98 protein-coding genes, 3 tRNA genes and 1 rRNA gene (2 of these 102 cut by a window edge) are annotated in these 115,343 nt (G+C 49.8%); 54 read left to right on the plus strand and 48 right to left on the minus strand.

The genetic code is table 11. From position 1 onward, the window contains the following. From ACZ45B_RS06175 to bcp, 4 genes are all read left to right on the plus strand, one after another. On the plus strand, positions 1-87 hold the end of the coding sequence (locus tag ACZ45B_RS06175; RefSeq protein ID WP_051352865.1) for an ATP-binding protein. It extends 2,532 nt beyond the left edge of the window; only the last 87 of its 2,619 coding nucleotides appear in the window; its start codon lies beyond the left edge, outside the window; its stop codon occupies positions 85-87. Positions 88-317: 230 nt separating this feature from the next. Continuing rightward, positions 318-824: a response regulator gene (locus ACZ45B_RS06180; protein ID WP_158505965.1), complete on the plus strand. Its 507-nt coding sequence runs from the start codon at positions 318-320 to the stop codon at positions 822-824. 64 nt (positions 825-888) lie between these two features. Next, positions 889-1,782 (plus strand): agmatinase, encoded by an 894-nt coding sequence (gene speB / locus ACZ45B_RS06185; RefSeq protein ID WP_148293389.1) that lies wholly within the window; start codon positions 889-891, stop codon positions 1,780-1,782. 120 nt (positions 1,783-1,902) lie between these two features. After that, on the plus strand, positions 1,903-2,382 hold the full coding sequence (gene bcp, locus ACZ45B_RS06190) for a thioredoxin-dependent thiol peroxidase (protein WP_464675014.1): 480 nt from the start codon (positions 1,903-1,905) through the stop codon (positions 2,380-2,382). On the opposite strand, the gene ACZ45B_RS06195 is transcribed toward bcp, so the two are convergent. Both ACZ45B_RS06195 and ACZ45B_RS06200 read right to left on the minus strand, forming a co-directional pair. Then, positions 2,379-3,164, minus strand: coding sequence for a TrmH family RNA methyltransferase (locus ACZ45B_RS06195; protein ID WP_024544401.1), 786 nt, complete (start codon positions 3,162-3,164; stop codon positions 2,379-2,381). The two genes, bcp and ACZ45B_RS06195, sit on opposite strands and share 4 nt — an antisense overlap. 73 nt (positions 3,165-3,237) lie before the next feature. Beyond that, a tRNA-Leu gene (locus tag ACZ45B_RS06200) sits at positions 3,238-3,323 on the minus strand. Positions 3,324-3,541: 218 nt separating this feature from the next. On the opposite strand from ACZ45B_RS06200, the gene murA reads away from it, so the two are divergent. Continuing rightward, positions 3,542-4,858 carry a UDP-N-acetylglucosamine 1-carboxyvinyltransferase gene (gene murA, locus ACZ45B_RS06205; RefSeq protein ID WP_051352871.1) on the plus strand — a complete coding sequence of 439 codons (1,317 nt, stop codon included), beginning with the start codon at positions 3,542-3,544 and terminating at the stop codon, positions 4,856-4,858. Between the two features lie 99 nt (positions 4,859-4,957). Here murA and ACZ45B_RS06210 read toward each other — a convergent pair whose 3' ends face one another. Further along, positions 4,958-5,908: an Hpt domain-containing protein gene (locus tag ACZ45B_RS06210; protein WP_024544399.1), complete on the minus strand. Its 951-nt coding sequence runs from the start codon at positions 5,906-5,908 to the stop codon at positions 4,958-4,960. A gap of 501 nt (positions 5,909-6,409) precedes the next feature. Here ACZ45B_RS06210 and ubiE point away from each other — a divergent pair. From ubiE to ACZ45B_RS06230, 4 genes are all read left to right on the plus strand, one after another. Then, a complete protein-coding gene (ubiE, locus tag ACZ45B_RS06215) occupies positions 6,410-7,111 on the plus strand; it encodes a bifunctional demethylmenaquinone methyltransferase/2-methoxy-6-polyprenyl-1,4-benzoquinol methylase UbiE (RefSeq protein ID WP_024544398.1) in 702 nt (233 codons plus the stop codon). A gap of 16 nt (positions 7,112-7,127) precedes the next feature. After that, on the plus strand, positions 7,128-7,844 hold the full coding sequence (locus tag ACZ45B_RS06220; protein WP_024544397.1) for a metallophosphoesterase family protein: 717 nt from the start codon (positions 7,128-7,130) through the stop codon (positions 7,842-7,844). 81 nt (positions 7,845-7,925) lie between these two features. Further along, positions 7,926-8,012: transfer RNA gene (locus ACZ45B_RS06225), tRNA-Ser, on the plus strand. A 105-nt stretch (positions 8,013-8,117) separates the two neighbouring features. After that, complete coding sequence (locus ACZ45B_RS06230) at positions 8,118-9,308, plus strand: 1-acyl-sn-glycerol-3-phosphate acyltransferase (protein ID WP_024544396.1); 1,191 nt, start codon at positions 8,118-8,120, stop codon at positions 9,306-9,308. A 126-nt stretch (positions 9,309-9,434) separates the two neighbouring features. Here ACZ45B_RS06230 and guaA read toward each other — a convergent pair whose 3' ends face one another. Further along, entirely contained in the window at positions 9,435-11,048 is a 1,614-nt protein-coding gene (gene guaA, locus ACZ45B_RS06235) for a glutamine-hydrolyzing GMP synthase (protein WP_024544395.1), read from the minus strand. A gap of 281 nt (positions 11,049-11,329) precedes the next feature. Between guaA and moaA the strand changes: the two genes are divergently transcribed. Continuing rightward, positions 11,330-12,319, plus strand: coding sequence for a GTP 3',8-cyclase MoaA (gene moaA / locus ACZ45B_RS06240; protein ID WP_024544394.1), 990 nt, complete (start codon positions 11,330-11,332; stop codon positions 12,317-12,319). 5 nt (positions 12,320-12,324) lie between these two features. On the opposite strand, the gene ACZ45B_RS06245 is transcribed toward moaA, so the two are convergent. After that, a complete protein-coding gene (locus tag ACZ45B_RS06245) occupies positions 12,325-12,921 on the minus strand; it encodes a rhomboid family intramembrane serine protease (protein WP_024544393.1) in 597 nt (198 codons plus the stop codon). A 73-nt stretch (positions 12,922-12,994) separates the two neighbouring features. Continuing rightward, positions 12,995-13,501 carry a ComEA family DNA-binding protein gene (locus ACZ45B_RS06250; RefSeq protein WP_024544392.1) on the minus strand — a complete coding sequence of 169 codons (507 nt, stop codon included), beginning with the start codon at positions 13,499-13,501 and terminating at the stop codon, positions 12,995-12,997. Between the two features lie 258 nt (positions 13,502-13,759). On the opposite strand from ACZ45B_RS06250, the gene labA reads away from it, so the two are divergent. The 3 genes from labA (at position 13,760) to ACZ45B_RS06265 (ending at position 18,064) form a co-directional block, all read left to right on the plus strand. Then, positions 13,760-14,278, plus strand: a complete 519-nt coding sequence (gene labA / locus ACZ45B_RS06255; RefSeq protein WP_029681569.1) for a low amplitude/bright protein LabA — start codon at positions 13,760-13,762, stop codon at positions 14,276-14,278. Positions 14,279-14,859: 581 nt separating this feature from the next. Beyond that, positions 14,860-16,080 carry an NAD(P)/FAD-dependent oxidoreductase gene (locus ACZ45B_RS06260; RefSeq protein WP_024544390.1) on the plus strand — a complete coding sequence of 407 codons (1,221 nt, stop codon included), beginning with the start codon at positions 14,860-14,862 and terminating at the stop codon, positions 16,078-16,080. A 382-nt stretch (positions 16,081-16,462) separates the two neighbouring features. Beyond that, positions 16,463-18,064 (plus strand): 2-isopropylmalate synthase, encoded by a 1,602-nt coding sequence (locus ACZ45B_RS06265; protein WP_024544389.1) that lies wholly within the window; start codon positions 16,463-16,465, stop codon positions 18,062-18,064. 245 nt (positions 18,065-18,309) lie between these two features. On the opposite strand, the gene ACZ45B_RS06270 is transcribed toward ACZ45B_RS06265, so the two are convergent. After that, positions 18,310-20,667, minus strand: coding sequence for a sensor domain-containing diguanylate cyclase (locus ACZ45B_RS06270; RefSeq protein WP_024544388.1), 2,358 nt, complete (start codon positions 20,665-20,667; stop codon positions 18,310-18,312). A 582-nt stretch (positions 20,668-21,249) separates the two neighbouring features. On the opposite strand from ACZ45B_RS06270, the gene ACZ45B_RS06275 reads away from it, so the two are divergent. Then, positions 21,250-22,356 (plus strand): ATP-binding response regulator, encoded by a 1,107-nt coding sequence (locus tag ACZ45B_RS06275; RefSeq protein WP_096417601.1) that lies wholly within the window; start codon positions 21,250-21,252, stop codon positions 22,354-22,356. Between the two features lie 50 nt (positions 22,357-22,406). After that, positions 22,407-23,810 (plus strand): 3-isopropylmalate dehydratase large subunit, encoded by a 1,404-nt coding sequence (leuC, locus tag ACZ45B_RS06280; protein ID WP_024546287.1) that lies wholly within the window; start codon positions 22,407-22,409, stop codon positions 23,808-23,810. Between the two features lie 158 nt (positions 23,811-23,968). Here the strand turns inward: leuC and fba are convergent, their stop codons facing one another. The 3 genes from fba to ACZ45B_RS06295 all read right to left on the minus strand — a co-directional run bounded on the left by fba (position 23,969) and on the right by ACZ45B_RS06295 (position 28,227). Then, complete coding sequence (gene fba, locus ACZ45B_RS06285) at positions 23,969-25,042, minus strand: class II fructose-bisphosphate aldolase (RefSeq protein WP_024546286.1); 1,074 nt, start codon at positions 25,040-25,042, stop codon at positions 23,969-23,971. 337 nt (positions 25,043-25,379) lie between these two features. Continuing rightward, positions 25,380-25,847: an SsrA-binding protein SmpB gene (gene smpB / locus ACZ45B_RS06290; RefSeq protein WP_024546285.1), complete on the minus strand. Its 468-nt coding sequence runs from the start codon at positions 25,845-25,847 to the stop codon at positions 25,380-25,382. Positions 25,848-25,917: 70 nt separating this feature from the next. Continuing rightward, positions 25,918-28,227, minus strand: a complete 2,310-nt coding sequence (locus tag ACZ45B_RS06295; RefSeq protein ID WP_024546284.1) for a ribonucleoside-diphosphate reductase subunit alpha — start codon at positions 28,225-28,227, stop codon at positions 25,918-25,920. Between the two features lie 264 nt (positions 28,228-28,491). Here ACZ45B_RS06295 and ACZ45B_RS06300 point away from each other — a divergent pair, with 264 nt between their 5' ends. Continuing rightward, positions 28,492-30,102, plus strand: a complete 1,611-nt coding sequence (locus tag ACZ45B_RS06300; protein ID WP_024546283.1) for a B12-binding domain-containing radical SAM protein — start codon at positions 28,492-28,494, stop codon at positions 30,100-30,102. On the opposite strand, the gene trpC is transcribed toward ACZ45B_RS06300, so the two are convergent. Then, complete coding sequence (gene trpC / locus ACZ45B_RS06305) at positions 30,099-30,989, minus strand: indole-3-glycerol phosphate synthase TrpC (RefSeq protein ID WP_024546282.1); 891 nt, start codon at positions 30,987-30,989, stop codon at positions 30,099-30,101. The two genes, ACZ45B_RS06300 and trpC, sit on opposite strands and share 4 nt — an antisense overlap. An 89-nt stretch (positions 30,990-31,078) precedes the next feature. Next, a complete protein-coding gene (locus ACZ45B_RS06310; protein WP_096417610.1) occupies positions 31,079-31,195 on the minus strand; it encodes a photosystem II protein Y in 117 nt (38 codons plus the stop codon). Positions 31,196-31,395: 200 nt separating this feature from the next. Here ACZ45B_RS06310 and ACZ45B_RS06315 point away from each other — a divergent pair, with 200 nt between their 5' ends. The 3 genes from ACZ45B_RS06315 (at position 31,396) to sat (ending at position 36,002) form a co-directional block, all read left to right on the plus strand. Next, positions 31,396-32,340 carry a permease gene (locus ACZ45B_RS06315; RefSeq protein ID WP_236612483.1) on the plus strand — a complete coding sequence of 315 codons (945 nt, stop codon included), beginning with the start codon at positions 31,396-31,398 and terminating at the stop codon, positions 32,338-32,340. Between the two features lie 485 nt (positions 32,341-32,825). Further along, a complete protein-coding gene (gene dnaG, locus ACZ45B_RS06320; protein WP_024546279.1) occupies positions 32,826-34,754 on the plus strand; it encodes a DNA primase in 1,929 nt (642 codons plus the stop codon). 81 nt (positions 34,755-34,835) lie between these two features. Further along, positions 34,836-36,002 (plus strand): sulfate adenylyltransferase, encoded by a 1,167-nt coding sequence (gene sat / locus ACZ45B_RS06325; protein WP_024546278.1) that lies wholly within the window; start codon positions 34,836-34,838, stop codon positions 36,000-36,002. A 79-nt stretch (positions 36,003-36,081) separates the two neighbouring features. On the opposite strand, the gene gyrB is transcribed toward sat, so the two are convergent. The 4 genes from gyrB to ACZ45B_RS06345 all read right to left on the minus strand — a co-directional run bounded on the left by gyrB (position 36,082) and on the right by ACZ45B_RS06345 (position 40,914). Continuing rightward, entirely contained in the window at positions 36,082-38,004 is a 1,923-nt protein-coding gene (gene gyrB, locus ACZ45B_RS06330; protein WP_024546277.1) for a DNA topoisomerase (ATP-hydrolyzing) subunit B, read from the minus strand. A 296-nt stretch (positions 38,005-38,300) separates the two neighbouring features. Continuing rightward, entirely contained in the window at positions 38,301-38,912 is a 612-nt protein-coding gene (locus ACZ45B_RS06335; RefSeq protein ID WP_464675015.1) for a hypothetical protein, read from the minus strand. Between the two features lie 6 nt (positions 38,913-38,918). Further along, positions 38,919-40,268, minus strand: coding sequence for a DUF4335 domain-containing protein (locus ACZ45B_RS06340; RefSeq protein ID WP_024546275.1), 1,350 nt, complete (start codon positions 40,266-40,268; stop codon positions 38,919-38,921). A 10-nt stretch (positions 40,269-40,278) separates the two neighbouring features. Continuing rightward, the gene (locus ACZ45B_RS06345) at positions 40,279-40,914 is read right to left on the minus strand and encodes a DUF3038 domain-containing protein (protein ID WP_024546274.1); all 636 of its coding nucleotides are present in this window, start codon (positions 40,912-40,914) and stop codon (positions 40,279-40,281) included. 36 nt (positions 40,915-40,950) lie between these two features. Between ACZ45B_RS06345 and ACZ45B_RS06350 the strand changes: the two genes are divergently transcribed. After that, positions 40,951-41,100 (plus strand): hypothetical protein, encoded by a 150-nt coding sequence (locus tag ACZ45B_RS06350; RefSeq protein WP_158505992.1) that lies wholly within the window; start codon positions 40,951-40,953, stop codon positions 41,098-41,100. Here the strand turns inward: ACZ45B_RS06350 and ACZ45B_RS06355 are convergent. Further along, positions 41,097-41,399 (minus strand): DUF2288 domain-containing protein, encoded by a 303-nt coding sequence (locus ACZ45B_RS06355; protein WP_024546273.1) that lies wholly within the window; start codon positions 41,397-41,399, stop codon positions 41,097-41,099. The genes ACZ45B_RS06350 and ACZ45B_RS06355 overlap by 4 nt on opposite strands. 148 nt (positions 41,400-41,547) lie before the next feature. Here ACZ45B_RS06355 and ACZ45B_RS06360 point away from each other — a divergent pair. Beyond that, positions 41,548-41,619, plus strand: a tRNA-Gln gene (locus tag ACZ45B_RS06360). Positions 41,620-41,683: 64 nt separating this feature from the next. Here the strand turns inward: ACZ45B_RS06360 and ACZ45B_RS06365 are convergent. Next, a complete protein-coding gene (locus tag ACZ45B_RS06365) occupies positions 41,684-42,085 on the minus strand; it encodes a TIGR03792 family protein (protein ID WP_038027927.1) in 402 nt (133 codons plus the stop codon). Between the two features lie 36 nt (positions 42,086-42,121). Continuing rightward, positions 42,122-43,159 (minus strand): hypothetical protein, encoded by a 1,038-nt coding sequence (locus ACZ45B_RS06370; protein ID WP_024546271.1) that lies wholly within the window; start codon positions 43,157-43,159, stop codon positions 42,122-42,124. Positions 43,160-43,399: 240 nt separating this feature from the next. On the opposite strand from ACZ45B_RS06370, the gene ACZ45B_RS06375 reads away from it, so the two are divergent. From ACZ45B_RS06375 to ACZ45B_RS06385, 3 genes are all read left to right on the plus strand, one after another. Next, on the plus strand, positions 43,400-44,281 hold the full coding sequence (locus ACZ45B_RS06375; RefSeq protein WP_024546270.1) for an ABC transporter permease: 882 nt from the start codon (positions 43,400-43,402) through the stop codon (positions 44,279-44,281). A gap of 313 nt (positions 44,282-44,594) precedes the next feature. Further along, complete coding sequence (locus ACZ45B_RS06380) at positions 44,595-45,746, plus strand: pyridoxal-phosphate-dependent aminotransferase family protein (protein ID WP_024546269.1); 1,152 nt, start codon at positions 44,595-44,597, stop codon at positions 45,744-45,746. A 206-nt stretch (positions 45,747-45,952) separates the two neighbouring features. Beyond that, positions 45,953-46,972, plus strand: coding sequence for a methyltransferase (locus ACZ45B_RS06385; protein WP_024546268.1), 1,020 nt, complete (start codon positions 45,953-45,955; stop codon positions 46,970-46,972). Between the two features lie 127 nt (positions 46,973-47,099). Here the strand turns inward: ACZ45B_RS06385 and ACZ45B_RS06390 are convergent, their stop codons facing one another. The 5 genes from ACZ45B_RS06390 to ACZ45B_RS06410 form a co-directional block, all read right to left on the minus strand. Next, complete coding sequence (locus ACZ45B_RS06390) at positions 47,100-48,041, minus strand: DUF1517 domain-containing protein (protein WP_024546267.1); 942 nt, start codon at positions 48,039-48,041, stop codon at positions 47,100-47,102. 84 nt (positions 48,042-48,125) lie between these two features. Then, positions 48,126-48,692: a hypothetical protein gene (locus ACZ45B_RS06395; protein WP_029681871.1), complete on the minus strand. Its 567-nt coding sequence runs from the start codon at positions 48,690-48,692 to the stop codon at positions 48,126-48,128. 5 nt (positions 48,693-48,697) lie between these two features. Continuing rightward, on the minus strand, positions 48,698-49,333 hold the full coding sequence (locus ACZ45B_RS06400) for a ParA family protein (protein ID WP_024546265.1): 636 nt from the start codon (positions 49,331-49,333) through the stop codon (positions 48,698-48,700). A 107-nt stretch (positions 49,334-49,440) separates the two neighbouring features. Next, positions 49,441-50,181 (minus strand): nucleotidyl transferase AbiEii/AbiGii toxin family protein, encoded by a 741-nt coding sequence (locus ACZ45B_RS06405; RefSeq protein ID WP_255326082.1) that lies wholly within the window; start codon positions 50,179-50,181, stop codon positions 49,441-49,443. Beyond that, positions 50,181-50,411, minus strand: a complete 231-nt coding sequence (locus ACZ45B_RS06410) for a hypothetical protein (protein WP_024546263.1) — start codon at positions 50,409-50,411, stop codon at positions 50,181-50,183. Before ACZ45B_RS06410 ends, ACZ45B_RS06405 begins: the two co-directional genes overlap by 1 nt. 81 nt (positions 50,412-50,492) lie before the next feature. Between ACZ45B_RS06410 and ACZ45B_RS06415 the strand changes: the two genes are divergently transcribed. Beyond that, entirely contained in the window at positions 50,493-53,192 is a 2,700-nt protein-coding gene (locus ACZ45B_RS06415; protein WP_024546262.1) for a CBS domain-containing protein, read from the plus strand. Between the two features lie 4 nt (positions 53,193-53,196). Here the strand turns inward: ACZ45B_RS06415 and ACZ45B_RS06420 are convergent, their stop codons facing one another. Beyond that, entirely contained in the window at positions 53,197-53,673 is a 477-nt protein-coding gene (locus tag ACZ45B_RS06420) for a cupin domain-containing protein (protein ID WP_029681870.1), read from the minus strand. Between the two features lie 263 nt (positions 53,674-53,936). Here ACZ45B_RS06420 and ACZ45B_RS06425 point away from each other — a divergent pair, with 263 nt between their 5' ends. The 3 genes from ACZ45B_RS06425 to ACZ45B_RS06435 all read left to right on the plus strand — a co-directional run bounded on the left by ACZ45B_RS06425 (position 53,937) and on the right by ACZ45B_RS06435 (position 58,474). After that, a complete protein-coding gene (locus ACZ45B_RS06425) occupies positions 53,937-54,356 on the plus strand; it encodes an STAS domain-containing protein (protein ID WP_464675016.1) in 420 nt (139 codons plus the stop codon). Between the two features lie 112 nt (positions 54,357-54,468). Beyond that, positions 54,469-57,948, plus strand: a complete 3,480-nt coding sequence (gene mfd / locus ACZ45B_RS06430) for a transcription-repair coupling factor (RefSeq protein WP_024546259.1) — start codon at positions 54,469-54,471, stop codon at positions 57,946-57,948. A 58-nt stretch (positions 57,949-58,006) separates the two neighbouring features. Then, entirely contained in the window at positions 58,007-58,474 is a 468-nt protein-coding gene (locus ACZ45B_RS06435; protein ID WP_024546258.1) for a cupredoxin domain-containing protein, read from the plus strand. Positions 58,475-58,566: 92 nt separating this feature from the next. Here ACZ45B_RS06435 and ACZ45B_RS06440 read toward each other — a convergent pair whose 3' ends face one another. Both ACZ45B_RS06440 and ACZ45B_RS06445 read right to left on the minus strand, forming a co-directional pair. Beyond that, positions 58,567-58,905: a P-II family nitrogen regulator gene (locus tag ACZ45B_RS06440; RefSeq protein ID WP_012306905.1), complete on the minus strand. Its 339-nt coding sequence runs from the start codon at positions 58,903-58,905 to the stop codon at positions 58,567-58,569. 123 nt (positions 58,906-59,028) lie between these two features. Next, the gene (locus ACZ45B_RS06445) at positions 59,029-59,535 is read right to left on the minus strand and encodes an acyl-CoA thioesterase (protein WP_236612478.1); all 507 of its coding nucleotides are present in this window, start codon (positions 59,533-59,535) and stop codon (positions 59,029-59,031) included. On the opposite strand from ACZ45B_RS06445, the gene ACZ45B_RS06450 reads away from it, so the two are divergent. Continuing rightward, positions 59,528-60,784, plus strand: a complete 1,257-nt coding sequence (locus ACZ45B_RS06450; RefSeq protein ID WP_024546256.1) for a hypothetical protein — start codon at positions 59,528-59,530, stop codon at positions 60,782-60,784. The genes ACZ45B_RS06445 and ACZ45B_RS06450 overlap by 8 nt on opposite strands. Positions 60,785-60,823: 39 nt before the next feature. Beyond that, positions 60,824-61,696 carry a hypothetical protein gene (locus tag ACZ45B_RS06455; RefSeq protein WP_236612477.1) on the plus strand — a complete coding sequence of 291 codons (873 nt, stop codon included), beginning with the start codon at positions 60,824-60,826 and terminating at the stop codon, positions 61,694-61,696. Here ACZ45B_RS06455 and bioF read toward each other — a convergent pair. Both bioF and polA read right to left on the minus strand, forming a co-directional pair. Further along, positions 61,693-62,856: an 8-amino-7-oxononanoate synthase gene (bioF, locus tag ACZ45B_RS06460; RefSeq protein WP_024546254.1), complete on the minus strand. Its 1,164-nt coding sequence runs from the start codon at positions 62,854-62,856 to the stop codon at positions 61,693-61,695. The genes ACZ45B_RS06455 and bioF overlap by 4 nt on opposite strands. A gap of 3 nt (positions 62,857-62,859) precedes the next feature. Further along, positions 62,860-65,772, minus strand: a complete 2,913-nt coding sequence (polA, locus tag ACZ45B_RS06465) for a DNA polymerase I (RefSeq protein WP_464675017.1) — start codon at positions 65,770-65,772, stop codon at positions 62,860-62,862. Between the two features lie 152 nt (positions 65,773-65,924). Between polA and ACZ45B_RS06470 the strand changes: the two genes are divergently transcribed. Next, a complete protein-coding gene (locus ACZ45B_RS06470) occupies positions 65,925-66,752 on the plus strand; it encodes a class I SAM-dependent methyltransferase (RefSeq protein WP_024546253.1) in 828 nt (275 codons plus the stop codon). A gap of 102 nt (positions 66,753-66,854) precedes the next feature. On the opposite strand, the gene ilvC is transcribed toward ACZ45B_RS06470, so the two are convergent. Beyond that, on the minus strand, positions 66,855-67,850 hold the full coding sequence (gene ilvC, locus ACZ45B_RS06475; protein WP_024546252.1) for a ketol-acid reductoisomerase: 996 nt from the start codon (positions 67,848-67,850) through the stop codon (positions 66,855-66,857). Positions 67,851-68,154: 304 nt separating this feature from the next. On the opposite strand from ilvC, the gene map reads away from it, so the two are divergent. Both map and ACZ45B_RS06485 read left to right on the plus strand, forming a co-directional pair. Further along, positions 68,155-68,925 (plus strand): type I methionyl aminopeptidase, encoded by a 771-nt coding sequence (map, locus tag ACZ45B_RS06480; RefSeq protein WP_024546251.1) that lies wholly within the window; start codon positions 68,155-68,157, stop codon positions 68,923-68,925. A 12-nt stretch (positions 68,926-68,937) separates the two neighbouring features. Further along, positions 68,938-69,279, plus strand: coding sequence for a hypothetical protein (locus ACZ45B_RS06485; RefSeq protein ID WP_024546250.1), 342 nt, complete (start codon positions 68,938-68,940; stop codon positions 69,277-69,279). Here the strand turns inward: ACZ45B_RS06485 and ACZ45B_RS06490 are convergent. Further along, a complete protein-coding gene (locus ACZ45B_RS06490) occupies positions 69,276-69,497 on the minus strand; it encodes a hypothetical protein (RefSeq protein WP_024546249.1) in 222 nt (73 codons plus the stop codon). The genes ACZ45B_RS06485 and ACZ45B_RS06490 overlap by 4 nt on opposite strands. A gap of 104 nt (positions 69,498-69,601) precedes the next feature. Here ACZ45B_RS06490 and ACZ45B_RS06495 point away from each other — a divergent pair, with 104 nt between their 5' ends. Beyond that, positions 69,602-70,420 (plus strand): Cof-type HAD-IIB family hydrolase, encoded by an 819-nt coding sequence (locus ACZ45B_RS06495; RefSeq protein ID WP_024546248.1) that lies wholly within the window; start codon positions 69,602-69,604, stop codon positions 70,418-70,420. On the opposite strand, the gene ACZ45B_RS06500 is transcribed toward ACZ45B_RS06495, so the two are convergent. From ACZ45B_RS06500 to ACZ45B_RS06510, 3 genes are all read right to left on the minus strand, one after another. Continuing rightward, on the minus strand, positions 70,412-71,863 hold the full coding sequence (locus ACZ45B_RS06500) for an aminotransferase class I/II-fold pyridoxal phosphate-dependent enzyme (RefSeq protein ID WP_024546247.1): 1,452 nt from the start codon (positions 71,861-71,863) through the stop codon (positions 70,412-70,414). The two genes, ACZ45B_RS06495 and ACZ45B_RS06500, sit on opposite strands and share 9 nt — an antisense overlap. Beyond that, a complete protein-coding gene (locus ACZ45B_RS06505; protein WP_024546246.1) occupies positions 71,863-72,816 on the minus strand; it encodes a heme o synthase in 954 nt (317 codons plus the stop codon). Before ACZ45B_RS06505 ends, ACZ45B_RS06500 begins: the two co-directional genes overlap by 1 nt. A gap of 94 nt (positions 72,817-72,910) precedes the next feature. Beyond that, on the minus strand, positions 72,911-73,834 hold the full coding sequence (locus tag ACZ45B_RS06510) for a COX15/CtaA family protein (protein WP_024546245.1): 924 nt from the start codon (positions 73,832-73,834) through the stop codon (positions 72,911-72,913). Positions 73,835-74,206: 372 nt separating this feature from the next. Between ACZ45B_RS06510 and ACZ45B_RS06515 the strand changes: the two genes are divergently transcribed. From ACZ45B_RS06515 to ACZ45B_RS06525, 3 genes are read left to right on the plus strand one after another with little or no spacing between them, the layout of a single operon-like run. Further along, on the plus strand, positions 74,207-75,202 hold the full coding sequence (locus ACZ45B_RS06515) for a cytochrome c oxidase subunit II (protein ID WP_024546244.1): 996 nt from the start codon (positions 74,207-74,209) through the stop codon (positions 75,200-75,202). A 51-nt stretch (positions 75,203-75,253) separates the two neighbouring features. Further along, positions 75,254-76,903 carry a cytochrome c oxidase subunit I gene (gene ctaD / locus ACZ45B_RS06520; RefSeq protein ID WP_024546243.1) on the plus strand — a complete coding sequence of 550 codons (1,650 nt, stop codon included), beginning with the start codon at positions 75,254-75,256 and terminating at the stop codon, positions 76,901-76,903. A gap of 11 nt (positions 76,904-76,914) precedes the next feature. Further along, positions 76,915-77,514 (plus strand): cytochrome c oxidase subunit 3, encoded by a 600-nt coding sequence (locus ACZ45B_RS06525; protein WP_024546242.1) that lies wholly within the window; start codon positions 76,915-76,917, stop codon positions 77,512-77,514. A 104-nt stretch (positions 77,515-77,618) separates the two neighbouring features. Here ACZ45B_RS06525 and ACZ45B_RS06530 read toward each other — a convergent pair whose 3' ends face one another. Genes ACZ45B_RS06530 through ACZ45B_RS06540 form a run of 3 tightly spaced genes read right to left on the minus strand, consistent with a single transcriptional unit; the run spans position 77,619 to position 79,714 of the window. Further along, a complete protein-coding gene (locus ACZ45B_RS06530) occupies positions 77,619-78,317 on the minus strand; it encodes a TIGR00266 family protein (RefSeq protein ID WP_024546241.1) in 699 nt (232 codons plus the stop codon). 47 nt (positions 78,318-78,364) lie between these two features. Beyond that, positions 78,365-79,042 (minus strand): TIGR00266 family protein, encoded by a 678-nt coding sequence (locus tag ACZ45B_RS06535; protein WP_024546240.1) that lies wholly within the window; start codon positions 79,040-79,042, stop codon positions 78,365-78,367. A 9-nt stretch (positions 79,043-79,051) separates the two neighbouring features. Next, positions 79,052-79,714 carry a TIGR00266 family protein gene (locus ACZ45B_RS06540; RefSeq protein ID WP_024546239.1) on the minus strand — a complete coding sequence of 221 codons (663 nt, stop codon included), beginning with the start codon at positions 79,712-79,714 and terminating at the stop codon, positions 79,052-79,054. 181 nt (positions 79,715-79,895) lie between these two features. Between ACZ45B_RS06540 and ACZ45B_RS06545 the strand changes: the two genes are divergently transcribed. Both ACZ45B_RS06545 and ACZ45B_RS06550 read left to right on the plus strand, forming a co-directional pair. After that, positions 79,896-80,219: a DUF2605 domain-containing protein gene (locus ACZ45B_RS06545; protein ID WP_024546238.1), complete on the plus strand. Its 324-nt coding sequence runs from the start codon at positions 79,896-79,898 to the stop codon at positions 80,217-80,219. Between the two features lie 36 nt (positions 80,220-80,255). After that, positions 80,256-80,846 carry an Npun_F5749 family FMN-dependent PPOX-type flavoprotein gene (locus ACZ45B_RS06550; protein WP_024546237.1) on the plus strand — a complete coding sequence of 197 codons (591 nt, stop codon included), beginning with the start codon at positions 80,256-80,258 and terminating at the stop codon, positions 80,844-80,846. Here ACZ45B_RS06550 and ACZ45B_RS06555 read toward each other — a convergent pair. From ACZ45B_RS06555 to ACZ45B_RS06575, 5 genes are all read right to left on the minus strand, one after another. After that, positions 80,843-81,637, minus strand: coding sequence for an MlaE family lipid ABC transporter permease subunit (locus tag ACZ45B_RS06555; protein WP_024546236.1), 795 nt, complete (start codon positions 81,635-81,637; stop codon positions 80,843-80,845). The two genes, ACZ45B_RS06550 and ACZ45B_RS06555, sit on opposite strands and share 4 nt — an antisense overlap. Positions 81,638-81,694: 57 nt before the next feature. Continuing rightward, on the minus strand, positions 81,695-84,409 hold the full coding sequence (locus tag ACZ45B_RS06560; protein WP_024546235.1) for a methyl-accepting chemotaxis protein: 2,715 nt from the start codon (positions 84,407-84,409) through the stop codon (positions 81,695-81,697). Between the two features lie 153 nt (positions 84,410-84,562). Further along, entirely contained in the window at positions 84,563-85,093 is a 531-nt protein-coding gene (locus tag ACZ45B_RS06565; RefSeq protein WP_024546234.1) for a chemotaxis protein CheW, read from the minus strand. Between the two features lie 57 nt (positions 85,094-85,150). Then, positions 85,151-85,546 carry a response regulator transcription factor gene (locus tag ACZ45B_RS06570; RefSeq protein ID WP_024546233.1) on the minus strand — a complete coding sequence of 132 codons (396 nt, stop codon included), beginning with the start codon at positions 85,544-85,546 and terminating at the stop codon, positions 85,151-85,153. A gap of 165 nt (positions 85,547-85,711) precedes the next feature. Continuing rightward, a complete protein-coding gene (locus tag ACZ45B_RS06575; RefSeq protein ID WP_096417699.1) occupies positions 85,712-86,890 on the minus strand; it encodes a response regulator in 1,179 nt (392 codons plus the stop codon). Positions 86,891-87,336: 446 nt separating this feature from the next. On the opposite strand from ACZ45B_RS06575, the gene hmpF reads away from it, so the two are divergent. After that, positions 87,337-89,064, plus strand: a complete 1,728-nt coding sequence (hmpF, locus tag ACZ45B_RS06580) for a pilus motility taxis protein HmpF (RefSeq protein ID WP_024546232.1) — start codon at positions 87,337-87,339, stop codon at positions 89,062-89,064. 9 nt (positions 89,065-89,073) lie between these two features. On the opposite strand, the gene ACZ45B_RS06585 is transcribed toward hmpF, so the two are convergent. Beyond that, positions 89,074-90,069, minus strand: coding sequence for an NAD(P)/FAD-dependent oxidoreductase (locus ACZ45B_RS06585; protein ID WP_024546231.1), 996 nt, complete (start codon positions 90,067-90,069; stop codon positions 89,074-89,076). Positions 90,070-90,170: 101 nt separating this feature from the next. Here ACZ45B_RS06585 and ACZ45B_RS06590 point away from each other — a divergent pair, with 101 nt between their 5' ends. Next, positions 90,171-90,986 carry a YaaW family protein gene (locus ACZ45B_RS06590; protein ID WP_024546230.1) on the plus strand — a complete coding sequence of 272 codons (816 nt, stop codon included), beginning with the start codon at positions 90,171-90,173 and terminating at the stop codon, positions 90,984-90,986. Positions 90,987-91,012: 26 nt separating this feature from the next. Here ACZ45B_RS06590 and ACZ45B_RS06595 read toward each other — a convergent pair whose 3' ends face one another. Next, entirely contained in the window at positions 91,013-91,258 is a 246-nt protein-coding gene (locus ACZ45B_RS06595; protein WP_024546229.1) for a hypothetical protein, read from the minus strand. Between the two features lie 182 nt (positions 91,259-91,440). Between ACZ45B_RS06595 and ACZ45B_RS06600 the strand changes: the two genes are divergently transcribed. From ACZ45B_RS06600 to ACZ45B_RS06610, 3 genes are all read left to right on the plus strand, one after another. Then, positions 91,441-93,054 (plus strand): ABC transporter permease, encoded by a 1,614-nt coding sequence (locus ACZ45B_RS06600; protein WP_081699665.1) that lies wholly within the window; start codon positions 91,441-91,443, stop codon positions 93,052-93,054. Between the two features lie 95 nt (positions 93,055-93,149). Beyond that, entirely contained in the window at positions 93,150-96,221 is a 3,072-nt protein-coding gene (locus tag ACZ45B_RS06605) for a PAS domain S-box protein (RefSeq protein ID WP_024546227.1), read from the plus strand. Positions 96,222-96,297: 76 nt separating this feature from the next. Beyond that, positions 96,298-96,879, plus strand: a complete 582-nt coding sequence (locus tag ACZ45B_RS06610) for a thioredoxin family protein (RefSeq protein ID WP_024546226.1) — start codon at positions 96,298-96,300, stop codon at positions 96,877-96,879. Between the two features lie 256 nt (positions 96,880-97,135). Here the strand turns inward: ACZ45B_RS06610 and ACZ45B_RS06615 are convergent, their stop codons facing one another. Both ACZ45B_RS06615 and ACZ45B_RS06620 read right to left on the minus strand, forming a co-directional pair. After that, positions 97,136-99,109 (minus strand): DICT sensory domain-containing protein, encoded by a 1,974-nt coding sequence (locus ACZ45B_RS06615; RefSeq protein ID WP_024546225.1) that lies wholly within the window; start codon positions 99,107-99,109, stop codon positions 97,136-97,138. A gap of 145 nt (positions 99,110-99,254) precedes the next feature. Beyond that, the gene (locus tag ACZ45B_RS06620; protein WP_024546224.1) at positions 99,255-99,917 is read right to left on the minus strand and encodes an SDR family oxidoreductase; all 663 of its coding nucleotides are present in this window, start codon (positions 99,915-99,917) and stop codon (positions 99,255-99,257) included. 145 nt (positions 99,918-100,062) lie between these two features. On the opposite strand from ACZ45B_RS06620, the gene ACZ45B_RS06625 reads away from it, so the two are divergent. Beyond that, positions 100,063-100,842 (plus strand): DUF1997 domain-containing protein, encoded by a 780-nt coding sequence (locus tag ACZ45B_RS06625; RefSeq protein ID WP_024546223.1) that lies wholly within the window; start codon positions 100,063-100,065, stop codon positions 100,840-100,842. Here the strand turns inward: ACZ45B_RS06625 and ACZ45B_RS06630 are convergent. Beyond that, positions 100,826-101,296 (minus strand): DUF4079 domain-containing protein, encoded by a 471-nt coding sequence (locus ACZ45B_RS06630; RefSeq protein ID WP_024546222.1) that lies wholly within the window; start codon positions 101,294-101,296, stop codon positions 100,826-100,828. The genes ACZ45B_RS06625 and ACZ45B_RS06630 overlap by 17 nt on opposite strands. 156 nt (positions 101,297-101,452) lie before the next feature. Here ACZ45B_RS06630 and ACZ45B_RS06635 point away from each other — a divergent pair, with 156 nt between their 5' ends. Continuing rightward, a complete protein-coding gene (locus tag ACZ45B_RS06635) occupies positions 101,453-102,907 on the plus strand; it encodes an ankyrin repeat domain-containing protein (protein ID WP_024546221.1) in 1,455 nt (484 codons plus the stop codon). Between the two features lie 17 nt (positions 102,908-102,924). Here the strand turns inward: ACZ45B_RS06635 and ACZ45B_RS06640 are convergent, their stop codons facing one another. After that, positions 102,925-104,127 (minus strand): sugar phosphate nucleotidyltransferase, encoded by a 1,203-nt coding sequence (locus tag ACZ45B_RS06640; protein WP_024546220.1) that lies wholly within the window; start codon positions 104,125-104,127, stop codon positions 102,925-102,927. Between the two features lie 226 nt (positions 104,128-104,353). Between ACZ45B_RS06640 and ruvB the strand changes: the two genes are divergently transcribed. The 8 genes from ruvB to ACZ45B_RS06680 form a co-directional block, all read left to right on the plus strand. Beyond that, positions 104,354-105,457, plus strand: a complete 1,104-nt coding sequence (gene ruvB, locus ACZ45B_RS06645) for a Holliday junction branch migration DNA helicase RuvB (protein ID WP_464675018.1) — start codon at positions 104,354-104,356, stop codon at positions 105,455-105,457. A gap of 173 nt (positions 105,458-105,630) precedes the next feature. Continuing rightward, complete coding sequence (locus ACZ45B_RS06650; RefSeq protein WP_024546219.1) at positions 105,631-106,521, plus strand: sulfotransferase; 891 nt, start codon at positions 105,631-105,633, stop codon at positions 106,519-106,521. Positions 106,522-106,531: 10 nt separating this feature from the next. After that, on the plus strand, positions 106,532-108,001 hold the full coding sequence (locus tag ACZ45B_RS06655; RefSeq protein WP_024546218.1) for a sulfotransferase family protein: 1,470 nt from the start codon (positions 106,532-106,534) through the stop codon (positions 107,999-108,001). Between the two features lie 57 nt (positions 108,002-108,058). Then, on the plus strand, positions 108,059-109,858 hold the full coding sequence (locus ACZ45B_RS06660) for an ABC transporter ATP-binding protein (protein WP_081699667.1): 1,800 nt from the start codon (positions 108,059-108,061) through the stop codon (positions 109,856-109,858). A gap of 157 nt (positions 109,859-110,015) precedes the next feature. Then, positions 110,016-111,503 (plus strand): site-2 protease family protein, encoded by a 1,488-nt coding sequence (locus tag ACZ45B_RS06665; RefSeq protein ID WP_024546216.1) that lies wholly within the window; start codon positions 110,016-110,018, stop codon positions 111,501-111,503. A 169-nt stretch (positions 111,504-111,672) separates the two neighbouring features. Then, positions 111,673-111,885, plus strand: coding sequence for a photosystem I reaction center subunit IV (locus tag ACZ45B_RS06670; protein ID WP_024546215.1), 213 nt, complete (start codon positions 111,673-111,675; stop codon positions 111,883-111,885). A gap of 163 nt (positions 111,886-112,048) precedes the next feature. After that, the gene (gltX, locus tag ACZ45B_RS06675) at positions 112,049-113,494 is read left to right on the plus strand and encodes a glutamate--tRNA ligase (protein WP_024546214.1); all 1,446 of its coding nucleotides are present in this window, start codon (positions 112,049-112,051) and stop codon (positions 113,492-113,494) included. A 476-nt stretch (positions 113,495-113,970) separates the two neighbouring features. Then, a 16S ribosomal RNA gene (locus tag ACZ45B_RS06680) occupies positions 113,971-115,343 on the plus strand; it runs 118 nt beyond the window's last position.

Here is a 115,343-nt window from a genome sequence, read left to right on the forward strand (position 1 = left end):
GGCGAAATTTGGGTCGAATCTCAACCCGGTCAGGGAGCGGCCTTCTATTTCACACTACCCATCACTACCATTCCAGATAAACCTTGAAACCGGTATTAGTGCCCCAAAAACTTCCGCTGATGGAAAGCTTGAGGCGCGATTTTTAGGATGACAATTATTAAACCCCAGAACCTCATGGAGCCAACTGTTCTTCCCCGCCAAATATGTCGAAACAATAAGCGCGAGCCTCGAAAAAAGTTCGATAGAATTGGAATATAAAAAATTTCTGGGGTAAATCACCTCGCCCCATTGTTCCTGGCAACGCCGAGCGAATGCCCTTGACCCACACACCAACCATCTCAACCTACGAAGCCTGCTCCCTGACCACTGTCCAACGCTCCATTTTGATGGTGGATGACCAATCTGGTTACCTAGAGCTGATGGCAGAAGTCATGGAAGAACACTTCCCCAATCTCTGTCTACAAACGGCCCAGGACGGTGAGCAAGCATGGCAACTGCTCAATCAACCTCTTTGCGATCGCCCCTTTTCAAACTCTTCCCTGGGCCACTGCATCTATCCATCCTTAATTATTTCAGACCTTAATTTACCCAAAATATCGGGAATTGAGTTATTACAACGTATTAAACAAGACCCCCATCTCCAAGCAATTCCTGTGATTATCTTCAGCACTTCCCAGGTAGAAGATGATATTTTGTCCTGCTACCGGGCCCAGGCTAATTGCTTTATCACTAAGCCAAATGATGTAGATGACTTTTTTACGGTCGTGCAACATATCATCACCTTTTGGCTCAATCTCGTTACCTTGCCAAATCTTGGGTCCTAAAAGATCCACTGGGGCCATTTTGCCCTATAGTTTTAGGTCTATTTTTGGTTGATTGGGAATGTCCATGTCTGAATTTGCCTTACATAATTTTATTGGCTCGGAAGTTGAACGGGGTTATGAAGAGTCTCCAGTGGTGATTTTGCCAATCCCCTACGAGGCCACCACCACCTATCGCAAAGGTTGTGAACATGGTCCTGGTGCTCTGTTAGAAGCCTCGCATCAGTTGGAGTGCTATGACGATGAGCTGCGCCGGGAAACTTGTTTTGATGTGGGCATCTTTACCCATCAGGCGATCGCCGACACTAGACAAAACCCCAATCTTGCTGCTGAGGAAATGTTAGCCATTACCAGCGAGACCAGCCAAAAGTTGCTCAAAGACGGCAAATTCATCATTGCCCTGGGAGGGGAACATGCCATCACAACGGGGGTGGTAAAGGGCCATCTCGATTTTTACCAGGAACCCTTTACAGTGGTGCAAATCGATGCCCACGCCGACCTGCGTCAGAGCTATGAAGGGTCAGAACATAACCATGCTTGCATTATGCGGCGGGTGATGGATTTGGGGCTGCCCAGTTTACCCGTGGCGATCCGCAGCCTCTGTCGGGAAGAAGCGGATCTGTTGGCGGAAAAGGAAATCCCTGTGGTTTGGGCCTGGGATATGCAACATGATCCCAACTGGATCGAAACGGCGATCGCCCAGATTAAAACCGAAAAAGTGTTCCTCACCATCGACCTCGATGGCATTGACCCGACCCTAATCGCTGGCGTCGGCACCCCAGAACCCGGTGGAATCGATTGGTACAGCACCCTCCGTTTTTTGCGTCGCCTCTTCGAAACCCGTCAAGTGATCGGCTGCGACATTATGGAACTCGCTCCACTGCAAGATTCGGTCGTCTCTGAATACAGCGCCGCTAAATTGGTGTACAAACTCATCGGCTACTGGCACGCAAATCGATAACCCAAAACCAGCAGAATACCTTGGCCAATCAGGGCTAACCTCACTTTTCGTGATTAAATGGCACGACCTTTCAGATTGTGTCACCCTATTGGGCGAAGATTTTATTGGAGACAATAACCTATGACGACCCTGACAATTGGCCAGGTAGCCCCCGATTTTGCCCTCAAGAATGCCCAGGGCGAAACCCGCACCCTGAAAGACTATGGCGGCCAATGGCTGGTTTTTTACTTTTATCCGAAGGACAATACCCCCGGTTGCACCACCGAGGCGCTGGATTTCACAACTTTGGCCCCGGAGTTTGCCGCTCTTGGTGCTGTAATCGTGGGGGTCAGCCCGGATTCAGAAAAATCCCATGGCCGCTTTATCGAAAAAAAAGAATTGGCGATCGAATTGCTCAGTGACCCTGACCACCAAACGGCCGAAGCTTATGGAGTCTGGCAACTGAAAAAGTTTATGGGTAAAGAATATATGGGCATTGTCCGCAGTACATTTTTAATCGATCCCGCAGGAAACATCGCGGCCCTCTGGTCAAAGGTCAAGGTAAAAGACCACGCGCAAGCGGTTTTAGCCACTCTCAAAGGCCAACTGTCAGGGAATTAGAGCGTTTGACAGTCCCGCTGGCGACGGGCTTCATAGAGCATTAAGCCGCAGGCGATCGCCACATTGAGCGATTCTACCCCAGGCCCCATGGGAATCTGTACTGCCTCATCCGCAAGGGCTGCCACATCGGGGGACAGTCCAGCCCCTTCATTACCCAACAAAATCAAACTCGGCTGCCGCCAGTCGATCTCCCAGTAGGTTTTCGTTGCCTGGGGGAGAGTGGCGATAACTTGGACACCTTGAATGCGGTAATGCTGGATTTGTGATACAAAGCTCGATGTGACCATGGGCGTGGTCTGGAACCAAGCCCCTGCAGAAGCCCGCAGGACTTTGGGGTTACTGGGATTAACGCTGTCACCACTGAGCAATAGGGCCTCCCCCTTAGCAGCTGTGACCGTACGGATAATGGTGCCGAGATTCCCCGGATCCTGGAGCCGTTCGATCGCCACGCCTAAATCAATCATTGCCGGGGGAGTTTGACAGACTAACCCCTGCGCTAGGGTGGCCACAATCCCGTCGGGGTTCACCGTTGTCGCCACCTTTTGTAGTACTTCTGCCGAAACAAGGATTTGGCGATCGCCCGGTAGCTGCGCCGCTAACTGCGGGTACCGGTTCTGCCAAGCTTCTGTAAATAGAACCGTCTGAAAAGAAAACCCCTTGGCGATCGCCGCCTCGATTAAATTCGTCCCCTCCAACAACAAAAGCCCCTGCCGTTGCCGCTCCTTACCCTGGTGCAGCCGGCGGATCTCTTTAACCAATGGGTTTTGCAAACTTGTGAGCATCCTTGCCCCAGACTTTTCCCGTTTCTGACAATATTCAGCCGTCAACAAAAATTAAGCTGACATTTCACTCAGATGCGGAACGCGAGACTTGAACTCGCAAGGGATAAAACTCCCACTAGAACCTGAATCTAGCGCGTCTACCAATTCCGCCAGTTCCGCAGGTTAATGTGCAAGCACACAATTCACAATTATTTCTTGATAATATCAAAACGTCAAGTCAATTGCTAAAAGATTATCTATTCACGGCGAACCCATCCTAAACCGTGAACAAAAAAGTGTAATTTTGATCAACATCGGCCAATGGTTTCCGGTAGAATCAAGACGAAAATTTGACAAAATTTCCCTCATCTTCTATCCCATTTGTGGAGGATCGACCCATTAAAACTTCTGCTCCCCTCACCCCCACCCGCACGACCACTGAAACCATCCTCAAAATTGAAGGGAGACACCCCCTCAGTGGCGAAGTCAAAATTAGCGGCGCCAAAAACTCTGCCCTGGCAATTATGGCAGGAACCTTGCTCTGTAGCGACCAATGCCGTTTAACCAACATTCCCAACCTCGCCGATATTAAACGAATGGCGGAAGTCATCGCGTCCCTTGGGGTGACCATTACGGCGACCCCGGGCAGCCTTGATTTCGATACCCGTCACCTCAGTACCGCTGAAGCTCCTTACGAATTGGTTTCTAAGCTGAGGGCAAGTTTCTTTATCATTGGGCCGCTCTTAGCTCGTCTCGGGGAAGCAAAAGTGCCGATGCCGGGAGGTTGTGCGATTGGGGCACGCCCGGTAGATCTCCACGTGCGGGGACTCCAGGCCATGGGAGCAGATGTACTCATTGAACATGGGGTTGTTCAGGCCATCGTGAAGGGAAATCGCCGTCGCCTCCAGGGGGCCAAAATTTATTTGGATTATCCCAGTGTCGGGGCCACAGAAACGTTGATGATGGCGGCCACCCTCGCCGAAGGGGAAACGATCCTCGAAAATGCGGCTCAGGAGCCGGAAATTGTTGATCTAGCAAATTTCTGCCGTTCCATGGGTGCCAAAATCAGTGGTGATGGTAGCAACAAAATTGTGATCCAAGGTTGCGATCGCCTCCATGCCACCGATTATCCGATTATCCCTGACCGCATCGAAGCGGGGACTTTTTTGGTGGCTGGAGCGATCACCCAGTCGGAATTTAGTATTTTCCCAGTGGTGCCAGATCATCTGTTACCCATCATCGCCAAGCTAGAAGCGACAGGCACTAGGGTAATCACCGAAGCTCCGAACCGTCTACGGATTAAACCCCAAGGCATTCTCCAGGCAACAGATATTGAAACGCTGCCTTATCCTGGCTTCCCGACGGATATGCAGGCCCAGTTTATGGCGCTATTGACCCTGTGCGAAGGCAATAGTGTGGTTACAGAAACAGTATTCGAAAACCGGATGCACCACGTAGCGGAGTTTAAGCGCATGGGGGCAGACGTAAAAATCAAGGGCAATAATGCCATTATCACAGGAGTTCCCTTCCTGTCTGGGGCCCCTGTAATGGCGACAGACCTACGGGCTTCGGCAGCCTTGGTGCTCGTTGGTTTGGCCGCCGAAGGTACGACGATTATGCGGGGTGTACACCACATGGATCGCGGCTATGATGACCTCGAAGGCAAGTTCAAAGGGCTTGGTGCCAAGATTGAACGTCTCAGCGCTACCCTATAGGGCGATCGCCTGATTTCTTGCGATTTCAATCAAAGATGAATCTAAAGCCTACTCCCTAGGGAGTAGGCTTTTTCTTAGATCTAGACCCAGGAAAAAAGCTCAAGCCCGGTGCTTGAGGGCCTGCACCAGTTGAGCTAACTGCGCTTCACTAAAAGCACGATTGAGAATTTGGGCGGCTTCTTTCGGCTCGGTAGGAATCAAAATGTAGGGCAGTTGGGCGATCGCCAAATTTTTGAGATCCGTCGGGATGATAATTTTCTCTGGTGCTTTTTGTTCCAGGAGATCGGCCGCTTCTTTGATACCTTTGATCACGATGGGAGCAAGGGTCTGAAAAGAATGCGCTGGATTGGCGATCGCCTTGTGACTGGCTTTGAGCACCTGTTGCCAGGGTTTTGCTTTTTTGTTGAGCTTTGCCAGCTCAATGCATAATTTCTGGAGTTTTTGCCGCTGTTCTGGGGTAGCCTCTTGACGAAACAAACTCAGCATTTGCCGCAGGAGCTCACGAATTTGCTTCCCAAATGCCGGATCACCAGGCGCGGCAACCCTTGGTGGGGTGGCTACCGGAGCAGCAGGGGCGACGGGCATAGCGGGTGGTTTCTGAGGGAGAACCCGTTCAGGTTCCAAGGGGCTACTGACCAATCGGTCTAAATAACTTTGGAGTTCACTAAATTGGGGATCCGCCTCCGCCATAATCTTGCCGATTTCTTCTTCCTGGAGGCCAAAGGGACTTTGGAGTTTTTCGAGGAGCTCCTGGAGGACATCATAGGCACTGAGAAAAAGAGACTTTAAGGTTTCATCGACTGCAATGTGGTGGTCCTTAAAAATTTTAAATGCGTCTTCTAGGCGGTGGGCCGTTTTTTGAATGCTGGTATAGCCCAACATTGCTGCTCCCCCTTTCACTGAGTGGGCCGCCCGAAAGAGTTCATTGACTCGTTCTGTATCATTTACCACCTCAGACAGTTCTAGAATCCCTTGCTCTAAAGTTTCGAGGTGTTCTTTGGCTTCTTCAATGAAGTAACCAAGAATTTTTTGTTGACTGGCGGCATCCACAGTAGATTCTCCTCACAATTTAGAGATTGGCGTTGCAGGGGATACAAGAGTTGAGTTCACTCTGTTCTAACGTTATCAGAGAGTTGCAGCTATACCCTGCCATTTTGGGATGGGGAGACAAGGGCGATCGGCTGGCCAATGGAACGTAATCAATGAGAATTAGATTGGGTTTATTAATCTATTCAGTCTGATTCTACAATAAATAGCATAACCCTCAGAAAGGTAGAGGCAATGCAGATGCTTGACTTTGGGGCCAGGCGTCAAAGATGGCTGCCGGCTGTCATCGCTCAGAGCGAAAAAGCAGGCCAATGCCCCTAGCTATTAGAAAAAAGTTTTTTGCTCCTGGATACCAAACTACCTCCCAGGAACAAACCATGACTGGGAATGAGTCACTACCCCTTTGGGTCTGGGATTGTGTCAAAATATCTGGGTGTTTCCAGACAGCTGTTTGATATTGACTTTGCTCAGTCCGTTCTGGCTCCCATAACATTGCCCCCAACCATGTCCAAAGCCAACGCCACAACAATTCAAGGAATTTTTAATCGCATCGCTCCCCAGTATGATGCCCTCAATGAATGGATCAGCCTCGGTCAACATCGGATTTGGAAGAAAATGGCGGTGAAATGGAGTGGGGTGACTAGCGGCGATCGCGTCCTCGATGTGTGCTGTGGTAGTGGTGATCTCACGCTGCTCCTCGCGAAAACCGTCGGTATCTATGGCCAAACCATTGGCCTAGATTTTGCGACACAGCAGTTGGCGATCGCCGCCAAGAAACAAGCCCGCACCTGTCCCCACTTAGATATTCACTGGCAGGAGGGGGATGCTCTGCATCTACCCTATCCTGAGAATCATTTCGATGGGATTACCATGGGCTATGGTTTGCGTAATGTCGTTGATATTCCCAGAGCTCTCGGGGAACTGCAACGGGTTTTAAAACCAGGTAAAAAAGTGGCGATTTTAGACTTTCACCGCCCAGAAGACCCCAGCAAACAGGTCTTTCAACAGTGGTATTTAAATCATTTTGTTGTCCCCCTTGCCGAACAGTTCCAGCTGACCCACGAATACGCCTACATTCAACCCAGCATTGAGCGCTTTCCTTCCGGGAAAGAGCAGGAAAAGTTGGCGAAAGCGACGGGCTTCCGGGAAGCGGTTCACTATGGTATCGTCGGGGATATGATGGGTGTACTAGTGGCGATTAAATGATGGAGATAGAAAACAGATGGGTCAGCGACGAATCTGCATAGGAGATGTGCATGGTCATTATGAAACGTTGATGGCCCTGCTTGAATTGGTCGCTCCCGATGCGGATGACGCGGTGTATTTCCTTGGAGATTTAATTGACCGTGGCCCCAGAAGTGCTGACATTATCGAGTTTGTGCGCCGTAGTTCCTATGAATCTCTCCTTGGTAACCATGAGGTGATGATGATCGAGGCGATCGCCATCGATGGTAGTGTCCAGGGAGAAACCTTTATGACTTGGTATCACAGCGGTGGCGCGAACACACTCCAGAGTTATAAGAACCGCCGTATCCCCTCTGAGCATCTCCAATGGTTACGGGAACGGCCCACCCACCTTGACTTGGGTGATGTTTGGCTAGTTCATGCTGGCCTTGCTCCCCACTTACCCCTTGAGCAACAGGGCGCTGACCAGTTTTGTTGGGTACGCCAAGAATTTCACTCCATGGCCCAGCCTTATTTTCCGAATAAATTAATTATCGTCGGCCACACCATTACCTTCACCTTTCCCGGGGTACAACCGGGACAAGTTGCCCAGGGGCCGGGCTGGTTGGATATCGACACCGGCGTTTATCACGCCAAAAGCGGTTGGTTAACGGCCTTTGATATTGATCGACGCGAGGTATATCAAGTCAATAGTCACACCGCAGAAAAACGCTGCTTACCCCTTGAGGCGATCGCCGTGACGCCCTTTCTCTGAACATCACTCCCGCAGAATTTCGAGGTAGCCGCTTCAGATCCGTCAGAATTCACGCTATGATAATGTCTGCTCATCCCTTTTGGAGAGGTGGCAGAGCGGTTGAATGCGCCTGACTTGAAATCAGGTTTCGGGGCAACTCGGACGGGGGTTCGAATCCCCCCCTCTCCGTCCAAAAATTTATCAATCTCCATCAAACCCCAAGCGAAATTTTTGTGCCATGGGGTCAAGGCTCCGGCAAAATAGAAAAAATTGCCTGGGAACTTTTGCGCCTCCATGTCTAAGCCTGATTTTTTTCCGACCAAAACCCAACCACTACTCGTGCGTTTGGTGCAAAGTATCGCCTATTGGGTAGGGCGTTTTAAATACCAGTTAAGGCTACGGGTGAGCGAGGTAGACCTGGGGAAAATTCGTGCCCTCGGTGATGCACGGATTGTTTTCATGCCCAACCATCCCACTTTTGATGATGGTCTGGTGATGTTTTTGCTCTCGGCCCAATTGGGAGAAATCTTTAACTATCTCGTGGCCTATGAAAACTTTACAGATCAGCTCGCCGGTTTTTTGCAAAAAAGTGGCTGCTATTCGATTCGACGGGGGGTAGGCGATCGCCGCAGTATTGCCCATACCCTAGAGCTCCTGAAACAAGAACGTTCTCGGATGGTCATTTTTCCGGAGGGGGGCTGTTCTTTTCAAAATGATGCCATTGTGCCTTTTCGCACCGGAGCAATCCAACTGCCGATGCAAGCAATGCAGGCGATCACCAAACAAGAAGGCGCCTTTCCCCCCTGCTATCTTGTGCCGATTAGTATCAAATATCGCTATCTCAAGGCTCCAGAAACCATCATTCAGCGCAGCTTGCAAAATCTCGAAGAAAAACTGCAGATTACCCCGGCCACGACGGATCCATACCAAAGACTCCGGGGGGTAGCCGAGGTTGTGTTACAACAGCTCGAAACCGAATACCAGCTCACCCCAGACCCCGATGATGATTGGAACGGGCGCATCAAACAAATCCGCAATTCTGCCCTTAACCTTTGTGAAACACAATTAAATCTCAGCTTTCCCGATGACTTTCCCCTGCGGGAACGGGTTTACAAAATGCAAGCCCTCTTAATTGAAAAAGCCTCTGGAGAGCCTTCCCTGGGCTTGGAAAACGATGAAATTTTGTACCAAACTACGGTGCGATTACTCAACTTCGACGCTATCTATGACGGCTATGTGGGAGCTTATCCGAGTCATGAGCGGTTTATTGATACCCTCACTCGCCTAGAACGGGAAGTATTTCGGGTAGAAATTCCCAAGCCAAAGGGACTCCACGAGGGCTGGATCCGGGTGGGGAAGCCGCTCAATCTCCAGGACTACGGAGCTCAATATCAAGGCGATCGCCAAGGCACAATTCTCCAACTGACAGAAGCGATGCAATATGAGGTGCAAAATAACCTCCTCGATATGATTTACCATCCTTGACAAGCCCAGAGCAGACTATTTTTGCGCTTTCCCAACAAAAAAGCCCCAAGCAACAGAGGTTGCTGTGGGACTCCATAGACAGACAAAGTTTAAAACCCTAAAAATTAATCTGTGTTAGCGCCAAGCCTATTCCCATTCAATGGTGCCGGGGGGCTTCGAGGTAATATCATAAACGACCCGATTGACCCCTTTCACCTCATTGACAATGCGGTTAGAAATCACTTCCAGCAATTCATAGGAAGGACGAGCCCAGTCTGCAGTCATGCCATCTTCACTGGTGATGAGACGTAAAACAATCGGGTGGGCATAGGTGCGCTTATCTCCCATCACCCCAACACTGCGCACGGGCAGTAACACCGCAAAGGCTTGCCAGAAATCACTGTAAACTCCTTGCTTTTTGATTTCATCGCGCACGACCCAGTCTGCATCCCGGAGAATATTTAGTCGTTCTGCCGTCACTTCGCCGATAATCCGAATCGCCAGACCAGGGCCAGGGAAAGGATGGCGGCGGATAATCTCATCGGGTAAACCAATGTTGGCTGCGACTTTGCGCACTTCGTCTTTAAAGAGCTTACGGAGAGGTTCTACCAATTTGAAGCGCAGATCTTCTGGTAAACCGCCGACATTGTGGTGGCTCTTGATTTTGACAGCTACCCGCTCACCAGTTTTTGGGTCAACGTTAGTATCGGCAGATTCGATCACGTCGGGATATAGCGTCCCCTGAGCGAGGTAATCAAAGGGACCAAGACGTCTTGATTCTTCTTCAAAGACTGCAATGAATTCGTGACCAATCAGACGACGCTTTTCTTCGGGATCTGTCACCCCAGCTAGTTTACCGATAAAGCGATCGCGCGCATTGATGTAGGCGACAGGAATGTGGAACTGCTCGTCAAAAATTTCGACGAGGCGTTCCGGTTCCCCTTTTCGCATAAATCCTTGGTCGATAAACATACAGGTGAGTTGATCGCCGATCGCCTGGTGTAGGAGGAATGCCAAGGTGGAAGAGTCAACACCACCGGAGAGGGCCAAAAGTACCCGTTGGTCCCCGATGCGGGCGCGGATTTCACGGATGGCCTCATCCACAAACGCCTGAGTCGTCCAAGTAGGCTCACATTTACAAATGTGATAAACAAAGTTGCGGATCAGGGCCATACCGTCTTTGGAATGGACTACTTCTGGGTGGAATTGCACCCCATAAAGTTGGCGCTGGTGGTGGGCGATCGCCGCGCAGGGGGTATTGTCTGTGTGGGCAAGAATCTCAAACCCACTGGGCAATTGCACACAGGAGTCTCCGTGGCTCATCCACATGGTGGAGCCTTCCCCCACATTGGTCAGTAGATCGGTGGGATCGTCGATGAATAGAGAAGCCTTGCCATATTCCGCATGCTTGGCCCGTTCGACACTACCTCCCAGTTGTTTCACCATCAGCTGCATGCCATAGCAAACCCCGAGGACGGGAATACCGAGATTCCAGATTTCTGGGTCACAGGCGGGGGCATAATCGTCATACACAGAGCTAGGGCCACCGGAGAGAATAATGCCGCTGGGGTTGAGTTGCCGCAGTTGATCCGCCGTGGTGCGGTAAGAAATCACCTCGGAGTAGACCTCGGTTTCCCGGATGCGGCGGGCGATCAGTTCAGAATATTGGGAGCCAAAATCGAGGATGACGATGATTTGGCGTTGGAGCTCGCTTCCGGTTACGGTGGAGTCGGTTGGTTTCTGGAGGGGGGTCGTAGTCACGTTCAGCAAAAAATCCCTAGTGGAAGTTAACAAAAATGGAGCCGCAGACTAAAAATCTGAGGTGTAAAATTTCCCAGCAACGGTATTCACAGGGGCTGCTGTGGAGAAAGGGAAAAAAGTTGCGAATGCTGAAGAGAAATTTAAAACGGTATTTATAAAGCAAATAAATATTCCGAACAAAATAACATAAATTGCTATTTTTTTAAAGTCTGATTTGAACCAGACAGGGACTGATTCTTTTCTGTATGCTCTAGGGATAGGTGATTTTGATGGCGGCTCCCATGAACTCGGTGGATTATCTGCGTATTAGTTTGATTGATCGGTGTAATTTTCGCTGCCAGTATTGTGTGCCGGAAGGGGCTAAGCTTGAGTATCTCACCTCGCCAGAGCAATTACAGAACCATGAGTTGTTGACCCTACTTGCCCACGTCTTTATCCCCCTGGGCTTCGGTAAATTTCGTCTGACGGGGGGGGAACCGCTACTGCGTCCCAATCTAGTCGATTTGGTGCGGGCGATCGCCCAACTGCCTGGGGTCGAAGATTTATCTATGACCACCAATGCCTATCTGCTCGCGGATCTGGCTCAGGATCTCCATGATGCAGGGTTAAATCGCCTCAATATTAGCCTCGACTCCCTTAACCCAGATACCTTCGATCGCATCATTGGCAACCAGGGAAAGAGCCGCTGGCCCAAAACCTGGGCAGGGATCCAAGCGGCTCACCGGGTTGGGTTTGAGCCGCTGAAACTGAATGTGGTGGTAATCCCTGGGGTCAATGATCAAGAAGTATTAGATTTAGCCGCCCTCACGGGCGATCGCCATTGGCATGTGCGCTTTATTGAGTTTATGCCCATTGGTAACGGTGATCTATTTCAAGAACGGGCCTGGATCCCCTCAGCAGAACTGCGGCAACGGATCCGCGAAAAATGGGGCCTAGAAACAGCCCAGGTCCAAGGAAACGGCCCAGCGGATGTGTTTAAAATTCCTGGGGCAAAGGGAACCCTCGGCTTTATTTCCCAGATGTCAGAATGCTTTTGCGATCGCTGTAATCGGATGCGGCTTTCGGCGGATGGTTGGCTGCGGCCCTGCCTGTTAAATGAGGCCTCCCAAATTGATCTGAGAACCCTATTGCGCACCGGGACGGATGTCGGAGAAATCCGGGCGATTGTCGGGCAACTGCTTCAGGCAAAACCAGAGATTAACTTCAAAATGCGTGATGTGGGCAGTACTACGGGCCAATATGGTCGCACCATGTCTCAGATCGGTGGCTAGAACTCTTATCTGGTACTGAGAGATTTGGCGGCGATCGCCCCTCCGATCAGCCCAAATAAATGGCCTTCCCAGGAGACCCCAGGCATGGTCGGAAAAACGCTCCAGAGTACACCGCCATAGAAAAAAAACACCAGCAGAGCGACCGCAACGGAAGGAATATCTCGCTGAAAATAGCCCCGAAACAGCAAAAAGCCGAGGTAGCCAAAAATAAGAATACTGGCGCCGATATGTACAGAATTAGGCGCGCCAATGAGCCACACCCCCAGGCCGCCGACTAGCATTGTGAAGAACGTCACGATAAAAAAATCTTCAAGACGCCGGAGCATCACCAGCCAGCCCAGAAAGGCAAAGGGGACTGTATTGGCAATGAGGTGCTGGAACCCTCCGTGAAGAAAGGGCGCAAAGAGAACCCCCCGCAGCCCCAGGGGTTGTCGGGGGACAATGCCAAACACATCTAAGCCGCCCCGCCAGAGGTTTTGGAAGATCAGTTGGTCACTAATTTCTAGGCCCCAAAAACTAGCCAGCAAAATTCCCAAAGTGTAGATCTGTTGCCTCAACTCTCGATTAATGACTTGTTGATTGCTCTCTGGGGGCTTAGTCATGGCTCTGGCAAGAAATGGTTTGAGAAATTTCCTTTCACGGTAACAAGTTTCCGGCAGGATCGGGCGATCGCCTTCATGAAAAACGAAACTGGTGCAGCCAAGCCATCACCTGTGCCGCCGAAAGGTTTAAGCGGGCCTGGAGGTCAGCAATATTGCGATAGGGACCCCGCTGCCGTTCGATGATCATCTGTTGGGCGATCGCCGGCTCAATCCCAAAAATGCTCAAAGCTTCCAGGGTCGCTTGGTTGACATTAATTTGCTGGGGCGCCAGCTCAGGGGCATAGTAAGCAAATGCCAAAATTGCTTCCAAGGGCTGGAGTCGCTGCATAGAAATGCCCAGGGCCGCCGCCACATCTTCGATGCTATAGAACTGCACCCCCTGGCTGGTGAGCTGCACCAGTGATCGCCCCTGGTGGATCGAAATGCCCGGCAACCGGAGCCAATCATCCACCGTAGCGCGGTTTACATCAATCTTGATCCCTAAGCTTGCCGCCAATGTCACCTCTTCGAGGGATTGCAAGCGGTAGTAAGGATCCTGTTGGAGTCGTTGCTGGAGTTGTTTTTTCCGGAGAAAATTCATCGTCTGTGCTGGCCTCAATCCTGTCTACTCTACCCCTTGTTTATCGTTGCCGAAAGGATCCCTTAGCCTTTACAATAAGCCGATAAACTTATTTTTATTCATTATTTTGTAGATCAACTGGGATCAAACTGCCCAAAAATCTACACTATATTTCTTCCTTATTTTTATTTTTGGGAATCCCTCGGGACTGCCTCGATAACCTTACGAAAAAAACCTATATTAAAAAATCACCCTATGGCTTCTAGGGTTAGTTTTGCTATGAACTTTTATCAGCGTCGCCTATCTATTTTTATAGATGGGAATAACATGTTTTATGCGCAACAGAAAAACAATTGGTTTTTTGATCCCCGCCGCGTTTTAGATTATTTTACCTGTGATCCAAACGTACGTTTAATCAATGCCTTTTGGTACACTGGACTCAAAGATTCCCAAGATCAACGAGGATTCCGGGATGCCTTGATTAGTTTAGGTTATACGGTACGCACGAAAATATTAAAAGAGTACTATGATGACGTTTCTGGACGTTATTCCCAGAAAGCAAATCTTGATATTGAAATTGTTGTTGATATGTTCAACACAGTTGATCAGTATGATCAAGTGATTCTCTTTAGCGGCGATGGTGATTTCGAACGAGCCATTGAACTATTACGTTCAAAAAATACCCATATTACCGTTGTCTCTACAGAAGGCATGATTGCTCGAGAACTACGAAACGCCACAGATCGCTACATTGACCTCAATGATTTACGGTCTGAAATTGAGAAGGTTGAACCTTAACCTAACAAGGCAGTGGAAAATATCAAAAAACGATTCAGTTAACGACCAACTACCACTGTTGTCTTCTTGGAGATGGTGTTTAAGATGATAATCTAGCCGCCGCCAAGGACCCTTTTCGGTTCTATCAGAAGCGTTATAAACGGGGGCGATCGCCTAGACCTTCTGAATGCGTACTTGGGGACGGATCAAACATCCTAAACATTTATAAACTAATCCTGAATATTTTAAACGCACGCATTTTTTGCCCTACACATATAATTTTGGAGTAGATGCCGAGGTCCATAAGCCCATCCACTTGGTATCGGTATGGATTTTTAAGGTTTCTCTGCCCACACTGTTTTTTCAACATTTACTTTGTACTGTAATCAATACAATTTTTAAAGTCATTGTTAAAAACAATGCCCAGGGCGAAACATAATTTGTCTCAAAGGATTCATTATGGTTGTGCCTGAATCCCTTGAGGCAAGATTAAAAAAATAGAATCAGTTTAATTAATCATGAGTAGGCATTTAAAAATCTCAAAGAACCTATTTTGTGGAGATCGATTACCTAGAACTGTTTTTGAAGTGAATTAATTAACTATGTACAGATGTGATGTTTTAATAGTTGGTGCAGGGCCTGGAGGAGGTCATTGTGCTAGGTTATTAGCCAAAAAAGGACATAAAGTTTTATTACTAGAGCGATACAAAGATTTCGGTCGTAATAACTTTTCTAGTGCGGGAGCCCCAAAAGAAATCTTAAGTAGATTTGATCTCCCTGAAATCCTTGTTGGTAGTTGGTGGAATAAATTTATCGTTGTAACAACTGATCATAAGAGAGTGTGGCAATCAGATAATCACCAAGGTTGTGTTCTAGATTTTAAAAAAATGCGTCAATTTCTAGCTGATGAAGTCAGTGATTATGGAGGCGAAGTATGGCTCGGGTGTCGTTACATAGATCATTGCGAACAAAATGATGCCCTTTTAGTAACGATTAAAAATAATCTTACAAACACAAAAATCGAAGTAATGGCCAATGTTCTGGTTGATGCGACTGGGGCGACGCGACGGGTAATGTGCGGCCAAATGAAAAAGAAGCCTTTATTCACCACTGCTACAGGGGTAGAACATTTAATTGAAGTTGATGAAAAAATATACAATACACATGCAAAAGCACTAACTTTTTTGTTAGGGCATCAATGGATGCCTGGGGGATATTCTTGGGTGTTTCCTATGGAACAAAATATTCTTAAAGTTGGAGCAGGTGTCTATAATAAAAAACACGAACTGGTTAAAGAAGTAAAACCTCTCAATCATTATATTGAACTTTTAATCCAAAACTATTTACAGGTCGAAAAATATAAGCTCATTGACGTACATGGAGAAACCCTAAAGTATAATTCTGGCCTGCAAGATATTTACAACAAAGGCAGAATAATTGCAATTGGGGATGCTGTTTCTACCGTAAATTGGCTGGGAGGCGAAGGTATCCGCCATGCGATGGAAAGTGCAGAAATTGCCCATGTTTTTATTTGTCAATTTCTCGAAGGCAAAATAAATAATTTCGATGGTTATCAGCAACAGATGAAGTCTACTTTTTTGGCAAAGTGGAATATGTGTGAGAAGTTGGCCAACAAAAAATATACCCAAGATACTGATGCTCTCATAAACAGAGTTTTTTCTTACCTTGAAGGGCTAAAATTAGAAGATGTAGTTGATATTTTATTTTATTATAAATTCGAAAAAATCTCTAAGGGTTTAGGGGCTTTTGTTTTGAGAAAATTACGGTCGTTTTTTAGGAAAAAAATCTGGGGCCGTCAATGAATCTTATGAGTCTTGTTCTCTGCCTCGCCATTAGGGTCTCTGAACCTGGACTAATACCTCGGGTTTTTGGCTCCCCTAGAAAAATTTCACTTTGAGGATTCAGAGCCTTCGACCCTAGTTTCGTTAGCGATGATGGTTAGGGCCGAATCGTCCGCTACTATACTGCATATCTTGTTGTGCATAGGCCCAGCGCTTTTTTTGGGGGGACCCTGGGCGATCGCCAAATATTCCCCAGTTGAGTATCTAAATCTGAAAAATTTGGTTTATCCTAAGGGGATAGCTATTTGGCCTTGATAGTGGTTCATAGCTAACCTTTTTTAGTCCACTCGATATAGAGATTTTTTTCTAGACCAATATTTTCACGCCAAGGGAGCGGGAAATGATGAACAACCAAGACGATCGCATTATTATTTTCGACACAACTTTACGGGATGGTGAACAATCTCCGGGGGCAACCCTCAACGGAGACGAAAAACTGGCGATCGCCCGGGCCCTTGCACGACTTGGTGTAGACGTTATTGAAGCCGGTTTTCCCCGGGCGAGTCGGGGAGATTTTGATGCCGTACAGCGCATCGCCGCTGAAGTGGGTACCGAGACAGGGCCGATTATCTGCGGTTTAGCCCGGGCCACTAAAGGGGACATCGAAGCCGCTGGCAATGCCCTCAAATCTGCGTTTAAGCACCGGATTCACACCTTTATTGCCACCTCTGACATTCACCTCGAATACAAACTCCGTAAAACCCGCAAAGAAGTCCTAGAAATTGCGCCGGAGATGGTGGCCTACGCGAAAACTTTCACCAACGATGTGGAGTTTTCCCCAGAGGATGCAGGCCGCTCCGACCCTGAGTTTCTCTACCAGATTCTCGAAGCCGTCATCGATGCGGGGGCGACCACCGTCAATATTCCTGATACCGTTGGCTACACAACCCCGGCAGAATTTGGCGCCTTGATCAAAGGCATCAAAGAAAATGTGCCTAACATCGACAGGGCGATTATTTCAGTCCATGGCCACAATGACCTCGGCTTGGCTGTGGCAAACTTCCTCGAAGCGGTAAAAAATGGCGCCCGCCAACTGGAATGTACGATCAATGGTATCGGTGAGCGGGCTGGCAACGCCGCCCTTGAAGAGCTGGTAATGGGCCTCCATGTACGGCGGCAGTATTTCAACCCATTCCTCGGTCGTCCGGTGGATTCTGAAGTCCCTCTCACGAACATTAATACCAAGGAGATCTACAAAACCTCCCGTCTGGTATCTAATTTGACGGGGCTTTCGGTGCAGGCCAACAAGGCGATTGTGGGCCTCAATGCCTTTGCCCATGAGTCGGGTATTCATCAGGATGGCGTCCTGAAAAATAAACTCACCTATGAGATTATGGACGCCCAATCCATTGGTTTAACCGACAACCAAATTATTTTGGGTAAGCACTCTGGCCGTAATGCCTTCCGCACCCGTCTCGCAGAATTGGGCTTTGAGCTTTCGGACAATGACCTCAACAAAGCGTTTCTCCGCTTTAAAGATCTCGCCGACAAGAAAAAAGAAATTACGGATTGGGATCTAGAGGCGATCGTCAAGGACGAAACCCAACAGCCCCCCGAGCTGTTCCGTTTAGAACTGGTGCAGGTTTCCTGTGGTGACAACGCCCAACCCACGGCAACCATTGCCATTCGTACTCCTGATGGAAAAGAGCTGACCGATGCAGCGATCGGGACAGGGCCAGTAGATGCGATTTATAAGGCCATTAATCGGGTTGTGCAGGTTCCCAATGAACTCATCGAATATTCCGTACAGTCGGTGACCGCTGGCATTGATGCGATTGGTGAAGTGACCATTCGCTTACGCCATGAAGGACGGATTTATTCGGGTCACGCGGCAAATACCGACATTATCGTGGCTTCAGCCCGGGCTTATATTAGTGCCCTCAATCGGCTCTATGCTGCGCTTCAGGAAGATGTTTCTACAAACACAGCCAGAGCATCCTTATAGAGATCGAAACTCTCTATTGCGGGTTTACTGTGCACAGCCGGTGTTGCAAGGAAGCTCACAGATTCCAATTTTTCTGGATTTCTCTTGTTGGTAAGGAAGTCAGGGGAGTTTGATAGCGAGACTTACTCTTTAATAGCTAGCTGAGAATCATTTGATTTAGCGCTACCTGATTTTCTCAAAAATAGCAAAAGCCAAAAGATCCTGTCATACAGAAATCTTTTGGCTTTTTTTATACTTCCTGTTAATCAGCTTTCGAGTGCCTGAGGTAACTCAAAAATTTCTGACCGGGCACGTCCTTTTGCCTTAGCGCGGTACATGGCAAGATCTGCATCTCGGAGAATCTCCGTTGCACTCAAGTAGGTTTTGAGGTCAGCGACAATGCCGATACTGACTTGGACATAGATATCTTCTTCCCCCAGTTTAATGGGAGTTTCTAGGGCTTTATGGATACGTTGGGCAACTTGGAAAGCACTTTGGGTTTCGGCGATATCTTTCAGGAGAACGACAAATTCGTCCCCTCCCAGACGCGCTAGGGTATCTGTTTCTCGGAAGCAGGGGCAAATTCGCTTGGCAAATTCTCGGAGAAGTTGATCACCCACAAGGTGCCCCAGACGGTCATTAATCGCTTTGAAATAGTCTAGATCGAGAAACAAGAGGGCATTGCGATGGTGGGGGTAGCGGTGCTGTTGTTTGAGCACTTGTTCGAGGCGTTCTTCGAGGAGGGTGCGGTTCGGTAAGCCTGTGAGGTGATCATAGAAGGCTTCTTGGACGAGGCGTTGTTCGATTTGTTTGCGATCGCTAATATCGACCATCTGCCGGATCACATGCAGGGGATTCCCCTCGGCATCCCGTACGAGAGCCACTTGGACAAGGGCATGGACTTCGTGACCATCCTGGGCGATGTAACGTTTTTCGCGATGAAATTCTTGGCGATCGCCCTGGCGTAATGCTGCGTTGAGGCGTTGTTCTTCCGGAAGGTCATCGGGATGGGTTAGGTCTTCACAAGTTTTTTGGAGAAGGGCATCTTGCTCATAGCCGATGATATTACACCAGGCTTGGTTGACCTGTTCATAGCGGCCATCAAGGTTAGTGATTGCCATACCAATGGGGGCGAGGTAAAAAACTTGGCGGAATTGCTCTTCTGTTTTTTGGAGGTTGGCAGCGGCGGCTTTTTCTTGACTCACGTCGGTTTGAATGCCGATAAAGTGGGTCAAGTAGCCCCCTTGATCACGTACCGGAAAAACATGGAGCGCGTTCCAAAAAGGTTCGCCAGTTTTGCGGTAGTTGCGGAGGGTAACGCTACAATCTTGACCTTTGAGGATCGCCGCCCGCAGTTGCGTGAGGGGAGGCTGCTGGCGATCATTGCCCTGGAGGAAGTTGCAGTTACGCCCAATAATCTCAGTGGCTGAGTAGCCAGTAATGGTCTCAAAACCTCGGTTTACATAGATCACAGGATTATCTTCAGCTTGGGCATCGGTAATTACGACGCCTTGACGGATGGCATTAATGGAGTGGTGGAGGAGATTCATTTCTGCCGCTTGAGATTCTCGCTCAATGCTGCTGGAGAGGACATTGGCGATCGCCTGGAGAAAATAGAGTTCATCTCCACTAAAATCACGCTCTTCTGTGCTGTAGACGGCCAGCACTCCCCAGGGCTGATCCGGTGGGCCGATAATGATACTCACGCCGCTGACGACATGGTAGTTGTGGAGTAATGTTTCCCCTCGAAAGCGCGTTTCAAGGCGCAAGTCTGTAATACTCACCGAGCTTTTTTGCTCAAGGGTATAACCCACATGACTATTGGGGCCAGTATGCACTGTCACCGCACCAATGAGATCCGCAGGCCAACCAAAACCCGCTGCGAGAATGCAAAGGGGGGTTTTTTCTTGTTTGGCATAAATGCAGCTGTAGGGCACTTCGAGGGTACGGGCGACAAAAATTGCGGCCTGTCGCAGGAGCTTTGGGAAATCAGAATTGTTGAGACTAATGCCCCCTAGTTTGGCGATCGCCGACTGTTGACGCACCTGTTGCCGTAGTTGTTGTTCTGTCAAAAACTGCTCACTCTCATCGAGAATAAACATCAGCACCTGGTTGGGGGCGATGAAAACATATTCGGCCCGGAGATATAGATTCAGACGGGGAAACTGGAGCCGCTGACTCGTTGAAATAGATCCTTTGAGGCAATTGTTGAGGTGATAGTAGAGGGTCGGCAACGCAGAAAACACTTTCCGGGGTTGCTGACCAAGACTCAAAGACGGTTGCTGGAGTGCCTGACTGTTGAAGCGAGCCGCCGCTGGGTTAAAGTCCAAGAGGTGCAGTTCTTCCTCCACGGCTTGCCAACGGTAACAGGGAATCGGGAGAGAAAAATATTCCTGGTATTGCTGGCTGTACTGTTGATCGTACTGCTCCTTGACCTGATGATATTGTTGTAGGGCTTCACGGTATTGCCGCGCAATTTGCTCCTTGTCTGCCTCTAAGGTGGCGATCGCCGCTGCTTGCTTTTCTAATAGGGCGATCGCCTGGGCATAGCCGTCCAGCAACCAAGCGACACCGCCCGCCGTCATCGGTAATTGCCCCTTGAGATTTGGCACTTTATTCGCCATACAATTCCCTTTTCTCGTGCAATGCGCTTAAAACTTGTGTCACAAAACTTGCCTTGAGCCTTTTTCCATGGCATTCATTTCAGACGACGAAGACCTGTCACGTCATAGATGGCCTAAGAATTAATCTGTAACAAAACTTTGCGTAATAACTTACTTAATTGATTTAAAAAATTTACTGTCAATTTTTTAAATATTCAACTTTCTATTTTAGCAAATTTTCTTTAATTTTCTAAGATAGGCCATGCAAAGGGAAACTCACATGCCAATCATATCGTCCATTCCTGAGGGAAATATCAAACGAAAAAGTGAATTTTAAACATCAAAAAATATGCTTTTTTAGGAAAAATTACTTAGTCAAAATTCAAAAATTATTCTCACTACTAGATATTTGACATCGACCATTTTTGCTAACTCCATCAAGACCCTGGGGGAAATGACTGACTCCGGTATAATGGGATCAAATAACTAGGTTACTTATATTTTTAATTTTTACGATTAGATTACTCTTTAGAAGTCAATCAAGCTATTAATAAGAGTTTTTTCTGAAAGTAGCCTCAAAAAATAGCAGCCCCATGATCAACAATGCTGTCATTTGATAACCGTGATCGCGTTCTTGTGGTTGATGATTCTCCCGATAATCTCCTGTTAATTCAGAGTATTTTAGAGGATGAAGATCTCGACCTTGTGACCGTCAGCAATGGGAATGAAGCCCTGGATTTGATGGCTCGGCAACCCTTTCATTTAGTGTTGTTGGATGTAATGATGCCGCAAATTGACGGCTTTGAAATGACCAGACGCATCCGCAAAGATCCTAATCTTCCTTACATCCCGATTTTGTTAATTACAGCCCATGCCCAGCCCAGTGTCGCCCTTGGGTTAGATATTGGCGCCGATGATTTTATCCGTAAGCCCGTAGAGATTGATGAGCTGATTGCCCGAGTGCGATCGCTGTTGCGATTCAAGCATACGGTAGATGAAAAAAATATGATTGTCCGCCAGCGGGAAGATTTTGCCTCCCGGTTGACCCATGACATGCGTACTCCATTGATTGCTGCCGACCGGATGCTGAACTTGATGTTGCAGGGGGCCCTGGGAGAGCTGTCAGCGCCGATGGTGGAAGTGTTGCGTACCATGTCCCGCAGTAATGCGAACTTGTTGGAGATGGTGAACAATATTTTGGAGGTTTATCGCTACGAGTCGGAACGGAAAACGTTTTATTTCAGCCGCATTGATCTCACAACGATCATCGGCAATGTGTTGGCGGAGCTGCGGCCCCTTGCCGAGGAAAAACAACTGCAACTCTGGGGAAAGCTACCCCCAGAGTCGGTTTGGATCGAGGGCGATCGCCTAGCGATTCACCGGGTGTTGGTGAATTTAGTCAGTAACGCGATCAAATTCACCGAACAGGGGGAAATAATCATTACCTTGACGCAATTAGAAACGCAGCAGGTACAAATTCAAGTGAGCGATACGGGCATTGGCATTAGTCCCGAAGACCAAGGGGAAGTCTTTGAGCGGTTCCGCCCGGGCAAACATTACAACGGCGGCAGCGGCCTGGGCCTGCATTTATCAAAACTGATCGTCGAAGCTCACCAAGGGCAAATCACCCTAGAATCTCACCCCCAGCAGGGCAGTACCTTTGCGATCGCCTTGCCTCTCTCCCAAAGTACGGAAAAAAAAGTTGTATGATTGGAACTCTGCACAGAAATACTATTGGCGTGATTTTATAATTTCAATCCATGAGCAAAGGCACTCTTTTTGATAAGGTTTGGGACTTACACACTGTTAAAGTTTTACCCTCGGGCCAAACCCAACTTTTTATCGGGCTGCACCTGATTCACGAAGTTACCAGCCCCCAGGCCTTTGCCATGCTCCGTGACCGGGGACTGCAGGTGATGTACCCAGAGCGGACAGTGGCCACAGTCGATCATATCGTGCCCACCGAAAACCAGGCGCGGCCCTTCGCAGATCCCCTCGCCGAGGCGATGATGCAGGAATTAGAAAAAAATACCGCTGCCAACAAAATTCGTTTTTATAATGTCGGCTCCGGCAATCAGGGCATCGTCCATGTCATTGCCCCAGAACAGGGTTTAACTCAGCCGGGGATGACCGTTGCCTGTGGTGATTCCCATACGTCTACCCACGGCGCTTTTGGGGCGATCGCCTTCGGCATTGGCACCTCCCAAGTGCGGGATGTACTCGCCTCTCAAACCTTGGCTCTGGCGAAATTGAAAGTCCGCAAAATCGAAGTCAACGGCGATCTTCAACCCGGCGTCTATGCTAAAGACGTCATTTTACATATCATCCGTAAACTAGGCGTTAAAGGGGGCGTCGGCTATGCCTATGAGTATGCCGGCAGCACCTTCGAAAAAATGTCCATGGAAGAACGGATGACTGTCTGTAATATGGCGATCGAGGGGGGCGCTCGCTGCGGTTATGTTAACCCCGATCAGGTGACCTATGACTATTTAAAAGACCGGCCCTTTGCCCCTAAAGGAGAAGCTTGGGAAAAGGCGATCGCCTGGTGGGAAAGCCTCCGCAGTGAACCCGATGCCGAATATGACGATGTGGTCACCTTCAATGCGGCAGATATTGCCCCAACAGTCACCTGGGGGATTACCCCTGGCCAAGGCATTGGGGTAGATGAGCCCGTACCGACCCCAGAGATGATGCCTGCTGATGAGCAAGTATTGGCAGCCGAAGCCTATCAATATATGCAGCTCCAGCCTGGACAACCAATCAAAGGGACAAAAATTGATGTGTGTTTTATCGGCAGTTGCACCAATGGACGCCTGAGCGATCTCCAGGAAGCGGCGAAGTATGCCAAGGGCCACAAGGTTGCCCCTGGGGTAAAAGCGTTTGTGGTACCGGGTTCCGAACAGGTCAAAAAACAGGCTGAAGCTGAAGGGCTAGATAAAATTTTCACAGCAGCAGGCTTTGAATGGCGTGAACCGGGCTGCTCGATGTGCTTGGCGATGAACCCCGATAAACTTGAAGGGGATCAAATCAGCGCCTCTTCCTCAAACCGTAACTTTAAAGGGCGACAAGGTTCCAGCACTGGGCGTACCCTTTTAATGAGTCCAGCGATGGTGGTGGCGGCAGCAGTCACAGGCCAAGTCACCGATGTCCGGGAACTGAGCTAAATAATTTTCCTGAAAGTTAATCTTCCCTAGTCCCTCCAGTGGAGAGACTAGGGAAGAAACGCTACATAAAAAAATTGAGCCCTATTTCTTCAAGAAACAAGACTCAAAAAATTCAATGCAAGGCGATCGCCTTACATTACCTACAAGAAAAATTCAACCTAGGCTTTAACTGCAGTCTTGGCAGCAAGTTCACCAGTGGCGTACTTCTTCGCAAAATCATCCAAAGCAACTTGCTTGATCTTGCTTGCGTTACCCGCACACCAGAATTCTTGGTAGCGATCGCGGCAGACCTGTTGCATGTACTTGATGGAGGGCTTGAGGAAGTGACGGGGGTCAAAGTTCTTGGGATCCTTCATCGCTGCTTCCCGAATCGCCGCAGTAATCGCGAGACGGTTGTCGGTGTCGATGTTCACTTTGCGCACACCGCTCTTGATGCCCTTTTGAATTTCTTCAACGGGTACACCATAGGTTTCGGGAATTGCACCACCGTGAGCGTTGATCATGTCTAGCCATTCCTGGGGAACGGAAGAAGAACCGTGCATCACGAGGTGAGTGTTGGGGAGTTTCGCGTGGATTTCAGCGATGCGGCTGATGGCGAGGATTTCACCGGTAGGCTTACGAGTAAATTTGTAAGCACCATGGCTGGTCCCAATGGCAACGGCGAGGGCATCCACTTGGGTGCGCTCAACGAATTCAACGGCTTCATCGGGATCGGTGAGCAGTTGGGAGTGGTCTAGCTTTCCTTCGAAACCGTGACCATCTTCAGCTTCACCCATGCCAGTTTCGAGGGAACCGAGACAGCCGAGTTCACCTTCGACGGAAGCACCGACGGAGTGGGCTACTTTGACAACTTCTGCGGTGACAGCAACGTTGTATTCAAAGCTAGCGGGGGTTTTGGCGTCAGCTTCGAGGGAACCGTCCATCATCACGGAGGTAAAACCGTTGCGGATCGCAGAGTAACAGGTTGCGGGGCTGTTACCGTGGTCTTGGTGCATTGCAACGGGGATGTGGGGGTAAGTTTCCACAGCGGCAAGCACGAGGTGACGGAGGAAGTTTTCCCCGGCATAACTACGGGCACCACGGGACGCTTGGAGAATTACGGGGCTATCGGTCTCATCAGCAGCCTGCATGATGGACAGAATCTGTTCCATGTTATTGACGTTAAACGCCGGAATGCCGTAACCATTTTCTGCTGCGTGATCTAAGAGCAAACGCATTGGGACGAGAGCCATAGATGTCCTCCTATCTTACTTGCTTATTTTATTCGTTGTTTTGTCAAGAAAATTAATTCTCTTATCTGTCAATCTTAAGATACATTCACCCTTTTGACGAATGGTTGACTGCTGTTTAGGCGATCGCCTGACGGATACCTAAAGGCTTTGCTTGGATTCTTCGAGATTTCTTATCGGTGGGCCAAAGTTAAAACAATTGTATTGATATTTCCAAAAAAGAGTCAGAAAAGCGAGCGGGCGATCGCCGTCGGAGCCCGTCCAGCAAAAAGGAGTGATTTTTCCTAGAAGCAGTCCAACAAAAAATTAAAGTCCTTAAACTATGGGCACAACTACTGTATTAGCGGTGCTTGAGAGCGCGGGCCATTTCCCTGTCATCCTGCCGCCGCTTGAGGGTTTCCCGTTTATCGTGGAGCTTCTTACCGCGTCCCAAGCCAAGACTCAGTTTTACCAGGCTCCCCTTGAGATACATCTTCAAAGGGATCAAAGTTAACCCCTTCTGCTCCAGTTGACCAATGAGCCGCCGAATTTCTTTGCGGTGTAGCAGGAGCTTGCGATCGCGTTTCGGTTCATGGTTAAAATAATCGCCGCTGGCATTGTAGGGGGAGATATGCACATTCAACAGCCAGGCCTCATTATTACGAATGAGCACATAGCCATCCCGCAAGTTCACCTTCCCCGCTCGCACCGACTTCACTTCTGTCCCCTTGAGTTGAACCCCGGCCTCTAAGGTTTCGAGGATCTCATACTGGAAGCGCGCCTGACGATTATCGCTGACGAGTTTAATCGGTTTTTTGCTATCTGCCATTGGGTTTTCGGTTACTGGGGAACAAAAGATATGTAATCTCTCATCCTAGCAAATTCCCCAGAGCCTCTGGCTAGTTTGCACAGGCAACGCAGCCCTCAGAACTTTCTTTAAAGTCATCCTTCTGTACCGTGCGGATGTAGTAAATGGCTTTACAGCCTTCCGCCCAAGCCAGCATCAGAATATCGAAAATATCCTTTGCTTTCATGGCCCGCTCCGGCTCTTCAGGGAAATAAACCCCTTGGTTGAGGTTGAAGATCAGTTCCATGGAAATGCCCGTGTCAATCCATTTCTGCATGGTGGCGACGGCCTTCACAACGGTGCGCTGATCCATGCTCTTGTTTTCTTGGTAGAACCAGAAGGCTTTGCCGATAAAGGGCGGCGCGATCGGTACAGTGCCCTTGGCCCATTTGTCATAGAAAAATTTGCTGTAGGTGGGCAGAATACTAGCGCTACAACCCTGCACCAGAGAAGAAGACGTATTGGGGGCGATCGCTGTAATGTGGCTATTGCGAATCCCGTATTTTTGGACGTCTTCACTGAGGGTTTCCCAGCGGTCTACCTCATTGGCATTTTCGCGATACCAGGCGACCGGCTTGGCGCCAATCAGATGGCCTTTGCTCCATTCACTACCCAGGAATCCAGGATAAGCGCCCCGTTCCTTCGCCAAATCTACAGAGGTGCGGGTGCAATAGTAACCGATATCTTCAAACAGGCGATCGATCGCCTCGATATCTTTGTAGGAAAGTCTATTTTTCGCAAGCCAATCGGCCAGACCCATGGCGCCGACGCCAATGGTACGGTAGCGCTGGTTGTGGATACTGCTGTCTTCGAAGGGTGTATTGGTAATCTCGATGGTGTTATCGAGGATGCGCACCGCCACTTCACAGGCTTTCGGCAGTTCACCCGGTTCAATATTAGCCAAGTTCAGGGAGTCGAGGTTACAGGTGTGGGCCAGTTGTCCAGGGACGACATTGGAGAACGACTCTACGCACAGATTAACTCCAGGGATATAGCCTTCGTGCTGGTTGGGGTTGGCGCGGTTGATGGTGTCCTTAAAGGCGATATAAGGCATCCCGGTTTCGATCTGCGATCGCATAATTTCTTTAAACAGATGCCGGGCGTCTACTTTTTTGTAGAGTTTAATCTCCTGATCGAGGCTCGCTTCGATTTGCTGGTAGGCGCTGTCGAACTTTTCCCCCCAGAGGGAAGCAAGGTCAATGCCGAGATTTTCCTTCACTTCGTAGGGATCAACCAATGTCCAGCTTTGCTGGGTTTGCACCCGGCGCATAAACTCATCGGTGACCACCAACTGCGGGAAAACATCGTAGGCTTTGCGTCGCTGGTCACCGTTTTCGGTCTGCATCTCCAGAAACTCTGGCACATCCAAATGCCACACATCCAGGGAAACAGTGATCGCCCCGGCGCGGCGGCCCCCTTGGTTTACGGCGATCGCCGTATCATTGAGCAGTTTAATCCAGGGGATTACGCCCCCAGAGGCATTGTTTTTCCCCATCACACGGCTGCCAGTAGCACGGATCCGGCTGACATTACAGCCGACCCCACCACCATTTTTTGAGATGCGGGCGGCGTTTGTGATTTCCCGAAAAATGCTTTCAAGGTTATCTTCCATGCCGATGATAAAGCAGGAAGAGAGAGAACCATTGGGGACCCGCAGATTCGCCAGGATTGGCGTCGCGAGGGAAATTTTCCGTTGGGCGATCGCCTCATAAAATTGCTTGGCCCACTTCAGCCGATTTTCTGGTTTTTCCGGCAGGGCAAGGAGGAGGGCACAGGTGAGAAATGCTTCCTGGGGCAATTCGTGGTCGAGGAGATAGCGTTTTGTGAGGAGCACTGCCCCCGCATAGTCATAGTCCATATCCCAATCGGGATTGATCCAGCCGTTGGCGATCTCGAGTTCAGCGGGGCTATACTGCAACAGCCGTTCGTCATAGGCATTAGCCGCCACCTTTTCGGCAACCAACTGGGGATATTGCCCATACTGATAACCGCGCGCCACGAGGGTATCTTTCCAGAGACTCCAAATGTGCAAACGACCCGCCACATAGCGCCAATCAGGTTCCTCGGGGCTACACATCTCCAGGGCGCACTGGATCAAATTATCTTGGATCTCGCGGGTCGTCACGCCGTCCTTGAGGCGCGTTTTCAGGCCCGCTTCCAGCTCGATGGTATTAGCATCTAAATCTTGGCAAGCCCACTGCACCACATTACGAATTTTGGTGACATCGAGGGGCGCCCGTTTGCCGCTCCGTTTCAGCACATAGGTCTGGGGTTTCGTCGGGGTTACCGCACTGGAAGCAGAGTAGGAATTTGTAGCGCTGGTGGTGCTTCGGGCGGGTGCAGTATCTTGACGGAGATCCATAGGGCAGGCGGGCTAGATGGGCAAAATGATTAGAAAATCCTGTCTCAGGGTAACACCACATTTATGGTGAAAAACAGGAAGCCTGCATATCCTAACACTAGATAAGCCTGGGGGACAAATATTTTTTTTACAGCAATTTCTGGTAATTTTTGGGTATTTACGCTAGAGAAAATCGGAGGCGATCGCCCTTGGAGCCCGCACCAAAAAACTCCCTAACGGACTCGCTTACAATAGCAAGGATACACTCCTGTTTTTGCTGCCTTAATTACTTTGTTTGACCAAGAACGCCTCCTTTTCGATCCGGTAACACCGACGGCCCAAGCGATCCCCCTGGTTTTTGCTTTCCCTAATACCTACACCGTGGGGATCACTAGCCTGGGGTATCAATTGGTCTGGGCGAAGTTTAGCCAACGGGCCGATGTGGATGTGCGTCGTTTATTTACAGATCTCAGCGAAAAACTGCCTTCCCAGCCGGAAATTGTCGGCTTTTCTTTTTCTTGGGAGCTGGACTATACAAACCTTTTTAGCCTCCTAGAACAACTCAATATTCCCTTGCGAGCCGCTGAGCGTAGCGACCACCATCCCCTTATTTTTGGGGGTGGCTCAGTGTTGAGCGCTAACCCCGAACCGTTTGCTGACTTTTTTGATCTGATTCTTTTGGGAGACGGGGAAAATCTCCTGGATGAATTTATCGACCAATATCAAACGGTGCGTTCAGGCGATCGCCAAAGCAAATTACGCCACCTGGCCCAAACTCCAGGAATTTATGTGCCCAGTCTGTATGAGGTCACCTACCGAGAAGCAACAGGAGAAATCGACGCAATTCGACCCAGATATCCTGACATTCCTCCAAGCATTGAGAAACAGACCTACCGGGGCAATACCCTCTCCGCTTCGACGGTGGTGACCGAGCAGGCCGCCTGGGAAAATATCTATATGGTGGAGGTGGTACGCAGTTGCCCGGAGATGTGCCGCTTCTGTCTCGCTAGCTACGTCACTCTGCCCTTTCGCAGCGCTAATTTGGAACAGTCTCTAATCCCAGCCATTGAGCGGGGTTTACAGGTGACCGATCGCCTCGGTTTACTGGGGGCATCGGTGACCCAACACCCAGAATTTGAGCAACTGTTAGATTATTTGTCCCAGCCGAAATATGCCGATGTGCGCCTCAGTATTGCTTCGGTACGCACCAATACTGTCACAGAAAAACTTGCAAAAACCCTGGCAGATAGAGATACCCGTTCGATCACCATCGCGGTGGAAAGTGGCTCCGAACGGTTGCGGGAGATTGTGAATAAAAAACTTACCAACGAGGAAATCATCACAGCAGCGGTAAACGCTAAGGCAGGCGGCCTCAAAGGAATCAAGTTCTACGGGATGGTGGGTATCCCTGGAGAAGAAGCGGCGGACGTGGAGGAAACGATCGCCATGATGTTGGCGGTGAAAAAAGCAGCACCAGGTTTGCGACTAACCCTCGGTTGTAGCACCTTTGTCCCGAAGGCCCACACGCCTTTTCAATGGTTTGGGATCAATCCAGCGGCGAAAAAGCGGCTACAATTGCTCCAGAAAAAACTGGCCTCCCAGGGAATAGAATTTCGGCCAGAAAGCTATAACTGGTCTGTGATTCAGGGGTTGCTCTCCCGGGGCGATCGCCGTTTGTCCAAGCTCTTAGAATTAACCAGAGACTATGGCGATACCCTCGGCAGCTACAAGCGTGCCTTCAAGGAATTAAAAGGAAAAATTCCCCCCCTCGATTTCTATGTGCACCAGGATTGGGCCACAACCCAGGTTTTGCCTTGGCAGCATTTAAATACGGCAATTCCCAAGGCGACTATTGAAAAACATCTAACAACGGCCGGGGTTCCCCTCCAGATTTAAGCCTGGAAGAGTTGGGCGATCGCCTGACCGGGATCTGGTTGTTTTACAAGGGATTCACCGATAAGGACGGCCTTCGCCCCAGCTTCTTTGACAAACTGCAAATCCAGGGGCGTGTGTAAACCCGATTCACTCACCACCCGGACGCCCTTGGCTTGGAGTTCAGTGCGGCGGCTTTCCATCAACATGGTGGTCGTTTCTAAATCGACGGAAAAATCTTCTAAGTTGCGGTTGTTGATCCCCACCAGATTGATCCCTTCAATGGCCAGAACGCGATCCAGTTCGGCAAGGGTATGCACTTCCACTAGGGCCGTCATCCCCAGACTACGGATAATTTTCACGAAATAGGCCAGGTCTTGATCGCTGAGGATCGCCGCAATCAGCAGCACCGCATCAGCCCCATGGCTGCGGGCTTTAAAGATTTGGTAAGGATAAATAATAAATTCTTTACACAGTAAGGGGAGATCCACCGCCTCCCGCACTAGGCTCAGATTCTCGAAGCTCCCCTGAAAAAATTTACTGTCGGTGAGGACGGATAAACAACTTGCCCCCCCAGCGGCATAACTTTGGGCGATCGCCACCGGGTCAAAATCTTCTCGAATTACCCCTTTACTGGGAGATGCTTTCTTGACTTCGGCAATCAGGGCTGGCTGGGTTTTTCCTTGAACGAGGGCACTGAGAAAATCTTTTGCCGGGGGAACCTTCATCACCCGTTGGCGTAGCTCCAGGAGGGAAACCTTTTCGCGCATCTGTTCCACTTCTTTTTCTTTGTGCCAAACAATCTCCTCGAGGATATGTTGGGGCTTAGCATCGGGAACCGCCACCTGGTACTGCAAGATGCTCACATTAACGGGGCGGCTGGGATGGAGGCGACGAATTTGGACAGTCATAGGATTGGGTGGGGATAAAAAAGCAACCCCGGGGGGCTGCTCTTGTCAAAGTAAGGGAAATTTACGCGAAAGGGCAGAGCGATTAGAGTTTATTTTTTGGTTTGCATATTACGGAGCTGGTTTAGAGCCGCCGCCGCAATATTAAAGACTGCCCAAGAGCCAGCAATGATCACAGGAGCTAACACAACGACAACACGCCAATCCATGGTTCTATTCCTCTCGGTTAAAAAATGATGATAAACAAAGTTTTTTGATTCTATACTAATACCCCATCCGGCGGCCTTTTCCAAGGGTTGGCACGGCGCCTGGGCAAGGGATTATTTTGGGCGATCGCCTGAAGAAATCCAGCACTAGCAGAGAGATCAGGTAGGGTAGATGGAGCAATTTTTCTGAAATGGATGTGGCAATGGTTGTTTTACAGCAGTGGTTAACCCTAGCAATCGCCCAATGGCTCGTGCTTTGGCCAATGGTTTTGCTTGGAGTTTGTCTATCGACGGCTGCCCTGATGCTGACACCACGCCCCTGGTGGGAAAAAATGCTTCCCCAAAATCCCTGGGGGCAACTCCTCAGCGGACTAACTTTAGGTTTGCTGCTGCCCCTCGGCACGGGGGGAGCACCGCCCCTGGTGCGACGTCTGTTTTGGCAAACGGGCTCTACGGCCGGGGCGATCGCCTTTTGGTTAACCACAGTTTCCCTAAATCCATTCGTCCTCTGGGCATTATGGCAGCAGTTGTTAGGGCGCGGTGGCCTGGTATTTTTCTATGGCAGCTTGAGCCTCACCATTGTTGTTTTTATTAGCGGCATTTTTACCTTTGAGCGCCAACGGCGCAGCTTCCCCCTAGGAGAGGCAGCAACATTTATCTACCCGGCGATCGCCAGACCCAGTTCCTATCGCCTCCCGTCAACCCAGCCAGAAGCCCCTAGCACCATAAGTAAGCTGACCATTTTACCGACCATACGCCGCTTCCGCTCCCTGGCAGCAGCCCAAAATTTCGTTCAAGAACTCTTAGAATGGTCTGCCTGGCTCCTGATCGCCTGTGGGGTGATGGCGGGTGGACAACTCCTTTTTCCCCTAGAAGCCCTCCTTGACAAAGGTATTCTTGGCCTGTTGGGAGCAGGATTTCTCTATGCGATTCAACCAGCGACAACAGCGGCGATCGCCGACTTATCCTTGGGGAATTACAGCTCTGGTGTGGCCCTCGGTCTATTGTTAACGGGCACGTTTCTAAATGGAATTAGCCTCATTTTTCTGATCAATGTTGTTCGATGGCGGGCCTACAGTTACCTGGTGCTACTCTTGGGCCTGAGTGTCCTTGCCCTTGACCTATGGCTAAATTTTTATGTTTTTTAACGTTCTGTAAGTAAACGCTTTTCTCCCCCCAAAGAAACATCACATTCCCTGGGATCAGCTAAATCCGATGGTATCTTTAGGAAAAGAAGTAAAAAGCTTCTTCTCTCGACAGATTTAACAGCCCTTATAAACGCTAGAAAAAGAGGTAAAACTGCTGTTCCAAAACACGTCTGTCTCTCTATCTTCAAAAACAAGTATCCCTACGAACATTCGCTATTTTCCAGAGTGCTAAACAGGGAGTTGTCTTAAGGTTCAGTTCTTTGGTCGCTCCAAAATTTTCTGAAATATATCGGAAAGCCAGCTTGAGTATTCGAACCGGATTCTTGTTTTTGTCATGAACTCTCTGTTACACATTCGTTTATCAACTGCACATTTTTGAAGCTCACAGGTTGTGGGCTTTTTTTGTTGAGGCCCAATGGCGGAAAATTTAGGATTTTTCCTCTATCTTTTAAGGATGCATTCTGATTACTTTTTCTCCGGCATCCATGGCTCTTCCTTCTATTCATCCTGACACCATTGAAGAAATCCGCGCCAAGGTTGATATTGCCGAGGTGGTGTCTGACTATGTGGTGCTCAAGAAGCGGGGCAAGGATCTACTGGGTCTTTGTCCATTCCACGATGAGAAAACGCCGAGTTTTACGGTGAGTCCGACGAAGCAGTTTTACCACTGCTTTGGTTGTGGGGCGGGGGGCAATGCGATCAAGTTTTTGATGGAGGTCAACAAAGCGCCTTTTGCCCAAGTGGTCATGGATTTAGCTCAGCGGTACCAGATCCCGGTCAAAACCCTCGAACCGGAACGCCATGAGGAGATCCAACGGGAATTGTCCCTCAAGGAGCAGCTCTACGAGATTGTGGCGATCGCCAAGGATTTTTATCAATATTCCCTGCGACAACCGGAAGGGAAAATCGCTTTAGACTATGTGCGCGAGCAACGGCAATTAACGGAGGAAACCATCCAGATTTTTGGTCTGGGTTACGCACCGGGGGGCTGGGATAGTCTCTATCGCTATCTAGTTGAACAAAAACGCTATCCCATCGAGTTGGTGGAAAAAGCGGGGTTGATTAAACCGCGCCAGTCGGGCAATGGCCATTATGACCAGTTCCGCGATCGCCTGATGATCCCGATCCATGATGCCCAGGGCCGGGCGATCGCCTTTGGCAGCCGCACCCTCACCAACGAAGAACCGAAATACCTCAACTCCCCGGAGACTCCTTTGTTTGACAAGGGTCGCACTCTGTTTGCCCTCGATAAAGCTAAGCAGGCGATCGCCAAGCGGGATGCGGCCCTGGTGGTGGAGGGATATTTTGATGCGATCGCCCTCCATGCCGCCGGATTTCAGCATGCGGTAGCTTCCCTGGGGACGGCCTTCACCCAGGAGCAGATTAAGCAACTGCTGCGCTACACCGATTCTAAGCAAATTATTTTTAACTTCGATGCGGACAAGGCCGGGATCAAAGCCACCCAGCGCACCCTCACAGAAATCGAGCCCCTCATCTACAGTGGCCAGGCCCAGGTCAGGATCCTCAATCTGCCTGGGGGGAAAGATGCCGATGAATTTCTCCGCACGGAACAGGGTTTAGAGGGTTACCAAACGGCCCTAGAAACAGCTCCCCTCTGGATTGATTGGCAGTTGGCGCAAATTTTCCTTGGCCGCGATCCGAGCCAGGCGGATCAGTTGCAAGGGGTGATGAAAGAGGTAATTCGTCTGGTAGCAAAAATCGACAACCCCAGTTTCCGCAGCCACTACATCGCCAGGGCCAGTGAACTGATTAACCACGAGGATTCCCACTACAAAAAACAACTGGAAGTGACGATCCTCGCCCAGGTGAATCGCTTCCGTAAAGCCCAATCCCGCAATCCGGCTGCCACCCCAGAACCGGAGGCGATCGCCATTTCTTCCCAGACCATCTCCCTGGCCCAGGCGGAAGAATTACTCCTGCGCATTTACCTCCATAGCCCGGCCCAGCGCCACTCTATCGAAGCGCTGCTGGCAGAAAAAGAATTGATGTTTAGCCTCTCCCACCACCGTTGGCTCTGGCAACAAATCCTCGAAACGCCCCCAGAAATTAAGCAAAACCGCGCCCATAATCAGCTCCTGGGGAAAATGCTCGATATCTTAACCCATCACCCCGAACGGATGCATCTGTTGGGAGCGCTTTTGTATCTCACGGAAACCACAGAAATCGATGTGCGCCGGGCCACCTTAAATATTCGCGGGGCGATCGCCACCCTCGAATATGTGAACTGGACCCAACACCGCCGCTACTGCAAAGAAAAATGGCAGAGCCTCGACCCGAATCATCCTGATTTCGTCTACTATGTGCGGGAATTTGAACAGGCCGACCGTAAACTGAAGGCGATCGCCCAAGAACGGCGTTTTTCTAACCTAGAGATCCACCACGCCGAAACCTGAACTGTCCTCGACACAATGGAGCGAACAGAAGCTGATACCATGAAAACTTGCAGATAGACATGCCCTTATATCCCAAATTTTATGAGTATTTCATCCGGTCTCATTGCGCCCCACGGCGGCCAATTGATTAACCGCATTGCCTCCGACGCCGAGAAACAAGAATTCCTCGCCCAAGGCGATCGCCTGCCCCGCATCACCCTCGATGCCCGCGCCCAGTCCGACCTCGAAATGATTGCGATCGGTGGCTTTAGCCCCCTAAAGGGCTTCATGGAGCAAAAAGACTACGAGCTTGTGGTCGAAGAAATGCACCTCAGTAATGGCCTCCCCTGGGCTGTACCCGTAACCTTATCCGTTTCTGAAGAAATTGCTGAACCTCTCAAAGAAGGCAACTGGGTCCGCCTCGATGACGCCAATGGTCGCTTTATCGGCGTCCTTGAGCTCACCGAAAAATATCACTACAACAAAGCCCACGAAGCGATCAATGTCTACCGTACCGATGAAGAAAAACACCCCGGTGTAAAGGTCGTCTACGAACAGGGCGCCGTGAATCTCGCTGGCCCCGTCTGGCTATTGGAACGGGATGACCACCCCCTTTTTCCGAAATATCAAATTGATCCGGCTGCGTCCCGGGCTGCGTTCCAAGAACGCGGCTGGACCACTGTCGTCGGTTTCCAAACCCGGAACCCAATCCACCGCGCCCACGAATACATCATCAAGTGTGCCCTAGAAACGGTTGATGGTCTTTTCCTCCATCCCCTCGTTGGGGCCACCAAGAGTGACGATATTCCTGCCGATGTGCGGATGCGTTGCTACGAAATTATGCTGGAGAACTATTTCCCCCAAGAGCGGGTGATTTTGGCGATTAACCCCTCGGCGATGCGTTATGCCGGTCCCCGAGAAGCGATTTTCCATGCCCTGATCCGGAAAAATTACGGTTGCACCCACTTCATCGTTGGCCGTGACCATGCGGGGGTCGGCGACTATTACGGCACCTATGATGCCCAAAAGATCTTTGATGAGTTTGATCCCCAAGCCCTTGGCATTACGCCGATGAAATTTGAGCATGCTTTCTTCTGTAAGAAAACAGAACAGATGGCCACCTCAAAAACTAGTCCCAGTGGCCCCGAAGACCGGATTCACCTATCGGGGACTAAGGTTCGGGAAATGCTCCGTCGCGGTGAACTACCGCCGCCACAGTTCTCCCGTCCCCTCGTTGCTGCTGAACTCGCAAAGGCGATGCATGACTAAGTCATTGTAGTTATTGCTTAAAAAGCAAAAGCCTTCCTATCACAGTGATAGGAAGGCTTTTTTTGTGGAATTTTTGGTTTTAGATATCGAGATCAAGCATGTTTAGTTTTGGTGCGTTCATCTCGATAAATTCTCGTCGAGGCGCAACGCGATCGCCCATAAGGACGGTAAAGATACGGTCTGCTTCGGCAGCATCTTCGATCTCGACCCGTTTGAGGGTCCGACTTTCTGGATTCATCGTCGTATCCCAGAGCTGTTGGGGCATCATCTCCCCCAGACCTTTGAAACGTTGGATATTGTATTTGGCATTATCGGGGAGCTGACGAATTTGTTCTTGCAGTTCGCGATCGCTGTAGCAATAGACGTGATTTTTACCACGCTCCAATTTATACAGGGGCGGACAAGCGATGTAAATGTAACCTTGATCGACTAGATCCCGCTGATAACGGTAGAAGAAAGTCAGCAGTAGCGTCCGAATGTGGGCGCCATCCACGTCCGCATCGGTCATGATCACCACACGATGATAGCGGAGTTTTTCAGGGTTAAATTCTTCCCCCTTAATCCCCATCCCCAGCGCCGTAATCAAAGATTGAATTTCATTATTTTTATAAATCTTAGAATCGTCGGTTTTTTCGATGTTGAGGATCTTTCCCCGCAACGGCAGAATCGCTTGGAATTGGCGATCGCGCCCCTGTTTCGCGCTACCTCCCGCAGAATCCCCCTCCACGAGGTAAATCTCAGACTTGGACGGATCCCGTTCACTGCAATCAGCCAACTTACCGGGTAACAACGAAGACTCAAGGACAGACTTCCGCCGCACCAGATCCCTGGCCCGACGCGCCGCCTCTGCCGCCCGAAAAGATTGGATCGCCTTTTCCAGGATCATATCGACCACATTGAGGTTAAATTCAAAATATTCCGTCAACACCTCACCCACAAAGGAATCCACAATCCCGCGCACTTCTGAGTTACCGAGCTTGGTTTTCGTCTGCCCTTCAAACTCGGGATCCGGCACTTTCACCGAAATGACTGCTGTCAAGCCTTCTCGAATATTTTCCCCGGCTAAATTAGAGTCCGCATCCTTGAGCTTGTTGCGCTTCCGGGCGACGGTGTTCATGGTCCGGGTGAGTACTGCTTTTAAACCTTCTAAGTGAGTTCCCCCATCGATGGTGCGAATGTTGTTGGCAAAGCCGAGCAAATTATCGCTGTAGGCATCAATACACCATTGCAAAGCCACCTCAAGTTGTACGCCATTTTTCTCCCCCGTCACATAAATAATTTCTTCATGAAGTGGGGTTTTATCACGGTTCATGAAGGCGACATATTCTTTGATGCCGCCTTCATAGAGATAGGTATTGCTGGCCGGCGTTTCTGTGCGGTGGTCAGTGAAAACAATTTTTACCCCTGCATTTAGATAGGCCAGCTCTCGCAGACGCCCAGCAAGGGTGTTGTAATCAAAAACTGTGGTTTCGGTAAAAATTTCGGCATCCGGCAAAAAGTGGACGGATGTACCGGTGAGATGGCTGGGGGCCGGGGTTTCGGTGAGTTCTCCCTTGGGAACGCCGCGCTCATAGCGTTGCATATAGGTGGTTTCGTTACGCCAGACGGTCACTTCTACCCATTCCGATAGGGCATTGACCACGGAAACCCCGACCCCATGTAAGCCACCGGATACTTTGTAGCCACCGGAACCAAACTTTCCGCCAGCATGGAGTACGGTCATAACTGTTTCGAGGGCAGATTTTCCGGTGCTTGGATGAATGTCAACGGGAATGCCACGTCCGTTGTCGGTGACTGTTACGGAGCCATCGAGATTAATGTCGACGGTAATGTCTGTACAATACCCGGCGAGGGCTTCGTCGACGGAGTTGTCTACGACCTCATAGACCAGGTGATGTAAGCCGCGGGGACCAGTGGTGCCGATGTACATTCCGGGACGCTTGCGAACCGGTTCTAAACCTTCGAGAACCTGGATCTGCTGGGCACTGTAATTACTGGTCATGGACGAACTCCAATTTTTTGGGCGTAGAAACTCTATGGTCTATTTTTAGGTCAAATCAGGCAAAAATTATATCATAAAAGGCTTCCAGGCGAGACAAACGGAAGCTCAGAGAATATTTATGGAGGGATGGAGCCACATTTTTAGCGGCTGGGCTTTTATAGAAGAGATAGACCAAGAGAGTTGCAGGCAGCGTGATCTCTGGTTGAGGGAATCAAGTTGAAGCGGCGGAATAATTGGTATGACTATTTTATCGCAGGGTTTAGTAAGCAGAGCGAATTTCTGTTGTTCGGCACGGTTTAAAAAATATTGAGGTGACGGGGTTTTTGGGGGGCAGCGATGAGGCGATCGCAACCGGACTGGGGCGCAGCCCAACGATAATGGCATTCTTTGGGGTTACCCCAACAGAGGGCGAGGTAAAACTCTCCATGGCCCACGTCGAGTTCTGCCCATTCAGCCCGTTGGCCAGCGTGGGCAATCTCTTGGGGGGTGACGGGTAGTAGTTGGTGGTCTGCTAATTGCCAGAGTTGGAGTCCGAGGGTTATCTGCTGCCAAAATTCTAGGATATTTTGCTTGGCTTGTTGCAGCGTTTCTTTATCGCTCTCAATGGCAATCAATTGTTGATGAATTTCCGGGAGCTGTACCCGACGATCGCCGAGGGTAATCTCTCGCCAGACAATGCCAGAGACGTTGTTTTCCCGTTGATATTGGTGAATTTGTTGGGTGAAATCTTGGCAGGCAAAAACTTTACCCAGTTGGTCATGGTCCAAGGCCATGGTGACAATGGGCACACCAATCCGCTCATCCGGTGCTAACAAGAGGCGATCGCCCCGCAGGGTAGCCTTGAGTTCTTGGTCGAGGATATGGAGCAGATCTTGGGTGCTGTAGACCATGGCAATGGGGGCAGTCACTGTGGTTTAACGATAACCTGCCCAGGGGCTCACCTCAATTACACCGCCGGGCTGGACAACCACAGTGACTTGGGTTAGGGGCACTGTCGGCACAACAGTTTCTCCAGGAATAATCCCTGCTGCGGCTGGCTCGAGCAGATCTAGCAAGGGGGTCTGGGCAAGGGCAGCCCGGGCTGCATCGTTGTCGGCAATTACCAGGGCGATCGCCCCCGTATCTGTCACGCCAAGGGTATATGGCAATGCTTGGGAAATCTCCAGGGGATTAGCATCAAATTCAGCGGCGACTGTATCTTTGACCGATTGGATTAATTGTCGGAGGGCCGCTCCCGTCACTTCTCCCGCATCAAAGTTTAAGTCGCCAGAACTACCAAAGCCTTCCCAAGGGCTGATTTCCAAGACATTGCCCGCAAAATCAACTCGAAATTGGGCGGCGGCGGTTTGCTCTGTGGCGATCGCTGCTATTTCTGGCTCATAATCTAGGGCCCCCAATGCCGCCAGGCTCGCCCCATCGCTAGGCTCTGCTGTTCCTAGGGGCTGAAAACCGAGTAACTGACCAGCCGTGGTCAAAGCCAGTCGGTAGGATACCGTATTCCCCGAACGGCGCTCTGTCCAGGCCTCATCAAGGCTACTGTAAAGATAAGCCTGCATAAATCGCAGGGTGCTATCTGTATCAACAGAGGCAACGCTTTCTTCCAGGGCGACAAAGTTTTCTTCGGTCCATTGGGCCGTTTCTGGGAGACTGGCCTCGGCTAACTGCTCGGTTTCTGTACCAAAATCTGCTTGATCACTGCCGTTGCGCACCGCTTCTGGCACAGGGACAAAGAAGAGGGCAAAGGCAGTCAAAGCCAGACTACTCACCCCAATCAAAGGCGGCACAGCTCGGTCAGCAAAGGATTCTTCCGGCACACAGTGGCGACGACTCAGGGGCGTCAGGGGAAGAACAAAATCTGGGAGAGTTAGGCCATCTGCTAAAAATTGATCGATCGCCTCTGTCAAGTCAAATAGCTCGGCGGTATTCAGCTCAATGGTCTCTTCACCATTACCGTCGGGCGATCGCCAGTGAAGACGATGGGTTTGCTTGGTGGTGATCGGCTCTAGGCGCACCTGATCATCAGGGTTAAGCACCTCTGTGGGGTGATGTAAACCACTCAAAAGCCCCTGGGCATATTCACTCACAGCCCGGACGAGGTGATCAAAAAAGATTTTGCCGCCGCTGAGCATTTTTTGGGAAGTGGTAAACCGACATTCCACGTTGGAAAGAATTGTGAGGGTTTCAATCAGTTTGCCACTACCATCATCAAATCCTTCGAGGATGAGGGTGCAACTGGGGAGGCTATATTGACGACGAATGTTCATAAGTGACTAGTTAGCTGACTTCTCCATCAAAGAGACTGACCCAAAGCCGTTGGGTACCGACGGTTCCCGTACAAAAAAGGAGTTTTTCGAGGAGATCGAGGGCCAGCTCGTTTAAGTCCTGTTTTGATTGGTTATAAAGCATCACGCGGACGCGACGGGGGTTCATCCGGCTGCGAAAATGGGCCCGGAATCGTTCGAGATATTCCGAAAGGCGAAAATGACTATCTAAAGGTAAATTCCGCTCCCGGAGGTGCTGGGCAACGGGGAGCAGTTGCCGGAGTAGGGCCATTAAATTCTTGGCGCGATCGCCAATAATCAGCACCAGAGCTTTTGCCTCTGTAGGGGTGAGGTGACCATGGGTGTGGGAGCGCCGCCAAGGATTTGTACGTCGCAGTCGCCAGAGCACCACCCGGTTGGGGATAATGCTGGCCAATTCTAGCTTGTGGGCCGAACGGAGCATTAGTTCTGAGCCGCCTAATTCGAGGGCTTCGAGGGCCAAAAGAAGTAAGTCAATTTGTTGCTGCGCCCGCCGGGGAAAAGCTCTGCCCTCTGGTAAAAGATCGGGCAAATTTTGCAACAGGTATGACTGCCCTGGGGAGACCGAGGTTGAATTAGGGTTGGGCATTATGCTCACAGAATCATTCATACGTTCAGAAAAAACAAGCTTAGGTCGCGGTGATTCATGACAAAAAATAATCGCCACACTGGGAAAGCTTCAAACCAGATCATAAGCGATGATTCGTTGCTCCACACTAGGGCAATTCTTTTCCTCACTCAGTTTACCCCACAGGCTGCTTGTCCTAAGGGTGAGGAAGGGGCGATCGCCCGTTAAATTTCCGGTAAGTCACTACTGATCAAAACAAAGGGTTGCACAATTAAAGTCGGAAATTTTTGGGTCTTTGTAGCTCGGTTCCAACGTTCTAATTCTTCTTTAGTCGGCTTGCGCACGAGACCGCCATTCATCCACTTGCTAACGAGGGGGGCATTATCTAGGGCGATCGCCTCACCCACCTGGAGCAAATCAAGGGAAGGATGCACCACAATCAAAGCATCCCGGGCTGCATGGGGGGCCAGGTCTTGCCATTCGCTATCGCCAAAACCATCCTGGAGCTGTTTGCCTAAATCTGACATGGAGTAAAGCAGGGAGTAAACACAATTGTTAAGGTGTACTGGATTTTGGGGGTTTTGACAATTGTCAGGGAGTGCTGCAAAAAAGTTTTGGCAGAGGAGTTGACGCTACAAAAAAGTTAATGTTATATTTCTAAAGGCTTAAACGCAATGGGGTGTCGCCAAGCGGTAAGGCATCGGATTTTGGTTCCGACATTCCCAGGTTCGAATCCTGGCACCCCAGTCCTAAAAAAAGCATCAGCAACATTGAGGCCATAGCATCCAGCTGAGCCGGGGTTTCACCCACTCTAAGGCTCGCTGACAGAGAGATTGCGAAATTCTTTCTTGGCAGCAATCATATAGGTTTTTCCTAGGGCAGTATCAAAGGCTTTTTCGGCGGCTTGCACTGCTTCGGGAGAAATGGTTTTGCGCAGGCTTTGGCTCGACCAAGAGACCACCACCGTCAGTTGATCGGGATTTTCAGGATCTTGCCAAATTTCTTTGCGCACAAAGGCAGGCGATCGCCGATCAATCGGGTTCCAGATTTCTAGTTCCTTTTCAATAAATTTCGCCTGCTCTGCTTGGGGTACAGCAAAGGTGAGCCATTCCACCACAGGCCCATCCGTGGGCGCTTCGGCAAAGCTTGGGTTTTGACCAAGGCTGATCATTAAGATCATTGTCAAGGCGATCGCCTGCAACCATTTCCCCATAAATCTCACCTGGTTTTAAGGATGTGTCCCGTTATTTTACTCCTCTGCGAGAATCCGAATTCGGACACTATGTTCCCCAGCATCGTCCAAATCTACTTCCAATACTTCCCCACTCAGCACTTCTAATGTCCCTAACATCGACCGTAGATAGGGGTTACTGGCTCCGGTATCGACATAGAGGCGATCGGCCAGTTTTCCCAAGCGTTTCCAGGTGGTAAAGAGCTTGACAATGCATTGCTCCATCTGGGTCGCTTGTTTCACCAAATCGGCGGCAGTCCCCAGACAATCGAGGCGGAGGGCTTCTTCGAGGGCCATTTCCAAGTCGATATTTGCCTTGCGGAGGGTCTGCACTTGGGAGGCGGCATCGAGATATTTCGCTAAGCTTTTTGCCTCGCTGGTCATTGCCTTGATCGTGTCAGTGTTCGGCGCTTCGCGGATTTCTTCTTGAATTGCTGTGAGGTGAGTTTCAGGTAATTTTTCTAGCTCTTTCACCAGGGGTGACAGAAAACGACTGGGAAGAGTGCCACTGGCGGCTTGCTCTTTGACTTCGTCGGGCAACAGATCAGAGCTCATGCTTGTCCATTCGTCAGCCAGTTGTTTTACTTCTCGCTTCGTGATGCGATCGCCCTTTTGGGCCGCCTCTGTGACGAGTTTTTGCACTTCGGGGGCAGATTTGGCTGTCTCGATAAAGGCATTTTTACTAAAGTTATTGATACTGCTTGGATCCAGCTGTCCTTCAGCCAGGAGAGTATCGGCACTGTTGGCTAGTTCAATCAGCCCATAGGCTTGACCTTTAGTGATTTCCCGTTGCTTGAGCCAATTCAAAAAACCTGTACCACGGCCATCCCCTCCCCGTTTTTCCCGGTCGCGTACAGCGCGCATGATTCGCCCCCGCCAAATATCCGTCTGGAGATCAAAGCGATCGCAAATTTGCCAAACCCGCTCGATCTGGGTTTCAAATTCTGCATCATGGAGCTGGTCATCTTCCGGATCCGGGAGCTCCAGGCTGAAGTCCACATCGGTGGTTAAAGCAGCGGCAAGGTCAGCGGTAGAAATATCGGTTAGGTTGGTCATAGGGCGATCGCGCGCAGTGTTTGGGGGCAAGGTTATCGGTAAGCCCAATGATTTTAGAAGGAATTTCCCACCAGAGCAATGGACGCAAATTTCTGTGTCAGGTTAGTGCCAGAAGATTTTCACCTAATTTAGCGTCGCCATTCTCCAGGCCATAGTGAGCGAGAAAATACGTTAATCTAGTTCCAGAAAAAGAGCCAAAACCTGCCCTCAATTGCCCATTGGTAGCCCGCAAAAAGTTCTATGAGTCAATCCGTGTTTACCCCCAACTCTATCCTGTCTCCCACAGCCCAAGTAACCCCCCAGACACGACCAGGCTGGCAAGATTTTTTCCAGGAAACGATCGCCCTCACCCAACGGCTGGTCATTCAACTGCAACGGCGGCCAACGACCCTCGTGGCAGGGATTATTCAACCCTTTATGTGGCTGATTTTGTTCGGGGCTCTTTTCTACAAAGCGCCCCAGGGACTCTTTGGCAATGAAATTAACTATGCCCAGTTCCTCGCGCCGGGGATTATCGTATTTACGGCTTTTTCTGGGGCTTTAAATGCGGGTTTACCCGTAATGTTTGACCGGGAATTTGGGTTTCTCAATCGGCTATTGGTGGCGCCCCTGGCGACACGTTACTCTATTGTGGCGGCTTCGACGGTTTACATCATGGGGTTAACACTCATCCAAACGGCGGTGATTGTGGGGGCCAGTGCTTTTCTTGGGGCAGGTTTGCCGAGTGTGGCGGGTCTGGGGGCGATCGCCTTGGTGGTCTTCCTCATCGTGCTGGCGGTGACAGCTTTAAGTTTGGGATTAGCTTTTGCCCTGCCGGGTCATATTGAATTGATCGCCGTGATTTTCGTGGTGAATTTACCGCTGCTGTTTGCGAGTACGGCCCTGGCACCGTTAGATTTTATGGCGAACTGGCTGCAGATTATCGCCAGCTTAAACCCGCTGACCTACGCGATCGAGCCAATTCGTTATCTCTATATGCACAGTGATTGGACGTTTCAGAGTATTGTTTTTACGGCTCCCTGGGGGAATTTAAACTTTGTGGCAGTGCTCGGCCTTTTGAGCGGTTTCGGGGCGATCGCCTTGGCCGCAATCCAACCACTCCTGAAGCGGCGCTTAGGTTGATGATGGCGAGTAGCCAGGAACCTCCCAAGCATAAATAAAAGTAACTATTTTGTTGAATTGATCAGCCAAGGAAAAGCTTAATGGGCCAACCCTTGGTTTTTTCTTGTCTGTCTAAATTTTTTCAAAAGTAAATAATCACGTCATCAAGGCCAAACCCGCCGTAAATCTTGCTTTTCATGAATGAATTCGCCCCACATTAGTGGCTTGATCTAGGCGATCGCATAGGATAGGATTTAGCTTTTGCAGAACGTCCCTAGGCTTTTGGGGATTAACGGCATTTTCAATCACGGTCTAAGCAAAGGACAAATACACCATGGAAGACAAACATATGCTCATGATTCCCGGCCCAACCCCTGTGCCGGAACAGGTTCTGCTGGCCATGGCCAAGCATCCCATCGGTCACCGGAGTGGTCAATTTAGTGAAATCATGGCCGAAGTCACCGCGCAATTAAAATGGCTCTTCCAAACGAAAAACGATGTGTATTGCCTCGCCGCCAGTGGCACTGGGGCCATGGAAGCCGGGTTGATCAATTTCATCAATGCCGGGGATAAAGTGCTTGTCGGCGATAACGGTAAATTTGGTGAACGTTGGGCGATCGTCTGCGAAACTTACGGCATGGATGTTGAACGGGTTAAAGCCCCCTGGGGAGAAGCCCTCGATCCGGAAGCTTTTCGCGCCAAGCTCGAAGCTGACACCGCAAAGGAAATCAAAGCCGTTGTCGTCACCCACTCGGAAACCTCCACGGGCGTCCTCAATGACCTCGAAACCATTAGTCGCTATGTCAATGCCCATGGCGCGTTGATGATTGTTGATGCAGTCACCAGCCTAGGGGCCTGCAATGTGCCCACCGACGCATGGGGCTTGGATGTGGTTGCCTCCGGTTCCCAAAAAGGCTTTATGATTCCGCCAGGCCTAGGTTTTGTCTCCGTTAGTGATAAGGCTTGGGCGGCCTACGAAAATGCAAAAATTCCTCGCTTCTACTTCGATCTCAAGGCTGCGAAAAAGAATTTAGCGAAAAACACCACGCCTTTTACACCGCCTGTGAATTTGATCTTTGCGCTCCAGGCAGCCCTGGGAATGATGCAACGGGAAGGTCTGGAAAATGTTTTCGCTCGCCACCAACGTCTCACGGAGGCCACCCGGGCTGCTGTTAAAGCTCTGGGTCTGAAAACCTTTGCCCCCGATAGTCATGCCAGCACCGCTGTCACGGCGGTAGATCCGGCACCCATTGGGGCAGAAGATATCCGCAAGGCGATGCGCACCAACTTTGATATTGCCCTCGCCGGTGGTCAGGACGATTACAAAGGAAAAATTTTCCGCATCGGTCACCTGGGCTTTGTCCATGACCGAGATGTGATCACGGCGATCGCCGCCCTCGAAGCAACCCTCCAAGGATTAGGGCAAGGTGGTTTCACCCCTGGTGCTGGGGTCCAGGCCGCAGCTGCCGTGTTCCAGAAAGGATAAATTCACAGCTTGTAATTTTCTTTGTTCGAAAATCAATGTTTCTGTTGCCCCTGTCTCGACGAGATGGGGGCATTTTTTTAGGTGGGTTTTCACTTGGAATCACAGGAGAATGCTTTTCATGAACAAATCCTACGAAGTGATCAGGGAAAGAGGTGAAATTTCTAAAATTGCGGTGACTGCCTCATTTGATCAGGACCTTGAACTCTATGCACCCGCCGACCCTCCCGCTCCATACTCAATTACTGCAGATGGCCTCTGGTTATTGGCTTTCTCAATGTTTATATGCGGCGGCAAAATTAGCGATCGCCGACCATCTGCGGACTGGAGAAAAACACTGCGATGACTTAGCACGACTGACGGAAACCGACGTCACAGCTCTGTACCGCGTTTTACGAGCCTTGGCCAGTGTAGGGGTATTCCAAGAAACTAGTGCTGCAACCTTTACCCTGACACCTTTAGCCGAATTTCTCCGGAGTGATCACCCCCGGTCGATGCGGGGGACGGTGGTGATGTTAGGAGAACCCCAACATTACGAAGCCTGGAGTGATATTCTTCACAGCGTTAGAACGGGCGAATCGGCCTTTGAGCATCGTTATGGCCAGGGAATTTTTGAGTATTTCGGCAGTCACCCAGAGGCCGCAGCTATTTTTGAGGAGGCGATGAATAGTTTTTCCAAAAATGAGGAGCCAGAAATTTTAACTCACTATGATTTTTCGTCTTTTACGACCATTGTGGATGTGGGCGGCGGCTATGGGGAGTTACTCGGCAGTATTTTGGCGAAATATCCGACCTTAAAGGGCATTCTTTTTGATGAGGACTATGTGGTCGATCATGCAGCGCCCACATTGATGCGCCACGGCGTTGGCGATCGCTGTCAACGGATTGGTGGTAGTTTCTTTGAAACAATCCCGGCTGGGGGCGATGCGTATCTACTCAAGCACATCATCCACGATTGGGGCGATGAGCAGGCGATCGCCATTTTAAAAAATTGTCGGGCGGTGTTGCCAGATAACGGCAAAATCCTGGTGTGCGAAATGGTTGTTCCAGAGGGCAATGAACCCAGTGGCGCAAAAATGCTCGATATCAATATGCTGGTGATGTGTCCTGGTGGTAAGGAACGAACAGCCGCAGAATTTGAAACTTTGCTAGCGGCGGCAGGATTACAGCTAACGCGCATCGTTAGAACCGCCGAAGAAATTTGCGTGATTGAAGCCTGTAAAGCGTAAGGAAAAATTCCAGAAATTTTAGGATTTTTCCAGGTAAATAATACTTTCAAGAAAAAATCTCCTCGACTGAGGAGATTTTTTTAAGATTGCAACAATTTGCGTCGTATTGCTTTAGATTTTGACCAGACTACACCAGATTAATGTCGGGATAGTAGGTCAAAATATCGTCGGTGCTAAGGGTGTCGCCAATGGCCTGGGGCGTCCATAAAATTTCGAGGGCCAACAGGCGATCGCCTCCGAGGGCACCAATTTGGCGGATTGCTTGTTCGAGGGATTGGGAGTCGGTCACTTTGGGTAGATCCACTTTCCCCATGGCCCCAGCGATGATCGTCACCATGATGTATTCGTTGGGCGTTTCTGCGCTTTTCGCCAGATCCGCACTGGTATTATTGCCGGCAGCATTGCGCTCGTTATCTACATTACTGAGGGTTTCGGCAGTAAATTTACTCCGTTCACTAAGGGCCAACTGGTTAAACTTCGCTTCAGCAGCGTCAACGCCCGTTGTGAGAGATTCACTAGCTCCATAAACCCAATATTCTGGGTGACGTAGCAATGCCAGGGTAGATTCTTGCAACACTTTCGAGCGGCCGGCAGCAGTGCCCGTATCAGCGCTGCTGGCGAGACGATTTAAATCCTGTTGCAGATCCCGCGCTTGGGCCAACAGACCCACCTGCACCTTCGCAACAGCAATTTTGTTACTGGGGGCAGAGTAACCGAGGCTATCTCCTTCGTTGTTTCCCCCAGCCATCACGTTCTGGAAAGTACGGACGAGAAATCCGGCGATCGCCAACATGATGAAGAGGCCAAAAACGCCGCTAAAGCCACCAAAACCAAAGAAAGGCAGCAGGAAGGGGAAGCCAAAGCCGCCACCAAACCCGTAACCATAGCCACCGCCAACGGGGGCAGAACGGGTCGGGGCGGGGGAGAAACTACGACTGGGGGCGCTGCGGAAAGATCCCCCCCCAATGCGTCCACCACTGCGGGCAGCCCAGGCGTTATCTGCCGGGGTGAAAATTAGGGTAAAGGCCAAGACCATGGCGATCGCCCCATAGAAAAACCGTTTAATCATGGTTGCGTTTTAAATGTGCTGCATAAATATCCTTAAACTTCATTCTACCAATCCCAAGAATTCCAGGCATTGGCGGTTTCTCCCCTAGTCGAACCAGCCGATTTCTTCATCGGGGATGCTGGAGGGGGGTTGGGCTGGAAATTGCAGATTTGCTTGATAGCTGCTAATGCGGGCAAGGACAAGGGCGCGATCTTCTTCCACCGTGCGTTCAGCGGCTTGTTCCGCTTCGACTCGTTGCGCTTCGAGGTTCTGGATTTGTCCGTATAGCTTTTCTACTAAACCCCGTTGCTCTCCCAACTCTGTTTCTAACTTAGCCTTCTCACTAGAATCTGTTTGGAGAGTTTGAATGGTTTTTTCGGCTGAGGCGATCGCCTGTTGTTGAGCAGCAATTTTCTCTTCGAGAATCTTTACCTGCTGAGCAAGGGTCTCCTTTTCTGTCAAAAGCCCCCGATCGACGCTGTTTTCTGGAACTGCCGCTTCCTGCTGTGCGTACAAAGTTTCAATGTGGGCCAGCAGTTGTGCCTTAGTCATGCGGGCCAAATTGGGGGCAGGCTTTGGGGCAGCCTGTACTTGGGTTTGGGGCACAGGTGCTTTTTCCTGCTGCACCTCTTGCCGTAACAAATCCGATAAATTCCGCTTGCTGCTAGCCATAACCATTAAATCCAATCTCGTTGCAATTCATCCGCGACACGGCGATAGTCCGTTTCTGCGTCTTTAGCCTTTTTACCACGCATTTGTGTCATCGGTAGACCTTCAAGGACCGCCTGTTCGTGGGCTTTATAGCTGCGCACAAAAGCATGACACACCGGAATCCCGAGTTCAATCAGGGTATTTTGGGCATCAATACTTTCCCGGAGACTGCGGCTATCGACTTTTGTCAGCAAAACGCGGTGGGTCACGGACACGGGTTTGATGGCCGTCTGCACTGTTTCGATTAAGGCACTGAGATCCATTGGGGCGGGTGGTGTTGGCAAAATTACATAATCAGCCATCTGGAGCACTGTAATCAGAGCCTGCGATCGCAAAGCCGGGGGGGTATCCACCACGATTAGGTCATAACCTTGAATCTGGCGCAGGTTCTGGAGGGAGTCGGGACGAGCATCTTTGCTGACTTTCAACTGCCATTCTGTGGGGTTGCGATCAATCCACCAGGAAGCTGAACCCTGGGGATCGCTGTCTACCAAGAGAACCCGCTGTTTCTCTGCAAAAATGGCAGCAAGGTTGACGGCGGTCGTTGTTTTGCCAACGCCCCCTTTGCCATTTACAACCGCTAAAATCCGCTGGGATGCCACGATAGATTTGTTTTTTGCTGAATTAGCCTTGATTTATGGTGAGTCATTATAGCGGCTCTGTCCCCACTCCCCAGTAAATGCAACGTTTCTTGAGGGAAAAGCGATGATCAAAAAGGCGATCGCTCTTCCCAATATGTTCTGGTGGTCGGAGAAAGTTTTAGATCAGCGCTGAGCAAATCCAGGCCATCAATCACGTCAGGCCAAAAGTCTCGCCCTATCTGAAGACTTTCAAAACATTGCTGGCGATAATCAGGGTGTGCTTGAAAGAATTGAATCGCATCACCTAGGGGACGAATAACTTCATAGGCATTTTCTGCCTTGGCGATCGCCCTTTGAGACAGTTCCGTATGTAACCGTAAAACAGCCAAATCGATCAAATCACGGGATTCAACACTCCTGTCCAAATAGCGATCAGCATTTGCCAACAATTTACTGGTTAAACAATCATTTAAACTGAGGCAGGGGACAGGCGACCAAGAAGGGAAACGAGGCTCATCCAGTTCGAAGCGGACTTCAGCAATAATTTCTAACTTAATTGGCACTTGATTGATCTCTACTAACAATCGCACACCATATTGATCAGTAGTTGCTCGTCTAATTGTCAATGGAGAATTTTCATTTAAAAATAAACCTTTGTTACCTACTTGATACAAGTGGGTACGCAGTTTTTTGTAGCCCTGGGAAGGAACAGAACAAATAAAATCTATATCTTTGCTCCAGCGATATTCCCCCATGTCCAGAGCTGGAAGACTGCCACCTCCAAAGTAAGCTTGACAATCAATTAAAAGTTTTGAATCCAGAGATTGTAGAACTTCTAAGATAGAGTTGTGATGGTCAAGTTTAAACATCACAATTGAGTTTGAAGCCAGGAATGATAACGTCTTGCCAGTTTTTTTACGAACTTCAATTCTTCTCCCTGGGGAGGAGTATAAATATTCTTATAGCGCCAACCCCGTTCGTAACGAGATAGCATTTGTTCTGGCGTGAATTTGTAGACATTGTGAGTTTGCCAGCAAATAGACTCCAGAAACGGTAAACGTTCAGGGTGAATTTGTTCTACTGTCTCTGTTTGAATCATTTCACTGCAAAATATTGAAGTAGGTAGGAGGACTCTACCTAAAATTTTAACTTAACCTCACAGGCCTTTCTCTGCAATTTTATGGATGTAATTCTCTGTCACCAAACCGTTGATTTTGATGCCCTGGGGGCAGCGATCGCCCTCGCCTCTCTGCGGGTAGGTTCACGGGTAGTCTTGACGGGGGGAGCCCATCCAGGGGTAAAACGCTTTCTGGCGTTGTACCGGGGAGAATTTCCGTTTATCGAAATGCGCTCAGTCCACCCAGAGCAGTTGCGGACAATTATGGTGGTGGACAATCAGCAGCGGCAACGGTTGGGGAAGGCCCAGGAATGGCTAGATGGGCCCCAGGTGCAACAGATAGAAATTTATGACCACCATGTGGATCAGGAGCGGGATATTCCAGCCACCTATGTGGAGATCGAGCCAGTGGGGGCAACAACGACGATCATTGCGGAAAAATTACAGGCAAGAGGTATAGAACTCGATCCTTACACGGCGACGGTGATGGCCTTAGGAATCCATGTGGATACGGGGTCGCTAACGTTTGATCAAACGACGGTGCGAGATGCCCAGGCGTTGACCTGGCTGATGGGCCAGGGGGCCATGGTAAAAATTATCGCCGAGTACGCCGAACCAGGATTTTCGCCCCAGGTACAACATCTGTTTTCGGAGGCGATCGCCCACCTGAAACAAGAAAATATCCAGGGTCACTTGGTGGCGCGGGTACTGCTAAAGTCCCCTGATTTTGTGCCGGGGCTGTCGAATTTGGTGGAGCAAATGATGCAGATGACTGACCTGGATGCCCTCCTCGTTGGCCATTTTTATCACCAGACAGATACCGAGGGGAAGTTGGTGATCATCGGGCGATCGCACATCACTGGCACCAATCTCAATCGACTGTTTGCGCCCTATGGTGGTGGCGGCCATGACCAAGCGGCGTCCATGAGCTTGCGCAGCAATGAACCAGAAATGATGCTGCAAAATATTTATAACGAGTTTGTGAGGCAAGTGCCCGCTGCTCTGACAGCCAGGGATTTGATGACGGCCCCCGTGCGGACAATTTTGCCCCAAACTTCTATTGAGGAAGCCCAGCGAGTCTTGTTTCGCTATGGCCACTCGGGGTTAGCGGTGGTGGATGAAACGCAAAAATTGGTGGGAGTGATCTCCCGGCGAGATTTAGATCTGGCGATTCACCATGGGTTTCGCCATGCCCCCGTCAAGGGCTACATGAGCCGGGAGGTGTGCACCATTGGCCCCGAAACGACAATGCGTGAAATTGAATCGATTATGGTCACCGACGATGTGGGGCGGTTGCCCGTGATCGAAGGGGAACAATTGGTGGGCATTGTTACCCGGACAGACATTTTGCGGCAACATCACCAAGAGCAGCATCTGGCCCTCCTCCCCCCGGCAAAAGATGAAAATGATCGTTATCCCCTGCGACATCTGTTTGCGGAACGCCTCGCCCCTGCTCTCTGGGAACTGTTACAAGGAGTGGCAGCAGAAGCAGAAAAACGGGGTTGGCATTTATATCTTGTTGGCGGCGCAGTGCGGGATGTGCTGTTGGCAAATTCTGAGGAGGAATTATTGTTACAGGATATTGATCTGGTGGTGGATGGGTTCCATGCGGCGGCAGATGTGGGGGCCGGGGTCACCCTGGCGAATTTTATTTGCGATCGCCAAGCCAATGCACGCCTATCCGTCCATGGGGAATTTCAAACAGCGGCGATCCTGTGGCACAAAGATCCAGTGCTGGGCTCCCTGTGGATGGACATTGCCACGGCTCGCACGGAGTTTTATCCTTATCCGGCGGCGAATCCAGAGGTGGAAGCCAGTTCGATTCGGCAGGATTTATATCGGCGCGACTTTACGATCAATGCCCTCTGTTTGCGCTTGACGGAACCCCGGTCGGGGGAATTATTAGACTTTTTCGGCGGCCTCTGGGATCTTAAAAAACGGCAAATTCGGGTGCTCCACGCCAACAGTTTCATTGAAGACCCGACGCGCATCTATCGGGCGGTGCGGTTTGCCGTGCGGCTCAATTTTTGGTTGGAAGTGCAAACCGAAGAATATATCCGCTATGCGATCGCCTCTGGTATCTACGATAAACTGCACCACGAAAAACCCCAGGCACCAGCCCTAACGACGCGTTTACGGGCGGAATTAAAATATCTGTTGACGGCGAAATATTGGAAGCCCGCCTTGCAATTATTGGATGATTTGGGCGCGTTGAAATGTATCCATAAAAATCTGGCCCTTGCCCCGACTGTGTGGTGGCAGATTCGCTGTGTCGACCGTTGGTTGCGCTACCACGACCCGGACCATGGGCTAGAACATTGGCGAATCCGCCTTGAGGCGCTGTTAATGAATTTGACAACGGCAGAACGTTTACAAGTGGGCGATCGCCTGCAATTGCCCAAAGACAGTTTGCAGCGGCTAGAAAATATCTCTCACCATGAAACGGAGATTTTGCCAAAGTTAGCCCAAGCAGAAAAACTCAGTGAAAAAGTCTTCGCCCTGAAGAATCTGACTTTACCTGAAATAATGTTGCTTGCGGCCATGGGGCCGAAAAACATACGCCATGATCTGTGGCAGTATCTGCGGCACTGGCAGTTTATCAAAGCGCCCCTCGATGGCTCCGACCTGAAGGAATTAGGCTATAAACCAGGCCCACAATTTCGGGATATCTTGTCTGATCTTCTGAAACAAACCATTGATCAAACCATTGGTGATCGCCCCGCTGCCCTGGCTTATCTAGCAGAAAATTATCCACCCCGCTAAGCCACTATTCCTCTTGGAGGATGGCCTTGGGTTGGTCTGCCGCCAACAGAGAAGCCGACAGTAAAATCACCACACTGGGCGTTTCATTTTTTCCGAAATGCACCATATCTGGGTGTTCTGTCACCGCATCCCCAGGGGCTAAAACTGTGGTTTCCCCAGCAGTCCATTCTTCACGAGTCCCATCCGCGCGGGTAATAAGTGCAACCCCCTCGATCACCGAATAGGTCAGAAAGCCAAATTCAACCCGAGCAATTTGCAAACCTGGGTGGGTATGCACCGGCAATGTACTAAAAGGCGGAATCTCGTAACGCACCAATTCTAGAATCTGCCCCGGTGCTTGATCCGGTAGACCATCGGCCAGCACTGTCCGCGTTACGGTTTGAGAGTATTGGTTCGCCGATTCTAATTCCGCCAGGGCCACCAAAGGCGCAGAGAACCAGCCACAAAACATCAGGGAAGGTAGTAGATAACGCAGCTTCATTACAAATTTCCAAAACATTTTCAAATCTTTGCCACGGACAGCCAAGGAAGCCGCCTAACTCCCTGGGTCATTGGAGACAAAAGAGTAGTCAAATCTCAACCCAGCCCGAGCCCTGCAGATTTGGCAGGAGTATAGCCCAAAGAAACTTGATATAGTGACATCGAGTCAAGAAAGTTCACCAAAAAATAAGCGTTATTGCCATGGCGATCGCCCCCAGTCTTTCTTTTAGATTAGGCTAGAGCTATCGGTGAAGATAGATAGCAATGACCCTAACGTCAAATTCATTGTCGTTATCACCACAATCAGTTGTAGACTCTTTTTCTAAGGGGTCTTTTTATAATTTTGCATTTACTATGGATAATAAAATTGCCATTTTTCATCCCACTGGAATTTTTGATAATATCAAATACCTCGAATTTCGGGATGATTTAATCAAAAGCGTGACTGAAGAAAAGAAAGAAATTGCGCTCTTAGATTTTACTGGGATCACATTTATGGATAGCGCCGGCTTAGGTTCTCTGGTATTGCTATTAAAAGCAGTGCGGTCCCATGGCGCGAAAATGGTATTGTGCCATGTTAATGAGCAAGTACAAATGCTCTTTGAACTAACTAATATGGATAAAGTTTTTGAAATTTTTCCGACCCAGGCCGATTTTTTCGCCCATCGAGGGGCTAAATCTTAAGTTCTTTTGGGGACATGGTCCAATGGAGTCGATAATAGCGCTTGATTGTGTGCTCTAGCGAAAGATTGTAAAACTGAAGGTAATCTTCTGTTAGTGCCGTTTCTAAATCCCCATGACTTTTTCTTCGGTTGTTCGTTTCCTGAGTCGTTCTGTTTTGATGGCAGAGTTTCAACAAAAACTCTGTACGAAAGGGGAACTCCACCTCAGCGGCATCCCAAGACTCCCCAAAGGATTGATCGCCTCAGGTCTGGCGCAACTGCAGGAAAAAAATCTCCTGGTGGTTTGCGCCACCCTAGAGGAAGCGGGACGATGGGCTGCCCAACTAGAGGCGATGGGCTGGGGGCAGGTGCTGTTTTATCCCACCTCGGAAGCATCCCCCTATGAGGCATTTGACCCGGAGTCGGAAATGATCTGGGGCCAAATGCAGACCCTCGGGGCGATCGCCCAAACCACAGTTACAAGTAAGGGGATGGCGATCGTTGCCACGGAACGGGCGCTTCAACCCCATCTACCGCCCCAGGCAGTTTTTCAGGATTTTTGTTTGTCCCTCACCCCAGGGCAAGAAATTGACAGTCAGGCGATCGCCGACCAATTAACCCGTTTGGGTTATGAACGGGTGAGCCTGGTGGAAGTAGAAGGCCAGTGGACCAGGCGGGGGGATATTGTCGATGTGTTCCCGGTGTCTGGGGAGTTACCTGTACGCCTCGATTTCTTTGGGGATGAGCTCGAAAGCATCCGGGAGTTTGACCCCACTAGCCAGCGTTCCCTCGATAAGCTGGAGCAGTTATTTCTCACACCCACTACTTGGGGGCCGCTCATTGGTCAAAATATCGCTGATCCCCAAGCCCTTTCCCTAACGCCCGAGGAAATAGAACAATGGACAGCCGGCCTCTATCCAGAAGGAATGCAGCGCTTTTTGGGGGTTGCCTTTGGGGAGCAGGTGGCCTCGATTTTAGATTATCTGCCCGAAAATACCCTTGTGGCCGTGGATGAACTGGCCCAATGTTTGGCCCATGGCGATCGCACCTATGAAACCCACGAAGGCCAGTGGCAATTGCGCCATGGGGAATGTGCCCTACCAAAAATTCACCGCACCGCCCAGGACAATTTTGATCGCCTCGGCCAACGTTACCCCAAGTTTTACCTAACGGAGCTGGATGAAGCCGGGGAAAACAGCCTCAACCTTTCCAGTCGCCCGGTGCCGATTACCCCCCACCAATTTGGCAAACTAGCTGAAATTTTGCGGGGGAAGCGGGAAATTTATAGCACCATCACCCTTGATCGCTATAGCACTTGGCTCGTGTCTGCCCAGCCGTCCCGCTCCGTGGCCCTGCTCCAGGAACATGACTGCGCCGCCCAGTTTATCCCTAATCCCAGGGACTATCCCGCCATCGAAAAGCACCAGATCCAGGGGACGGCGATCGCCCTCAAATACAAAGGCCAGGCAGAACTAGAAGGGTTTATCTTGCCCACGTTCCGGTTAGCTGTGGTCACGGACCGGGAATTTTATGGCCAACATGCCCTCACCAGCTTTGGGTACATCCGCAAACGCCGCCGGGCTGCCTCAAAAGCGGTTGATGTAAATAAACTCAACCCCGGTGACTACATTGTGCACAAAAGCCATGGCATTGGTCGTTTTATCAAAATCGAAACCCTCCAAAGCCGGGAATACCTTGTCCTGAAATATGAAGACGGGACGCTGCGGATTCCGGCTGATTCCCTTGATACCCTTTCCCGATACCGCCACACGGCGAAAGGACGCCCTGAACTCCACAAAATGGGTGGGAAAACCTGGGAAAAAACGAAGGAAAAAGTCCGTAAGTCTGTTAAAAAGCTGGCGGTGGACCTACTTAAAATCTATGCCCAACGGACGGAAATTAAGGGCATTGCCTATCCCACTGATACCCCCTGGCAGCAAGAGATGGAGGATTCTTTCCCCTACCAGGCCACCCCAGACCAACTGAAGGCGGTACAGGACATTAAGCGAGATCTCGAAGGTGATCGCCCGATGGATCGGCTGGTTTGTGGCGATGTGGGCTTCGGAAAAACGGAGGTGGCGATCCGGGCCATTTTTAAGGTGGTCACTAGTGGCCATAAACAAGTGGCCCTGCTTGCGCCAACGACGATTCTTACCCAACAGCATTACCACACCCTCAAGGAACGCTTTGCCCCCTACCCGATTAACATTGGCCTCCTCAACCGGTTTCGCACCGCCTCTGAACGCAAGGACATTTTAGAGCGGCTCAAAAATGGCGAACTAGATATTGTTATTGGGACACAGCAGATCTTGGGTCAGGAGGTGGTCTTCAAAGATCTGGGAATGCTGGTGGTGGACGAAGAACAGCGCTTTGGAGTGAACCAAAAGGAAAAAATCAAGGCGATGAAAACCAAGGTGGATGTGCTCACCCTCTCCGCCACGCCGATCCCGAGAACCCTTTATATGTCTTTGTCAGGAATTCGGGAGATGAGCTTAATCACGACGCCTCCCCCCTCCCGTCGCCCAATCCAAACCCATGTGTCCCGTTATAACCCGGAAATCGTCCGCACGGCGATTCGCAATGAATTAGACCGGGGCGGCCAAATTTTCTACGTGGTGCCTCGGGTGGAAGGGATTGAAGAGATTGCCGCCCAGTTGCAGGCGATGATTCCCACAGCGCGGGTGGCGATCGCCCACGGTCAGATGGACGAGGCAGAATTGGAAACGACGATGCTCACCTTTAACAATGGCGAGGCGGATATTCTCCTCTGCACCACAATCGTGGAATCGGGCCTTGATATCCCCCGGGTGAACACGATTATCGTCGAAGATGCCCAACGTTTTGGCCTGTCCCAGCTCTACCAACTGCGGGGCCGGGTGGGGCGTTCGGGGATCCAAGCCCACGCTTGGCTCCTCTATCCCAGTAAAGGGGAGCTGACCGAAAAAGCGCGGAAACGGCTACGGGCGCTACAGGAATTTAGTCAACTCGGTTCCGGTTACCAACTGGCAATGCGAGACATGGAAATCCGGGGTGTGGGGAATCTGTTGGGGGCAGAACAGTCGGGGCAAATGGAGGCGATCGGCTTTGAGCTGTATATGGAAATGCTCCAGGAGTGCATCAATGAAATTCGCGGTGAAGAAATTCCCCAGGTGGATGATTGCCAAATTGACCTCAAATTGACGGCCTTTATCCCCGCCAACTACATCCCCGACCCTGACCAGAAGCTTGCTGCCTACCGTTTAATTACCCGGGCCAATTCCAGGCCGGAACTGGTCCAAATTGCAGCCGATTGGGGCGATCGCTATGGTCAATTGCCCCCCTCAGTGGAGCAACTGCTGCAGGTGATTGAACTCAAAGCGATCGCCAAATCCCTTGGTTTTTCTCGGATTAAACCCGAAGGCAAGCAAAATATTGCCCTAGAAACCCCCATGGAAGAACCCGCCTGGAAACGCCTAGAAGAAAAGTTGCCCACCCATCTTCATTCCCGCTTTGTCTACACGCCCAAAAAAGTTACGGTGCGGGGCCTGGGGGCGATTAAACCCCAGCAACAACTGGATAGTTTGATTGAATGGCTCGGGTGGATGCAGGGGGTTTTGGAGGAGGCAAAGGTTTAGAAATGCAACTGCCTGGGGCAAAATTGTAGGTAAATCTTGAAAGTCACGGCGAGGGCAAATGGTGTTTAAGAATCTAGTTAATTACGGCAAAATTTTCGTACTGATGATCTTGATGGTGTTGGGTTTGACCCAGGGGGCGATCGCCTTGCCAGTTCCCGCGCAACAGCCCCTCCAGGAAATCCAAGTACATCTGGGGAATGCCAAAGGGGAACTAAAGTTCGAGCCGGACCACCTCGAGTTCACCGCTGGCCAGCGTTACAAACTGCTGCTCGATAACCCCAGTAACCAAAAGCACTATTTCACCGCCAAGGATTTCGCCGATACGATCTGGAGCCAAAAAGTTGAGGCAGGCAAGGTGGAGATCAAGGGGGCGATCCATGAACTAGAACTCAAACCCGGGGCGATCGCTGAATGGGTGTTTATCCCCCAAAAGACCGGTGAATTTGAACTCCACTGTTCCGTACCAGGCCATGCCGCCGCTGGCATGGTAGGCACAATCAACGTTCTGGCTAATCCCCTCCCCTAAGAAAAAACTCCCTCCGTGTCTTGAGGGAGTCTGCAGCAAAACTGAGAGATAGATTGTTCTCGCCGCTTGGCAAACAGTTGCAAAAATAAAATTTAGACTGCTTCGAGGTCTTTTTCACCAGTCCGGATCCGCACAATTTGATCCACCGGAGAGATAAAGATTTTCCCGTCACCGATTTCCCCAGTCCGGGCCGCCGCAACAATCTTGTCCACTACTGCATCCACTTGATCATCATCGATGACGATTTCGATCTTGAGCTTCTGTAAGAATTCAACGGTGTATTCAGAACCGCGATATCTTTCCGTTTGGCCTTTTTGGCGACCGAAACCGCGAACCTCAGATACAGTCATGCCGACGATGCCAGCGTTGACTAGGGCAATTTTGACTTCGTCGAGTTTGAAGGGACGAATAATGGCTTCTACTTTTTTCATTGAAGTGATGACTCCTCTTAGATAGTCTGAAAATATCGAAAAATAATGACTTTAGTGCGTGAGCTACCTTGTTTTAGCATCACAGGTAAAAAGATATCGTTAGATTCAAGACAATTGTACAGGCTAAATTTTGCTGTCTTCGGCTTTTGGGGCATTCCTTAACCATCTTTGGACAATTTCGGGCAGTTCACAACGCTGTTGTTTCTTCGGTTCGATCGCCACATGGCGGGTGAGGGCGATCGCCAGAGGTTTTGTTTGCTCGGGGTCTGGTTCAGCGTGAAAAATTTGGTAACGAATTTGAAATTGACTCGGCTTTTCTAAACTGGGCTGTAAAGAAATTTTTAGGCGATCGCCCCAGCGGATGGGTTGAAAAAAATCGATTTCCCCATGGACAATGGGAAGCACCACTTGTTGGGCTTGCAGTAAACTAGACCAATCTAGGCCCACCGCCGTCAGACAAGTTTCATAGGCTTCGTGGCAAATATGAAGCAGTTGCGTAAAGTAGACCACCCCCGCCGCATCGGTGTCTGCCAGGTGAATGGTCCGCTGGTAAAGGTAGGCCATAAACTTCGATTCGTAAATTCCTGTGGGAAAATAAAGGCGTTGTGCCAAACCAGTGACGATGTCCACCACCGGCCCCTACCAAAGTAAACTCTTTAACTTCCTCAATCGTCAATCGATTCAGTGGGGCAACCGACTCACCCAGGCCGCCCGCCGTCTAAAAATCACGGTGGAATGGGGTGCCCAAATTTCCCTCTATCCGCTGTATATGCTGGTACAAACCAGTCGCGTGGCAGTGCGACAAATCGCTGCGGTTCAAACAGGACGTCAACGTCAGCGCGCCCTCGCCGCAGACTCACAACCGACAGTCCTCGATCCAGTGGCTACAACCCTCAGCAGCACCACCGAAGATGTTGCTGTAACCCAATCCCTCCAAGGTTTAGCCTGCGATCTGGAAACCCAGGATATTTTATTTGTTGACCCAGAAAACCACACCATTGCACCTTCCCAATCCCAGACGGAACTGAAACAGCAAATTAGCTTTCAGCTCGGCAGTATCAATTACCAAAAACGGCAGCAGGAATTAGCCCGCCATAGCTCAAATCCGCGCGTTTTGCCGCCGATCTATGGCCACCAACCCCGCCTCTTGCCCCCGGTGCGCTGGTTGCTCCGGGGTTTAAGCTGGCTGGAACAGAGCCCGGTGGCGATCGCCATTGATCTCTTTGGAGAATCCCACTGGCACACCGCCGTCATTCCACCGGAAATTTATGCGCCTCAATTGCTGCCCCCATTGCCCCTAGAGCCTGTCCTCAAACCCATCGACCAGCGCCTGGCTCAGTTCGAGCAGCAATGGCTTACCCCCGTTGAACCGGCGGAAAATTTATCATTTCTGCAACGGTTTGTGCGCCGATTTTTGCTCCCAAAAGATCGCACCACCGCCCTTACCAAAACCCAAGCTCCGGAACCAGCCCCCACCCCTTGGCTCACCTGGGCTGATTTATTTCGCGAAAAAAGTGCAGCGCCCCCCGCTAACCAAACGAACAATCCGGAAACTACTATTTCTCAGGCAGTTTTAACGGATTTGGTCGCCCAGATAGGCCAGGATAATCAGCCAGTGACTTTGGTGAAAACCCCCCATGACTCGTCCCAGGCGATCGCCCCCCACGCCCCCCAAACCAAAACCCTGACCCGCCGGGAATCATCTCCCTCAGAAAAGGGCATCGAAGCAAAACCAGAATGGATTGAAACCAAAGCCCTCAGCATTGGCTATGAACAGCATTTTTTAGAACGGCTTCTCAAGGCAGTGGATCACCTATTGGCCTGGCTTGAAAACACAGCGACAAAGGTACTACAACGCTTGGGTAGATTTGGAAAATAGCATTGCGGCCATTTTGACGGCCCTAGAAAAACGCTAAAATTGGGTGAACCCAAGGAATTCAGTTCAATAACCATGGTGGCGATCGCCTTTTCTGGGAAAACAGTCAAAAGTTTGGGCCTCGGGGCAATGATTCTTGCTTGCGGGGCTGTGGTCGTCTCTCTGCAACAGTTGCGGCTTACGGGTTTAAAGCAGGGCACAGACCTCACCCCAGAACTGGTCGAGCGCCAAGTCCAAGCAGAAGCCGCTAGCCTCGCCTTATGGCAGCAACTGCCCGCCTACGGCTATGACAACCTTTTCGCAAACTGGGTCTTTTTGCGCTTTTTGCAATATTTCGGCGATGATGAAGCGCGAAATTTGGGGAACTATCGCCTGAGTGCTGATTTTTTTGAGGTGATCGTTGAGCGCGATCCCTGGTTTGTGGAAGGTTACTATTATCTGTCTGGGAGTAGCTCTCTCTATGGGGGGACACCAGACCGGACAGTGGATATTCTTAACCGGGGCCTCGCCCAGATGACCCCGACGACGCCACCTAAGGGCTTTTTTCTCTGGCGGATGAAGGCGATCGATGAGCATCTTTTTTTAGGGGATGTACCCGCTGCGATTCAATCCCATAAAACTGCGGCGGAATGGGCTTCTTATTACGATGATCCCGAAAGTCAAAGCGCCAAGGAACGTTCTGAACAAACAGCTGCCTTTTTGGAACGAGATCCCCGCAGTGTGATGGCCCGGATCACCGCTTGGTCTGGGATTCTCGGTCAGGCGCGGGATGTAGAAACCCAACGGCGGGCGATCGCCGAACTCGAAGCCCTGGGAGTGATCATCGAAGTGGATGCAACGGGGCGGCCCAGCTTTACGATTCCCCCAGAAATTTTAGAGGCAGAACGGGAAGCCCTCCAGATTCAGCCAGATTAACCGTAGGCAAAGGAGGCCTGAAAATTTTCAATCAAATCCTGAATTTGTGCGGGGGTATGGGTGGCCATCACAGAAACTCGGATCCGACTGGTGGGGACGGTGGGAGGCCGGATCGCTGGGGCAAAAAAACCAGATTGTAAAAGGCGATCGCCCATTGCTAGGGCCTGCTGGGGACTCTCTAAACCAAAGCAGAGAATCGCGGATTCAGAGGGCACTAATTCATAGTTGCCGAGGGCGGTTTTTAGCTGGCGAATGTTCTCCCAAAGTTGCCGCCGCCGTTGGGGTTCCGTTCGGACAATCTCGATCGCCTTTAGGGCCGCTGCCGTGTCGGCGGGCGAAAGTCCCGTGGTGTAAATCCAAGTAGCAGCGCGATTTCGTAAAAAATCAATCATGGCTTGGGAGCCGGCCACATAGCCCCCTAAACTGCCCAGGGCTTTGCTGAGGGTGCCCACCTGGATCATCTCGCTTTGGGTACAGCCAAAATGGTCTGCCACCCCCGCGCCCCGCTCTCCTAAAACGCCTGTGCCATGGGCCTCATCGATCAGGAGCATCGCCGAAAATTCCTGGGCCAAGGCTTGTAATTCTGGCAGGGGGCAGAGGTCGCCATCCATACTAAAGACGCTATCGGCGGTGATCAGACAGCGGCGGTACTGCCCCCGATGTTGGGTTAAAAGGGTGCGCAGGTCTGATAAATCATTGTGCTGATATTCAAAAATCGTTGCTTCACTGAGTTTGGCACCATTTTTGAGGCTGGAATGGTTGTATTGGTCGCCGAAAATCACGTCTCGCTTGCCCACCACCGCCGCGATCGCCCCCAGGTTCGCCAGGTAACCGGAGCTAAACACCAGAGCGTCTTCTGTTTGTTTCAGTTGGGCGATCGCCTTTTCTAAATCCCGATGCAGTGGGCGGTGGCCGCTGGTTAACCGGGAGCCGGTGCTACCTGTACCATAGGCTTTTGTGGCGGCAATGGCGGCTTCTGCTAGGCGGGGATCACTGGCGAGACCTAGGTAATCATTGCTCGCAAAATTCACTACCGACTGGCCGTTGAGCATCACGGTGGAACCAGATTGACTGGCGAGCGCCCTGGGCTGTCGGTACCAGTTTGCTTTTTTAATCGTTTCGAGGGATTCACCGAGCCAAGTATAGGGAGAATGAAGCATCGCCTATTTTGCCTCCAACCAGTTTTTCCCGCAGTGAATGTCTACCTCCAGGGGCACAGAAAGAGACACCGCGTTTTCCATGGTGGTTTTAAGCTTGCCCTGTAATTTTTCCCACTCCTCTGGGGGCATCTCAAAGACCAATTCATCATGGACCTGGAGCAAGAGGCGCGCTTGGTAATCCTTGAGCAGTTCATGGATCTGGACCATTGCCACTTTGATAATGTCAGCGCTTGAGCCTTGGATCGGCGCATTGGCCGCTGCCCGCAAGAGCTGGGCGTCATTGTAGGCATAGTCCAAACTGTTTAGGTCAAGGGCCTGGGGATCACTGCCTTTGAGGGCTAAAAGGGAATTACTGGCAAAATTAAAATTCCGCCGCCGCCCCAAGATCGTAGTCACATACCCCTGGGCGATCGCCTGTTTTTTGACCAGCTCTAAATATTCAAATACCTTGCTGTAGCGTTGGTGGTAGCGTTCAATAAAAGCTCTGCCCTCCTCTTTTGTGACCCCAGCCTCCCGGGCAAACCGCTGGGAGCCCATGCCGTAGATCACCCCAAAATTGATGATTTTACCAATGCGTCTTTCCGTAGATGTCACAGCTTCAGGGGAATCCCGCTCAAAAATCATCTGGGCCGTGACCCGGTGCACATCTTCTCCTTTTCGATAGGCCTCCAAAAGAATTGGCTCCTGACTTAAATGGGTAAGAATGCGCAGTTCAATTTGAGAATAATCTGCGGCTACGAGCAGCCAATCAGATGGGGAATAAACGCCCGACGGAATCCGCTTCGAAAAGTCTGTCCGCACCGGGATATTTTGTAAATTTGGATTTGAAGAAGAAAGGCGCCCCGTACTGGTCAGACTTTGGTTGAAATCGGTGTGTATCCGGCCCGTTCTCGGGCTAACGAGGGTTGGGAGTGCGTCAATGTAGGTGGATTTCAGTTTCGCGAGGGTACGATATTCCAGCAGATAATCAATGATTGGGTGGTCACCCTGGAGTTTTTCGAGGACCGTGTGATCGGTGGAATAGCCAGTTTTAGTTTTGCGGGTTTTCTTCGGATTCAATCCCAATTTTTCAAATAAAATTTCCCCCAACTGTTTTGGAGAATTGATATTAAAGCGCTCATCGGCAGCAATATACACCTGGGTTTCTAATGTTTCTAGATCAGCGCCTAGTTCTGTGGACAATTGCGCCAAATATTCTAAATCAAGACGAATGCCATTATTTTCCATGGCAGAAAGCACTGGCTCAAGGGGCTGCTCCACGGTAGTGAGCAATTGCGCTAAGTCGGGATATGCTTTGAGTTCACTAGAGAGTTCTTGAAATAACAAATAGGTTGTATATACATCAAGGCCACAATATTCAGCGGCTTTGGGAATTTCAAGATCTGCAATGGTTTGTTTTTTAGTTAAGCCCAGATCACTGTAACTTTGGGCAATGATATTGCCGAGATAGCGAAAACTGAGGTCTGTTAAGTTGTGTTTGCTCTCGGGGTGCAGCACATAGCTCGCAAGCATTGTGTCAAAGACCACGCCTTTTAAGTGAATCCCTTGGTAATAAAAAATACCCCGGTCAAACTTGGCATTTTGGAGGACTTTGGGATATTGCTCTCCTTCTAAAATGGGTTTGAGGGCAGCGGCCACTTGGTCAAAAGGTAATTGCTCTCCTTCTTTGTGGGACAGGGGAATATAGGCCAATTCATCGGGGTTTTTCCCCCAACAGCAGCCAATACCCACAAGCGCTACCTGACGCGGATCGAGGCCGGTGGTTTCGGTGTCCCAGGCGACGGGGTTCGTGGGATCTGTTTGCTGCTCGAGGATTGTAATCAAATGTTTGAGCTTATCGGTAGTATCGATAATTTGGGGGGCGATCGCCTCATTTTTTGGCGGCACGGGTTCTGGGGGTGACACAACTTCCGCAGAGGATGACTGAAAAATCGAAAGCTGCCCATTATTCTCTCCTTGGCCATTTTGAGCCGCCGGAGGAATGTAAGGCAATTCAATAGTTTCTGCCCCCATCACTTTTTGGAGCTTGCCGATATTTTGAATGAATTTTTTTAGCTCTAATTTAACGAGTATCTCAGTGGCTTCTGTGAGTTCAAAGCCTTGAAGTTTTAAATCTTTTAGATCAACTTCGATGGGAACTGCCTGTTCAATTTTGGCTAAGTTTTGACAATGGTAAGCTTGCTCTTTGTCCGTTTCTAATTTTTTGCGAGTTGCGCCTTTAATTTGGTCTAGATTTGCATAAATGTTATCCAGGGAGCCAAATTCTTGAATCAGTTTAATCGCTGTTTTATCCCCAATGCCCTGTACGCCTTTATAATTATCTGAGGCATCCCCAGCGAGGGCTTTGAGATCAACCACTTGCTCTGGCTGGACCCCTAATTTTTCTTCGACGAGGTCCGGCGTAAATTCTTCGTAACTGCCACTTTTGACGCCGCGACTATCTAAATAGAGAATACTGATATTTTTCGCAGGGTTAACGAGTTGAAATAAATCGCGATCGCCTGTGAGAATTTTCACCTGATAGCCCGCTTCACTCGCCTGGGCAGCGAGAGTCGCAAGCACATCATCTGCTTCATAGCCCGCCTTGGTGACGCGGGTGACCTGGAGGCTATCGAGGAGGGTCAAAAGATTTTGAAAATCTGGGATGAAATCATCGGGGGTCTCCTTGCGCTGGGCTTTGTAATTTTCATCGGCTTCATGGCGGAAGGTGGGCTCAGAGCGATCAAAGGCGATCGCCACACTGTGGGGCTGTTGCCGCTCGATCACTTGCATTAGCGCATTGAGAAAGCCAAAGCAAATGCTCGTCGGGATCCCCGTCGATGTCCGCAGTGCCCCCTGGCGAGATTTGGCAAAGGCATAGTAGCAGCGAAACGCAAGGGAGTGACCATCAATGAGCAGGAGCAGAGGAGTCGTCATCAATATCCATGGGGCAATCAACTGCCCTGATCTTCCCATAATCGCGCCGTTTCATCACCCTACCAGGATTTTCCCCAGATAAGAAAACGGATACAGGGGGCGATCACCTTAGCCTAAACTGAAAATTACATTCTTTCTGAGGTTGTGAAACAATGAAAAATTTTGATGCTTTTTTCCAGAATATTTATGCGCAACCCATCACTGACCGTAAACACTGGTATGCCGAAGCAACCGAAGCCTACGAGCAATATCGTGCCCCCTATGTCTCGAAGATTATCGATTTAATTTGCCAGCAACTGGAACCCAATGAACTGATTCTAGAAATTGGTAGCGGCCCCGGTAATGCAACCCAGCATTTTATCCAGCGAAACTTTAAATTAATCTGCCTTGAACCCAATCCAAAAGCTTGTGAATTTTTGGCCCGGCGGTTTCAAAATTATCCGGATCTAGAAGTCGTCAATACAACCTTTGAGGAATGGCAACCGACGCCGAAAAAATTTAATGCGATCCTCGCCAGTACTTCCTTTCATTGGCTCCAACCTGAAACCAGATGCCAGGCGATCGCCCGCTTACTCAATCCCCAGGGAAAAATTATTCTCCTCTGGAATACTGTTCCTCAGCCCGATTCAGAGATTTTTCAATACCTGCTTCCCTTCTATGAGAAACATATGCCCAGCTTTGCAAGCTTTGAAAATATTACAGTGCAAGAACAGAATTTAAACAATATTAGCCAAGGTTTGTTAGCGTCCGATTGCTTTGAAAACCTCGAACTGACCCAGGTGATTGAACAAAAAGATTATACACCGACAGACTATCTTAAATTGTTAACAACCCTCTCCCCCTATATCGCCCTAGAAGCCACCGTTCGTGAGCAACTCTTTCAAGAATTAAGGGAGGTTTTTCAGTCTCAAAATATCGAAGTCATTCCCACTGAATATATCTGTGCTGCCCACATTGCCCAGGTTAAGTCTCCCGCTTGAATTTTTAACAAAAGTAAAAAATAAAAAAGGTGAGCGCGATTAAGGCCCACCTTCACTGTTTAAATTTTTAAATTTTCAGTTTAGTGCAATGAATCGAAATATTTAGCTTTCTTTTAACCAGCTAAACATGGCCCGGAGATCTTTCCCAACCACTTCGATGGGATGCTCTTCTTCTTGGCGACGAATCGCGGTGAATTGTGCTTGGCCAGATTGGTTTTCGAGAATGAAGTTGCGAGCAAACTCCCCAGACTGAATTTCGCTGAGGATCTGTTTCATCGCCGCTTTGGTGTCTGCGGTCACGATGCGAGGGCCACTCATGTAGTCGCCATATTCAGCGGTGGTGGAGATACTGTCGCGCATCTTCGCCAAGCCACCTTCAACCACGAGGTCAACAATCAGTTTAACTTCGTGTAAGCATTCAAAGTAGGCCAATTCGGGCTGATAACCAGCTTCAACGAGGGTTTCAAACCCAGCTTTGATCAGGGCACTCAAACCACCGCAGAGAACAGCTTGTTCCCCAAAGAGATCGGTTTCTGTTTCTTCCCGGAATGTGGTTTCGAGGATACCGCCACGGGTACCACCAATGCCTTTCGCGTAAGCCATGGCGAGTTCGCGGGCTTGGCCAGTGGCATCTTGGTACACAGCAAATAGAGCAGGAACCCCTTGGCCTTGGGCGTAGGTGCGGCGGACGAGGTGACCGGGGCCTTTGGGGGCAACCATCACAACATCAACATCAGCGGGAGGGACAATTTGACCGAAGTTGATGTTAAACCCGTGGGCAAAGGAAAGCACATCGCCGGCTTTGAGGTTGGGGGCAATGTCGTTGGTGTAGACGCGCTTTTGCACATCATCAGGCAGCAGGATCATGATCCAGTCGGCTACTTTTGCGGCTTCAGCAACGGGTAAAACCTTCAGACCTTCTGCTTCGGCTTTGGCAGTGGACTTACTCCCTTCATAGAGACCGACGACCACGTTGACACCACTATCTTTGAGGTTGAGGGCGTGGGCATGGCCCTGGGAACCGTAGCCAACGATCGCAACGGTTTTGCCGCTGAGCAGATCTAAGTTTGCGTCCGCATCATAATACATGCGAGCCATAGGACAATTCTCCGACAGAAATTACAAATTTAAGAATATGTGTTAATGCATACTGCAGACTTCGTATTATAGGGGATTGTCGCCCTCTGACCCCCTGTTCAAACTACGCCAGACCCAGACAAATTTTCTTGTCACCCCAGATAAGTAATGGTTAGGCGATCGCCTAACCATTACCTCGCATTTTTTCTTTGTCGAAAGAATCAGACAAAATTTTGTGACCCACGACCCGATTCGCCCTGGGCTGTAGGGACTGTTACAATAGTTTTCTGGTAATTCTTAGACAAACATTTAACAACACGCTCCCATGGGTAAAGGAATCGTTCTGCTCTCAAAACGAGAAATTGAAAAAATGCGCAGTGCGGGACGGCTGGCCGCACAACTCCTCGATTACCTAGAGCCCCTGGTCAAGCCCGGTGTCACCACCCTTGAACTGAACGATGCCGCCGAAGCCTGGACTCAAAAGCACGGCGCCAAAAGCGCTCCCCTCGGCTACGGCAAAAGTAACCCTTTTCCCCGTTCGATCTGCACGAGCGTCAATGAAGTCATTTGCCACGGGATCCCCAGCAAAAAGCAAGTGTTAAAAGAAGGTGACATTATCAATATCGATGTCACGCCGATCCTCGATGGTTACCACGGCGACACCTCTCGCACCTTCTTTGTCGGCACTCCAGCCCCCAAGGTCAAAAAATTAGTCGAAGTGACCAAACAATGTCTATATATCGGCATTGAAGCGGCCCAGCCCAATGGTCGCATCGGCGATATTGGCGCGGCAATCCAAGAATATGCTGAAGCCCAGGGCTATTCAGTCGTGCGGGATTTTGTCGGCCATGGCATTAGTAATGTGTTCCACACAGAACCCCAAGTGCCCCATTACGGTAAGCGCGGTAAAGGGACAAAAATTCGGCCGGGCATGGTCTTCACCATCGAACCGATGATCAATGAAGGCACCTACGAGGCTGAAATGCTAAGCGACGGCTGGACCGCTGTCACCAAAGACCGGAAGCTCTCGGCCCAGTTCGAGCATACGATCGCCATCACCCCAGAGGGGCCAGAAATTCTTACCCGTGCCGATTAAGGTGCCGTTGCAATGGCTGTGGCAGCGTCGATTCCAGTAGAAATTGCGCTAAAGTTTGCCCAAGCTTTGGTCGAAGGAAACTTTGAGGCGGCTCGGCTCTACCTAAGCCCAGTATTACAAGGCCAATATCCAGCGCCGCGATTGCAACAGGTGTTTGCGGCAATGGTTGCCTATGGCGACGGGCCACCGACAGATGTTGAGGCGATCGCCACCCTAGACAACTGGCCAGATAAACGGCCACAAGATTGGCGCTGGGTATATGTCTCGATCGCCGGCGATGGTTATGGGGAGGCAGTCACAGTTATTGTGGGGCAAGATCACTTGATTCATGCCCTAGAGTGGGGCCGGCCCTAAAAAAAAGATTCTGACAGAAGTTGTCCTTGGGAATTGGGTTGGGTCTGCTGTTGCTGACGGTTACTGATCGCTGCGGCGATCGCCAAACTACAAACAAATAAGATGATGAGCAGCAGGGGAGACATTTTTCGTTTTTGCTGGGATTTTCGCAAAGGAGCCTGGCCCCGGACACGCCGGATTTTTTCTGCCCATTCTTGAAATTCTCTTTCGGTAGTCATTACAAAGTTAAATCTCTTTTGATTTCCCAAATGTCTCTATTATATCAAGGGGAGATTTGCGCCAATTTTCAAACCACTCAGTCACAATCGCCCTGGTGAAAAAAATGCAGGATATTCGTTTACTGGTCCTTGATATTGATGGCACGATTCTCGGTAAAAGCCTTGAAGTTTCTCCTGCGGTCCTTGAAGCAATTCAGGCGGTACAACAACGGGGCATCAGGGTTGCGATCGCCACAGGGCGGATGTTTTGTTCCGCAAAAAAATATCATCAACTCATTGCCTCAGACGTGCCACTCATTGCCTATAATGGCGCCTGGATTCAGGATCCTTTGGTACAAAAGCCCCATCGCCAACTCTCGGTACCGGCGGCGATCGCCCTCGACATTTTAGAATATTTAGACGCAGAACCATGGTGCTCAAAATTGCACCTCCATGTGTACCACGGCGACCAATTATTTGTAAAAGAACTCAATGATCGGGTTTTTGCCTACCAAGAAAGAACCGGGTGCCAGGCCAATTTACTCACAGATTTACGGGGCATAACAGACCATGCTCCCACAAAAATTCTCGCCGTTTGTCATCACGAAGATTTACCAGCCAAACTATTACCTGAAGTCAGAAAGCGTTACACCGATCATCAAATTCATTGTGTACAATCTACTGAATTTTATGTCGAGTTTACTTCTCCCATAGCGACCAAGGGACAAGCTCTCAAAACACTCACTGAGGAGATTCTCGGTTTAGAAGCCCGCAATGTGATGGCGATTGGTGATAATTACAATGATTTAGAAATGATTCAATACGCAGGGCTAGGGATCGCCATGGGCAATGCGCCCGCCGGGGTCCAAAAGATCGCCGATCATGTCACCGATTCCATTGAAAATGATGGGGTAGCCCAGGCGATCGCCAAATTTTTACTCTAAATCAATCACTTGAATTGTATTGAGTTCTGGATCATGGGCGCCAGTAATAACGCCCCCTAGTTTGAGCACCTGCTTGAGACTATAAATTTTCCCATGGGTAATTTTTTCCCCTGGCATAATTACAGGAATACCAGGCGGATAAGGACAAATTAACTCAGCACAAATTTGATTGATGCTCGCTTTAATGGAGACTGTTTTGCTCGTCGAAAAATAGGCCTGACGGGGTGATAGAGGCGGCAAATCATAAAGTTGTTGGAAAGTGGACTGATCTAAGTTTTGTTGTTGGCTAAAAGGTTGTTGCGGTTGATAACTACCAAGCTCTTTAAATGCTTTGATTAATTGTTCAATATCTTTTTCGGTATTACCAAAGGTCAGGATAAAAGTGAGCGATCGCCGCAATGGTAATTCTGCAATCACACCCAATTTTTCGGCAAAAATCTCATCAGCTTCATAGCCCGTAAAACCCAATCCTGTCACATCAATGGTTAAGCGAGTTTGATCAAAATATTGAATACCCTTTTGGGGCCGGGGATCAAAAACTTTGATGCCTTGAATTTCAGCTAATGCCTGTCGTGCTTGTTTCGCTAAAGTTAAGGTCTCAGACCAAAGTTTTTCGCCCATGGTTGCCATCTGTTCACGGGCAGCATCGAGGGACGCGAGCAGTAAGTAACTGGGGCTGGTGGATTCCACTAACTGTAAAGCGCGGCTAATTTTCTGGGGATCAATTCGTGAACCCTGTAAATGCAACATGGATGCCTGGGTCATCGCGCCGAGAGTTTTGTGGGTCGATTGAATTACCAGATCTGCGCCGAGTTCTAGGGCTGTGGGCGGTAAATCAGGGTGAAATTTAAAGTGACTGCCGTGGGCTTCATCGACGATTAACGGTACATTTTTCGTGTGGGTAATTTTGGCGATCGCCCCCAAATCCGGACAAACCCCTTGGTAGGTCGGCGAGAGGACAAACACCGCTTTAATATCGGGATGAATTTGAAATGCTGCCTCAACGGATTCCGGTGTTAAGCCATAGCTCAAATCCCACTGGGGATCGTAGGGCGGTTTTACAAAAACGGGCATTGCCCCGGCGTGAATTAAGCCGGAAATGGCCGATTGATGGACATTGCGCGGTAACAGAATTTTGTCGCCATTTCCCACCGTTGCCAAAATTGCCGCGATGATCCCGCAGGTGGAACCATTGACGAGGAACCAAGTTTGATCCGCGCTAAAGGTTTTCGCCGCCAGATTTTGAGCTTTTAAAATCACGCCTTCCGGTGCAAAAAGATTATCTAAATCAGGCAATTCTGGTAAATCTGCCCGAAAAATCGCTGATCCCCAAGCCTCCGTCAGGTCATGAAAAATCCCCTGACCACGTTTGTGACCGGGGGCGTAAAAAGGGGCATGGTTTGAGTTAGAAAGTTCGAGCAGTTTTGAAAACAGCGGAGTCATTAGCTAATCGAAGCAAGGGTTGTGGTCAACATCGCGGTAACTTCATGCACCGCAGGTAAACTATCCACCACCATCGCCGTACAAAGCAACATCATGTACAGAATCGAATATTTAAACATCGATTTGGCGATCGCCTTTTCAAAGGGATTTTGTTTCAGTTCCCAGGCCTTTTGAATAAAAATCCCCCCGAGAATCGTGGCGGCGATCGCATAGAGTAAACCCGACGCCTGGAATGGAAACACCAACAGGAAACTAAATGGCACAGTGATCAACGTGTAAATCCAGATTTGATCCACCGTCACTTTTTCGCCCTTCACCACCGGTAACATCGGCACATTTACCTCGGCATAATCATCTTTGATCATCAATGCCAAAGCCCAGAAGTGGGGCGGCGTCCAGAGGAAAATCAGGGCAAAAATAATCCATGCCGACCAATCTAAATGACCCGTCACCGCTGCCCAACCGACGAGGGGCGGAATTGATCCCGCCGCGCCGCCGATCACAATATTCTGCACATTGTGCCGCTTCAGCCAATGGGTATAGATCAGCATGTAGAAAATGATCCCCGACAGCGCCAAACAAGCACTGAGCAAATTCACAAACACCGTCAGCAACGAAAAAGATAATCCCCCCAAGATCAGCGCGAAAATCAACGCATGGCGCGGTTGCACCCGACCCGAAGGAATCGGACGTTTGCGGGTGCGTTGCATCGAAAAATCAATGTCTTGATCGTAAATGCAATTGAGGGTCTGGGCAGAGGCAGCAGCGAGGGTTCCGCCCAACATCGTAATCACCAATTTCACGGGATCAATCTCACCATGGGAAGCGATCCACATTGAAGCCGCCGTGGTAATCAGTAGTAGGGGAATAATGCGGGGTTTCGTAAGCTGATAATAACTTTTGACCACGGCCAAAAAGTTTTCGTGTTGGGGCGAAAGGCTGGTGCCGAGCATAAAAAAATATCCTGATAGACCTGAGGGGAATGATGTAGAGAAGGGGAAAAATCATGTGTGAAGACTTCGGCCCCAATGTAATCGAGTTCGAAAATTAATCTGTTAACTGCATCACGGTTTGGCGATCGCGCAGGGCAAATACTGAAAAGATCACTAACGTCCCAAGGAGAGCTGCACCAACCGCTTGGTGGGTCACGGTTAGCGGTTCCACCTGTAAATGAAGTTTGTAAGTTCCCACCCCAATTGCCACTTGCAGACAGACGAGAAGCGCCGCAGTATTCGCAAGATACCGTAACACCGGATGGAGCGCAGGGGTGCGCCAAGACAAAATCACTGTGATCAATGTGGCAAGGGTTGCAGGGACCACGCCGATGATGTGGCTATGCATCACCAAACACATATCCCCCTGAAAAAAGCACTGATGAGCCGCCCATTGGGACGCCACTAAACCCCCCAGTAAACTCTGGACATAGACAAGAATTGCCCCTGTGACACTGATCCAAGGTAATTTACCCACCGTGCCATTGCCCTTGTAATCGCTCAAACAGGAACCAATGGTGAGGAGCGTGACAAAGAACACCAATGCTGTACCGAGGTGCGCTGTGACGATATCAAAGCGGAGCAATTGCGTTACCGTCAGTCCGCCTAAAATGCCCTGAAACACGATTAAAAACAGGGCGAAGCCTGCTGACCAAGGGAGCCAACGGGGTAACACATTCCGGAACCAGACCGTTAACCCCACAAGGGCGATCGCCGATAATCCGATCAAGGCCGCATCCAAACGGTGAAACCATTCCAGAAAAACCTGCAAATTCATCTGTTGCGTCGGCACAAGCTGCCCATAGCACAGGGGCCAGTCCGGACAAGCCAAGCCCGCATTCATCACCCGCGTCGCACTACCAATCCCCATGAGCAAAAAGGTGGCGATCGCCATTTTCCAGACAAGACGACGGATCCAAGTTTTGACCTGATGTCTGTCACCGGTGAAAGTCACTGGAGAAGGGAGGGAATGAGCCATAAAGTCTCCTCACAAAACGCTTAACAACCACGAGAGCCAAAGCTTTTATCGCAGTTTATTTGCAGATTGTTTGCCAAAAAATCGCTAAATCTCGTTCTCTATCACTGTAATGAACCCCTCTGGCCCCTGCTGTTTAGGAACCTATCCTGTACAAAATCTTTACATTTGGGGTAATTTCTTCCTCAGAAAGCTTAAAAAAAACTTAATTTTTGTGAGCTAGTTTATCTTCCGTTGCCCTTGATACCACTGTTAAAGAACGCCTATTTGTCAACACTCAACCATGAAGATTGTGACAAACCGAAAGCATTTCTAAACAGTTTGTTTTAACGTGGTAGACAGCAGTTATCTAAAAGAGAGATTCGACTTTTCCCCGTGAATATTCCAAATAGCATCACGACTTTGATCGTTGGAATTGCCGTCACCCTCATCAGTCTTTGGTATGGTCAGCACCATGGTCTAATGCCAGTGGCCGCTTCAGCCGATGCCAATGATGTAGATGAATTATTCAATTTGATGATGACGATCGCCACTGGTCTATTCATCCTGATTGAAGGAGCACTCGTCATTTGTTTGATCCGATTTCGCCGCAAAAAAGGAGACCTCACTGACGGGCCTGCCATTGAAGGCAATGTTCCCTTAGAAATTCTTTGGACGGCAATTCCCACCCTTACTGTTTTTATCTTGGCTATTTATAGTTTTGAAATTTATAACAAAATGGGTGGCCTCGACCCGATGGTTTCTGGTAGTGGCATGGCGATGTCTCACCACCACCATCACAACCCCAGCACTATGGAAAATATGGTCGCCATGGGGGGAGATTCCCAAGTGGCGATCGGCATTGGTAAATCCATGTCTGCCGGAGAACAGGAGCCCCTGGTGGTAGAGGTCAATGGCCTCCAATACGCTTGGATTTTCACCTATCCTGATACGGGGATCATCTCCGGTGACCTCCATGTGCCCGTCGATCGCCCTGTCCAGCTCAACATGAAAGCGGCAGATGTGATCCATGCCTTCTGGTTACCGGAACTGCGGATTAAACAGGATGTGATGCCGGGGCAACTGTCCCAACTGAGTTTTGTGGCGAACCGCGAGGGAACCTACCCTGTGATTTGTGCGGAATTGTGTGGCTCTTACCACGGCGGCATGAAAACGACCATGACCGTAGAAACTGCCGAGGGCTATGACGCCTGGGTACAGTCGCGGACGGTGGCAATGCAGTCAGAAGAAAACCAGACCATGGCAGTGAATCCGAGTGATTTAAGTGATGCAGCATTTCTCCAAGCCTATGCCGAGGAGATGGGGATCATTAAAAATACCCTCGACCAGATTCCCCATGGACCGATGACCATGATGTCTATTCATCAATAGATCTAGGCTTTTTAGTAAATTTCTTGAGTAAACCAACAGTAACGATCAACCATGAGTGAAGCGACAACACACCACGGGGGCGATCGCAAGTGGACAGACTATTTCACCTTCTGTACCGACCATAAAGTAATTGGGATTCAGTACCTTGTGACTTCCTTTTTCTTTTATTTCATTGGTGGTGCGCTGGCAGAGATGGTGCGCACCGAACTTGCGACCCCCGACCCTGACTTTGTCAGTCCTGAAGTTTATAACCAACTGTTCACCATGCACGGCACAATCATGATCTTTTTGTGGATTGTACCTGCGGGAGCCGCCTTTGCCAATTACCTAATCCCGTTGATGATTGGCGCGGATGATATGGCCTTTCCCCGCTTGAATGCGGTGGCATTTTGGATGCAGCCTGTCGGTGGGATTTTGTTGATTTCCAGCTTTTTTGTCGGTGCGCCCCAAGCGGGTTGGACGTCCTATCCGCCCTTGAGTTTGATCTCTGGGAAATGGGGGGAAGAACTGTGGATTCTCTGCCTGCTGATTTTGGGGACGGCTTCGATTTTGGGGGCGATTAATTTTGTCACCACTATTTTTAAAATGCGCATCCCTGAGATGGATATCCACAGTATGCCGTTGTTTTGTTGGGCGATGTTGGCGACTTCGGCGCTGATTCTCCTCTCGACTCCAGTACTGGCAGCGGCGTTAATTCTCCTGTCCTTTGATTTGATGGCGGGAACGGCGTTTTTTAATCCCACGGGGGGCGGCGATCCGATTGTGTACCAGCACTTATTCTGGTTTTATTCCCATCCGGCGGTGTACATCATGGTATTGCCCTTCTTCGGGGTGATCTCCGAGGTGTTGCCAGTCCACTCCCGTAAACCGATCTTCGGCTATCGGGCGATCGCCTATTCCGGTCTCGCGATCAGTTTCTTAGGATTAATCGTCTGGGCGCACCACATGTTCACCAGTGGCACCCCCGGTTGGTTACGGATGTTCTTCATGGCGACAACCATGCTCGTAGCTGTGCCAACAGGGATCAAAATTTTTAGTTGGTGTGCCACCCTCTGGGGCGGCAAGCTCCAGTTAAACTCCGCCTTACTTTTTGCGATCGGCTTTCTCTCTTCCTTCCTGATTGGAGGCTTGAGCGGGGTCATGTTAGCAGCTGCTCCCTTCGATATCCATGTCCACGATACCTACTTCGTTGTCGGTCACTTCCATTACGTTCTATTTGGGGGTTCTGTTTTCGCCTTATTCTCAGCGGTGTATCACTGGTATCCGAAGATGACGGGCAAAATGTATGACGAATTTTGGGGGAAACTCCATTTCGCCATGACCTTTGTAGGTTTTAATATGACTTTCTTGCCGATGCACTATCTCGGTATGCAAGGAATGAACCGCCGCATTGCCCTTTATGATCCCCAATTTCAAAGCTTGAACCAGGTGTGTACCATTGGTTCCTATATTTTGGCCTTGTCCACCTTGCCCTTTTTAGTGTCGATGGTGTTGGGTTTAGTGAAGGGCGAAGCTGCAGGACGTAACCCTTGGCGCGCCCTCACCCTCGAATGGCAAACCACTTCCCCGCCGAGCATTGAAAACTTTGATGAAGTGCCAGTTCTTTGGGCCGGGCCATACGACTACGGGATTGATAGCGAGTCAGAAGATGCAGGTGAATCTGTGGAAGAGATGCTTGCAGAAGTGGCGGAAGTTGGCTAAAGGAGAAAGCAATGCAGAGTTCGACAACAAATACGACAGTCACAGCAAATTACCAAGCGGCACCGACAGAACACCATGGACACCCCGATCACCGGATGTTTGGGCTAGTGCTGTTCCTTGTGGCGGAAACGATGATTTTTGCGGGATTATTTGCGGCGTTTTTGATTTATAAATCCACGATCGCCGATTTCTCGAAAGAATTAGAGCTAACCATCCCGACGATCAACACGATTATTCTGGTGAGCAGTAGTTTCGTGATGCACAAGGGGCAAAGTGCCATTAAAAATGACGATGTCAAAGGCCTACAGCTTTGGTTTGGGATTACGGCGCTGATGGGTGCGGTGTTCCTCGGTGGTCAGGTCTATGAATATGCCCACATGGAATTTGGGCTAACGGAGCATCTATTTGGTAGTTGTTTCTATGCGCTGACGGGCTTTCACGGATTACACGTCACGGCAGGTCTCCTGTTCACGTTGGCGGTATTGTGGCGATCGCGCGCAGCGGGTCACTATAGCGGTGCGTCCCATTTTGGAGTAGAAGCCGCAGAACTTTACTGGCATTTCGTCGATGTGGTTTGGATTGTTCTTTTCGGTCTTGTTTACCTGCTCTAGGGATTACCTTTTAAATTCATTCCCAACAAACAAAACAAAAAGGAGGAGGCGATCGCCTCCTCTTTTTTATCTTTATCTATGGGCGATCGCCCCAAAGCAAAAAACTAATCATTACTAGGAACAGGACGATAAGGATAGAGGAAATTCAACAACGGAAACAAATTACGCGACTGGATCCACAGACGGCCCTGACCACTGAAACGACAAACAAGCCCTTCCCCACCGAGAATTCCGGTACGGAGTCCCCGAAACGACAAACCACCAATCATTTCCACGTTGTAATCTAGGGTATCTTCGAAGGCAACAATGTAGCCCGTATCCACCACATAATCTCCGGCGACCGGGATTTCAATAATTGCCCCATAGGAGCTAAACCAAAAATCTCCAGTGCCCGAAGCCCGTAAGAAAAAGATCGACTCTCCCGAAAAAAAGCCTTTTAATCCTTGGAATTTAGTATCCAAATTCACCGAAGGACTCGCAGCCACAAAACCCGAAGACTGCACCATCAAAGACTTAGAACCATCCAGGTGATAATAGCTCACATCCCCCGGCACCCCAGGCGAAATGTAGATTTCTCCGGCAGTATTTTTTGCCGTGAACTCACTGATAAAGAGCGATTCTCCACTTAACATGCGGCCAATACCCTTCATCAAACCACCCCGCATCTTCGATTTCATATCGATATTGGCGTCCATGGCGGCCATCGCCCCCGCTTCCACAAGCAGGGTTTGGTTCGGAGGCAAAGTTACAATAAGAGAGGCATAGGAAGGGTTATTTTCAACACGAAACTGGAACTGAGACATAACTTTTAAGCGCTAATTTTTTAGCACTGGCTCCAAAGGACAACAACTTAACGGGGGGGTAATTGGGAACCGATTCGAGAACCAAAGGCTCCCGGATTGTGGGTTTGGCAGTAGAGTTTTCCTTTACCTCGAAAGCGACAAACAATTCCTTCACCACCGAGTAAAGCGCCGATCCAAGAAGGATTGGCTTTACCAATGGTAAAACTCAGGCTCTTTTCAAAGGCGACGATATGGCCTGTATCCACGATGTACTCACCGTCAACATCTATTTCGTAGATCGCCCCAAAGGAGGTGACCAGAAGCGGGCCATAACCCGTCATGCTCAACCAAAAAATCGATTCTCCCGAGAAGAAAGATTTAAACCCTTGCCAACCAAGGTCAATGTCGACTTTTGGGCCACAGGCTAAATAGGAGGAAGCTTGCACGATCAGTTCTTCCCCCTGCATTTCGTAGAGGAGTAGATCCCCCATGAGATTGGGGGCTAGCCAAATTTCACTATTGGGTAATGGAGCACGAAAAACACTCAAAAATAAAGATTCACCAGCAAGCATCCGCTTGAGGCCACCCATAATGCCGCCTCCCTTACCTTTACGGAGGGTTGTACTGGCATTGATTGTGCTACTCATGGCCACCATAGCACCGGCTTGGGCAATAATTTCTTCGCCAGCATTGAGGGTGATGTGGGCGATCGCATTATCGGGCTGATGTAAGAGTTTAATTTCCATAGATATTCTCTAACGACATTTTGGACGTAAAAAGCCCACAAGACCGGACACGCTGCGGGACTGGAGATAGATCCGGCCACGCCCTTTCAGTTTGTTCACAAAACCTTCCCCGGAGGTGAGTGAACCAAAAATTCCCCCAGACATACGGATATTCATTGTGATGCCTGGGTCATAGGCGACAAGGTGGCTATTGTCGACGACAAATTCACCGCTAATTTGTTTTTCGATGATGCCGCCATAGCAGCCATAAAAAACACGGCCAGTTCCAGAAAATTGCAACTTAAACAGGCCTTCCCCAGCGAACCAACTAGCAAAACCGGCCCAATGGACGCCCATTTTGGCACCGGGGGTGTGGGCAATGTAAGCACCGGGTTGGAAACAGATCGGCCCTTGGGAAAGATCGATGCGGTGGATATCGCCGACAATTGATTGGGTTAAAATCACTGTCTGAGGTCGCTTACTGGTGTTGCGATAGACATTTACAAAGAGCGATTCACCGCCAAATAAGCGACGCAAAATGGCAGGAACCAGACCGCCGGAAAATTCGGCTTTCATTGTGATCCCAGCATCCATGCTCACCATGGCCCCGGCCTCGGCAGTCACCTGTTCGCCGGGTTCTAGGGTAATAAAAAGACAAGCAAAGGCGGGCTTGTAGCGGATTTCGTATTTCACCGTGACGCCACCATAGTAAAGGTTTGTAGAAGCTCATTAACTAAGCCAATGTTCTTTATTTTTAGCAAGGAACAGGCTAGGGGAGATAAATGTTACGGTTGTTTAATACTTAAAGCTCAGCGGCGATCGCCAACAACACGTTAAGCTATGTAAAGCAAATCTCATTTTTCTGTAGACCCTTATGTTTTCTTCAGAACCCGCCGACGAAAAGCAGATCCTCAAGTCTGTGCTGGCCCCACTGTTAGACGACTTTTTGTATTGGTTTGAGTTGTCTTTAGGAGCCCTCGAAAAACATCGTTTAGGTTTTATGTCAGAAGCAGAACAAACTGATTTGATGGCCCGCATTCGCCAGGCCCAGGGGGAAGTGACGGCGACAAAATCGCTTTTTCAAGCGATGGACGGCAATGCTGGGGTGGATGTGAAGGTGTTAATGCCTTGGCATCAACTGGTTTCGGAATGTTGGCAGGTGGCCCAAAAGCGTCGTCAATGGGAAGCGGAATCCTAGGTTTTTTATTACTGCACTTTAATTTTGATCACTGCCATGACCTTTGCACTGGCCCCTTGGCGATCGCCTTTAGCCCGGGCAATTCACCGCAATAAAAGCCAACCCCATCACCGTTTTTTTCAACTGGCGACGGTCACCCCAGAGGGGAAACCCCGTAATCGTACCGTGGTGTTTCGGGGGTTCCTAGACCAGAGTAATGATTTCAAGATCATCACCGACCAGCGCAGTGAAAAAATGCAGCATCTAACGGGCGATCGCCTGGGGGAAATCGCCTGGTATTTCACCAAAACCCGGGAACAGTTCCGCCTCAGTGGCAAGATAACCGCCATCACCGCAGCGGACCATGATTCACCTTTTTATGTTGAAAGAACCCAAACTTGGCAGAGCCTTTCGGATGCCGCCCGGGAGCAATTCTTTTGGCCAACTCCAGCTGCCCAACGCAGTGAAGATTTAGCTGATTTCCAGCCTAGTGGGGTAGATTGCCTAGAGCCGGGGCCAAATTTTGTCCTATTGCTGTTTCAAGTGACCGCGGTGGATCACCTAGAGCTCCGGGGCAATCCCCAAAACCGTTTTCTCTATCACCTCGATGGCGATCGCCTCTGGCAAAAAAAGACCGTCAATCCCTAGCCCACCAAGGCGCTCCCTAACCCTTGGAACATGACCCAAGATAGAAAAAAATTAGCCACAAAAATTGCCAACAGAGAGGTCACCACTGCCGTGGTCGTCGATTGGCCAACCCCCTTCGCACCGCCTGTGGTGGTGAGCCCCCAACTGCAGCCAATCACCGCAATTAACCCCCCAAACACAACGGACTTAATAATGGCGCTCGTAATATCCCAGTATTCCAAAAAGGTGCGGGCCGAATTGATGAAGACAGATTGGGGAATTTGATAAAGATGGGTGGCGATCGCGAGCCCCCCAGCCATACCCATCAACAGCGACAAAATCGTCAGCAATGGCAGCATCAGACAGCAGGCCAGAAAACGTGGTACGACTAAATAATCAATTGGGTCAGTGCGTAAAATATACAATGCATCAATTTGTTCTGTAACACGCATTGTGCCAATTTCGGCCGCAAAAGCCGAACCAACTCGCCCGGCCAGTACCACCGCCGTCAACACGGGAGCCAGTTCCCGCGATAACGAAAGGCCAAGTACGCCCCCCACAGCTGTGCCTGCACCAAAATAAATAAATTCTCGGGCCACTTGAATGGTGAAAACCATCCCCACAAAACCAGCTGTCACCAGGGCAATCAGTAGGGAATCTGGCCCCACAGCGGCCATCTGTTCGATGGTCATCCGTCGATTAAACCGCCCGCGCAGAATATGGACAATGACTTGCCCCCCTAAGAAAGTAGCGGCAGTGAGCCGCTCAAACCATTTGCCGAGGGCGCTTCTAGATTTGCGTTGGCTGGTCATAGGTATGGCACAAGGGAAAATAAAAAAATTAATGGCGATCGCCCTGGCCCGATCATATTACGCTTCGTCACTCGCTTCCACCCGGAACCGGTCTACCGAGGATGATAGATCACGGGCAATCACCACTAATTTCTGCAACGATCCTGCCACCCGCTGGGATTCACGGGAGGTTTCCTGGGCCGTTAATTCCACCGATTGCATCACCTGGGCCACCGCCCGCGAGTTTTCCCGTTGTTCCACCGTATCCGCCGTAATCGATCGCACCAGGGCGTCAATACGATTAGATACCTGGATAATGTCATCAAGGGACTGCTTAGCCTGTTCAGCCCGTTTGGTTCCGTCGATAACCTGTTGCGTCCCTTCCTCCATGGCTGTCATTACCAAACTCGTCTCACTTTGAATTTGCAAAACGATTTGCTCAATTTCTTTCAGAGCCTTCGCAGAACGGTCAGCCAACTGTCGCACCTCGTCAGCAACGATCGCAAACCCTTTTCCCGATTCTCCGGCCCGGGCCGCCTCGATAGATGCGTTTAAAGCAAGGAGATTTGTCCGGGAGGCGATCTGAGAAACCACCGCCACAATTTTTGAAATTTCTTGGGAAGATTCCGCGAGGCGTTTTACCTTCCGGGCAGTTTCAGCCACCGTTTCTCGGATCTGCAAAATCCCCGCCACCGTATGTTCTACCGATTCTCCCCCCTTCAGGGCGGTGCTCGAAGCGGTGCGGGCCACCTCCTCTGCCTCCCGGGCATTTTCAGCCACCCGCTGGATGGAGTCGGTCATCATCTGCACCGAGTTGAGGGTGACAGCCAATTCCTCTGCTTGACGCAGGGCATCACTCGATAGACCCCGGGCAAAGGATTCACTATCTGCGGCGTTTTTGTTCACCTGGCGGGCCGCCTGTTTCACCTGTTGAACGATTTCTCGGAGGTTTTGAATCGTCAGGTTAAAGGCGTCAGCCACAGCCCCTAATACGTCGGCAGTGACCTCTGCTTGTACGGTAAAGTCTCCCCGGGCGGCCCCTTCCACATCATCTAGGAGGCGAATCACCTGGCGCTGGAGGTCTTCTTTGGATTGTTCTGTTTCTTCGGCCCGTCGTTGGGCTTCACTGGTGGTATTGAGAATCACCCTGGCCATTTTGTTAAAGCCTGTGGCCAGCACTCCAAATTCATCTTCAGCAAAAACAGTTGCTTTAACGTTGAGATTCCCCTGGGAAACCGCATCAAATTGTTCTTGAAGATTGTCGGTACTGCGCTTAATTTGCTTACTGGTCAGTCGACCAAAGAAGAAGGTGGTACCAAAACTGGCAGCCCCAGCAAAAAGACTCGTCAGGAGACCCGTTTTCGCCACAGGCCAAAATGCTTGTTGGCGCTGTTCGCCAGAGGGGGTGGTCTGAAGGATACCAATGATAACAATCAAGGTGGCGATCGCCGAAGCTGCCGCTGCCCCCGTGGCTGTAAACAGTTGTTTTTTCTGGAGGGGGACATTTTCAAACCAAGCGAGGTAACTCTTCGAAGGGACAATAACGGCTTCATTGCCTTTTTCAGGAACCGTAAAGTTCACCCCAAGGGTACCGGGGGGATTATCTTCGCTGAGGGCCGCAAAGAGATTATCATCTTCGGCGATCGCCAGTTCTCCAGGAAAATCATCAAAATTAAAACTTGCCGTATTTGTACCTTCCAAGGAGGATTCAAAAAGGCTCGTATCGGGCATATCCTGGTCATCTTCTAGAATATCTGACCCAAAATCACCGAGACTTTCAATGTCTTGGTCGTTAAGGATGCCAAATTCCTCTAAAAAGCCCCCTTCCTCTTGTTTCGGGGGTTCTTGAACGGCCTCAAATAATTCAGCCCCTAAACTACCTAGGCTGATGTCATCATCAAAATCACCATTTTCCTGCGGAGGCATTGCCCCGAAGTCTGAATAAAGACCGGCGTCAATGGGTTCACCGGAATCTTCCTGCCAAGGAATAGAGCCTTGGACAGAACTGGGGTCATCGGTTCCCATCAGGAGGGTCGCCTGGGTGGGCATTCCCTGGGTGTAATCAGTGGGAGGGATTAAATCAAGGTCAAGTCCTAAAGGGCCATCGTCATAATTGCCAAGGGTATCTTCCTGTGTTGATGAGCCAGCAGTTGTGTCAAATTCCACCAGTTCATCTTCATTGAACTCGATAAATTCTTCTGTTTCTTCGGTAAAAAATGGGGCATCTAAGCGATGGCTTGTGGGAGCACCAAGGGAGTGCTCGTCATTGGCATGGGGAACGAGAAAAGTTTCATCATCATCTTCGCGGAGGGGGCCAGAGGGAGTGAAAACCAGCTCTTCAGTCCAATCGTCCAGGTGATCGAGGGCGGGCTGCTCGTCTTCTCCATCAAAGGCAAAGGCGGCTTCAAGGTCAGCTTCTCCGAAGGGATAGTCGACATCTTCTTGGGTTAAGGTCTGATTAGCGCCGTAACCGTTTTGAGCACCATTGGCGATCGCCCCATTGCTACTCACCTGTTGACCATAGACATTAATTTGCTCTAATCCTTGGTGGGCATAGTCGTGGTAATCCTGTTGGTCGGTCGCTTCTAAAACTTGGCGATAAAAAGTTGATGCGCGCCCCAAATCCTGCAGGCCCAGGGCGATGTGACCACTCAATAACAACAGTCGGGGATCGTCTGGATAATCCCGGAGTAACTGATTCGCGATCGCCTCTGCCTCAGGCAAATTATTTTGATAGTAGGCTTTCTGGGCCTCAGCATACTCTCTCATATAATCGGTGGCGCTGGGCGGCATCGGGTTTCCTCCTGAACTGGCGCATGTCTATGACTATCGTACGGAGCGCTACACGAACTTTTTGATAGCGACAAAACGTATCTTTAATGTAATCCACTTTATGCCAGATCACATGACTGTCGCAGTAAGTATTAACACCCTTTCGCTTTTTAGCTAAGCGCCCCAACGAGCTGAACGAAGAATTGCAACATAATCAAGCAAGTACCAGGGGGTTTCGTCGTCTGCTTCATCGCGCCAAGCTCCCCGAATAAAAGGCGCCATTGTATCTGAAAGGTCATTGAGGTGAATTTGTAAGGCCTCAGGCGATCGCCATTCCATACCTTGCATCTCCTGCACTGCCAGACCCAACAACATATCTTGGTCCTCGATGGCAATCACTGGGATTTCAGCCCGATCCGTTCGAAGAGGGGCAGTATCCCCCAAAAATTGTCCCAAATCCGCCACCCAAATCACCTGGCCCCGGAGGTTAATCGTACCCAGGAGCAAGGGTGAAACATTAGGAATCGCTGTAACTCGATCTGGCGACTGCTGCATCACCTCACGGATGCCCACCGCTGGTAGCACAAAGCCCATCCCCGAAGGCAAGCAGAACTTCAAATGGAGCTCCCCTTCCGGACTGGTCAGTTCCTTGAGATTGGCCTCTAAAGAATTTAAATTTTGCTCAGGATTACTGTTATCAGTCATGGGTGCTCACCTAACAAAACAGATCAAAGCCCCAGGGAGAAGCGCCCCGAGTAACTTTTAATTGCCACCACTACGGAGTAATTGCTTAATAGTGCCAATGAGTTCTGCTGGCTGGAAAGGCTTAGCAATATAAGCATCAGCTCCCTGCTTCATCCCCCAATACCGATCAAACTCTTCCCCCTTAGAAGAACACATCACGATGGGAATAGTTTTGATTTTTGGATCAGACTTGAGGCGACGACAGAGTTCATAACCGTTCATCCGGGGCATGACAATATCCAGGACAATCAGATTCGGTAAAGCACCGACATCGGTTTTGGCCATCTGGGTTAAGGTTTCTAGGGCTTCAACACCATCACCGGCAACATCCACTGCCAGGCCGTTACCTTTGAGCAGCTCTGAAATCATTTCTCTTTGGGAGATACTGTCCTCAACAACCAAAATTTTACTCATTACAGAAATCCTAGAAATAAAATCACCGGTGTAGTAATCACAGTAGCATTAACACCGTCAAAAGTAAGTGCCGAGATAAGTAGACCTAGGGCAATCTACAGCATATCCCCCCATGGTGACTATTGGTTAGGCTTACCGTCAAAATACAAACCGAGATTAAGTCGTCTATTCAACGGTCAAGTATTTTTCAAGTAAGGTGACTAGTTCCTGTTGGCCAAACGGTTTAGTGAGATAGTCAGTGGCCCCGGCCAGATTTGCGCGGATCCGGTCTAGGAAACCCTCTTTGCCAGTGAGCATGATAATTGGCATCGTTTGAAAACGCTTGCCATGGCGCAGCATCATACAAATTTCGTTGCCATCTAGGTTCGGCATTGCAATATCACAGAGGATCAAATCCGGTTGGAGGTCAAAGATCGCTTCGATCGCCTTGAGGGGATCATGCACAAGGTGGACAGCATAGCCCATGGGAGTCAGCATATGTTCAACGGTTTTACCGATGGTGATGTCATCATCAATGCAGAGAATCTGAAGAGGGCGGTCATCTTGAGCCGGGCGTTGTCGCAGGCTGCTCGGGGAAGGAAAAGGATCGAGCACCTGCATCCAGCCCTGTTGAATATAGGGTAAGAGTGCTTTGGCAAGGGCCACCAGATCCCGATTGAGATAGCGCGCTAACTGCCGGATACTCGTGTTGCCAGTCGTCCATTGGGCCAGCTTTTGATAGGCCATTGTGGGTAGAGCTGCCGCCAAATTTTCAGGGTGAGTTAGTAAGATACGCTGCTGGGGCAGTTGAATATGGGGATGGAACTGTTTCCATTTCTGGACTTTTTTAATGGTCTCAAAGAGAAAAGGGGTAACGGTATAGGTGGTGAGCTGGGGGGAAAGCGGCGTACTCAGTTGAAAAGTGAAATAGCCTTGGTGCAGGCTGAGAAGGTCAAAGAGGGTTTCTTGAACCATGGCCTGGAGGATCTGCCGGGCCTGTTCAACGGTCAGAATTTGTTCTTCTAGGAGCAGCCACAGGGCTGCATATTCGGGAATGGTATTGTGGGCGATCGCCGCCGATTGGAAAAGATTACCAAGGTCATCGCCGAGGTGATAGTGGACGAGATAATCTTCTAAGCGACGTAAATTGGGCAAATGGTCATCGGTGGCATAAAGGATTTGACCATTCAAGAAAAAAACTAACCAGGCGGAAAGGGGGGCTGTGTTTTGCTGGGGCGATCGCCAGGTCGAGTCATCGGTGACAACCGGTTTACGCGCTTCGACAAGCAATTGGCCCGTGCGTTGCCCTAGCTCAATGAGCTGCAAAATACTACGAAGATCAATTTCATTGAGAGTCCCTTGCATGGCTTTTTTCGAAAAATAAGGAGATCAGAGCTGGGCGCTAAAATAGGGGCAGGTCATCACTATCAACCCCTAGGTGACTATCGACTGGTCAATAATGAAGTCAAGCAATAACCAATCAAGCACCATGGAAATTAATAAACCATTGTTTTTTAGGGTACGGTAACTTATTCCTATCCATGTCAGAAAATCACGAAAAATTACACTCCTAGCCAGGGAGATCGAGCCAGTACAATGATCTTCTACAATCATTGAAAGTGAGTTAAGGTTAGCTGTAAATTCTTTTTTGACCATTGGCGACGCTCCCATGTTGCGATGACAGTCCTCCAGTCAGGTTTAGACTTAGGCGATCGCCCATGACCCAAACCAAGAAGTTTACACTCTGGATTCACTGACGATTCACCGCTACTTCGCTCAGGCACTCACAATTTCGGGGGAGACCAATTCACGTGCTATACCTTGCAGAGGTCAGAAAAACCAAAGGGTTTATGGGGGGCAAAACAGAAATAAAATTGCTTGCCTGTGAACGCAATGACAAAAGCTGGAGCGCAGTCCCCGGAGAAGAACTCGTCGCTGCCGACGAACTCAATAGCTTTAACGATGGGGCCCTTGTCATCGTCAACCTCGGCAACAATCGACTGATTCAGGGAGCGCCAGAAGCCGCGACAAATCGCCTCTTGACAGTTCTTCAGAACTTTTCTCGCCTCATCGATAAATCTAAATCTCAGGAAGAAGAAATCGAGCAATGGCGACAATCACTGACCTACCAAGCCGACGAACTCAACCGTCGTCAAGACGAAATTAACGCCCGTCTTGAGCAGATCGAAGAAACCGAAGCTGAACTGCAAAAGCTCCAGGAAGAAAAGCTCGCTCTCGAACAAGTAAGGGCCGAAGCCGATGAAATTAAAGCCGAATTTGCCCGGAAGCAAGCGGAGCTTGAAGGGGCTTGGCAACACCTCCGGGGAGAACAGGAGCGTTTTGCTAACCACCAAGGAGAAGTCAGCGGTGTAGGAATAGATCCGGCGATCGCCACAAAAATTCACCAGATTCTCAGGCAATACCAAGCTGACCATGGCCCTACCAATGAACTCAGAATTCAGCTCGATGATTTATTACAGACCCTAACCCAGCAGTCCAGCATTTTTAAGCATTTTGAACAATACCAACACCAACTCCAAGAGCTAGAACACCACCTCGAAACCCTCAATACCCAAGTTCAAACGGAAGCTAAAAATCTTGAAGAGCGACGCCAAGCCTTAGATAGTGCCAGAACTCAACTACAAATCGAACGGCAGCTCATCCAAATTAAACAACAACACCTCAACCATGTTGACATCTCACGGCAACGCCAAGAAGATCTCCAAGACCTACTGACAAGCTTAGCAACAGGCTCCGGCGCCCTTAATCATTATGGTGTCGATTTAGCGGCGATAGAAACAATGCCCCTCGGCGAGCTAGAAAATACCGTCGAAAAATTACGGGCTGAACTAGAAAAATTAATCCGCTTTGTCAATGACCAGGAAGAAGAACTTACCCTCCAGCATGAAGCAGTGAGTGAACTGAGAGACTCCTTAGCTGCAGTTGACTCAAACAATGTGATGCAAGTTCAAGAGCTCGAAGATGAACTCAAAGATGAACAGGAAAAGTTGGGAATGCTTAACCAAACCCTTGTGGGTCAGCGTCGTACACTCCGAGAACGGCAGGGAGTACTTCAACAACATTTACAAATTCTCAAGCGTCGCCAGGGCATTATCGAGATGGAAGGGACACCGACCCTCGATTTTAGCCCCGTGATTAGTTACCTGGAAGACTACCGGGAAGAGGACGAAGTACTCAAACAAAAATTGGAGGGGGAATTAGAGGCAATGCGTCAAACCATTCAACGTTTGGAAGGGATTATTTTCCCCCAGGAGCAAGAATTGTTCCAACAACAGGATAATCTCGACCGTAAGCGGGCCGAATATCAGGCAAAACAACAAGAACAAGCGCAGTTACAAGGAAAGGTTCAATTTTATCAGGAACAGCTACTTCCCCTAAAACAGGCTTTTGAAGGAATGATCACATCGATCCAGACTCTCGAAAATTTAGTACACCGTTTTCTTGAAGTTAATGATCAACAACAGCAGTTGGCCGGAGAATTAGAGAATCTCGTTGGCTGTGAAGCAGCTTCTTCATAATCAATGGAACTAGGGCAATGTGGGCTTGTTGAGGGAATCAAGTAAGAATGTCGCGGTAGCTAAACCAGAGGCGATCGCCCCTTCGATACCATGACCGAAACACCAGTCGCCACAGGCCAAGAGGGGCACTGACGTAGAAAAGCGGTAATAGGCCTGACCACTGCTGTTTTTGGGGATGGCATAACGCCAGCGGTGAATCTGCCACCAGAGAGGTTGGGGCAGGTGAAAAAGGGTTTGAAGATTTTCGAGCAACTGACTGGCAACTGGAGCGAGGTCGGCCCTATCGAGGTATGCACTGGCAAAAGATCCGGTGGTTTGGCAAACCAGGGTCATATTTGAGGGCGATCGCTTTTCACCTTCACGACTAATAGTGCGCCAGAGGGGATGTTTGGTCAGATGGAGCCCTTGCCAGGGAAAATCAAGGTTTAGGCCACCATAACCAACCATCAACGAGAGGGCTGGATCATAAAAAACTTCTGGGGGGCGATCGCGCACGGTAATAAAAGAATAAGTGAGTGTGATCACCTGGGGCAGGGGTAACGCTAAAACCACCTGTTTAGCGGTGACCGTTTCTCCCTGGGCAAAAATCAGTACCCAGTGATCAGCCATCGGTTGGAGGGTGGTCAGCTGTTGTCCCCGATGGATCACTAGATCTTGGGCTAGGTATTTGGCGATCGCCGTCATTCCGCCAGGGGCCATCCAGCGATGTTCTCCTACAAGGGTTTGCCAATCCTTGGGATCTACAGAAGCTGTGGTGGCCACAGACCAGGGTTGCAAAAAACCCAATGCCGTTAACTTTTCCGTTAAGGCTGCAGTGTGCTCACCGCCAATTTCCCAATAGGACAAACCATGATCTAAGGATTGATCAGCGACTCGCCTTGTGGCCAAACGGCCACCAATCCCCCGGGATTTATCAAAGAGGGCAACCTTTAAACCCTTTGCTTGGAGCTGCTGGCCGCAATGGATACCGGCCAGACCAGCACCGATAATCGCCACATCTAACATCTATATTTTCCCTATTTACCTGCGCTTTATTTTAAGAAGGGTCACTCCCGGAAGGCTAGATATAGAATAGACGGGAGCGGATCTACGGAGAATTGTTTGTTGTGGATGAATTGCGCACTGCCCTAGAATTAGCCACCGATGAGGAGCTACATCACCTTACCCAGCTTCTGTTTAGTCGTAAATTTAATCCCCTCGATTATTGGTATACTCCTCAACCCAGCGCCATTCGTAGCCAAAATCGCGATCGCCAAATCAAAAGTATTGAAGCACGGTTCCGGTTTCTGGCCGCCGATGGGGTAACTGTCCTCCGCCGTCGCACCGGGGGCTTGACCTATCGTCAAGTGTTGTTTCAGGTGGGAGAATTTCTCAAAATCCCCTGTGCTACACATTTAGAAACGACAGAAATTGAAGCAGAAATTTTTTTAAGCTTGACCAATCGTGCTTGGGAAAAGTTACCCCGTGCTGAACAACGGGTACTCCTTGAAAAAGTGCGGCGATCGCTCGCAGAAACTATGCTCCCAGAAGCACTACCTCCTCAACTCCAGCATGATCCCCTAAAGATTTTAGTAAAAGGAGGTAGTACCTTGGTGATCAGCGGTGTTTTAAAAGCTCTGTTGATGCGACAAATTGCCCAACAGTTTGCCCGTTATTTTATAACCCGTCAGGCGACCCAGGCGGGAACTACAGGGCTCAGTTCCCTTGTTTTAGCGCAAATGGGCAGGCGTGGTTTGACCCAAACAGCAGTGCGCTACGGTTTAACCCGAAATTTGGTTGGGGTCGTGGTTCCGGCTTTGTGGGGTTGGTTCTTAGCTGATCTTGGCTGGCGGGCGATCGCCACCAACTATGGCCGAATTATTCCAATGATTGTGACTTTGGCCCAAATCCGTCTGACGAGGGAACCCCTACCGGCCCTTTAGGGACAATAAAATTTTCGCTTGTTTTTTTACCACTTGAGCACCGCTGTCTCTGGACCCTGCTCTTGGCGAATTTTTGCATCTTTTTCAAACCACTGGATAATCTGTTGATGACTGAGTTGTTCTATGGAGCAGTCTAAATCTTGGGCGATGATTCCCAGTAAGCGTTGGGAAGAGATGGTCAGGCGGGTCAGAAATTTTTCGGGACTGGTGAGTTGAGCCGCATCAACGTCTAGGGATTCGTCAGGGGTTAAAAATTGAGGCTGATTGGTCATGGTGTCGCCGATGGAAGTTTATCTATCTGAAATAACAGTTTTTTTATTTTATCGCCTAGATGTTCACAGACTTTGGTGCTAATAAGTTGCATTAACTTTGCCCTTCGTCTCACAATGGGATCCTGTTCTGTTCCATTGTGCAAAATCTTTTGAAACGTCTACAGCTAAATTTCTGGACTTCCATGACCTTGGCGATCGCCGCCTTGATTGCCCTCCCCATTTTGTCTGTGTTAGGTAGTGTATTTACGGCATCTGGGGATGTGTGGCGTCATTTGGTAGAGACAGTTTTAGGCCGTTATATTCTAAATTCCCTCTGGTTAATGCTTGGGGTTGGCAGCGGCGTGATGGTTTTAGGGGTGGCAACAGCTTGGTTGGTCACCATGTGTCGTTTTCGGGGCAAGGGTCTCTGGGAAGTGCTTTTGTTATTACCTTTGGCGGCTCCAGCTTATCTCTTGGCCTACATCTACACTGATATTTTGGATTATTTTGGCTGGGTGCAGCAGTTATTAAGGGGTTTCTTCGGTTGGCAGTCGGCCCAGGACTATTGGTTTCCGAATGTTCGCTCCCTCTGGGGAGCAATGGTCATGTTGGTCCTTGTGCTGTATCCCTATGTGTATCTTTTAGCTCGGGTCGCTTTTCTAGAGCAATCGGTCACAACCCTAGAGGCAAGTCGGGTTTTGGGCTGTGGCCCCTGGAAAAGTTTTTGGGCGATCGCCTTGCCCTTAGCACGACCAGCAATCACAGCGGGCGTTGCTTTAGCCCTGATGGAAACCCTCAATGATTTTGGGACAGTGCAATATTTCGGCGTCGAAACTTTCACAACAGGTATTTATCGCACTTGGTTTGGTTTGGGTGCCCCCCAGGCCGCTGCCCAGTTGGCGGCGGTGTTGATGTTGTTTATTGGTGGGCTATTGGTGCTAGAGAAATGGTCTCGCCACCAAGCCCAGTATTATCAAACCAGCAATAACTACAATAAGCCCCAGGCCTATGAACTGGCGGGCTGGCGCGCTTTTCTTGCAACGGTTGTTTGTGCTGTGCCTGTTCTTCTGGGTTTTGTTGTGCCTGTGGGAACCCTCTTAGAAATGGCCTTCAATCGTCCCCAGGCTCAATTTCGATCACAATTTTGGGAGTTTGCTCAACATAGTTTTGTTTTGGCTAGTCTGACGGCGGTTTTGGCGGTGGCGATCGCCTTGGTTTTGGCCTATGGGCAGCGGCTCAATGGTAATCTTTGGCTGCTGCAATTGGGGATCCGGATTTCTTCTTTGGGTTATGCCATTCCAGGCTCAGTGATTGCCGTGGGGATCTTGATTCCCATTGGTCAGTTTGATAATGCGATCGCCAACTTTTTTCGTGAACAATTCAATATCTCCACAGGACTCCTGTTGAGTGGAACGATCACTGCCTTGGTTTTTGCCTATCTTGTGCGTTTCTTGGCCGTGTCTTTCGGTACAGTCGAAACTAGCCTGGGCAAAATTAAACCCACCCTCGATGATGCTTCCCGGAGTTTGGGATACACTCCCCTAAGAACCCTGATTCAGGTACATACACCCCTGATGTGGAGTGGGTTATTGACCGCGGCGATGCTCGTGTTTGTAGACGTAATGAAAGAGCTTCCCGCAACCTTGGTAATCCGCCCCTTCAACTTTGATACCCTAGCGATCAAGGTTTATCAATATGCTTCCGATGAACGCCTTGTGGAAGCTTCTGTGCCCGCTCTAATCATTTTGGCGGTGGGGCTAATCCCAGTGATTTTTTTGAGTTGGCGCATTGCCCATGCCCGAGATGAACAAACGTAATAAATCACGAGTGTTCACTAAACTTGCGTCACAATGTAGAGGTGTTGGTCTACGGATGTTTGGAACTGCTTCGCCCCTGTAGATCATGGGAATCAATGTTTCAAAACTCTTCTCGATCGCCCGCCACAGTAACCGATCCAAGTTTGTTGAAGCAGCAGAACCTCAGAACAAAGTATCTGCTGGGGGGATTGGCGATCGCCATCTTGGCCGTGTTTGGGGGCGGCATTTTTAGTTTCCACTGGTTTAGTGAAAAATTTCTCGAAAATTTACAAAATAATCTGTCGGCGGTGGCCGAACTACAAGCACTCCAAATTGATCAATGGCTACAGGAGCGAGCAGGGGATGCCCGAGTCGTAGCAGCACGCCCCGTTGTGCTCAATGGCCTCAAGACTTTTGAGTCTCCTTCCAGTACAGAGGCAGAAATTAACGACTACGAAGCAAGACTCTCCAAGCTCGTCACAGATCTCCAGGGGAACTATCGTTACCGCCGGATTATTTTCTTTAATCGTCGTGGTCAAATGGTTTGGCAAAACGGCCAACAGGACGAGCCTTTACCCAAGCGGCTACCCATCGCTTTTTGGGACTATGGACGCTTTGCGGGGGTCGGCGGGGATGTGCAAATTATTGACCTGGAGCTTTTGACCCTTGGGGATCAAAAAAGGCCTGTCTTTGGGGTGCTCTCCCATATTTATGACGAGAATAATATGCTCGTTGGGGCTGTCTATTTAGAAAAAGATCCCAGTGATTTTCTCTATGGCCTTTTAGCGCGAAAGTCGGAAGCCTACACAACGGCAGAGACAATATTAGTGCGCCGTGAAGGTGATATTATTCGCTATTTAAATCCCCTCCGTTTGGGCCAAATCCCTCCTTTAGAATTTACCCGTCCTCTTAATCGAGAAGATCTCCTCGCCAGCCAAGCGATTCTCCGGGAAGAGGGACTGGTTCGGGGGATCGACTATCGCCAAGTCCAAACTGTTGGGGCGTCCTTTGGGACAATTCCAGAGATCCCTTGGATCGTGATTCACAAGGTTGATCTGCGGGAGGCAAATGCTCCCATCCGCCAGTTGGCGATCGCCATTGGTGGTTTATCGGGCCTGTTGATCATCGCGGTCGTTGGGGTGGGTTACCAGATGCTGCGGTTAAACCAGGGTCAGGTGGAGGCGATCGCCCAGACTGCTGAAATTGATCGAGCAAGAATTATCGCCGATAACGCTTCCTATTACCGTACGGTGATGGAAACGGCGATCGATGGTTATGCCGTCCTCGATGACCAGGGAACTTTTGTTGAAGCTAATGTTGCCCTAGAAGAAATGACCGGATATAGTCTCGCTGAGCTTCAGCAACGTCGCATTTTTGACCTGATCATTGCCGATGACATCAATCCCCAGCAGTGTTTACAGGAATGGGGCGATCGCCAACGGCTTAAATTCATCCAGCAGTGGCGCCACCACAACGGCCAGATCATAGATATTCAACTCAGCCTGACTTTTTTTACCCAAGGACAACGGCAGTTTTTTCTCTTTGCCCAGGACATCACCCAACAAAAGCAAGCCAATGCCGCCCTGATAGAAAGTGAACGTCGTCTCTACCACGCCATCCATGATGCTCCTTTTCCCATTATTCTCTATGCAAGCGATGGGGAAGTTTTTCAGCTTAACCGAGCTTGGACAGATCAAACGGGCTACGATGCTGACGAAATTCCGACGATCGCTGCCTGGGCCAAAAAAGCCTATGGCGAAGACCACCTAAGCAACCTCGACCGAATCAAAAAAGTCTATGACATCGAAAAACCCACCCATGACGGCGAATATTGCCTAACGATTAAAAGCGGTGAACAACGCACCTGGGATTTTAGTGGCTCTCCCCTGGGGCAGCTTCCCGATGGCCGTAAACTCTTGGTCACCATGGCGATCGATGTGACTGAACGCAAAGCCAATGAAATCGCCCTCCGCAGTGCTAAAAAACAAGCCGAAGAAGCCAACCGAGCCAAAAGTTTGTTCCTTGCAAACATGAGCCATGAACTGCGTACTCCCCTCAATGGCATCCTCGGCTATGTCCAAATTCTCAAATTTGACGACAGCCTCAACCCAGACCAACAAAATAGCCTCAGCATCATTGAACAATGTGGTCATCATCTCCTTGGGCTCATTACCGATGTCCTCGATTTCTCAAAAATTGAAGCCCAGCGGGTGGAATTAGTACCCTCCACCGTGCAGTTTCACTACTTTCTGCTCGATATTCTCCAAATTTGCCAGATCAAAGCCAAAGAAAAAGACCTCCTCCTGAACTATGACATCGATCCCAATCTTCCTAACTATTTTCTGTTCGATGAGCAGCGTCTCCGCCAAGTCCTTCTGAATCTCTTGGGTAATGCAATTAAATTCACCCAAAAAGGGAGCGTAATCTTAGAGGTGAAATGCCAAACGACCCAAGGTGATACATTGCCCCTAGACTCGGTGGCCCAGCACCTCCATACAGTTCAGTTTCGGATACGCGACACTGGCTGTGGTATTGAGCCGGAAGACCTCAAGAAAATTTTTCTACCCTTTGAGCAGGTTGGGGATTATCGTAGTCGTCCCCAGGGGACAGGTTTGGGTCTGGCGATTAGCCAAAAATTAGTCGCCATGATGGGAGGACAACTCCAGGTCACAAGCCAAGCGGATCAGGGGAGTTGTTTTTTCTTTGCTCTCGATTTGCCAGAGGTTTCTGTGAGTGCCCCAGTAACTTCACCGGAGGATCTTTTCCACTGCCATTTAGAAATTGTCGGTTATGTGGGGCGACGCCAAATGATCCTGGTGGTGGACAACCGCTGGGTGAACCGGGCTGTGATTAAACATTTTTTGATGCCCTTGGGTTTTATTGTCCTTGAGGCAGACAATGGCCAAGAGGGCATTATGACGGCGGAAGCGAACCCAGTGGATTTGATTATTTCAGACATTATGATGCCTGTGATGAATGGCCTCGACATGGTGCGTCAGATTCGCCAATTGGATCACTTAAAGGTGATGCCCCTGGTGGCGATGTCGGCGGACGCTCTGAATAATAATACGGATGTTTTTGCGGCGGGCTTTGATGTTTTTTTAGAAAAGCCCTTGGATTTTTCCCTGCTGTTAGACACTCTCCAGGCCCAGTTACATTTGACTTGGGTCTATGAAGACCGCGCTTGATCGCTCTAGGGTCTGGTTGGTACAGTGCCGGGATAGAGCTTTTTATTTGTGTTCGAATACTTGAGGAAAAATAGTTATGGCTAGAACTGAATCGACCATGTTGCCCCTGGGCTCCCCTGCGCCGGATTTTTCCCTACCGGATGTGACCACAAATCAAGTTGTTAATTTGGCTGATTTTCGGGGAAAGGCGGGTTTATTGGTGATTTTTCTTTGTCGCCATTGTCCGTTTGTGATTCATATTCAGGCAGAACTCGCACGCCTTGGGACTGATTTTATTCCCCAGAATCTCGGTATTGTGGCGATTAGTGCGAACGATGTGGAAAATTATCCCGACGATGGGCCGGAAAAACTGCAGGAAATGGCGGCGGAGTTAGGCTTAAATTTTCCGATTCTCTATGATGAATCCCAGGCGATCGCTAAATCGTATCAAGCGGCTTGTACGCCGGACTTTTTTTTGTTTGATGGGGATTTAAAACTGGTGTATCGGGGCCAATTAGATGATGCTCGTCCAGGGAATAATCAGCCTGTGACAGGGGCTGATCTCCGCCAGGCGATCGCCGCTGTTTTTGCGAAAGAAACCCCTGATCCCAACCAAAAACCGAGCATTGGTTGCAATATCAAATGGAAACCGGGCAATGCCCCAAGCTATTTCGGCTAGACGACTGGGGCCGACTTCACCGTCAGCCAGAGTAATAAAACCAGGGCAAGAACGAGCAGTTTCGCCAAAACGTAGAGGGTGCTATCGGGGAAGAAATAGGTGCTTAACATAAAGCCTCCTTGGGACTTCAATCTAAGAGTCCACGGGGGTGGGAATGTTCCTGATGAAATTTCCCTATATTCTTATTGTCCTGCGCTCTTTTTTGCCCAAGGGTTAGGGCTGATATTTAGTTGGAAATATTTATAAAACGCAATGTTTAGGTGCGTTTCGAGCTGGCTTTTGTGGGCTCGGCTTCCTCAAAAAGGGGCACTGTAAAGGAAAACTGACTGCCTTGATTTTTTCCTTTGGATTCGGCCCAAATCGTCCCGCCCCAGGCAGTGACAATTTGGCGACAGATGGCGAGGCCTAGGCCTGTTCCCCCGGCACTCCGCCGCAGAGCACCTTCCTCTTGGTAAAAGCGATCAAAGACGGTTTCTAGGCGTTTGGGTTCGATACCCCGGCCATTGTCAATGATACTGACGGTAAACCTCTGGGGCTCTTCGGCGGTGATGGCGATCGCCACTTCTCCGGCTTTTTCATCGGTAAATTTGCAGGCGTTATCCAGAAGTTTCGCGATCACTTCTACGAGCCACTCCCCATCTGCCTGGACAAGGGGCAGATCTGGCGATACATGGTTAATTAGTTGGGGCAAAGACTGGCCACCGCTACTCTGGTAGCGTTTGGCGCGCACATGGCTGATGGCCAGCTCTACACATTCGTAGAGCATCAGGGGTTCGATGTTCCAATCGACCCGGCCACTTTCCAATTGCGAAAGGGTGAGGAAATCCTGTACCAAAGTTCGTAGTCGTTCCGCATCCTGGAGAGCGGTATCTAGCATCACCTGGCGCAATTCTTCGGGCATATCTGGTTCGTTAGCCAGGCTCTCTAGACACACCTGAATGGTGGAGAGGGGAGTACGTAGCTCGTGACCTGTGATGGCAACCAAGTTAGAGCGGGTGCGGTCGAGGGCGGCGAGTTGTTCGTTGAGGTCTTCGAGGTTGTTATAGGCTTCGGCTTGGATCAGGGCCACTCCTACCTGGACGGCGATCGCCCCGACGAGGGCAATGTCTTCTTCTTTCCAGTGGATCGCCTCAGGGTTGCAGTGGTGCAGCTCGATCATCCCGATCAGCCGCCCTTGATAGAGCACAGGAACTAGGAGCCAAGAAACGATTGAACAGGTTTTTGAGAGCGTTTCTAAGCCATCTTTGATAAAGTAGGGGTCCTGTTCTGTGTTGTCGATGCCGAGGGGTTCCCCGAGGGCCACTACCTCCTGAAATAGGGGATTGTGTTTGAGGGGCCAACTTTGACCCTTAATGGAAATTTGGTCGCCATGGAGAAATTCATGCTGAATCTGGGCCTGTTCGTCCGCTTCGTCGCAGCGGTAAATAATACAACGGCATACACCGAGACCTTCCCCCAATTTTTCGACGGCCAGTTGGAGGATATCTTCAGTGTCAAGCGATCGCCGGATCGCCGCCGTGACTGTATTGATCAAACGTTCCTTTTGTTCCTTGTTCGCGAGGGAGCGATTCGCCTTGAGGATTTTATATTGGCCCGCCTGGAGATAGTTCACGAGCCGTTGTACAAAGGGATCCGCCGCCGCATTGGGCTGATGGTTTGTGAGATCCGTGACCCCGTAGGATAGATAGGTTTTTTTGGCGGTTTTGATCTTCTTTTTGAGTTCTGGGCGATATTTGGCAATGCGATCAAGGAGTAGGGCCGCAGCTTTTTCGGTGATTTGTCTGTCTTCTGTCCAAATTCCCTCGAAGCGCCGGGCATTGTCGGCGAAGTGGTCTCCCTGTTCAGAGTTGTTGTGTTTTTCGCGGCAGAGGAGGCAACTGGCAAAATTTTCCCCAATCACCACCAAATGCCATTCTTCGCTGAGGGCGTCATCGGGCTCAAAGGCGACTTTTTCGTAGCCATCGGAGGCATTGGCAAACTCGGTTTCTGGGGCAGCGAGCACATAAACCTGGTCAGATTTCTCGGCAATGCGTCGGTAACGGGCCGCTTCTTGACGGTAATATCTCTCCTGCTGAAAGCTGGCGATCACCAAAGGGGAATCTTGGCCCGCCAGAATTTGATCTTCCATCGCATGGGAGAGGGCCGTCAAGGAAGATTTGAAATAGAGTTGCGATCGCCCCTGGGGAACGGCTTCAAATAACTGGTTGACAACCGAGGTTTGAATACTCATTGAGAAATGTTTTTCCCCTAGAAGAATAGTCGCCTTCTACGAATGGTGGGCCGGAAGAATCCCCTAGATTATCCTTGATTGACTAGGATTGATCAATTTTCTGCGGGATTTCACCCCCAAAAAGCCCCTGGATTTTGGGGCACGATTAGGCCGACGCCAAAGCGCTGATAAGTTCGGGAATTGGCTGAACCGGGGCATCGGGAGCCGTCACCGCTTCGATGATAGAGTGCTGGGCTTGCGGATGCCCAAGGGATGCCACACACAGTTCAGCTACCTGCTGCCGCGGAATACGCCCTTCAAAGAGGGTGTCAGCTTTGCCTAAAACCAAGGGGGCTTGGGCTTCGGTATTCAGACCACCGGGACGAATAATTGTGTAATTGAGAGGACTGCCGATGAGATAGGCTTCGGTTTGCTTTTTCCAGAACAGCACCAGGCCAAATAAATTTAGGGGATGGAAAAATTTGGAAACACAGAGGGACGTGACGAGGACGAACTGTTGAACCCCTTGGGCAACGGCAGCATCGATCAGTGCTTTTGTGCCGACATAGTCTACCTGGAAAAATCCAGCAATATTTAAACTCGGCCGCGCCGCCGCTGCACAAATGATGTGATCACAATCGGCGATCGCCCCCGGGAGTGACTTTCTATCGAGCAGATCGGCGACCACCAATTCTGCTTCAGCGGGCAACAGCTCCTTGGCCCGGTTGAGATCTCGTACCATTGCCCGCACCGGAATATTTTGAGCCACAAGGGTTTCAACAACGCGCCGTCCTGTTTCTCCCGTTGCACCAGCTACTAAAACTTTCACAAATTCACCTCTTACAAAAAAATAGGGATTTACCTGGAATTGATAATTATTATGCGGAATTCCCATCCCTTGGGATGCAACTTTACAGAAAAGCAGGCATGATCTTAGGTACAACAAGTTTGTGTCTTGTCTTGATAGTGATCCTATGAATCCTGTGGAATCGTCTGGCTCCTCGACGGCGTTTGGTGATGTTTTCAATTCTGAAACACCCCCGATGCATTTTGTGACCCACTACCGGGGCATTATGCAGATGTATGCCCCCCTAGAGGCTGTGGCGGAATACCTCGCTCGCCACGGGGGATGGTTTCACCGTTGTGCTAAACCGATGCAGGTAGAACCTTTTACAGACAATGGCTATATTTTGACGGTGGGTCGATTTGGAAACTTTGGCTATGAGGTTGAACCCAGGCTGGCCGTTGTCTTTGAGCCCCCTGTGGACAATGCTTATCGGATGTACAATGTCCCCCTCCCGGAAGGACAGCCCCAGGGTTATGCCATCGATTATGATGCGGTGATGTGCTTAGACCATCTCCCCTGGGATCAGGTGCTGGCTACGGATACCCAAGCGCGGAAAATGTTAGGCGATCGCCCGATGCCCCCCGTGATTACCCAGGTCAATTGGGAGTTAAATTTGCAGGTACTGGTGCAGTTTCCTAAGTTTATCTACAAGTTACCCCAGGGCTTACTAAAATCCACAGGCGATCGCCTCCTATCAACAATTATTTCCCAAGTCTCACCACGCCTCACTTTCAAAGTGCAGCAAGATTTCCATGACTGCCTCAATTTGCCCCTCCCCACGAAAACTGGCCGGGCCTGTACCTTAATTCGCGACCCAGAAATCGTCCCCCCTGAAACCGAAAAAGAGGACAGTGCCCCTGTCCCCTCCGAAAACTTTGCCTGGACTGTACCTACAGACGGCCAATAATTTTGGTCACAATATCCATACCACTCACCGCTTGCCAACCAAACAGGGCAACCAAAAGGGTATTCAGACCAATATGTGTGATGCGGGCGAAATCATTGCCCCGTTGCATAAAGGGAACCAAAGAAGCAGATACGGCGATCAAGCCCGTCATCCCTAAACCGACGAGCAAGTGGGGGCTGACAAACAATTTGCCATTGTTAATATACGTGACAGCCATCCCCCCGATTGTCCCTAAGACCATAAGCGAGAGTAAGAGGGAGCCAATTTGATGGTGTTTAAAGTTGAATTGTTTTTTGATGAGTTCTTTCCGGACTTCTTTGTCAGCGCTGCGGATGCGACGGATTTGAATGCCGAGGTACATCGCGTAGATACATAGCCCGAATAAGACCCACATTAAAATAGGGTGACCAAATTGGGACCAGACTTTGATAGATTCTGGAATTTCAAAATTCATGGGTGTTTTCTCCTGGGTGCAGGGTGGTGCGAATCTTTATAAAACTTAACTGATTCCCAAACAAATGGAAATAATCCCCTGAGCCTAGGTTCCGTGGCACAGTATCCACTGGGGAAACTCCTACAATAGAAATCAGTTTTTATTGTACGTTTTGCAATGACAGCCTCAGCAGACCAAACCCAGTTGTTTCAAGCGATTCGCCACCAAGATCTGGATCGGGTTGCGGCTTTGCTCTCCCAGGGGGGCATGGTCAACATTTTAGATGGCGATCGCACGAGTCCTTTGATGTATGCCTGTCGCTCCGGGTCTGTCGATCTTGTCAAACTCTGTCTTACCCATGGGGCAGATTTAGAACTGCGGGGAAAATATGGCCTCACAGCCTTGATGGTGGCGGCAGCGGCCCGACAGGAAACGGTTTTGTCATTGCTCATCGCAGCGGGAGCTGATCCGAATGCGAGCAACGAAGATGGGAGTACGGCGTTAATGGTGGCGGCCTATCGGGGGGCGATCGCCATCGTTGATATTCTTCTGCAAGCCGGAGCCATGGTCAATGGCGAAGACTTTGATGGAGATACAGCTTTGAATTTAGCGATTCAAGGCCGACACCCCGCCGTTGTTCAAAAATTACTCGACCATCGCGCTAATCCCTATCAAGGTTTAGGGGCAATGACGGTGGCAGTGTCAGAGGGGGCGATCGCCTGCGTAGAGGTGTTGCTCAAAGCAGGGATTAACGTTAACCTCCCTGGTATCGATGGTAAAACTCCCCTCATGCACGCGGTCATTTCTGGTTATGAGGACATTGTCGAAATGTTGCTGGTGGCTGGGGCGGCGGTGAACCCCACGGATCTCAATAACGACACCGCCTTGATCTTTGCCATTGAACAGGGCAATTTAGACCTCACGAAGCGCTTGATCCAAGCGGGCGCTGAGCATGAACAGCCGCTGATGCTCTCCCTGGCCGCTGCTGCGGGCAACCTCGAATTAGTGCAATATTTATTGGGTCATCAATTGGCACTAAATGGTACTGACGAGGCTGGAGATACAGCCCTCCACCTAGCGACCCTCGAAGGTCATACAGAAATTGTTCAATATCTCCTGGAACAGGGGGCGATCGCTAATCTCCCCAACCATCAGGGGGATACGCCACTACTGATTGCCGCTTACCAAGGCCACGGGGCGATTGCCAAACTACTCCTCGACCACGGGGCCGACCTCCACTACCGTAATGAAGGAGAAAATGCTCTCCTCGTCGCCTTCAACCAAGGGAAAGTTGATCTCTTCGCCCTTTTTCTCGCCCGGGGTAGTAATCCGAATGAACGGCTTCCCAACGGAAAAACCCTGCTCATGGAAGCAGCAGATCGCGGTTACACTGCCCTGATCGAAATGCTCTTAAATGCTGGAGCCGATGCTAATATCACCGATCAAAACCAAGCCACAGCCCTGATGTGGGCAGCCCACCGGGACTACCATGGCGTGGTGCAGCTCCTCCTTGAACGGTGTCCAGACCTTGATCTCCATGCCCGGAATAAACGGGGCGATACCGCCCTCAAAATCGCACAATTCAACCAGTGCCATCGAGTAAGCGCCCTACTCCAAGCCGCTGGTGCTTAGTAAAAGCAAAGAGACGATCAAGATGGCAAGTCATTGATCAAGAGTGGATTATTTAAAAATTCCTCAATTTCTAATGACTCCGCAGCATGGAAATTTTGTACCGGAATGCTTGGTGGATTGGCATGGCGCGCATCGGTAATCCACCAATCGAGGGCTGTTTTTTGTAGATCGATGGTGGCCCCAGTTTTGTCGACGCAATAGCGCCCAAAAACAAGTTTATCCTTGAGGCGAACTCCAGAACCAAGACGAGAATATTCGAAGATAACGCTGCTTTCCACCGTTGCTCCAGCACAGATCCAGCAGCTAGGACCAATCATCGTGGGGCCGACAATTTTGGCGCCATCTTCGATGCGGGTCATGCCGCCAATATAAACCGGACCTTGGATATCCACTTTGTCCCAGTTCACCGCCACATTGAGCCCAGTGTAAACGCCTGGCTTAACTTCGATGCCAGGAATCGGAACATTTTTGACTTTGCCCTGGAGAACATGTTGAATTGCCAGCCAATAATCGGGGACCTTGCCAATATCTACCCATTCAAAATCCATTTCGAGGGCATAAAAAGGAGCATTGGCCGCAACAAGTTTTGGGAACAGTTCTCCCCCAATGTCGAATTCACAATCGGGGGGAATAAAATCAATGACTTCTGGCTCGAAAATATAGATCCCTGAGTTGATCTTGGTGCTGAGGGCTTCTTCGACACTGGGTTTTTCTTGGAAGCTCAGGATGCGGTCATTGTCATCGGTAACAACGACGCCATAGCTGGAGACATCTTCCCTGGGGACAGATTTGGTGATCACGGTGGCGATCGCCCCTTTTTCTTTATGCCACTGCACCGCCGCAGTGAGGTCAAGGTCGATCAATGCATCCCCACAAAGCACCACGAAGGTATCGTCAAAAAACGGATTAAAATCTTGGATTTTACGAATGCCACCCGCTGAACCCAGGGCCTTCCCTTGCAATTCGCCATCCTTGATATTGCCCTCAAAGGAATAGGCAAGATGAACGCCGTAGCGTTGCCCATCCTTGAAATAGCCTTCAATTTCGTGGGCGAGGTGACTGACATTCACCATAATCTGGTCGAAGCCATGCTGGGCGAGGAGATCGAGCAAAAATTCCATCACAGGTTTTTGCAAAATCGGAATCAAAGGCTTTGGAATGGTGTAGGTGATCGGGCGGACCCTTGTTCCTTTACCAGCTGCCAGAATCATGGCTTTCATGAATAGTCTCGTCCTCAAACGATGGGTTACTTAATACTAGATGCAATGACACTCTGGGTGAATTGGTACTTATTCTACCGAAAGGTGCGACGGTGGCTAAATCTCTCCATTGGTCTGTTTTTGGGGATGGTTGGGCGGTAACTTCGAAGTTTTAGAAAAAATCGGTTTAGGATAGGGAGCAAATAAAAGAACAATTGTTTTAGTTTGTTTAGTTAGTTAGAACGTAATGGCGATTAAACGCAGCCAGGGGGATTGCCCCCCGCCAAAAAAAAGTAACCCGATGGGATCGGCGCGGGATCCTTTAACCAGCAGTCAAGCCCTTCCCGACGAACAGGCTCAAAGTATTGTCGAGGATCGGATTCGCCCGCAGCAATTGGCGGACTATCTGGGACAAAGGGATTTAAAGGAAGTTCTAGGCATTGCGATCGCCGCCGCGAAAGCAAGAAAGGAACCGCTTGATCATCTGTTGTTGTATGGTCCCCCTGGTTTGGGTAAAACGACGATGGCGTTAATTTTGGCGGCAGAAATGGGCGTGAAGTGCAAAATTACGGCGGCGCCAGCCCTTGAACGTCCCCGCGATATTAGTGGTTTGTTGGTGGCGTTGGAAGCGGGCGATATTCTATTTATCGATGAAATTCACCGTCTGAATCGGATGGCGGAGGAATTGCTCTATCCGGCGATGGAGGATGGACGACTAGATGTGACCATTGGCAAGGGAACCAGTGCGCGGACGAGGAGTATTCCGTTAAAGCCCTTTACGTTAATCGGGGCGACTACTAAGGTGGGATCGTTGACGTCGCCCCTGCGCGATCGCTTTGGTCTGATTCAACGGCTGCGATTTTATGAGGTGGATGAATTGGTGGCGATCGTGACGCGGAGTGCGGCGATTTTAAATCAGCCGATCACCCCTGAAGGAACCCTTGAAATCGCCCGTCGTGCTCGGGGGACCCCTCGGATTGCCAATCGTCTCTTGCGGCGGATTCGGGACTTTGCCCAAGTCAAAAATTGTCCTGAAATTACCCAAGCAGTGGCTGCAACAGCGATGGATTTGTACAATGTCGATCCGTTGGGCTTGGATTGGACTGATCGCCTCATTTTGACGACGATGATCAACCATTTTGGGGGTGGACCAGCGGGCTTAGAGGCGATCGCCGCCGCGACGGGAGAAGATAGCAAAACGGTAGAAGAAGTTTATGAACCTTACCTCCTGCAAATTGGTTTTTTGAACCGTACTCCCCGGGGCCGAGTGGTTACAGCGATCGCCCGTCAACATTTACAAGTAGATTCATCAGATGCTACAACCCCAACCCAATTGGATTTTCTGTCCTGAACCCAAAATCGGCCATCAGAAGCAGTGGCGATCGCCCGTCAACCTCTACAGATTTTATCGGTGTAGCAAAAGACCCCCATGTGCAGTCCTAGCGCTGATTCCCAGCTATTGTATTTAGTGAATACATTGATAAAATTATCAAAAAAATCATCACCCTACCCCGCCTAACATCTTTGCAGCAACCATCCCGACGAATTAACCAAAAAGTCTGCTTCATTGGGGGAACAGGGCACTCCGGGTCAACGTTACTCGGACTGCTACTTGGTAACCACTCTAGTAGTTTTTTTTGTGGAGAAGGGAAAAAAAGCCTCTACCTGCACAAAAAAAATGCCCCGGCCCATAAACGCTTCTGTAAATTCTGTGGCCCTGACTGTCCCATCTGGGGCGACCTAGATCTGACACCAGAACTTGATCTTTACGAACAACTCGCCCAACAGCTCTGGCGTAAACAACAACGACATCAAACCCTGATGATTGACTCCAGTTCGGGGGTCAATTGGATTCGGCAGCAGCGCCAGGCGATCGCCAAAATGACTGCTCAACCTTATCTGATTTTTCTCCAGCGGGATGGGCGCGGCGTCGTGAATTCCTACCGCCGAAAATATCCAGAGCGGGATCTAAGCCAAATCATCCAGCAATGGCGCGAAAAAATTCAGCAGACCCAAGTGCTTTTTGAAGAATTCACCGGCCCCAAGTTAATCCTCCATTACGAAGAACTCGCCCTCGATACCGACATTGTCCTAGCAAGGCTCTGCGAATTTCTAGGGATTGTCTATGAACCGGAAATGCGCAATTTTGGCAATGCTGAATACCACGTCCTGGGGGGAAACAATGGTACCCAATATCTGGTGGCCCAAGGCCAACAGCAAGCCCGTACCCAAACAGGGCAAAAGTTCTTGACCCGAATGTCAGCTCTCAATCGCCACTATTACCAAACCCACAACGCTGAAATCGCCTTGGATTTGCGTTGGCAAACGGAACTTTCCGACGAACAACAAAGCCGCTTCACTCAGTTGGTGGGTGATCTTAATCAATCCTTCGTCTGGCCTCCGGCCACCCTTTAAGTAAATTGCAATGACCAAAAAAATCGACCTCGTTTTTCGCACCATTGGCGAGCGTACCAGTGATCTGGCTTTAGATTTAGCAATCCAGCAAATTCAACCGCATCAAGTTCATCTCATTGAAAATGTCCGTCCTTTTTCTGCAGCGGTGCAGAGGATGTTAGAGATTGATTATGACTGCGATTTTATCGTGTTCATGGATGCGGATTGTTTGATTATGGAAGATATGCATGGCTTCTTGCAGCGCAATGATTTTCCCTATGTAGATTGTTATGTTTTGGATAAATTCCGGGGACATATTCACCAAGGGGTGCACATCACGCGGGTGGATGTGGTGCGGGCAATGCAGCAGTTACAGCCGCCGCAAAATGATGAAAAATATGTCCTGCGTCCTGAATCGCGGCTACGATCGATGGCGCTTTCTCGCTTGAAAGCAAATAAACACTTTAAGAGTTTTCGAATTCTCCATGATTATTTCCAGTCCTATGAACATGTCTATGCAAAGATGGCGCTGCGGGAGCTGCGGAGCCGCACGGAGGAAAATCGGCGGGAATTAGAAGCGGCACAACGTTACTGGGAGCGCCATCCTGGGGATATGGATTTTCGGATTGCTCAGTTGGCGATCGCCCAGACGGCGGCAGCTGTTCCCCTCCAGGCAACGCCGACGGAAATTGATGATTATATTGTCCGGCTTCCAGAAATTGCCACTGAGGCGATCGCCCAATTAGATGTGCCGACTCAGCCCGAGATCTCTCCGGCCGAGATCGATGATCAAGCTCGCAAAATCTGGTCATGGCAGTTGGTACAGGTGGGGGGCGGCACCCTCGAACCCCCAGCAAAACCCCGCTCTCCCCATAAAATTTTTGGCATTGGCCTCAGCCGCACCGGTACAAAAAGCCTCACCAGTGCCCTCCATGTTTTGGGGTTGAAGGCAATTCACTATCCTGAAGATGAAACCACCCTACGGGAACTCACCGAGGGAAATTATCGCTTTTCGCTTCTAGAGCATTTTGATGCGATCACTGATATTACAGTGTCTGCTTTTTATCCCCAACTGGATCAACTTTTCCCGGGTAGCAAATTTATCCTTACCATTCGAGATAAGGAAAGTTGGCTCACTTCCCTGGAAAAACACTGGTTTAATCGGCCGGCTTTTAGTGAAACAAACCAAATTGAAAAGGAAATCCACCTGCACATCCGCCGGTTTCTGCGCAGCACTGTCTATGGCTGCTACGAATTTAACCGCGAACGAATGTCCTATGTTTATGATCTGCACTACAAAAATGTCTTAGATTATTTTGGCGATCGCCCAGAATCACTCCTGGTGCTAAACATTGGGGCTGGGGAAGGTTGGGAAAAACTCTGTCCCTTCCTGGGGTTAGATCCCCTTGAACAACCCTTCCCTTACATCAAAAAACAATCCCTGTTAAAGTCGCTGCTTAACGCTGAGGCCAAGGTTATTGATACATCCCTCCCGGTTTAATCCCTCAATGGGGAGTAGGTTTCTACCCCCATTCCTCTCCCCTCTGGAATGCAACCCGTGAAATTACGCTTTTTTGCGGTATTGGCTACTACACCCCGGTTGCTGCGTTTAGTCTGGTCGGCAAGCCCCCCATTTTTGATCATTTCTTTGCTCACCACCCTGGGCGCTTCCCTACTGCCGGCCCTACAACTTTACGTTGGCAAACTGACCATTGACCAGATTCTGGCTACCATTGGCCAACCCTCTAGCCAATGGTCTGGGGTATTTATTCTCGTCGCCCTGACCTTAGCCCTGACCCTCATCACCGACGGTCTGAAGGAACTCGCAACCTATGGTGGCCAAGTATTAAGCGATCGCTTTAACCTCTATGCGAGTAATCTCCTGCTGCGCCAAGCGACCCGCCTGGACCTTGCCCACTACGAAATTCCAGAATTTTATGATCTCCTCAGTCGCGCCCAACAAAGTGGTAGCACTTACCCGGTCCGCGCCCTAGCTAGTTTCACCAGCTTCCTCGGCCACAGCGTCAAGCTGCTCACCCTGGCCGGGCTGATGTTGAGCTTTAGCCCCTTGGCAACGTTATTGCTGCTATTTACTTCTATTCCTGCTTTTTTAATTGGAGTGAAATTTTCGGGTAAACGTTTTAAGGTACTGCGTCGCCAAACCCAAAGTGGCCGCTTTGCTGATTATTTACAGCGAATCCTCACCCATCAAGATTTTGCTAAGGAAATTCGTCTGTTTAACCTCACTGACCATCTCCTGAAGCGATGGTATGACGTTAAGTTTGTGTTTAACCAAGAAGTAGAGCAGCTCTCTGCCCGTCAAGCCCTTGCCCGCAGTAGTGCCAATCTCTTGGCGAAGCTGGGATTCTACCTCACCTATAGCTGGATTGTGGTGCAAACTCTCCAGGCTCAAATTACGATCGGCTCTCTGACAATGTATGCCGGCGCCTTTCGGCAAGCCCAAGGATCTGTCCAAGGGATGCTAGAGGATATCGCCAGCTTGTATGAGGTAAATCTGTTTGTCGGTCAATTTTTTGATTTTTTAGACCTCGAACCCTATGTCAAAAATTGCGATCGCCCCCAACCGTTTCCTTCAAAAATTCAGCAGGGCCTAGAGTTAAAAGCGGTCAGTTTTACCTATCCTGGGTCACAAAAGGCGAGTTTGACGGGATTAGATTTAACGATCTATCCCGGGGAAAGTATTGCCCTGGTCGGAGTGAATGGGGCGGGTAAAACAACGTTATTAAAGTTATTGACGCGGTTTTATGATGTGACAGCGGGAGAGATTACCGTTGATGGGATTCCGTTACAGGATTTTGATCTGGCGACATTGCGACAAAATGTCGGCATTATTTTTCAGGATTTTGCTCGGTACCATTTGACTGTGGCGGAGAATATCGGTTTTGGCAATATCAAATTTCACGATGATTTGGCACGCATCCGCCAAGCAGGGATTGCGGCAGGGGCCGATGAAATGATTCGCGATTTTGACGGGGGCTATCAGACGATGTTGGGAAAAATTTTTCCTGAGGGGCGAGAATTATCGGGGGGACAGTGGCAAAAGGTGGGTTTAGCGCGGGCATTTATGAGTGATGCCCAAATTTTGATTTTGGATGAACCGACGGCGGCCCTTGATGCGATCGCCGAATACGATCTGTTCCAGCGCTTCCGGCAACTGGCAGCGGGGAAAATCACGTTCCTTGTCAGTCATCGGTTTTCAACGGTGCGCATGGCAGACCGGATTGTGGTGTTAGAAGGAGGACAAATTCGTGAAATCGGCAGCCACCAGGAATTGATGAACCATCAGGGCCTCTACGCCCAGATGTTTACACTGCAGTCTTCGAGCTACGACCTTTAACTTGATCGCCAAAACATACTCCAGGAAATGACTTGATTGTCTGGTGATCGCCGTAGGGGGTACACAGGGTCATCAGGAATCCTTTTAGAATGGGAAAAGCTCTTAACTCCCAACGCTCAAAATTCACCTAAGCAAATTATTTATTCACATATTCACTATGGCTTTTTCTCCGGAAACCTCGGCATTGATAGTTCTTTTGATCGCTACCTTGGGGGTCATTGGCTGGGGCTATCGGCGATCGCAAAAAGCGGGACAATTGGGGCGGTTAGCCTGGGGGCAATCCCTCGCGATTACAGCCCCTTGGTTTCTTCTACTCGCCTGTGTTTTGCTGGGGATAAGCCTTAATCTCATTGGCGTTGTCTTGATCCTCGTGGCTTCAGCTGGCGCTTATATTTATTTAGGAAATCTCCGGCGGGAAGCAGGCCAGGCGGAACTGATTCGCAAACAAGCCCTTGAACGGCTTCAGACTGAGGTAACCCAGGAACAAGCCAGTTCCGTAGAACAAGCCCTAGAGCCTGATCTTCAACCCATCAACGTTGAAGATCTCCAAACCATTAAAGGTATTTTTGGCATCGATACATTTTTTTCAACGGAAGCCATTCCTTACCAAGAAGGGGCCATTTTTAAAGGGAACCTCCGGGGTGATCCCGAAGAAGCACACCATAAACTCACCGAAAAATTAGGCGATCGCCTGGGGGATAAATACCGCCTATTTTTGGTCGAAGATCCCGAAGGAAAACCCGTAGTTGTTATTCTTCCCAGCCGCAATGACCCTAAAGCCACGACTCTCGCCCAGAAAAATATTGCCCTCGCCCTCTTTGTCGCTACCCTAGTGACGACCCTTGAGGCGATCGGTGTTCTCAAAGGCTTTGATCTTTTTAGTAACTGGCAGCGTTATACCGAAGTTGTGCCCCTCAGCCTTGGGATGTGGCTCATTCTAGGCGTCCATGAACTTGGCCACTGGTGGGCCAGCCAGAAACACACTGTCAAGCTCAGTATTCCCTTCTTTTTACCCAACTGGCAAATTGCCTCCTTTGGGGCAATTACTCGCTTTGAATCGCTGCTTCCCAATCGTACCGCCCTCTTTGACATTGCCTTTGCGGGGCCAGCAGCAGGGGGAGTATTCTCTTTGATCCTATTGATTATCGGCTTGGGACTATCCAACCCCAACAGTCTTTTTCAAATCCCTAGTCAATTTTTCCAAGGCTCAATTTTGGTAGGAACCCTAGCCCGTTTCCTCTTGGGAGATGGTCTACAACAAACCCTTGTCGCTATTCACCCCCTTACGGTTTTGGGTTGGTTAGGCCTGGTGATTACTGCCCTAAATCTACTCCCTGCCGGCTGTCTTGATGGTGGCCGTATCATCCAGGCGATCTATGGGCGGAAAACTGCCCGTCGCACGACGATCGCCACTCTCATTGTTTTAGGATTAATTGCTCTGTTCAACCCCGCCAATCCAATTCCCCTGTATTGGGCCTTAATCATTATTTTTTTGCAACGGGAAGCCGAGCGTCCCAGCCTGAATGAGCTCCTTGAGCCAAACGATACTAGGGCAGTCCTGGCCTTAGTTGCGCTCTTTTTGATGTTGATTACCCTGATTCCTCTCAGCCCCAGTCTGGCAGGCCAGTTAGGAATTGGCGCCTAAAGCTGTCCGATACCGAAAATTTCCACAATTTTGCCTACTTCTGAGGGCATACCTCGCAATAAAACTTAAACACTGCGATCGCCTGAAAATCCCTATCCGATAGTAGGCTGTTATCTAAAGTCTATTTACAAGCTTTTAGTAATCAATCACTTTATAAGGAACACAAGTTATGGCTATCGAACGTGGCTCCAAAGTAAAAATCCTCCGCAAAGAATCCTACTGGTATGGCGACGTTGGGACCGTTGCCAGCGTTGACAAGAGCGGCGTCATCTACCCCGTGATTGTTCGTTTCGACAAAGTCAACTACAACGGCTTTAGTGGTAGCGCTGGTGGCTTAAACACCAACAATTTTGCTGAGCATGAACTAGAAGTCGTCAAATAAAGAAAGCCCAAGTCAGCTTTCCCCCTTTGATTTCTTTACGCAACAATTCCTTGTTCCCTTAAACATCGTTTCCCCGGAGGCGGTGTTTTTTGTTTGGCCTTTTAAATTTCTCAGCGACAATGGGAAAATAGCCAGCACACCCATAGCAGAAAGGATTAACCCTGTGACAGTTCGCGTTCGTATTGCCCCCAGCCCCACCGGAAATTTGCATATCGGCACCGCCCGGACTGCCGTTTTTAACTGGTTATTTGCCCGTCACTGTGGCGGCACCTTCATTCTCCGCGTTGAAGATACAGACTTAGAGCGCTCCAAACCCGAATACACAGAGAATATCAAAACAGGCCTAGAGTGGCTCGGCCTCACTTGGGATGAGGGTCCTTTTTTCCAAACCCAACGCCTTGATCAATATAAAGCCGCGATTCAAACACTTTTAGATAAAGGATTGGCTTACCGTTGCTACTGTACCCCTGAGGAACTGGAAGCGATGCGGGAACAGCAAAAGGCCAATAATCAAGCGCCCCGCTACGACAACCGTCACCGCAATTTGAGTGATGCTGAACGGGCAGAATTTGCCGCCCAGGGTCGCAAGCCAGTGATTCGTTTCAAGATTGATGACGATCAGCAAATCCTCTGGAAAGATCTCATCCGGGGCAATATGACTTGGAAAGGGAGTGATTTGGGGGGTGATATGGTAATCGCCCGCACACCGGAAGGGGATGAGCCCTTTGGTCAGCCGCTCTACAATTTAGCGGTGGTGGTCGATGATATCGATATGCAGATTTCCCATGTGATTCGCGGCGAAGATCACATTGCAAACACTGCAAAACAGATTTTGCTCTACGAAGCGCTCGGGGCAGCGGTACCAGAATTTGCCCATACGCCTTTGATCTTGAATAAAGATGGCCGTAAGCTCTCGAAGCGGGATGGAGTGACTTCTATTGATGATTTCCGCCAGATGGGTTTTCTGCCCCAGGCGATCGCTAATTACATGAGCTTGCTTGGTTGGACACCGACCGACTCCACCCAAGAAATCTTCACCCTTGCCGAAGCAGCTAAAGAGTTTTCCCTAGAACGGGTGAATAAAGCAGGGGCGAAATTCGATTGGGATAAGCTCGACTGGATCAATGCCCAATATCTCCATCACATGGCAATCCCCGAATTGACCGACCTTTTAATTCCCTATTTACAAGCAGCAGGGTATGGCGATTATTTGGGCGATCGCCCCTGGTTAGAGTCCCTAGTTACTTTAGTCGCGCCTAGTTTGACCCGTTTAGTGGATGTCACCCAAGAAACCCGTCTTCTTTTTGGGAACACCATCACTTTCGATGAAAAAGCGACAACTCAGCTCCAAACTGAAGGCGTTAAGGCTATTCTTCAGGAAGTCCTGCAACAGATTCAAGCTAAGGCTGAGTTTGACCTTGACATTGCCAAAGAGCTTCTCAACCAAGTCACAAAAGCCCACGGCGTCAAAAAAGGCGTTGTAATGAAATCGATGCGCGCTGGTCTGATGGGTGAGCTTCAAGGCCCCGATCTCATGCAGTCCTGGGTACTCCTCCACCAAAAGGGCTGGGATATAGAGAGACTCAGTCAGGCGATCGCCACCATTTAACGCCCTAATCAACACCCAATAACGATGTAAACCTCCTGTGCATGGGAGGTTTATTAATTTCAGTAGGCGATACATAGTTACTAATTTTGTATATTCAGGTGTTCTATGGAGCGTTATGCCCGGGCGATTCCAAAAAACTTTTATCACTCAAGCCCTTACCCCGCTTGTGTTCCAAGCATTTTCTTTATCAAGAAGGAAAAAACTTTTAAAAAAGGTGTTGACATCTCCAGGATGTCTGGTTAATATAGTTAAGCGCGGTTGAGAGAGACGCACTGAACCGCCGCCCCGAACCGAGACAAATAAATAGAATTTGAAAGTGACTATCCGCCCCCTTGTTTTAACAAGATTATAACAAGTGAGTCGGTTGAGATTGAAACAATCGATACCGAGGAGCTTAGTTAAGGATAAAGAGAGCCTTAAAAAAATATCTCTTAAAAAGGTGAATGAAAGTTCCTTAGGGAATGAGTAACGAATCTACTATGGAGAGTTTGATCCTGGCTCAGGATGAACGCTGGCGGTATGCCTAACACATGCAAGTCGAACGAAGTCTTCGGACTTAGTGGCGGACGGGTGAGTAACGCGTGAGAATCTGCCTTCAGGACGGGGACAACAGTTGGAAACGACTGCTAATACCCGATATGCCGAGAGGTGAAATCTTTTTTGGCCTGAAGATGAGCTCGCGTCTGATTAGCTAGTTGGTGGGGTAAGAGCCTACCAAGGCGACGATCAGTAGCTGGTCTGAGAGGATGAGCAGCCACACTGGGACTGAGACACGGCCCAGACTCCTACGGGAGGCAGCAGTGGGGAATTTTCCGCAATGGGCGAAAGCCTGACGGAGCAATACCGCGTGAGGGAGGAAGGTCTTTGGATTGTAAACCTCTTTTCTCAAGGAAGAACAAAATGACGGTACTTGAGGAATAAGCACCGGCTAACTCCGTGCCAGCAGCCGCGGTAATACGGAGGGTGCAAGCGTTATCCGGAATTATTGGGCGTAAAGAGTCCGTAGGTGGTTCAGCAAGTCTGCTGTCAAAGCCCGCAGCTTAACTGCGGAGAGGCGGTGGAAACTGTTGAACTAGAGTGCGGTAGGGGTAGAGGGAATTCCCAGTGTAGCGGTGAAATGCGTAGATATTGGGAAGAACACCGGTGGCGAAAGCGCTCTACTGGACCGTAACTGACACTGAGGGACGAAAGCCAAGGTAGCGAAAGGGATTAGATACCCCTGTAGTCTTGGCCGTAAACGATGGATACTAGGCGTTGTCTGTATCGACCCGGACAGTGCCGAAGCTAACGCGTTAAGTATCCCGCCTGGGGAGTACGCACGCAAGTGTGAAACTCAAAGGAATTGACGGGGGCCCGCACAAGCGGTGGAGTATGTGGTTTAATTCGATGCAACGCGAAGAACCTTACCAAGATTTGACATCCCATGAATCCTGCCGAGAGGCGGGAGTGCCTTCGGGAACATGGAGACAGGTGGTGCATGGCTGTCGTCAGCTCGTGTCGTGAGATGTTGGGTTAAGTCCCGCAACGAGCGCAACCCTCGTCCTTAGTTGCCAGCATTAAGTTGGGCACTCTAGGGAGACTGCCGGGGACAACTCGGAGGAAGGTGGGGATGACGTCAAGTCATCATGCCCCTTACATTTTGGGCTACACACGTACTACAATGGTCGGGACAAAGGGCAGCAACCCCGCGAGGGCAAGCGAATCTCATCAAACCCGGCCTCAGTTCAGATTGCAGGCTGCAACTCGCCTGCATGAAGGAGGAATCGCTAGTAATCGCAGGTCAGCATACTGCGGTGAATCCGTTCCCGGGCCTTGTACACACCGCCCGTCACACCATGGAAGCTGGCAA

The sequence above is a fragment of the Picosynechococcus sp. NKBG15041c genome (genome assembly GCF_055380235.1).

Coding starts and splice junctions, on each gene's coding strand:
- speB (WP_148293389.1), top strand. CDS start 889: ATGTCTGAATTTGCCTTACATAATTTTATTGGCTCGGAAGTTGAACGG.
- bcp (WP_464675014.1), top strand. CDS start 1,903: ATGACGACCCTGACAATTGGCCAGGTAGCCCCCGATTTTGCCCTCAAG.
- ACZ45B_RS06195 (WP_024544401.1), bottom strand. CDS start 3,164: ATGCTCACAAGTTTGCAAAACCCATTGGTTAAAGAGATCCGCCGGCTG.
- ubiE (WP_024544398.1), top strand. CDS start 6,410: ATGTCCAAAGCCAACGCCACAACAATTCAAGGAATTTTTAATCGCATC.
- ACZ45B_RS06220 (WP_024544397.1), top strand. CDS start 7,128: ATGGGTCAGCGACGAATCTGCATAGGAGATGTGCATGGTCATTATGAA.
- ACZ45B_RS06230 (WP_024544396.1), top strand. CDS start 8,118: ATGTCTAAGCCTGATTTTTTTCCGACCAAAACCCAACCACTACTCGTG.
- moaA (WP_024544394.1), top strand. CDS start 11,330: ATGAACTCGGTGGATTATCTGCGTATTAGTTTGATTGATCGGTGTAAT.
- ACZ45B_RS06245 (WP_024544393.1), bottom strand. CDS start 12,921: ATGACTAAGCCCCCAGAGAGCAATCAACAAGTCATTAATCGAGAGTTG.
- ACZ45B_RS06250 (WP_024544392.1), bottom strand. CDS start 13,501: ATGAATTTTCTCCGGAAAAAACAACTCCAGCAACGACTCCAACAGGAT.
- labA (WP_029681569.1), top strand. CDS start 13,760: ATGAACTTTTATCAGCGTCGCCTATCTATTTTTATAGATGGGAATAAC.
- ACZ45B_RS06260 (WP_024544390.1), top strand. CDS start 14,860: ATGTACAGATGTGATGTTTTAATAGTTGGTGCAGGGCCTGGAGGAGGT.
- ACZ45B_RS06265 (WP_024544389.1), top strand. CDS start 16,463: ATGAACAACCAAGACGATCGCATTATTATTTTCGACACAACTTTACGG.
- ACZ45B_RS06270 (WP_024544388.1), bottom strand. CDS start 20,667: ATGGCGAATAAAGTGCCAAATCTCAAGGGGCAATTACCGATGACGGCG.
- ACZ45B_RS06275 (WP_096417601.1), top strand. CDS start 21,250: ATGCTGTCATTTGATAACCGTGATCGCGTTCTTGTGGTTGATGATTCT.
- leuC (WP_024546287.1), top strand. CDS start 22,407: ATGAGCAAAGGCACTCTTTTTGATAAGGTTTGGGACTTACACACTGTT.
- fba (WP_024546286.1), bottom strand. CDS start 25,042: ATGGCTCTCGTCCCAATGCGTTTGCTCTTAGATCACGCAGCAGAAAAT.
- smpB (WP_024546285.1), bottom strand. CDS start 25,847: ATGGCAGATAGCAAAAAACCGATTAAACTCGTCAGCGATAATCGTCAG.
- ACZ45B_RS06295 (WP_024546284.1), bottom strand. CDS start 28,227: ATGGATCTCCGTCAAGATACTGCACCCGCCCGAAGCACCACCAGCGCT.
- trpC (WP_024546282.1), bottom strand. CDS start 30,989: ATGACTGTCCAAATTCGTCGCCTCCATCCCAGCCGCCCCGTTAATGTG.
- ACZ45B_RS06310 (WP_096417610.1), bottom strand. CDS start 31,195: ATGGATTGGCGTGTTGTCGTTGTGTTAGCTCCTGTGATCATTGCTGGC.
- ACZ45B_RS06315 (WP_236612483.1), top strand. CDS start 31,396: ATGGTTGTTTTACAGCAGTGGTTAACCCTAGCAATCGCCCAATGGCTC.
- dnaG (WP_024546279.1), top strand. CDS start 32,826: ATGGCTCTTCCTTCTATTCATCCTGACACCATTGAAGAAATCCGCGCC.
- sat (WP_024546278.1), top strand. CDS start 34,836: ATGAGTATTTCATCCGGTCTCATTGCGCCCCACGGCGGCCAATTGATT.
- gyrB (WP_024546277.1), bottom strand. CDS start 38,004: ATGACCAGTAATTACAGTGCCCAGCAGATCCAGGTTCTCGAAGGTTTA.
- ACZ45B_RS06340 (WP_024546275.1), bottom strand. CDS start 40,268: ATGAACATTCGTCGTCAATATAGCCTCCCCAGTTGCACCCTCATCCTC.
- ACZ45B_RS06345 (WP_024546274.1), bottom strand. CDS start 40,914: ATGAATGATTCTGTGAGCATAATGCCCAACCCTAATTCAACCTCGGTC.
- ACZ45B_RS06350 (WP_158505992.1), top strand. CDS start 40,951: ATGACAAAAAATAATCGCCACACTGGGAAAGCTTCAAACCAGATCATA.
- ACZ45B_RS06355 (WP_024546273.1), bottom strand. CDS start 41,399: ATGTCAGATTTAGGCAAACAGCTCCAGGATGGTTTTGGCGATAGCGAA.
- ACZ45B_RS06365 (WP_038027927.1), bottom strand. CDS start 42,085: ATGGGGAAATGGTTGCAGGCGATCGCCTTGACAATGATCTTAATGATC.
- ACZ45B_RS06370 (WP_024546271.1), bottom strand. CDS start 43,159: ATGACCAACCTAACCGATATTTCTACCGCTGACCTTGCCGCTGCTTTA.
- ACZ45B_RS06375 (WP_024546270.1), top strand. CDS start 43,400: ATGAGTCAATCCGTGTTTACCCCCAACTCTATCCTGTCTCCCACAGCC.
- ACZ45B_RS06380 (WP_024546269.1), top strand. CDS start 44,595: ATGGAAGACAAACATATGCTCATGATTCCCGGCCCAACCCCTGTGCCG.
- ACZ45B_RS06385 (WP_024546268.1), top strand. CDS start 45,953: ATGCACCCGCCGACCCTCCCGCTCCATACTCAATTACTGCAGATGGCC.
- ACZ45B_RS06390 (WP_024546267.1), bottom strand. CDS start 48,041: ATGATTAAACGGTTTTTCTATGGGGCGATCGCCATGGTCTTGGCCTTT.
- ACZ45B_RS06395 (WP_029681871.1), bottom strand. CDS start 48,692: ATGGCTAGCAGCAAGCGGAATTTATCGGATTTGTTACGGCAAGAGGTG.
- ACZ45B_RS06405 (WP_255326082.1), bottom strand. CDS start 50,181: ATGTTTAAACTTGACCATCACAACTCTATCTTAGAAGTTCTACAATCT.
- ACZ45B_RS06410 (WP_024546263.1), bottom strand. CDS start 50,411: ATGATTCAAACAGAGACAGTAGAACAAATTCACCCTGAACGTTTACCG.
- ACZ45B_RS06415 (WP_024546262.1), top strand. CDS start 50,493: ATGGATGTAATTCTCTGTCACCAAACCGTTGATTTTGATGCCCTGGGG.
- ACZ45B_RS06420 (WP_029681870.1), bottom strand. CDS start 53,673: ATGAAGCTGCGTTATCTACTACCTTCCCTGATGTTTTGTGGCTGGTTC.
- ACZ45B_RS06425 (WP_464675016.1), top strand. CDS start 53,937: ATGACCCTAACGTCAAATTCATTGTCGTTATCACCACAATCAGTTGTA.
- mfd (WP_024546259.1), top strand. CDS start 54,469: ATGACTTTTTCTTCGGTTGTTCGTTTCCTGAGTCGTTCTGTTTTGATG.
- ACZ45B_RS06435 (WP_024546258.1), top strand. CDS start 58,007: ATGGTGTTTAAGAATCTAGTTAATTACGGCAAAATTTTCGTACTGATG.
- ACZ45B_RS06440 (WP_012306905.1), bottom strand. CDS start 58,905: ATGAAAAAAGTAGAAGCCATTATTCGTCCCTTCAAACTCGACGAAGTC.
- ACZ45B_RS06450 (WP_024546256.1), top strand. CDS start 59,528: ATGTCCACCACCGGCCCCTACCAAAGTAAACTCTTTAACTTCCTCAAT.
- bioF (WP_024546254.1), bottom strand. CDS start 62,856: ATGCTTCATTCTCCCTATACTTGGCTCGGTGAATCCCTCGAAACGATT.
- polA (WP_464675017.1), bottom strand. CDS start 65,772: ATGACGACTCCTCTGCTCCTGCTCATTGATGGTCACTCCCTTGCGTTT.
- ACZ45B_RS06470 (WP_024546253.1), top strand. CDS start 65,925: ATGAAAAATTTTGATGCTTTTTTCCAGAATATTTATGCGCAACCCATC.
- ilvC (WP_024546252.1), bottom strand. CDS start 67,850: ATGGCTCGCATGTATTATGATGCGGACGCAAACTTAGATCTGCTCAGC.
- map (WP_024546251.1), top strand. CDS start 68,155: ATGGGTAAAGGAATCGTTCTGCTCTCAAAACGAGAAATTGAAAAAATG.
- ACZ45B_RS06485 (WP_024546250.1), top strand. CDS start 68,938: ATGGCTGTGGCAGCGTCGATTCCAGTAGAAATTGCGCTAAAGTTTGCC.
- ACZ45B_RS06490 (WP_024546249.1), bottom strand. CDS start 69,497: ATGACTACCGAAAGAGAATTTCAAGAATGGGCAGAAAAAATCCGGCGT.
- ACZ45B_RS06495 (WP_024546248.1), top strand. CDS start 69,602: ATGCAGGATATTCGTTTACTGGTCCTTGATATTGATGGCACGATTCTC.
- ACZ45B_RS06500 (WP_024546247.1), bottom strand. CDS start 71,863: ATGACTCCGCTGTTTTCAAAACTGCTCGAACTTTCTAACTCAAACCAT.
- ACZ45B_RS06505 (WP_024546246.1), bottom strand. CDS start 72,816: ATGCTCGGCACCAGCCTTTCGCCCCAACACGAAAACTTTTTGGCCGTG.
- ACZ45B_RS06510 (WP_024546245.1), bottom strand. CDS start 73,834: ATGGCTCATTCCCTCCCTTCTCCAGTGACTTTCACCGGTGACAGACAT.
- ctaD (WP_024546243.1), top strand. CDS start 75,254: ATGAGTGAAGCGACAACACACCACGGGGGCGATCGCAAGTGGACAGAC.
- ACZ45B_RS06525 (WP_024546242.1), top strand. CDS start 76,915: ATGCAGAGTTCGACAACAAATACGACAGTCACAGCAAATTACCAAGCG.
- ACZ45B_RS06530 (WP_024546241.1), bottom strand. CDS start 78,317: ATGTCTCAGTTCCAGTTTCGTGTTGAAAATAACCCTTCCTATGCCTCT.
- ACZ45B_RS06535 (WP_024546240.1), bottom strand. CDS start 79,042: ATGGAAATTAAACTCTTACATCAGCCCGATAATGCGATCGCCCACATC.
- ACZ45B_RS06545 (WP_024546238.1), top strand. CDS start 79,896: ATGTTTTCTTCAGAACCCGCCGACGAAAAGCAGATCCTCAAGTCTGTG.
- ACZ45B_RS06550 (WP_024546237.1), top strand. CDS start 80,256: ATGACCTTTGCACTGGCCCCTTGGCGATCGCCTTTAGCCCGGGCAATT.
- ACZ45B_RS06555 (WP_024546236.1), bottom strand. CDS start 81,637: ATGACCAGCCAACGCAAATCTAGAAGCGCCCTCGGCAAATGGTTTGAG.
- ACZ45B_RS06560 (WP_024546235.1), bottom strand. CDS start 84,409: ATGCCGCCCAGCGCCACCGATTATATGAGAGAGTATGCTGAGGCCCAG.
- ACZ45B_RS06565 (WP_024546234.1), bottom strand. CDS start 85,093: ATGACTGATAACAGTAATCCTGAGCAAAATTTAAATTCTTTAGAGGCC.
- ACZ45B_RS06570 (WP_024546233.1), bottom strand. CDS start 85,546: ATGAGTAAAATTTTGGTTGTTGAGGACAGTATCTCCCAAAGAGAAATG.
- ACZ45B_RS06575 (WP_096417699.1), bottom strand. CDS start 86,890: ATGCAAGGGACTCTCAATGAAATTGATCTTCGTAGTATTTTGCAGCTC.
- ACZ45B_RS06585 (WP_024546231.1), bottom strand. CDS start 90,069: ATGTTAGATGTGGCGATTATCGGTGCTGGTCTGGCCGGTATCCATTGC.
- ACZ45B_RS06595 (WP_024546229.1), bottom strand. CDS start 91,258: ATGACCAATCAGCCTCAATTTTTAACCCCTGACGAATCCCTAGACGTT.
- ACZ45B_RS06600 (WP_081699665.1), top strand. CDS start 91,441: ATGACCTTGGCGATCGCCGCCTTGATTGCCCTCCCCATTTTGTCTGTG.
- ACZ45B_RS06605 (WP_024546227.1), top strand. CDS start 93,150: ATGTTTCAAAACTCTTCTCGATCGCCCGCCACAGTAACCGATCCAAGT.
- ACZ45B_RS06610 (WP_024546226.1), top strand. CDS start 96,298: ATGGCTAGAACTGAATCGACCATGTTGCCCCTGGGCTCCCCTGCGCCG.
- ACZ45B_RS06615 (WP_024546225.1), bottom strand. CDS start 99,109: ATGAGTATTCAAACCTCGGTTGTCAACCAGTTATTTGAAGCCGTTCCC.
- ACZ45B_RS06625 (WP_024546223.1), top strand. CDS start 100,063: ATGAATCCTGTGGAATCGTCTGGCTCCTCGACGGCGTTTGGTGATGTT.
- ACZ45B_RS06630 (WP_024546222.1), bottom strand. CDS start 101,296: ATGAATTTTGAAATTCCAGAATCTATCAAAGTCTGGTCCCAATTTGGT.
- ACZ45B_RS06635 (WP_024546221.1), top strand. CDS start 101,453: ATGACAGCCTCAGCAGACCAAACCCAGTTGTTTCAAGCGATTCGCCAC.
- ACZ45B_RS06640 (WP_024546220.1), bottom strand. CDS start 104,127: ATGAAAGCCATGATTCTGGCAGCTGGTAAAGGAACAAGGGTCCGCCCG.
- ruvB (WP_464675018.1), top strand. CDS start 104,354: ATGGCGATTAAACGCAGCCAGGGGGATTGCCCCCCGCCAAAAAAAAGT.
- ACZ45B_RS06655 (WP_024546218.1), top strand. CDS start 106,532: ATGACCAAAAAAATCGACCTCGTTTTTCGCACCATTGGCGAGCGTACC.
- ACZ45B_RS06665 (WP_024546216.1), top strand. CDS start 110,016: ATGGCTTTTTCTCCGGAAACCTCGGCATTGATAGTTCTTTTGATCGCT.
- ACZ45B_RS06670 (WP_024546215.1), top strand. CDS start 111,673: ATGGCTATCGAACGTGGCTCCAAAGTAAAAATCCTCCGCAAAGAATCC.